A 101,409-nucleotide genomic window follows, 5' to 3' on the forward strand; every position below is an offset into this window, starting at 1 on the left:
GATGATGAGGTTGATAGGTCTGGTGTGGAAGCGTGGCGACACGTGGAGCTGACAGATACTAATCGGTCGAGGACTTATCCAATAACATTCTTGACATATGTCACACTTTTCAAATTGTGACTTGTTTACACATTATCTAGTTTTGAGAGAATCATCTCAACATTCTTAGTTTGACAAAGAGAACCAAGAAGTTCGAGGAAGCAAGTGACTGAGGAATGGAGTGTACATCCGTACGTGACATGACCGAAGATCATGCAGCTGACGAAGAAATTCGCCGGTTATCTGAAGTCAAAAAGTTTGGTGGCGATAGCGAAGAGGTCACACCCGTTCCCATGCCGAACACGGTCGTTAAGCTCTTTTGCGCCGATGGTAGTTGGGGGATTCCCCCTGCGAGAGTAGGACGTTGCCAGGCATAACTAATTAATCTTTTATTATGGGGCCTTAGCTCAGCTGGGAGAGCGCCTGCCTTGCACGCAGGAGGTCAGCGGTTCGATCCCGCTAGGCTCCACCATATAATTCATGCGGAGGAATACCCAAGTCCGGCTGAAGGGATCGGTCTTGAAAACCGACAGGCGGGTTAAACCGCGCGGGGGTTCGAATCCCTCTTCCTCCGCCATCTAATCTACATCGACGCATTACCTTCTCAGAATATACGAGAAGAGGAAGATGTATTCTTCAGTGAAAAACAACATCCATTACTATATGACGACGCGGGGTGGAGCAACGAGCATTCTCATCATGAAAATGCTACGAGTAACATCGACGCATGACCTTCTTGAAACACGAGAAGAGGAAGATGTATTCTTTTAAAACGACGCGGGGTGGAGCAGTCTGGTAGCTCGTCGGGCTCATAACCCGAAGGTCGGAGGTTCAAATCCTTCCCCCGCAATACCAATTTTTTTAGAACTTAATGGAGGGGTAGCGAAGTGGCTAAACGCGGCGGACTGTAAATCCGCTCCCTAAGGGTTCGGCGGTTCGAATCCGTCCCCCTCCACCATTTATATTGGGCTATAGCCAAGCGGTAAGGCAACGGACTTTGACTCCGTCATGCGTTGGTTCGAATCCAGCTAGCCCAGCCAATGCGGAAGTAGTTCAGTGGTAGAACACCACCTTGCCAAGGTGGGGGTCGCGGGTTCGAATCCCGTCTTCCGCTTATAAATGCGCCCGTAGCTCAATTGGATAGAGCGTTTGACTACGGATCAAAAGGTTAGGGGTTCGACTCCTCTCGGGCGCGCCACAAATCACTTTTGTAATGAAAATTAAATAGAAAAAACATGCGGGTGTAGTTTAGTGGTAAAACCTCAGCCTTCCAAGCTGATGTCGTGAGTTCGATTCTCATCACCCGCTTTTACTTATTCCACAGTAGCTCAGTGGTAGAGCAATCGGCTGTTAACCGATCGGTCGTAGGTTCGAGTCCTACCTGTGGAGCCAAGGAGAAGTACCCAAGTGGCTGAAGGGGCGCCCCTGCTAAGGGTGTAGGTCGTTTACGCGGCGCGAGGGTTCAAATCCCTCCTTCTCCGCCATTTTATATATAGGCCCGTTGGTCAAGCGGTTAAGACACCGCCCTTTCACGGCGGTAACACGGGTTCGAATCCCGTACGGGTCACCATGAAAGATATTGAGGAAATTCTTATTATAAATTCCAGAGTATTAGCTTAGTTGTCTCGACACAGCGAACTGCGAAGCCTAGCTAGTAGAGGAAGAGACACATATAGTGAATAACCTTCAAATATGCAAGAGCCATTAGCTCAGTTGGTAGAGACGAGCACTACTTCGTCGAAATACTACGAGTTGTCTCGACACAGCGAACTACGAAGCCTAGCTAGTAGAGGAAGAGACACATATAGTGAATAATCTTCAAATATGCAAGAGCCATTAGCTCAGTTGGTAGAGCATCTGACTTTTAATCAGAGGGTCGAAGGTTCGAGTCCTTCATGGCTCACCATTTTATATACGCGGGTGTGGCGGAATTGGCAGACGCGCTAGACTTAGGATCTAGTGTCTTATGACGTGGGGGTTCGACTCCCTTCACCCGCATACTTAAAACTTTCAAAGGAAAACCTTTGGAAGTTTTTTTATTGACAACGATCTCAGAAGGTGTTTACAATTTTTGGTTCCTAGTTAAATGTTGGGGTAGTGAGGAGAGGACGCACCTCTTATCCTACCCCGAATTGATAATGTTTGTACTGATGGCAATTAAATCCGATGACGAAGACGATCACATCGTCGAAAACCAAAAGCATTTCGCTTAATCACTTTGGTTTGATTGTTTAGCCATTTTATAAACCCGTTGTTTAATCCAAAAGCAAAGCTATTCAATATTTCCTTTTGCCAATTCTTCAACGTTTGAATCGCTCGATGAAATTCTTCTACTTCACTCGCTTCTACCTTTTGATAGAAAGCGTAAAGCCGCTGTTTTACTTCTTCCATCCGTCCTTGCTTTCCTAATTCCTTTGCATGATAGAACCTTTCTCGGAAGGATTCTTTTAACTGAGACGCCTCCCGTAATTCTGAAGACATCGTTAAGCACGTCAGATAAAGATGACGTTAGAAGGACAGTTTCAATTCACATACAACTTAAAACGACTTCGCCGAATTATGAAGAAGTACCAGATGGTATGGCCTATTAGAAGAGCCGATCCTTATAAGAAAATGTTGAAAGCCACTAAAGAACATTTAGTACTACCAAACCCCTGTTAAAACGTAAATTCAGACAATCAGTTCCAGGAAAAGTGTTACTTACTGATATTACATACCTTTACTATGGGAAGGGAAGTTAAGGCTTATTTGTCAACCATTAAAGATGGATCAACGAATGAGATTCTTTCCTATAATGTGTCTAGTCGAATGACATTAGATCTAGTTACAGGTACATTATAAAAATTGAAGAAGAATAAACGAGCCAAGTTAGCAGAAGGATCTTTGATTCACTCTGAACAAGGATTTCACTATACTTACCCAACTTTTCAAAAACAAGTAAAACAAATGAACCTTGGACAGTCCATGTCAAGAAAGGGAAACTTTTGGGATGATGCACCACAGGAATCCTTCTTTGGGCATTTCAAAGATGAAGCTGATATTAAACCTTGTAATTCAATAGGAAAACTCAAAAGAGAGATAAAAAATTACATTACGTATTATAACAACTTTAGATACCAAGGAATTTAAAGAAGATGACCCCTGTTCAATACAGAAATCATCTTCTCCATGTGGCATGACCTTTTTTAAAATGTCCTTTACAAGGGGGACAGATTAGGTTCGTTCTTAACCTTTAGGGACATCCCCGTAGCAATGTGAGGAGTCGCTACATGTTTTAAAACCCTTACTATGAGTGCCTTGTAAGGTGCTTAGTGAACGGGGCCATTGCAAGCTCTTTTCAGGCTTTTTATCCTCTCCTATTTTTTATTGGGTTGTTTCTTTATAAATTTTACTTGATCAGGAACAGGATCGATGCCTCCTGGGTGAAAAGGATGACATTTGCTAATTCGTTTTATTGTTAGCCAACCTCCTTTTAATGCACCATGCTTCTTAATTGCATCCATACCGTAATGCGAGCATGTTGGATAAAAACGACAAGTTGGCGGTTTTAATGGAGAGATGAGCCGTTGATAGCTTCTAATTATAAAAAGTAAAACGTTTTTCATTCAATTCAGCCTCTCAAAAAAAGATAAATTTTTACAGATGTCATGAAGGATTTTGATAGTCTGTGTCTAATTATAACAAAGATTATGATGAAAGGAGGTTTGAGTAGATTACTTTCCCGCTAAGCTATTCCTCGCATGACCCCGATTACTATTTTCTGAGGTGATTTATTTGAAATACTCCATATTTGAAGAGAAGGGCTTTACATTAATTGAAATGCTTGTTGTATTAATGATTATCTCCATTTTATTACTGATTGCTATTCCAAATATGACAAAGAACAATCAAGTTGCTAGTGAAAAAGGTTGTGATGCGACAATAAAATTATTACAAACTCAAGTGCATGCTTATGAAATTGAAAAAGGCTCCCCACCGCAACAGCTGACAGACTTATCAGGCTATGTTGAACAAACAGATTGTCCTGGTAATGAAGAGCTGGATCTTATCGACGGTGAAATTGTAAGAAAAACGTCTTCACGATGACCCAAAATGGTTATTCCCTTATTGAATTACTCATTTCCCTTTCTATATTATCGCTCCTTCTTATTATCCCTTCAGTAACACTTCAATCTACTTTTCATTCCGAGCAAACTGAGTACATTGCATATCAAATAAAAGAGGATCTCCTACTTGCTCAGCATATTGCGATAACAAATGGTCGTACAACTTCAGTATATGTTGATAATCAACAGAATTATTATACGATTCGTTTTTCCACAACGGAGGAATATATGAGACGAGCGTTCCAGCACGATAAGATAATGTTTTCTGCTGTTACGATGGGAATTAATGATATTTCATTTTTGCCAAATGGGAATCCGCGTAAGTCGGGAACAATTAAAGTTATGATTCATGATCGTGAGTTTTTTTACACCATTTATTTAGGAAAGGGGAGGGTTTACTATCGAGAATTGTAAAGGTTTTACCTTGATTGAGGTGATGCTCTCCTTAACTTTATTAACGATGGTTACGATGATTGTTCTCCCTATGTTAATTTCTATTTCTCAAGAAAGGTTAACGATTCGTCAACAAGAAGAAGTGACTTTCTACTTGGAGAGGCAAATTCATCACTATTTATTAAATGAATCAATTGAATCATTTCCTTTTTCTGACGCCAATATCTCCGAACGGCTGTTAGAAGGCGAGCTATATCAACTTTGTGTAACTTGGATTGGGGCAAATCAAAGGAAATATGAACGGTGTCATTATGCTAAAAAATGAAGCTGGATTTACTCTTGTCGAAAGTCTTCTTATCCTTAGTTCCTTCCTGCTACTTGTGTCACTTTTTCCGCTAATGATGAACACATATCAAACCTACCTTCCAACCTACAGTTCGCAAGCTGAATTAACGATTTTTTTAAACCAAATTGCTCATGAAGTGAAAGAAAGTGTAGAAATCGATGGCACATATAACAAGCTTGTCCTTTACAAAGGGAATGGAGATCAGATCACATTTGAACGAACACAATCTGGACTAATACGACGGCTTAAAAATGGAACAGGGCATGTTCAGATGCTAGCAGAGGTCAATCGTTTCGACTGTCGCAGCTTAGAAACAAAAGTTGAATGTGAAGTAGTTTTATACAATTCCCTCTCTAAAAAAAGATCAATGATGGCCATGTATCATTTAAGAAAGGGGAGAAATGATGAGGAATGAAGAAGGATTCGTCTATCCAATAACCCTCATTCTTACAGTGTTACTATGTGCTTCTGTCGCGTATCAATTGGATAGCTATTTAAGCGAGAAGCGTATTATAACTGAACAAGAGCATCTATTATTATTAGAGTCATTATTACAAGCCGCTGTATCCGATTTAATTGAATTAAGTAAAAAAAATGATATTCCTGAAACTCACATCTTTTCATATGAACACGGGACAGTTACACTAATGGTACAGAACCAAATGGAACGAGTCTACGTTACGTTGGAGGCACAGTTAGCTTCTGGACATAAACGATTTGCTAAGCTTTATTTGGATGTTGGTACACATGATTTGGAGGAGTATTGGGAGGTTTCGTAAATTGAAGCAAATGATCTATCTTACAGGGTTTATGGGGTCAGGAAAGACAACGATTGGACAGGCGTTAGGAAAGGCATTGGGTTATCAGGTAGTTGATACGGATCAGTGGATTGAAAACGAAGAACAAGTCCAAATTCGGGAGCTTTTTCAGGAAAAGGGAGAGCAGTATTTTCGAGATTTAGAAACAAAAGCATTGCAGGAGTTAAAGGAAAAGCCACTGCTCGTAACAACAGGTGGTGGAATTGTCATCCGTAAAGAAAACAGGGAGATAATGGATGAAAGAGGGACCGTTGTATACTTACATTGTGAAATTGATGAAATTATTCGGAGAACTGAGGGTGATGAATCACGACCATTATTGCAAAATAAGAATAAACAAGCGGTTTTAGAGCTGTTCCAACAGAGACTTCCTTTATACAAGCAAGCTGATATTATTATTGATACGACTGAAAAAACGGTTATGCAAATTGTTCAGGAATTAAAGGGATTGTTGCTTAAAGCTTAGCATGTATGGGCATACTCTTGATATAGAGGTGATAGAATGTCCTTTAATGATTATGTAAAATTTGTAACTGAACAATTCGTACGCCGGATAGACCAACCAAAAGAGGAACGGAGAATGGCGCGTGAACAACGAAAGGCCGAACGTTTATCGCTATCCTCCCATGTATTTGGAGTTCTTCCTATGGGGTTGTCGTTGCTCTTGAATAGACGAGGAAAAGCGAACAAACGAAAAAGAAAGTAAAAAAGGTACATCGTCGGTGGTGTGCCTTTTTCTATGTCCATTTTAAGAAGGTTGGAAGAATAAGATGTCATTGTAAAGAAATCTGTATATAATAGAAGAATCAAGGATTTTTCGGGAGTGGTTCGAAGTGAAGCAGGATACTTTAAAAATTACAAATGTCTTGTCTGATCCAACACGTTTCTCCATATATGAATATATTACAAAAAAACGAGAGGGAGTCACTGTATCTGAAATTGCTGAAGAGTTTTCTATTCACTCAAATGTGGCTCGTTTGCATTTAACTAAATTAGAAGATGTAAGTATGATTATCTCTGAACTTAAGAAAACGGGGAAGGGTGGGCGGCCTAGCCGTTTTTACTTATTATCAGATAAAGTTATTCACTTGCAATTTCCGTACCGTGACTTTCAAAGGTTAGCTCAGTTAAGCTTAGAAGCTCTTGCCGATTTAGGGGACGAAGGCTTAAAAGCGCTGAAACAAGTTGGCTATAAATATGGGTTTGAAAGTGCTGAGTTTTATGTGAGACAGAAAAATCTTGAAGTGACTCAATTATCGGTACAGGAGAAGGCTAATTGTATTGAGGAGATTGCAACAAACCAAGGCTTAAATCCAGAAATTGAGTATGTAGAAGGCAAGGAAGAAATTCATTTCACCATTCATAATTGTACGTTTAAAGAGTTGATTCATATCCACCCAGTTTCACTTTGTTCTATGCATCATGAGCTTTTTAATGGCATATTTTCGTATTTTTTTGGAAAAAGTAATTTAAAAGAGGAAATATTAATGAATGATTCCTCATCACATGCTTGTTCGTATTCGAAAGTTGTCTTAGAAGGTAACTAAGGAACGTGACACATTTTTGCCATCGTCAAGCATTTACACTAAAGAAGGACTCGTATATAATATTGATGTACTCAATCATTTGATATCCTGATTTAATGCTTTCTCTATAAAGAGAGCGAATGGTAAGAAAAGGAGGGGAACCAAATGGAGCGTATGTTTCGTGTATTAGCATTCTGGACAGGGATTTTCTCTGTATTGTTCTTTACTGGTGATATGTATAATATGGCTTTGCTATTCTTTGCACAAACAGGAGCATTATTAGCATTAAGCTATTTAAACTTATCCGAGAGAGTATACATCTATATTTTTGGTGCATACTTAACAATTTTCTTCGTAGGCTTCACGTATTACTCAACTTTCTTATTAGTTCCAAGTTTTGGTGGTCATTAATAAGTAGTTACATACACGGCAAAAAACCGATTCTTTTAAAAAAGTGTCGGTTTTTTTGTGTTTTGATAGAAAGTTTCTACTATTGACATAGTGGAAAACTATTTATAAAATATATATATACATTGGTGAAGACAATGAAAGGGAGTTCCCCTCCCCTCATCGTTCATGTATCAATACGATTTACTCCCCTTGCGGTCTCCATTAGGAGGCCTCTTTTTTTATATAGGCGGAAGCGAAAGCGAGCGCCGGCAGCCGACCAGAGGGAGGCTCAGGTTTAATAGGCGGAAGCGAAAGCGAGCGCCGGCAGCCGACCAGAGGGAGGCTACTGAAAAACCTTCTTTTAGTAATTCAAAGAAGAAGTAATGGCTTCGCACATTGCGCGCCATGCTACGAGAAACCCTCGTAGCATGGCCACTGAAAAACTACTTCTTTGTAACCAAAGAAGAAGTAATGGCTCCACACGTTGCTCGCCCTGCTATGAGAAAACCACTCATAGCAGGGCTTTCAAAACCAGGCAACGGCTTCGCACATTACTTAAAGAGCGCTGAAAAAGGAAAAACCACCTTTTTCAGCGCTCTTTTAAAATCCTGATAAAAACGGATTGCTATCCATTTCTTGACCAATGGTCGTTACTTGTCCATGACCACAAGCGACGATAGTTTCCTCTGGCAGAGTTAATAATTTATTATGAATACTTGTTAATAATTGCTCATGGTTTCCACCTAATAAGTCCGTTCTTCCAATACTGCTAGCGAACAAGGCATCACCAGAAAAGACGACGTTATTTGTTTTATCGAAAAAAGAAACACTACCAGGTGAATGACCAGGGGTTTCAAATACTTCAAATGAAAACGAACCGATTGAGAGCGTTGTCTCTTCAGTAATATAGACATCAGCATCACGTACGGTAATGGCAGAAATCCCTGCGAAGCGACCAGAGCCATTTTTAGATGGATCAGAGAGCCAACTTTTTTCTTTCTTATGTAGGTAAACATCGCATCCGTATTCATTCCTGACTTCGTCAACAGCCCCGATATGGTCAAAGTGAGCATGTGTTAATAAAATACCAACAGGGGTAAGGGAATGACTTTTTAGCCATGTAATAAGCTTATCTCCATTTCCACCTGGATCAATAATAATGGCTTCGTTTGCATTGTTTGTAATGATGTATGCATTTGTTTGTAAAGGCCCTAAAGGAATCTGGGTCCATTTCATACTATCTCCTCCGATAAAATAATGGTTTATACTTATCTTACCTTTTCTATTACCTGGAATCAAAGTTGAACTGGTAAGACATCTAGTTTAATCGATTCTGTCTCGACAAATGGTTGGAAAAGGAGTAAAATAGAGACGAATTGCCCAAGCTAAAAAAGAGAACGTATTTTGTTACAGCTTTGTCATAATTTAAGGCTGACGTGCTTCTCTACGCCATTTATAATTAGAGTAACGAATCTGGGTGCAGAGTCTTCTACATAAGGAGGGGGAGTCAGTATGTTTTTATCGATCGTATTTTTGCTAATTGCAATTCTTTGTGCGTTCGCTGTCATTCGTGAACTTCGCAGAAAAAACTTTTTTGCAGTTGGTTTTGCGGCACTAACATTCATTGTTTTTGGATGGTTTTCGGTTATGACCATTTTTTCAATCATTACTACCGGAACAGGTGCCCCTACTGGACACTAAGTAATAAGAAAAACCCTCTTGTTTTTTAACAAGAGGGTTTTTCTATTGAAAGACTTGCTGCTGTAAATAAAACATTCCACCGTTTACAATTTCAACATGAATTCTCGGTTCATATTGTTCTTTTAATGCTTCTTTTTCTAGTTCATAGCTCTCTGGTTTTTCTTCGTACTCCTCGTAAAATGCTTCTAATAACGTAAGATCGGCTTCCCACCGTTTTATTGCCTCATTTGCCCATGTCGGGTCTTCATTTTCTGCATAGGTTTGAACCATCTTTTGTAATCGGAGAATCCCACTTTTCGGCGTAATAAGCGGCGAAAGATTAAAACAAAAGTCAGGTATTTTGGGTGTTAGTGATTTATCTTTAATATGGTCATAAAAGTTAGGTACAATTTGGCCATGTATTAGATTTAATCCGAGCGAAAGTAGTACCTCTTTCTTCCGATCACATTGAAAGGATACTTTTGCATTTAGGCAAAGCCAAGGTTGTAAAGGAATCGATTTATTCCCTAAAGCATTAACTTGTTCATACAACCGTATAAATCCGCCTAGTTCCCGTGTTGATTCAAACAGCTGGTGAAGCCTTGGGGCTCCAAAGTGAATGAGTTCCCCTTTAATATCTTCAGGAGCATTTTCCTGGTTAGTAATAAAGGTCAATTGGGCGGGCTGAGGAGTTCCACCTGTTTTTTCAAGATAGTGCCAGTAAAATGGCCGGTTCATTAATCGTTTATCAAGTTCGATCGAAAGCTGCACGGTTAAATGGCTCGGTGTACTTTCGATAACTGGACTATCATTTGCTTCAAAATAACGTTCTAAAAAATTATGAAGATGTTGCTGCTGCATCGTAGTCACCGTCCTCTAGTTGGTCACGTTGTTCATTCATAATTGAAGCAAGGTGATCAAGCTTAATTTTGACTTCTCCGTCAGAATCAGAGTTCATTAAAATATCCTTCATATGCTCTTCAATTGCAGGTAATTCAATTTTTGTTAGGATATCATCTAATTCACCTACGACACTTTCAAATAAATTAATTTTTTCGTAAAGTAGCTCTAAAATATGCTGCTCCACTGTATCAGTGACGGCAAAATTATAGATATGAACATCATTTTTTTGACCTAGTCGATGGATACGACCGATTCTTTGTTCAATTCGCATTGGGTTCCAAGGCAGGTCATAATTAATAATATGACTGCAAAATTGTAGGTTTATCCCCTCACCGCCAGCTTCGGTCGCAATTAACACTTGAGCATGATTTTGAAAGAGTTCACGCATCCAATCCTTTTTTCCGCGTTTAAATCCGCCTCGGAATGGAACGGATGAGATTCCGTTTTGTTTTAAATACCATTGGAGGTAAAGCTGAGTTGCCCGGTATTCAGTAAAAATGATCACTTTATCATCAATTTGTTTCACAAGCTCTAATGCTTTCTCAGCTTTGGCATGGCCATCTATTTCCCCGATTGATTGAATGAGCTTCTCCGCATCAGGCACGCGTCTTTCTTCCTCATGTGCTTTCTCAATGATATTTTTTAACGTCATAAATGCGGCCTCTCTGCTACTACAAATCTCTCGTTTTAATGTTAAAAGAGCGAAGTGATTGGAGCTGCCCTTTAGGTTAGAGATTGCGTCATAAAAAGCACGCTCTTTTTCACTGAACGTAATCGGAACAGTTTCAACAATTCGCTTCGTCCATTCAATCCCAGTTTCCTCACGGCGGTTACGTACCATTACTTTATTTACAAGCTCTCGAAGCTTTTCTTCATTTTTAGGTGCACGTTTGTTAGAACGATATTCTTTTTCAAAGCTTGAGATATCACCAAGATGACCTGGCTTCAGTAAAGATACAAGGTTAAATATTTCTTCAAGTTTATTTTGAACAGGAGTAGCAGTAAGTAATAGGCAAAACTTCTTTTTTAAGTTCCGAATGAATTCATAGTTTTTGGTTTTTGGGTTTTTTAGTTTATGAGCCTCATCAATGATAACCAGATCGTAAGGTTGATCCATAACAATATCACGGTGCGGCTGTCGTTTGGCAGTATCAATAGATGCGACAACTACATCACATTGTTCCCAAACATAGGCTTTTTTCTGAGCAACTGCAGGGATATAAAATTTTGTATTTAGTTCGATAGCCCATTGCGATACAAGTGAGGCTGGTACGAGAATTAACGCTTTTTTTACTAAACCACGAATCATGTATTCTTTTAGGATTAGTCCTGCTTCAATTGTTTTTCCTAACCCAACTTCATCAGCTAAAATTGCTTTACCGTTCATTTTCTCGATAACAGTATTGGCAACTTCAATTTGATGAGGAAAAGGCTCAAGCTGTGGTAGATGCTTTGGGGCAAGCAATCCATGGAAATCTGGAACAGCTTGATGTTGCGCTGCCTCATAGGCCAACTTGAATAGCTCCCAATTTGACCAAGGGCCATCTTCATCTAGTTTTTCTAGAAAAGAGTTTTGCCAGTTCTGGTCAAAGTTAATGTTTATTTCCATGACGCGATTCATCCTTTCTGACTGCTTTTATTACAAAAACGATATCTTTCAAAAAAGTTAGACTTAGCGAAACTTTTTGAACAGTTATAAAATTAGTGGTTGCGTCAATAACAACGACTTGATAGGATAAGATTATATTTACGATGACATAGACGACGTCTATAAAAAGGGCTAGTATGTAGTCTGCCCAATTTTTATAGAAATCATGATTGCGATTCTAATAATTGAATGAAATTGCGGATGAAAGTAAGGGGAGAGACTGCGCCAATACGTGCGTGGCGCCGAAGGAGCAAGCACAATGTGCGAATCTCTCAGGCAAAAAGACTCTTACTCGACGCAGCTCTGGAGAGTGCTTGCTGTTGCAGGCCACCTACGAAGACACTTCCTGCATTAGCAGAGAACGAAACTTTCTGGTTAAAGGACAGAGTTATACATGTATGTGTATAACTCTGTCCTTTTTTGTATGTTTGGCGAATACATACTAGATTTTATAAAGGAGGAAGAACATGAGTGAATTAAAGAGAACGCCAATTTATGACTTGTATTCAAGCTATGGTGCGAGGACGATTGATTTTGGCGGATGGGACTTACCAGTACAGTTTTCGAGCATTAAGGAGGAGCACGAGGCGGTTAGGACAAAAGCTGGTTTATTTGATGTGTCACATATGGGTGAAGTTGAAGTTAAGGGACCTCAGGCACTAACTTATTTGCAAATGCTCGTAACAAATGATGTATCAAAGCTTATTAACGGGCAAGTTCAATATTCTGCCATGTGTTATGAAACTGGTGGAACCGTAGACGATTTACTCATATATCGCAAAGCCGAAGACGATTATTTACTCGTCATCAATGCTTCGAACATTGAGAAAGATGTAGCCTGGATGAAGAAACATCAACTCGATGATGTTGAGATTACGGATGTATCCAATAAGATCGCACTACTAGCTTTACAAGGTCCAAAAGCTGAGCTGATTTTAACTAAGGTAGCAAATGATGATGTAAAGACGATTCCGACGTTTTCCTTTGTAGAACATGTTGATATTGAAGGTGTATCAGTACTCATTTCACGTACTGGCTATACAGGGGAAGATGGATTTGAATTGTATTGTCAGTCAGCTGAAGCTAGCAAGCTCTGGGAGACACTTCTTAGCGTTGGAGAACAAGAAGGACTCATTCCATGTGGACTTGGCGCAAGAGATACACTTCGATTTGAGGCGAAGTTACCTTTATATGGGCAGGAGCTTACGCCGGACATCACGCCCCTTGAGGCAGGCATTGGATTTGCGGTGAAATTAAATAAAGAAGTCGATTTCCTTGGTAAGGAGGCGCTAACGAAGCAAAAAACAGAAGGATTACAACGAAAACTTGTTGGGCTTGAGATGATCGATAAAGGTATTCCGCGGACAGGATACGAAGTGTTTGATGGTGAAAAACAGATAGGATTTGTTACAACAGGAACTCAATCACCGACATTAAAGAAAAATGTTGGTCTTGCGCTTCTTGAAATTGATTATACAGACATCGATACCGAAATCGATGTACAAGTAAGAAAGAAACGCTTAAAGGCTAAGGTTGTTTCAACCCCGTTTTATAAGCGCAGAAGAGGATAGGAGGAGACACATATGTCAAACCATCGTTACTTACCGATGACTGATTCAGATAAGCAAGACATGCTTGCCGTAATTGGCATCGATACTATTGAGGAGTTATTTTCAGATATTCCAGCTAATATCCGGTTTAAGGGAGAGCTAAATATAAAAGAAGCCCTTCGTGAACCTGATCTTATTGACTATTTTCAACGGTTAGCCTCAAAGAACATCTCAATTAAACAAAAGCCATCATTTTTAGGTGCAGGTGTATATGAGCATTACATACCGTCCATTGTTGATCATGTTATTTCGCGTTCTGAATTTTATACGGCCTACACACCTTACCAGCCCGAAATTTCACAAGGGGAGCTGCAGGCAATTTTTGAATTTCAAACGATGATTTGTGAATTAACTGGTATGGATTTGGCTAACTCATCAATGTATGATGGGCCGACTGCACTTGCAGAGGCAGCGATGATGAGTGCTGGGCAAACGAAAAAGAAGAATATTCTTGTTTCCAAATCAGTTCACCCAGAAGCGCGTGCTGTTTTGCAAACAAATGCAATTGGTCAACGTTTGAATGTAATTGAAATTGATGTGAAGGATGGGATTACAGACCTCGAGCAATTAAAAGCAAACTATGACACTGATACAGCGTGTGTTGTGATTCAATATCCGAACTTTTTTGGTTGTATCGAACCACTGGCTGAGATTGAAGAGATTACCCATCAAGAAAAAGCAATGTTCGTTGTATCTAGTAATCCACTTGCACTTGGTTTATTAAAGCCACCTGGTCATTTTGGTGCGGACATTGTTGTTGGCGACGCTCAACCATTTGGTATTCCTACTCAATATGGGGGACCTCATTGTGGCTATTTTGCGACGACAACAAAATTAATGCGCAAAGTACCGGGACGTCTTGTTGGTCAAACTGTGGATGATCAAGGGCAGCGTGGTTTTGTTTTAACGTTACAGGCTCGTGAACAACATATTCGTCGTGAAAAAGCGACATCAAATATTTGTTCAAACCAAGCATTAAATGCATTAGCTGCATCTGTGGCGATGAGTGCGATCGGGAAAAAAGGTGTTAAAGAAATGGCTTACCAAAACATTCAAAAAGCAGCTTATGCTAAAGCTCAATTCAAAGCAAATGGTATTGAAATCGTTGGAAGTCAACCAACATTTAACGAATTTGTTATTAAGGTAAATAAGCCAGTTGGAGAAGTCAATAATCAGCTATTAGAAAAAGGCTTTATTGGCGGCTATGATTTAGAAAGAGATTATCCAGAGTGTAGTGGTCATATGCTGATTGCGGTAACAGAAGTACGTACGAAAGAAGAAATTGAATCCTTTGCAAAAGAAGTGGGGGCGTTACAATGAGAACGAAGGACCAGGCACTCATTTTTGAATTAAGCAAGCCAGGACGTGTTGGCCATAGCCTTCCTCATCTTGATGTTCCGGAACAACTGATAGAGGAATTACTTCCATCTGAATTTATCCGAGAATCCGAACCAGAGCTTCCAGAAGTATCAGAGCTCCAAATCATGCGTCATTACACAGCGTTATCAACGAGAAATCATGGTGTTGATTCAGGATTTTATCCACTTGGTTCATGTACGATGAAATATAACCCGAAAATTAATGAACAAGTTGCTCGTTATGAAGGGTTAGCGCATATTCATCCTTATCAGCCTGTGGAGCAAGTACAAGGAGCATTAGAACTACTTTATAATTTACAAACGTCCCTTGCTGAGATAACTGGCATGGATGAGGTAACGCTGCAACCTGCTGCTGGTGCTCATGGGGAGTGGACCGGGCTAATGATGATTCGTGCTTACCATGAAGCAAATGGTGATTTTCAACGTACAAAGGTCATTGTTCCCGATTCCGCACATGGAACTAATCCAGCATCGGCGACTGTGGCTGGATTTGAATCTGTGACAGTTCGTACAGACGAACAAGGTTTAGTTGATTTATCACATTTAATAGAAGTGGTTGGTGATGATACGGCTGCTTTAATGCTTACAAATCCTAATACATTAGGTTTATTTGAAACATATATTGAAGAAATGGCGGCCATTATTCATAATGCTGGTGGAAAGCTATACTATGATGGGGCCAATTCAAATGCGATTCTAGGCATTGCTCGCCCTGGTGATATGGGATTTGATGTTGTTCACTTAAACTTGCATAAAACATTTACCGGTCCTCATGGTGGTGGTGGCCCTGGTTCAGGTCCTGTTGGTGTGAAGAAGGAGTTAGTTCCGTTTTTACCTAAGCCGGTGATCATGAAAAAAGACGGAAAATATGATCTAGATTACAATATTCCACAATCAATTGGACGGGTAAAGCCATACTACGGAAACTTTGGAATTAATGTTCGTGCCTATACGTATATCCGTACAATGGGTCCAGATGGATTGCGGAAAGTATCTGAATACGCAGTGCTAAATGCGAATTATATGATGCGTCGACTAGAACCGTATTTCGATCTGCCATATACGCAGCACTGTAAACATGAGTTCGTCTTATCTGGACGACGTCAAAAGAAACTTGGTGTCCGTACACTTGATATGGCGAAGCGTCTCCTTGATTTCGGTTACCATCCACCAACCATTTACTTCCCATTGAATGTGGAAGAGTGTATGATGTTTGAGCCTACAGAAACGGAATCTAAGGAAACCTTGGACGAATTCATTGATGCAATGATTCAAATTGCGAAAGAAACTGAGGAAAATCCAGAAGTCGTTCAAGAAGCACCGCATCACACGGTGATAGGACGTTTGGATGAGACATTAGCAGCACGTAAACCTGTGTTAAGATATAGCAGATAAATGATAGGGTGTGGAAAGGAAGGCAAAAAGCCTTTCGCCACACCCTTTCGTTTAATGTTCGATCAATTGAGCGACTGGGACGGTCTGCTCTTTTTGTGGTTCATCAAGAGGGAATATTCGTGCTATTTCATTTGTTTCGTCAACATGTTGAATATAAATGGGCACATCATTAAATGTTACATTTGCCATAACGGGTGAAGCAGCGATTTCTTGCGCTCGTATCGTGTTCATTGAGAGCCTCCTTAAAAGTATGGGATCAGCTATAATTTTTCCTTAACCGGCTATGACTATTCCTTTATAAAAAATGAGGTTATCCCAAAAGGTCAAATTACCCCTTTTGGAACAACCTCGAAGAGACAGCTCAGCTTATTATTTCTTTTTAATTTTACCTGTCCATTTACGGAAGCCGCCTTGAAGGTGAGAGATATCTTCAACCTTTCGTTTTTTCTTTAAAAACTGAGCTGCTTGACGACTGCGGGCACCTGATTGGCAGTAAAGATAAACAGGCTGGTCAGTACGGACCTCATTCATACGCTGACGTATCTGTGACATTGGGATATTACGGGCACCAAGGATATGACCGCCTTCATATTCTTTAGGCTCACGTACATCAATTAATTGTGCTTTACGGTAGCCTTTAATAAATTCTTCTTGTGTTAATGTTTTTAAGTACTTTGGTTTGTAAAATCGCTTGACGATAATGTAGGCGATTAAACCAGCTACAATGATCCAAATGATAGCATCCATAACTCCACGTACACTCCTTTTTCGTTCAACACCATAACATCGTTGTCCTTATTCTTATTTGATTATAATGTTCCCATCGAAAAATCGCAATGAGTATCCTTGCTTTCGTAGGGCAAGTTTCTTGTCGTTTCTTGATTGTTTTTGCTACACTTGTAATATAGATAAGAAGAAAGAAGCGATGATGATGACAGAAACATGGCGTTTTATAGATTCAGGTAATCGATCCCCTGCTTATAATATGGCTTTAGACGAAGCATTATTAAATTGGCATAGCCAAGGAAAAATTCCTCCTACGATTCGGTTTTATGGCTGGAACCCTGCCACTCTTTCAATCGGTTATTTTCAAAAGGTGGAGAAAGAAATAAACATGGAGGCTGTTCAACAGTACGGGCTTGGTTTTGTTAGAAGACCAACCGGTGGTCGAGGTGTTTTGCATGATAAGGAGCTTACATACAGCGTTATTGTTTCAGAAGACCATCCAGACATGCCAGCGACTGTGACAGAAGCGTATCGTGTCATTTCTGAAGGCATATTAGAAGGATTTAAAATTGTTGGACTTGATGCTTATTTTGCGATTCCTCGCTCTGAAGAGGAAAAGACTGCATTAAAAAACCCCCGTTCAGCTGTTTGCTTTGACGCTCCGTCTTGGTATGAATTAGTAGTTGAAGGGCGGAAGGTAGCGGGAAGTGCACAAACGCGTCAAAAAGGTGTTATTTTGCAGCATGGTTCGATTATACTTGAGATTGATGAGGATAAGTTATTTGACTTATTTAAGTATTCGAGTGAACGAGTTAGAGAGCGGATGCAAAAAAACTTTAAAAATAAAGCTGTTGCTATTAATGCTCTTAGAGAAGAACCGTTATCTCTCCAAGAGGCAAGTGCAGCTTTCCGTCAAGGCTTTGAACGAGGGCTGAATATTCATTTGGAACAATATGAATTAACAGATGAGGAAGAGGCTTTTGTTCAAGAGCTTGCCAAAGAACGGTATGAACAAGATAGCTGGAATTATCGTCGGTAAATGTAAAACGACAAGCACTCACTTAGTGAGTGCTTGTCGTTTTTGATAAAGCCTGGATTTTCTGTGAAAAGTGATTCTGTAGCTTTAATGTAATTGGACCTATTGTGTAATTTTTCTCAATCTGGCCTTTTATAGAACGAACGGGCATAACCTCCATCATCGTACTTGTAATAAATACTTCATCTGCCTGGTGAAGTGCTTCTACTAGAAATGTTTCTTCTTTTACAGCTAGGCCGACTGCTTTAGCTAATTGACATACGATTTGTCTAGTAATCCCCCTTAAAATTAAATTTGTTGCTGGATGTGTATATAAAACATTATCTTTCACTATGAATACATTAGAAGAAGACCCTTCCGTTATAATTCCGTTACGGTGCATGAGCGCCTCGTGACAGCCGTGGTCGGCCGCTTCTCGTTTAACGAGGACATTCCCTAATAAATTAATTGTTTTAATGTCGCAACGTAACCACCGAATATCATCCGTTAACCACAGATCAATACCAACCCTCTTGTTTTTCGTCTAATGTAAAGGGTTGTGTAAAGCCAGTTAAAATGGGATTTTCCCCGCGATGATAAAGGTGGTTTCGTGGACTGACACCCCTTGTTATTTGAATGTAGACAATTCCCTCAACAAGCTTATTTTTATTTATGAGTGCAAAAATTAACTCTTTCATTTTTTTTTGACTGAATGGGATTGTCAAATCAAGCTTGCATGCACTTTCAACTAACCGTTCAATATGCCGATCAAGGGTAAATGGTTTTTGCTTGTAAATCCGAATAACCTCATAGATTCCGTCACCAAAATGATAGCCGCGATCATTTATTTGAACAACAGCTTTAGAAGATTCAATAATTTCATCATGTTGCAGAACAAAATTCATTGAAAGCCCTCCACGAATTGTTTTTATTATCTGAACACCTAAAAAAAGTTTTGTCAATACATTCGCTAATATTAGTCAAAAAAGGCGTCAGACAAGGATTAGAAAGGAATACTTCTTTTAGCAAGAAACAAAATGCTTCATTTTTCCGGGAAAATACGACAAAAAACCGTATTACCTCATTTATGCTATTATTTTTGAGTCATTTCAAAGTTGACAAATTAAAAATTAATCATCACGTTCACAATATATAGTATGATTTTTATAAAAATGAGCACAATATATTGATTTTGGGAAAAGACATGTGGTATTCTTAGCCAAGAATCTGAATCGATGTAATCGACAACTAATGATTGAAGATATAGTTTAAGGAGGAGAGGCGAATGGCAATGACGATGTCAAACGTGATGCGTCTCAATATTGAAAGGTTAAATCAAGATATTGAGCAGTTTCCACAGGTGCATGCAATTACGGAGGACATGCACACGACAAGAAAAGGGGTATCACGTCTCGTAATGCTTGACCGCTATACGTTCAAGGATACAGAAAAGAAAACATTAAAGGAAGGAGACTTTGTTGTATTAACTGTAAAGGACGACCCAAAATTCCCAGCCCGTGGTTATGGATTTGTCGTTGAGCTTGATTGGGAAAACAATAAAGCGAAAGTGTTAGTCGATGAAGACTTTCGTGGCGTGCTAGAAGGTGAAGAAGCAAATTCCGGAATTGTCAGTCGTTCCCTCGATACGATTGAAAAACCGTTAGAAATTTACTATGAGCAAATCGCAAAAAGAAACGCAACTGGGTTAGCATCTGTTGAAACAACAGAAGAAAAAAGACAAGAAGCCTTTGAACAATTTTATCATGAACTCGTTCATATGAATTTTGTACCGGCTGGACGAGTGCTTTATGGTGCCGGAGCAGGTACGGATGTTACATATTTTAACTGCTATGTAATGCCTTTTGTACAAGATTCACGTGAAGGGATTTCTGAACACCGTAAACAAGTGATGGAAATCATGAGCCGAGGCGGTGGAGTAGGTACGAATGGTTCAACCCTTCGCCCAAGAAATACACTAGCACGTGGTGTAAATGGAAAATCATCAGGGTCAGTATCGTGGTTAGATGATATTGCAAAGCTTACTCACCTTGTTGAACAAGGTGGTTCAAGACGTGGAGCTCAAATGATCATGCTCGCGGACTGGCATCCGGATATTATGGAATTTATTATTGCGAAAATGCAAAATCCAAGAATTCTTCGTTATTTACTTGAAAATACCGAGGATGAGCAAATTCAGAAGCTTGTAAAAGATAAATTGAAGTTTACTCCGCTTTCTCCAATAGAGGAGTCAATGTACCAAGGGATCGCTAATTTCAAAGTTATTCCTGGTCAAGGTGGATTTGAAAATAAAGTAATTAAAGAAGCAGAGGAAAAACTACGTGTTGGCGGTAATTATACGGTTAATAATCCGGAATTTTTAACAGGTGCAAACATTTCTGTGTGTCTAACAAAAGAATTCATGGAAGCTGTTGAAAATGATGATGTTTATACTCTTCGTTTCCCAGATGTAGAAAACTACTCTGAACAAGAAATGGAAGCTTATAACAAGCAATGGCATGAGATTGGGGACGTTCGTGAATGGGAAGAGCGTGGCTATGGCGTTCGAACGTATCGCATCATTAAGGCAAAAGAGCTTTGGAACTTAATTAATATTTGTGCAACATACAGTGCGGAGCCGGGTATTTTCTTTATTGATAATGCCAATGACATGACAAATGCCAAGGCCTATGGTCAAAAGGTTGTAGCAACAAACCCTTGTGGAGAACAACCACTTGCACCATTTTCAGTTTGTAACCTTGCAGCCATTAACCTTGCAGAAATGGCCGAAAAAGAACAGAAGCAGGTTAATTTCGAAAAACTTAAACGTACGGTCGAAGTGGGTGTACGTATGCAAGATAATGTTATTGATGCCACGCCGTATTTCCTTGAGCAAAATACGAAGCAAGCAAAAGGTGAGCGTCGAGTTGGCCTTGGTGTTATGGGACTCCATGACTTACTTATTTATACTGAGACAGTTTATGGTTCGGAAGATGGGAATCAACTTGTTGATCAAATCTTTGAGACAATTGCAACTACTGCTTACCGGACAAGCATTGAACTTGCAAAAGAAAAGGGTAGTTTCCCATTCTTAATTGGAAAAACAGAAGAAGAGACAAGAAAGCTTCGCATGGCATTCATTAATACCGGCTATATGAGCAAAATGCCAGAAGATATCCGTCAAGGTATTTTAGAGCATGGTATTCGTAACTCTCATTTGTTGACAGTAGCACCTACTGGAAGTACAGGAACGATGGTTGGAGTATCAACAGGTTTAGAGCCTTATTTCTCATTCTCCTATTTCAGAAGTGGTCGTCTAGGGAAATTTATTGAAGTAAAGGCTGAGATTGTTGAAGAGTATTTAAAGGCAAATCCTGATGCAGATCCTAATCAATTACCAGAATGGTTTATTTCAACAATGGAGCTTTCACCTGAAGCACATGCAGACGTTCAGTGTATTATTCAACGCTGGGTTGATAGCTCCTTATCAAAAACAGTAAATGCACCTAAGGGCTATACAGTAGAACAAGTACAAGGTGTATATGAGCGTTTATATCGTGGAGGTGCAAAGGGCGGTACTGTCTATGTTGACGGAAGCCGTGATGCACAGGTTCTCTCATTAAAAGCCGAAGAGAACAATTTTGAAGAAATTGAAATGTTCGAAATGGAAGAAGATGAGCAGAGTAAAAAAGTAGTTTTAGTAGATACGATTAGTGATCTTCGTTCTACTAATGTAACGTTTGGTTCTGAAGTTGGTGACACATGCCCAGTCTGCCGTGAAGGTACCGTGGAAGACCTTGGCGGATGTAACACGTGTACCTCTTGTGGTGCCCAATTAAAATGTGGACTATAAGAAATTAGTCTGAAAAATTCGGGCTGGCTTAAAAGTCTTAGTTATAGGGATGTTCCAAAAGGTCGAAAACAACCTTTTGGAACATCCTCTTGTTTTATTTGGAAGGGTGAATGAGCGGATTTTGCATACTCTAATACTAAAAACGAGGTGCAACATGAACCCATTTTCACCCCAATTAGTCTATATCGAACCAGGGGCATTGGAATACACACTTGGTCGTGAATTAAAAGAAAAATTTGAAAATATGGGAATTGAGATTCGGGAAACAACGTCCCATAACCAGGTAAGAAATATCCCAGGAAACAACGAGCTTCAGCAATATCGAAACGCCAAATCCACGCTAGTTATCGGTGTACGAAAAACGTTAAAATTTGATACATCAAAGCCATCTGCTGAATATGCCATTCCGCTTGCAACAGGCTGTATGGGTCATTGCCATTATTGTTATTTACAAACAACATTGGGGAATAAACCTTATATTCGTACGTATGTCAATTTGGAGGATATATTTGCTGCAGCAGATGCTTATATAAAGGAGAGGGAACCGGAGATTACTCGCTTTGAGGCCGCTTGTACCTCTGATGTGGTCGGCCTTGATCATTTAACGCATTCCTTAAAGAAAACAATTGAGCATATTGGACAAACGGAACATGGCCGTTTACGGTTTGTCACAAAGTATCATTATGTCGATCACCTATTGGGTGCAAAGCATAATGGAAATACTCGGTTTCGTTTTAGTGTGAATTCCGATTACGTTATAAAGCATTTTGAGCCAGGCACTTCATCATTTTTAGAGAGAATAGAAGCTGCAGGTAAAGTGGCAAAAGCGGATTATCCTTTAGGTTTTATTATAGCCCCACTCATCTTACACGAACATTGGCAGGGAGGTTATTTAGAACTTTTCGAAAGGCTTGAAGCGACGCTACCGAAATACGCAAAAAGGGACTTGACATTTGAGTTAATTCAGCATCGTTTTACGAAAACGGCAAAAAATATTATTCAAAAACGTTACCCGAAAACAAAGCTCGAAATGAATGAAGAAGAACGAAAATATAAATGGGGGCGTTACGGTCGTGGCAAATATGTTTATAAGGATGATGAAGCAGTTGTATTAAAAGAAACGATCCAATCTTACATTGAACGTTTTTTTCCTGAAGCTAAAATTGAATACTTTACTTGATTAAATCAAGCTTACCTTTGCCTTGTCCAATGGTAAGTATTTGTAGTAAAATGGGAGTACTGTCATTAGGCGAGAACGTTAATTCGCATCGAAATTATTGGAGGTTCCCTATGCCAACACCTAGTATGGAAGATTATTTAGAACGAATTTTTATATTAATTGAGGAGAAAGGTTATGCGCGAGTCTCCGATATTGCTGAGGCACTAGGGGTTCATCCTTCATCAGTTACAAAAATGGTTCAGAAGCTTGATAAAAATGATTATCTTATTTATGAACGCTATCGTGGCCTTATCTTAACAGCTAAAGGGAAGAAGGTAGGTAAACGACTTGTCTACCGTCATGAATTGTTAGAGGATTTCATGAAATTAATCGGAGTAGACAAAGAGTATATTTATCAAGATGTCGAAGGGATTGAGCACCATCTTAGCTGGGATGCAATTGATCGAATTGGTGACCTCGTACAATATTTCCAAGAAGAACCTGAAAGAGTGGAAGAACTTCGAAATGTTCAAAGAAAAAGTGAAGAGACGAATTCATAACCATAGTATAAGCTGTGGTTATTTTTTTTTGGAATCGACGTTTTTCTAATAAATCAATTATCACGAAGCAAGCCTTCTCAAGCATAGGCTAGAGCGGGGTGATGTGAAATGAAAATTGACGGGGTATTTGCGGGTGGCGGTGTTAAGGCGTTTTCTTTCATTGGAGCTTACCAGATAATAGAGGAACAAGGGTATGAGTTTGAACGGTTAGGGGGCACGAGCGCAGGCTCAATTATCGCAGCTCTTATAAAAGCCGGCTATAAGAGCCATGAAATATATAATTTACTTGATAAGCTAAATGTTGAAGAGTTTAAGGATGAGAGAATTTCGTTTTTGCCCTTTTCGCTTGCCAAATGGGTGCATTTATATTTTAAATTAGGGTTATTTAAAGGTGATAAATTGGAGGAATGGCTCAGGGATGTCCTAAAGGCAAAAGGAATCTCAACCTTTGGAGATTTACCAAAGAACTCATTACGAATCGTTGCTTCTGATTTATCAAGAGGGAGAATGATTGTTCTACCTGATGATTTGGAGCAATATGGTGCGATTCCGGAGAAATTTTCAGTTGCCCGTGCTGTTAGAATGAGCTGTAGTATTCCGTATTTTTTTGAACCTGTAAAACTGTATCATCGCTCAGGTTTTGGAAAGTATTCGTATGTGGTTGATGGGGGGATCTTAAGTAACTTCCCAATGTGGCTGTTTCGTGATGGAAAAGTAAAGGCCTACCAAAGGCCAGTCATTGGGTTTCAGCTCACACCACAACTAAAAGAAGTGCCTTCAAGGCGTATTAAAAACGCTGTTGTCATGTTTAAGGCGCTGTTCGAAACAATGAGTTCTGCTCATGATGTACGTTATATTGAAAAAGAACATGCCAAAAATATTGTCTTTATTCCAATTCTAGATGTAAAATCAACTGATTTTTCATTAAGTGAGGAAATGAAAGAGAAGCTAGTAACTATAGGGAGGGAAGAAACAAAGCATTTTCTAAAAAATTGGAGCTGAAAAGAATCGAGCTTAGAAAAAAGCCCGATTCTTTTTTTTATTTTTCTTACCTTCAATGACTGTTAGATTATGATCATCCCGTCGTTTTAAAGGTGAACGCTGATGCGACCTTTTTGTTTGTGCTTTTCTTCTATTAGGACCTTTCACGTTTGGTTGGCGTTTAAAAATAGGCTGTGATACAGTACTTGTTCGCTTGGCTTTGCGTATTTGTGCTTTTGTTGGTCCTTGTCTGGAAGGGAACAAACTAGTGCCATAGCGTCTTGATAAATACCAGCGGTACAGAAGATAAACAACCGCGACAAACCCAGCTATAAACAAAAGTTGTTTTAAAAAACCAAGGGGATTAAAGAATAATTCATAACCGAGTCCAATAAATGCCATAATTAATACAAAAGGAACAATGATTTGCATTGCTCGACGCATGGTCAGCTCACCTCCATTTTAATGACAGCGAAACATACTTCTAAACACCGGATATGGAAACACTCTATAGTTTGAGGGGAAGAGTGAATAAAACGAAATGGTATAGATTTTTTATTGATATTTTCTTTTATTTTACATCAAAAGCTCCAAATAAACTATGAAAAAGCAATTAACACTTCTATTCATTCCCTTCTTTCCTACATTTTACACACTTTCAAGGTAAATGATGTCAAAATAAATGTAAACGGTTACTTTGATGCATGAGTTAAGAGAGCGATGGGAAATACTAGCTAGTGGAGGTGGCTTAAATGGAAAAACAAACAGAACTTGAACAAAATCAACATCCTGAACAAATGTCTTATGGAGCGAAGGTTGCCTTAATTGGATTATTTGGTGGGCTGATCTGGTCTCTTATTGGTTATTTGGCATTTTATTTTAAGTTTATTCGAGTCGGCCCTGCACTCATTTTAATGCCATGGGCTTTAGGTGATTGGAAAACAACATACATTGGTCAATTAGTCGGTATTGCAGTGATTTCATTATTGTCTATTGGTATTGCTTTCTTCTATAGAATGCTTATGCAAAAAATTCACATCATATGGGCTGGGATTGGCTTTGGCTTCGTCTTATGGATATTAGTATTTTATGTCATAAATCCGTTTATTCCTGGGCTAAAGGCAGTCCAAAATCTAGATTTAAACACAATTATTACTTCCCTTTGTTTATATGTCCTTTACGGTCTCTTTATTGGTTACTCGATCTCGTACGAGTATGCTGAGCAACATCGAAAATCGGCATCGTAACTTGTTGACCGAAATGGAACTGACCTCGTTTCTCAATAGCCCTAACTATGATACAATGGTCATGGAATAATTAACCTTATAATTGTTAAGAAAAAGCTGGACAATAGCTTCACTTAGCAACCACTTGTATATAGTTAAAGTGACCGATGGGAGAGGGTGAAGAGTTGAGAGAGATCTATGTTATAAATGGTCCAAACCTTAATCGGCTGGGCCTTCGTGAACCTGGTGTTTATGGAAAAGAAACACTTTCCGATTTAGAATTCATGCTTCATCAGGAAGCACAAAAGCTAGGTGTGAACGTTAACTGTTTACAATCGAATCATGAAGGTGAAATTATTGATTGGATTCATGAGTCGGCGGAAAAAGCAACAGGAATTATTATTAACCCAGGGGCATTTACTCATTATAGCTATGGCATTCGTGATGCGATTGCAAGCATTTCAATCCCAGTTATTGAAGTTCATATATCTAATGTTCATGCTAGGGAAGCTTTTCGCCATACGTCTGTTACTGCACCTGTAACGAAAGGACAAATCGTAGGGCTAGGGTTTACTGGTTACAAGCTAGCATTAGCTGCATTGATTGAGGGAGGAGAGGAGTAAATGAACCGATTAGAGGCAATAAGATCTCAGTTTTCAGCACACAAGGTTGATGGAATGCTCGTAACAAGTATGTACAACAGACGCTATCTTTCTCATTTTACCGGAACTGCAGGTGTACTTTTAATCTCTGCAAAAGAAGCACTGTTAATTACAGACTTCCGTTATGTGGAACAAGCGAAGGAACAAGCTCCGGACTTTACCATTGTTCAACATACGAGTCCAATTTTTGCAGAGGTTGCAAAGCAAGCCGAACGATTAGGCTTAAAAAATGTTGGATTCGAGCAGTCCCAAATTACATACGAAGCTCATCAGCTCTATTCAAAATTTATTCAATCTAAGTTAATACCGGTTTCAGGAATGGTTGAGAAGCTTAGACTGGTAAAAGATGCAGGAGAAATTAACCTCATCCAAGATGCTGCTGATATTGCTGATGCTGCTTTCTCACATATCATTCAATATATTCGCCCGGGTAAGACAGAGCTTGAGGTATCAAATGAACTTGAATTCTTTATGAGAAAGCAAGGGGCCACAAGCTCTTCTTTTGATATCATCGTTGCTTCAGGCTATCGTTCCGCCCTTCCACACGGCGTGGCAAGCGATAAGCAAATTAAGTCGGGCGAGCTTGTTACGTTAGACTTTGGTGCGTATTACAAAGGGTATTGCTCGGATATTACGAGAACCATTGCAGTAGGTCAAATAAGTGATGAGTTATCGGAAATATATCATACGGTATTAGAAGCCCAGATTCGTGGAATGAGAGGGATTAAGGCGGGAATCACTGGTAAGGAAGCTGATGCTCTTACAAGAGATTATATTAAAGAAAAAGGCTACGGTGATTATTTTGGTCATTCAACAGGTCACGGGCTAGGAATGGAAGTGCACGAGGGTCCCACTTTATCGATGAAAACGGATACGGTCCTAGAACCAGGGATGATTGTTACGGTTGAGCCAGGGATTTATATTGCTGGTGTAGGTGGAACTCGGATAGAAGATGATACTTTAATCACAAAAGATGGGAATCGATCTTTTACCAAATCAACGAAGGAACTCGTGACCATCGCTGACTAAAAACTAGTGGAGAAACTTGGTTCAAACTGGTATAGTAAGGAATGTGATTGAATGTCCAGTAGCTGGATGGAAAGATGGAGGCAGATAAAACATGATTTCAGTAAATGATTTTAAAACAGGTTTAACAATTGAAGTTGATAACGGAATTTGGCAAGTTATGGACTTCCAACACGTAAAGCCAGGAAAAGGAGCAGCGTTCGTACGTTCAAAGCTTCGTAATCTACGCACAGGTTCAGTTCAAGAGAAAACGTTCCGTGCAGGAGAAAAAGTAGCGAAAGCACATATTGAGAACCGTCGCATGGCTTATTTATATGAGAGTGGTGGCATGCATACGTTCATGGATAACGAAACGTTTGACCAATTAGAGCTTTCAACTGACCAAATCAAACACGAACTTCAATTCTTAAAAGAAAACATGGTCGTTCAAATCATGACCTACCAAGGTGAGACGTTAGGAGTAGAGGTTCCAAACACGGTTGAACTAGAAGTAACAGAAACAGAGCCAGGTATTAAAGGAGATACAGCGTCTGGTGGAACAAAGCCAGCAACACTTGAAACAGGATTTACGGTTCAAGTTCCGTTTTTTATTAATCAAGGTGATGTTTTAATTATTGATACACGTAGTGGCGATTACGTCTCTCGTGCTTAATACGATTTTAACTAAAAAGACGAGTTTGTTCTTAATTTAAAAGAACAAGCTCGTCTTTTTTTGTTCTGAACTCGTCCCCTCCTTCATAAGGTTTTATAAAGCGAGTGACAGTTACTCGTTAGTCGTTCCATAAATAAACCTAGAGGTGGGAGTATGAAAACGTGGTTTGTCACAATTGAAGCAGCGCTACTTGTAATGGTTGGGTTACGAGTTGTTTCTGGATTAATAGAGTTAACTGCAGCTGGACTAATGCTGCGTCTAAATAGTGTAGAAAAGGCTGTAGGGATTAATGCCTTATTAGCCATTATTGGACCAACCGTCTTAGTAACGTCAATTGCCATTGGGTTAGTCGGAATGTCAGACCGGCTATCTGTGACAAAGCTAGTCCTCATTGGAGCGGGTGTTGTGCTTATTTTAATTGGAATTCGAAAATAGGAGGGGGTAGCAATGTTGAGAGAGGTATTACCTGTCTTGCCTGATCGCATTCAATATTTGTTAAGAGAATTGCCTTCTCCTGTGAGCGAAGGGATTGAAGAAATTCGCCTTCGCGTTGGAAGGCCGCTGGAAGTGATAGCAGCGGGGAAGCCGCATTACCCTCAACATGCAGACGGGTATTATGTTGTAAAGCCTGAGGACGGTCAATTTATATTGAATCAGTTAAGCCAATATTCTTTGTATGCTTTTGAAGAAGAGCTTCGTCGAGGATTTATTACGATCCAAGGCGGTCATCGGGTCGGCTTGGCTGGTAAGGTCGTTTTAGATAAAGGACAAGTCAAGACTCTTCGCGATATTAGTTCATACAATATTCGGATTGCAAGACAAACAATTGGAGTTGCTGAAAAAATCCTTTCTCAACTTTACGAAGGAAGGTGGTTTAACACGCTTTTTGTTGGACCACCACAGTCAGGGAAAACGACATTGTTACGTGACGTTGCACGCGTAATAAGTGAAGGGGTTCCTAAAAGGGGCATTTCTCCTTTAAAAGTGGGGATTGTCGATGAGCGCTCAGAAATTGCTGCGAGTATAAAAGGAGTACCGCAGCATCAGTTAGGAAAACGAGTCGATGTGCTAGATGGATGTCCAAAGGCTGAAGGGATGATGATGCTGATTCGTTCAATGAGTCCAGATGTATTAGTTGTTGATGAAATCGGCCGTGAGGAAGATTGTTTAGCAGTACAGGAAGCGATACATGCAGGTGTCATTGTTGTAACGACAGCACATGGTTACTCTTTCGAAGATATTACGAATAGACCAGCACTCCGATCATTGTTTGAAATGCATGCCTTTGAGCGCTGTGTGGAGCTCACGCGCTCAGGTAGACCGGGGGTCGTTAAACGAATTCGTCATTTGAAAAATGTGGTGAAAATACAATGAAAATATTCGGAGCAATCATCATTCTTTTAACAACGACCTGGGTTGGCTTTGAATTTGCAAAGCGATTAAGTGACAGACCAAGACAGATTAGACAGCTTAAAGTTGCGATTCAATCATTAGAGGCGGAAATTCTCTACGGGCTCACACCTTTAGCGGAAGCAAGCCGAAATCTAGCTAAACAAATGCCAAAGCCGATTTCCTATTTTTTTGAGCATTTTTCTTATCGATTAGTAAATAAAGAGGAAACAGCCCACCAAGCATGGGAAAAAAGTCTAGATGAAACATGGAGTCACACGGCTTTGTTACAAAATGAACGAGAAGTGATGAGTCAATTCGGCGCAACTCTTGGACAACAGGATCGAGAGCAACAGCAAAAACAAATAAAATTAACCCTGTCTCATTTACAAAGAGAAGAGGGAGAAGCGCGTGACCAACAGATTCGTTATGAACGAATGATAAAGAGTCTTGGCTTTTTAACAGGGTTACTAATTATTGTTTTAATGATGTAAGACTTAATGGGAGGGGGAGAGGTCGTGGTGTATGATGTGAACACAATCTTTCAAATAGCCGGTATCGGTATTGTTGTTGCCATGATTCATACTGTTTTAAAGCAAATGGGCAAGGAGGATTGGGCTCATTGGGTGACACTTATTGGGTTTGTGGTCGTTCTCTATATGGTTGCGACCATCATCGATGACTTATTTCAAAAAATTAAAGGAGTGTTTCTGTTCCAAGGGTAAAGGGGGTGTGTTGCGATTGACATTATACAAATAGTAGGGTTAGGACTAATCGCAACCTTCCTAGCTCTCGTTGTTAAAGAACAAAAGCCAATTTTCGCATTTTTGTTAACGGTTTTTGTCGGTATTCTCATCTTTCTATTTCTCATAGATGAAATCGCAAAAATCATTCAAATGCTAGAGAAGATTGCCAAAAGTGCAAACATGAACATGATGTATTTACAAACCATCTTAAAAATTATAGGGATTGCCTACATAGCGGAATTCGGCGCGCAAATTGCAAAGGATGCTGGACAAGCAGCTATTGCTTCAAAAATTGAGCTTGCTGGTAAGGTGCTGATCCTCGTTTTAGCGATACCGATTTTAACGGCAGTTATTGAAATGGTCTTATCATTACTACCAAATTAACGTACAAGCTTAGTGGAAGGGAGGGTGACTTGTGTGGAAAGGGTGGATATTCATATTAATAGCCGTTAACTTATTAGTTTTCATGCCTTCTGCCTCAGCAGAGGAGGACAGGCCTTCAGATGAAGACTTTGTTGAGAGGCAAATAGAGCAATTAAAATTAGATGAAATTCGATCGTATTGGGAAAAGGTTTCAACCGAATATGGGGGTTTCCTCCCAGAGAGTCAAAAAGGTTCCTTCATGGAATTTGTTAAAGGAGATAAAACCTTCTCGTTTAAAGAATGGGCGCTTGGATTTGTTCGCTTTTTATTACATGAGTTATTAGTTAACGGAAAATTATTAGGAATGCTTATTCTATTAACTGTTTTCTGTATGATTCTCCAATCATTGCAAAATGCGTTTGAACAGCACACGATTAGTAAGGTTGCTTATGCGATAACCTACATGGTTTTAATGATTATTGCTTTAAATAGTTTTCATGTAGCGATTAGCTATGCCCAAGAGGCAGTAAGTAACATGATCCACTTTATGATTGCCCTTCTACCACTATTGCTAGGGTTAATGGCGGCAATTGGTAATGTTACATCTGCAACACTATTCCACCCATTAATTATTTTTCTAGTCAATACAAGCGGATTATTAATCCAAAATTTTGTTTTACCACTTTTATTTTTATCAACGGTTTTAAGTATTGTGAGTACGCTGACGGATCACTATAAAGTAACCAAACTAGCAACGTTTTTAAGAAATATCGCGGTTGGAACATTAGGTGTTTTTCTAACTGTGTTTTTAGGTGTAATTTCTGTACAAGGTGCATCAACCGCTGTCGCTGATGGGATTACGGTAAGAACAGCTAAATTTATTGCAGGAAATTTCGTCCCAGTTATTGGGAGGATGTTTACTGATGCGGCAGATACGGTTATGAGTGCATCAGTTTTGCTTAAAAATACAGTTGGTATTGCTGGATTAGCGATTCTATTAATGCTATGTGCATTTCCAGCGTTAAAGGTTTTGTCATTAGCCATCATTTTCAATTTGTCGGCGGCTGTTCTACAACCGCTTGGTGGGGGTCCAATTATTGAATGCTTATCAATTATCGGCAAAGCTGTGATTTTTGTATTTGCTGCATTAGCAATCGTATGTCTTATGTTTTTTCTAGCGATCACGATAATGGTTGCAGCAGGTAACTTATCGTTTATGGTTCGATAGATGAAAGGAGGACGAGCATGGGATTTCTAACAGAATGGTTGACGAATATCATTTTATTAATTTTACTCGCGACGATTTTGGAACTAATGCTACCAAATTCAAATATGCAGCGCTACGTAAAAATGGTAGTAGGATTATTATTGCTTGTGATGATTTTACAGCCGCTGTTATCTATTTTTACGAAAGATGTGGATGAATGGCTGTTTTCTCTATCAAATCAGGTGGATAACGAAAAAAATTCAGTAGAAGAATCAATAAATTTGCAAAAAAGAGATATAGAGCTCGGACAGCTTGCATATATTTCAGAACAGGTGGCTGTCCAACTAGAGAGACAAGTGGAAGAGACGTTACGCGAGGAGTATTCCTTAGAAGTTGCTCGTATTGACGTGGAGGTTAGCGAGACTACTGAAGCACCAGTCGAGATGGAAGACCTCAAAACGATATACGTTGAAGTAACTGAGGTAAAGGAAGACGAATCAGAAGAGGAAATGCAAGAGCAAGTACGACCTGTTAGTACAGTAAGAATCGATACGTCTTCTCCACTTAAGACAAAAGAGACAGAGCAAACGATTGAGTTAAAGCCTGTCCAGCAATTTCTTTCGGAAAGTTGGCAAATTCCTACAGACACAATTTCGTTAGCATGGGAAGGAGGGAAAAGAGCAGAATGAATCAAGACGAACAGAAGGATCGTCAATGGCTGCAAAAGCTATTCCAAAAACAAGGAAGTGAAAAAAAACGAAGGTGGCCTCTTCATTACATTATGCTTCTCGGCTGTTTAGGGATTGCGCTCATGATTGTGGGGAACCTTCTGAACAATGAACCAGCAAACGAACAACCCTTACCCGTTTTTAACGAGAAGGATTCAGAAGATGAACCTGCTTTTGGACAAAAATCTTCCGCTGAACCAAATTCAATGGAGGACTATGAAAACCGATTTGAAAATCAACTTCGTGAAGCCTTAAACGAAATTGTTGGAATTTCCGATGTGACAATCATGATTAATTTGGCAGAAACCGAGCGAAATGTGTATGAAAAAAATACGAGTACAAAGAAACAAAACACAGATGAAACCGATCGAGAAGGTGGAAAAAGACAGGTTGAAGATGTTTCAGAAGATGAACAGCTTGTCATAATCCGTAGTGGTGATAAGGAAGAACCAGTTTTAATTAATAAGCAAAAACCTGATATCCGCGGAGTCCTTGTAGTAGCAAAAGGAGTAGAGAACGCCCAAGTAAAAGGGTGGGTTGTAGAAGCGGTTAGTAGAGTACTAGATGTACCATCCCATCGGGTCTCAGTAATGCCTAAGAAAACGAAGGAGGAATAGAAAATGGTCTTAAAGAAACAAACAGTTTGGTTATTAACAATGTTGAGTCTTATCTTTGTGTTATCGGTGTATTACGTTACCTCACCACAAGGGCCTAGTGATAATGTGGCATTTGTAGAAGACGGTGAAGTAGAAGGTTCTGAGGTTAATAGTGAAAACGTAACGGATGTTGTCAATGTAGCTGAAGAGTTCGACATGGATTTAGAGGAGGCTGAGTTCACGGAGACTGGTGTGATTTCAAGCACATCAACGAACGAAACGTTTGCAGCAATTCGTCTACAATTAGAAGAGTCTCGCAGTAGAATGGCTGAGGAATATACAAAAGTAATGGGTTCTTCTGATTCACCAGCTGATTTAGTAGTAGAAGCTCATGACAAAAAAATTGCATTACAACGTCTAGCACAAAAGGAACAAACACTAGAAACATTAATTATGACAAAAGGTTATGAAGACGTACTCGTTATGGCTGAAGACAACGAAGTTCAAATCATTGTCCAAGCGGATGAATTATCAAAAGCAGAAACTGTGGAAATCATGAACATGGCCGCAGAACAACTAGGCCAAGGCATGCAAGTAAAAGTAGGCTACCACCCAACATCTAAATAAACCCGAAAAAAACAAAGGTCGTTTTTTGACCTTTGTTTTTTTCGGGTTAAGCACTGAGCGAAGCCGTTGCCTGTCTTAAAGTTTGGATGAGTGCCCTTTTCATCCAAACGCGCAGCGAGCGGAGCCAATGCCAAAAAATAGAAGGTTTTTGGAAGCCACTGAAAAACCCCTTGAAAGTCACGCTAGGAAGCAGCAATGGCTTCACACGTTGCTCGCCTGCTAAGAGAAACCCACTCATAGCAGGCTTTTAAAAAGATGGCAACGGCTCCGCACATTGCTTCGAGGAGGGCACTGAAAAAGGGAAAAGCACCCTTTTTCAGTGCCCACGGTTTTTGACCTTTGTTTTTTTCGGGTTAAGCATTGAGCGAAGCCGCTGCCAAAAAATAGAGGTATTTGTTGGCTGGGCAGCTGATAAACGAAGGTTATTATGAAAAAAATAGCAATGACTATGTAAACAAGGTGCATTGCAACTTTTGTCATGTTATAATACGACAATGTAACTTGAGAATGAGGGGCGATTAAACATGGAATGGACCGACTTAACAGAGGGAGCTAAGGCTGTTCTTGAACAAACACGGAATTTGAAGAATGATCATATTCAAATTGTTGAATTTGAAATTGGGTTTGAGCAACAATTTGAGTCTGGGGATGGCAGTACGTACACTGTCTCTATTCAAGAAGAAGATTACCAAAATTTAAAAAAGTTCACGCAAGAAAATGAATATGGAGATAAGTACCATATGGCACGAAACAAAAATATCGTTAAAATTATCTTGCTGGAAAATGGGAAGATTCCAGACAATTTATCGGAGTTTCCTGTATTTAGACAATATAAGAAAGACGCTCTAATAAAGGAAGAACATGAAAACGAAGTTGGAATAACGGAAGAATAAATTTTCATCCCTCCATTACTAACTTAATGGAGGTTTTTTTCTATTTAAAGCGAACTATTGATTATACCAAAATGGTTCTAATTTTCTCCCAAAGATCATTAAATGATAAGACAAGTATGTTAAATCATCATAAGGAGTGGGAGAAATGAGCGTTTGTTTTAGAGACTATATGTTATAATGTGAGGGTATAAATTGCAGAACTCGGTCTTTACGCATAACAGGATTGAGGGATGAGAATGAAGGAGTGTACATATTATGTTAAAAGTTCAAGAAATTAAAGAACTTATCCGTGCAATGGATCAATCCAGTTTAGATGAATTTAAATTTGAACAAGATGGTACTAAACTTGTATTAAGAAAAGAAAAAAATGAGGTACAAGCTATTCAAGTACCGACAGCTCCTGCTGTTACGGAAGTGCAAAAGCAAGCTTCGGTCCAACAGACTCCTGTTCAGGCAGTTGAAGAAACAAAAGCAGAACAAGCACAGGAGCAGGTTCAAGAGCAACCGTCTACAGCTAATTTACATACAATTACTTCTCCAATGGTAGGAACGTTTTATGCAGCGCCATCACCTGATGCTGAGCCTTATGTGAAAAAAGGGGACGAAGTTAACTCCGAAAGTGTCGTATGTATCATTGAGGCGATGAAATTAATGAATGAAATTGAGGCTGAGGTCAAAGGCAGAATCGTAGAAGTTTTAGCTGAAAATGGTGAGCTTGTCGAGTACGGACAACCTCTATTTGTAGTAGAACCGAGATAGCATAGGGGTGGAATAATCATGATAAAAAAATTATTAATTGCTAATAGGGGAGAAATTGCTGTACGAATTATTCGTGCTTGTCATGAGCTAGGGATCGAAACCGTTGCAGTATACTCAGAGGCAGATAAAGAGGCTTTACATGTTCGCATGGCAGATGAGGCGTATTGTATCGGTCCGACGGCTTCAAATAAAAGCTACCTTAACTTTACGAATATTATGAGTGTAGCAACACTAACAGAAGTAGACGCGATTCACCCAGGTTATGGATTTTTAGCTGAAAATGCTGATTTTGCTGAGATTTGTGCAGCTTGTAATATTATTTTTGTTGGTCCAAGTCCCCATGCTATTAACCGCATGGGAACAAAAGACGTAGCAAGGGATACGATGGCAGCCGCAGGAGTACCGATTGTTCCAGGTTCAGATGGGATTGTTGATACCCCTGAAGATGGTTTGAAAGTTGCTGAAGAAATTGGTTATCCTGTTATTATAAAAGCGACTGCAGGCGGAGGCGGAAAAGGTATACGTGTTGCACGTACCCCAGAAGAATTAGTGAAAGGGATGAACATTACACAACAAGAAGCTGCGACGGCTTTTGGGAACCCAGGTGTTTATCTTGAAAAATATATTGAGGATTTTCGTCATGTTGAAATCCAAGTCATTGCTGATAACCATGGCAATGTCGTCCACTTAGGTGAGCGTGATTGTAGTATTCAACGTCGCTTACAGAAATTATTAGAGGAGACACCGTCACCTGCTATTTCTGAAGCAAAGCGTGCAGAGATGGGAGAAGCAGCAGTTGCAGCCGCGAAAGCCGTAAATTACTCTGGAGCTGGTACAGTTGAATTTATTTTTGACCACAACACAGGGGAATTCTACTTCATGGAAATGAACACGAGAATCCAGGTTGAACATCCAGTAACTGAAATGGTAACCGGGATTGATTTAATTAAAGAACAGATTCATGTGGCTAACGGAAACAAGCTGTCATTTAGACAAGAGGATGTTGAATTTAGAGGCTGGTCGATTGAATGTAGAATTAACGCTGAAAGTCCAGCAAAGAACTTCATGCCTTCTCCTGGAAGAATTACGAGCTATTTAGCGCCTGGAGGCTTAGGGGTGAGAGTGGATTCTGCTGCTTACCCTGGGTATATGATTTCTCCCTTTTACGATTCGATGATCGCTAAAGTCATTACGTATGGGAATACTCGTGAAGAAGCCATTTCTCGTATGAAGCGGGCATTGTCTGAATTTGAGATTGAAGGTGTGGATACAACCATTCCATTTCATTTAAGGCTATTAAGTCACGAGACGTTTGTTTCTGGTGATTTTAATACGAAGTTTTTAGAAACATATGATGTTATGTCTGTGAGATTGAACAATCAATCATAAAACCGGAGGGATAGCCAATGAGTGAGAATCATATTTTAGAGCTAGATGATCAAAAGTCAGAGCTTGGAAAAGTAGAAATTTCTCCTGAAGTGATTGAAGTGATTGCTGGGATTGCGGCATCCGAAGTTGAAGGTGTTGCAACAATGCGTGGAAACTTTGCCTCAGGAGTGGCAGAAAAGCTAGGAAGAAAAAACCACGGTAAAGGTGTAAAAGTGGAATTAGCTGAAGATGGGATTACAGTTGATGTCTCTGTTATCATAACCTATGGTGTGTCTGTGCCAGTGGTTGCTAAGCTAATCCAATCGAATATCCAACAAGCACTTCAAACGATGACGGCAATTGAACTTCAAGCTGTCAATGTTCATGTTGTCGGTGTTCAGTTTGAAACTGCAGAATCAACGGAGATTATTGAAGAAGAAATGTAATATTGGGGTATAATAGAGACAGTCAAGGGATGAAATACTTGACTGTCTTTTTATATTTCGCGATAAGATTATGAGAAAAGTCGAGATTTTTCTGTTTTCGATAAAAGTGTTATGCTATTATCAACATATTAATTCTACATATTTGAATGACTAAAAAGGAGTATTGTTTACATGAACCGAAGATTAGCAAGATTACGCGCAGCGCAAGCTCTTTATCAGATGGATATAGCTGATACAGATGCTGAAACGGCTCTTCACAGTGTTCTAGATGATGAGGAAGTATCGAGTCCATTTTTACATGAACTAGTAGAAGGAACGGTTAAACATAAACCAGACTTAGATCGGATTATTTCAGCAAATTTACAAGGTTGGACCATTGATCGGATGGGACATGTTGACCGTGCGATTGCGAGAATGGCGTTATATGAGATGAAATTCATTGACGACATTCCAATGAATGTAACATTTAATGAAGCCATTGAGCTAGCAAAAGCGTTTGGGGGAGAAGAATCAGGGCGCTTTATAAATGGTGTTTTATCTAAATCAGTTGAAATGATTAATAAAGAAAAAAGCGAATAGAGGAGTGGAGAACTCATGACAGCGGAATTATTAAATGGAAAAGAACTAGCTGCAAAAAAAAGAGAAGAAATGAAAATTAAAGTAGCACAGTTGAAAGAAACAGGAGTTACGCCTGGACTAGCAGTTATTTTAGTTGGGGATAATCAAGCATCACTTACGTATGTACGTTCAAAGCAAAAGGCTTGTGAGCAAATCGGGATCCATTCTGTACTTGTTGAATTGCCTGAAGAAACGTCAGAAGATAAATTATTAGCAGAAATTGATCGTTTAAACGATGATCCTTCCATCGATGGAATTTTAGTTCAATTACCATTACCTAAGCAAATAACAGAGCAGGCGGTAATTGAACGAATCCATCCAAGCAAGGATGTAGATGGTTTTCATCCAATTAGTATTGGGAAAATGATGACAGGCGAAGAAACATTTCTCCCTTGTACACCTTATGGAATTGTTGAAATGCTGAAAGAAGCAAATATTGAGCTTGAAGGGAAGCATGTAGTCGTAGTCGGTCGAAGTAATATTGTCGGTAAGCCGGTAGGACAGCTTCTTTTAAATGAAAATGCTACTGTTACATACTGTCATTCACGTACAAAGAATTTAGAAGAAATGACAAAGCAAGCAGATATTTTAATTGCAGCAGTTGGTGTTACAAAAATGATTAAAGAAAAGCATGTTAAGCCAGGGGCTGTTGTTATTGATGTAGGGATTAATCGTGAAAACGGAAAACTGTGTGGAGATGTAGACTTTGAAGAAGTGAAAGAAGTAGCATCTCATCTTACACCAGTACCTGGTGGTGTCGGACCAATGACCATTACGATGTTGCTTGAAAATACAATTCAGTCTGCAGAACGTCGAGCTTAGGAGTAGCAATGGCTACAGAGAATATCCTAACTGTTTCTGAAGTTACTCGCCATATTAAAGGACTATTAGAAGATGATTACCTCTTACAGGATGTTTGGTTAAGGGGAGAATTGTCTAACTTTAAGCATCATAGTCGGGGACATATGTATTTTACCGTTAAGGACCAAAATTCTCGTCTTCAGTCTGTAATGTTTGCAGGAAATAATCGTTTTCTGCGTTTTAAGCCTGAGGATGGGATGAAGGTACTCATACGAGGTGAAATCAATGTGTACGAGCCGTATGGTCAGTATCAGTTGTATGTAAAGGAAATGCAGCCTGATGGTGTTGGAAGCTTATACTTAGCCTATGAAAGATTGAAAGCATCCCTTGAGCAAGAGGGGTTATTTGCTGATGCGAGAAAAAAGGCAATTCCTAGGTTTCCAAGAAGAGTTGCTATCATTACCTCTCCAACAGGAGCTGCGATACGAGATATGATGACCACGATTAAACGTCGATGCCCGATCGTTCACGTTACGCTTTTACCTGTCCTTGTACAAGGGGACGAAGCTCCACTTTCCATTAAACAAGCTATCGAGCAAGCTAATTTAACTAATTGGTTTGATGTTATCATTGTTGGGAGAGGTGGCGGTTCGATTGAGGAGCTCTGGGCCTTTAATGATGAACAGGTTGCCCGTGCAATTGCACAGTCCAGTGTTCCGATTATATCTGCTGTTGGGCATGAAACAGACTTTACAATAAGTGATTTTGTAGCTGATTTACGAGCACCAACACCGACCGGCGCAGCAGAATTGGCTGTACCTGATTTGGACACGTTACAGCAACAAGTCTCCTCACTACGAAAGCGTTTAGTAAGAACGGTAAAAGGTCAAGTGGACGATCATAAACGTCAGTTAAATCGTTATCAACGTTCATATGCATTCCGCTATCCGGAGCAACTAGTTCAACAGAAAGAGCAACAGCTTGACGGATATATTGACCAGTTAAAGAAATCGGCATCTCGCCTTATCTCTGAGCAAAGACGTTCCTACTTTGATCTTGATAAAGGATTACAGCGCAACCACCCTAAGCTCCAAGTGAAGCAAGCAGGGGAACGGGTACAGAACCTACATCAGGAGCTACAAAGACGAATGCATGAGCAACTTCAAGCAAAGAAAACACCGTTTCAGAGGTTAATAGGAGAGTTGAATTTATTAAGCCCACTCCGTATTATGGAACGAGGATACAGCTTAGCGTATGAGGAAGGGTCAAATAACATCATTAAATCAACTGAGCAAGTTGAAGTTGGTTCTAATATAACATTAAGGGTTCATAATGGAGAACTCGCTTGTCAAGTTAAACAAAAACGGACACTTCATGAACAATAGGGAATTGGCTTATCGGATAATAGGATTGCTAGGGGGATAGATATGTCGGAGAGAAAAGAAGAACTTACGTTTGAAGAAGCAATGGAAAAGTTGGAAGAGGTCGTCGAACAGCTAGAAAAAGGGGATGTAGCTTTAGAAAAAGCAATTTCAATGTTTCAGGAAGGGATGGCCCTTTCCAAACAGTGTCATGAAAAATTAGTTAAAGTTGAAAAGCAGATGGATCAAATCCTTCATGCAGATGGCGAAATTGAAGAAGTTCGCTTGATGGAGGACGAGGAAGAGTGAATCAAGAACTTAAGGACTTTTTACAACAACAAAAGGACATCATTGAAGACAAATTACCTCAACATATTCAAAAACTACAGGCTCCACAATCCTTAAAGGACGCAATGATTTATTCATTACAGGCTGGTGGAAAACGAATTCGACCGGTACTTTTACTTGCAACGTTGCGTAGTTTTGGTAAAAGTCTTGAATATGGTATCGACATCGCCTGTGCAATTGAGATGATTCATACCTATTCGTTAATTCATGATGATTTACCTGCAATGGATGATGACGATTTACGACGTGGTAAGCCAACAAACCATAAAGTATTCGGGGAAGCTGTCGCAATATTAGCTGGCGATGCACTTCTAACGTATAGCTTTGAATTAATCGCATCTTTGCAAACAAGTCCACCTCATATCCAACTACTTCTTATCCGGGAATTAGCTAAAGCAGCCGGGCCAGAGGGAATGGTTGGTGGACAAGTTGCAGATTTAGAAGGGGAAAATAAAACGTTAGAGCTAGAAGATTTAGCATATATTCACCATCATAAAACCGGGGATCTTTTAGCTTTTTCCGTTATTGCTGGTGCAATTTTAGCTGGTGCTGAGGTAGAAGAAGTAGAAAACCTTCGTAAATTTGCGAGAGAACTTGGCCTTCTTTTTCAAATTAAGGATGATATTCTTGACGTAGAGGGCGATGTTCAAACAATTGGTAAACCAGTTGGAAGCGACGACGGAAACAATAAGAGTACATATGTAAGCTTATTAGGAATTGAAGAAGCAAAAACTTTGTTAACTATGCATACTTTAAAAGCAAAAGAATATCTATATGGTGTAAATATGGACCATGCGTTTCTTGATTCTTTAACAGAGTACATTGTTCATCGTGATCATTAAGGCGAGTATCTAATTGTCCATTCTTGAATTGAGCTTATGATCTCCGTATGCTATAATAGCGATACATGAGAGTGGTGCAGTATTCTAGTCAGTTCTCCCTTCTTGAAGGCGGGGCTAAAAATCCGCCAAAGGGCACATCGATGAAGCTCCTTGTTTTGGCTTGAGGCGCCCAGCCTTGGGTCTAAGCTGGGAGAAAAGGTAGAAGGGCGATCCGCAAAGGCATGTGGGCGATGACCCTTCTACTGTGGAGGCCTTCTACTCGGTCCATACGTGTGTATGGCTCAAGAGTAGAGGGTATGAACCTGCAAAGGCAATCTAGGGAGGTTGTCTGCAGCGTAGCCTGCCTTGAGTGGAGATAGAGGGGATGATGGGCAAATGGTGCGTCTTTTGTCGGCCAACAAGAGGGGCAACTTACCATCTGAAATCTACTCTGCAAAAGAGGATAAAAGAAGGGCACGGAACTGCTGAGGAAATCTCCTAGACTGTTCAACTGACATTTAAAGAGGATTACAGTGTAGACTAAGTGGTAATTCAGTCTGACGTTTGGCGACAGCGTCAAACTCAGCGTAAAGGGAAACCGCCTTTGCGGCGACGCAATGGTGCTGAGTTGGGAAAGCCTACTGGACCTAAGCTACAGAGTTTACTCTTTAAATGACCACTCCACCACATAGACATTGATAAAGGTAATAGAGGAGAGAAAATGAAACCTCTTTTGAAATCTATACATTGGAGTTTGGGAATTGCCGTTATCACACTCGTGTTAGCGGCTATTTTTTCAATTTTTTCCACTTTTTTATTAAGTGGTGTGACGTGGGCTGTCGGAATGTTCATCGTCCTTGTCATTGTTTTGATTGGTGTTATTTTTGATACAATTGGGATTGCCGCAACAGCAGCAAATGAAAAGCCATTTCATGCAATGGCGTCAGAGCGGCTAGTGGGAGCAAAGCACGCTGTATTAATTACAAGAAATGCAGATAAGTTTGCAAACTTTTGTAATGATGTGATTGGCGATATATCGGGTATTATTAGTGGGACCGCTTCGGCTTATGTTGTGATACAATTAGCTTTACAGCTTGGTTATTCAGAAACATCTGCACAGCAATTTGCGCTGTCAATTCTTTTTACGAGCGTAGTTGCCGCTCTAACTGTTGGAGGTAAGGCGATTGGAAAAACAGTGGCCATTCACTATGCAACAGCGATTATTTATCAAGTAGGTAGATTGTTATACATTTTAGAGGTAAACTTAAAGATAAAAATATTTTCTTCAAATGGAAAAACAAAGAGGAAAGAGAATAAGACTCGAAAGTGAGGGTTTCTACGTGAAGCTAGAAGATTTAAAAAGCCCGAGCATGATCAAGCAATATTCAAAGAAAGAATTAGAAAGTCTTGCAGAAGACATTCGCACCTTTCTTATTGAAAAGCTCTCAGTTACAGGTGGTCACTTAGGGCCGAACTTAGGGGTTGTAGAATTAACTTTAGCCCTCCACCACATATTTGATAGCCCAAAAGACAAATTTATATGGGACGTAGGCCATCAAGCGTATGTCCATAAAATTTTGACTGGACGAGCTGATCAGTTTGATAAGCTTCGTCAGTATAAAGGGCTGTGCGGCTTTCCAAAACGAAATGAAAGTGAGCATGATGTTTGGGAAACAGGGCACAGTTCAACTTCTTTATCTGCTGCAATGGGAATGGCTACTGCTAGAGATTTAAAGGGATCAGATGAGAATGTGGTTGCTATTATTGGTGATGGTGCCTTAACGGGTGGTATTGCTCTAGAAGCCCTCAATCACATCGGACATGAACAAAAGGATTTAATTGTCGTGTTAAATGACAACGAAATGTCGATCGCTCCAAATGTAGGTGCATTACATAATGTGTTGGGACGATTACGAACAGCTGGAAAATACAAAAAAGCGAAAGAAGAACTTGAACAGCTAATCAAAAAGATTCCTGCCTTTGGTGGGAAACTCGCAACGACAGCAGAACGTGTCAAGGATAGCTTGAAGTATTTACTAGTCTCAGGAATCTTTTTTGAAGAGCTAGGATTTACGTATTTAGGTCCAGTTGATGGACATGATCTAGACGATTTAAAGGAAAACTTAAAATATGCGAAGAAGACGAGCGGACCTGTCCTAATTCACGTATTAACGAAAAAAGGAAAAGGCTACGAGCCGGCTGAAAATGATGCAAAAGGAACCTGGCACGGACTAGGACCATACAAAATTGAATCTGGCGAAGTTGTAAGTAAGCCGGGACCACCTAGTTATAGTGGGGTATTTGCTGAAACATTGAAGAAAATCGCACGTGAGGATAAGCGAATTGTGGCGATTACGGCTGCGATGCCTGGAGGAACAAAGCTAGATGTGTTTGCTAAAGAGTTTCCTGAAAGAATGATTGATGTTGGAATTGCTGAACAGCATGCAACAACAATGGCTGGTGGTTTGGCAACACAAGGGTTAAAACCCGTATTTGCTGTGTATTCAACCTTCTTACAACGCGGCTATGACCAAGTGGTTCATGACATTTGCCGTCAAAACTTAAATGTCGTATTCGCAATTGATCGTGCTGGGCTAGTTGGAGCTGATGGTGAAACACACCAAGGGGTTTTTGATATAGCGTACCTTCGTCACATTCCGAATATGAAAATCTTAAATCCTAAAGATGAAAATGAACTACAGCATATGATTTATACTGCGACTTCATATGATGACGGTCCGATCGCTGTACGCTACCCACGTGGTAATGGCTATGGTGTTAAAATGGATGAGACACTTAAGCAGCTTCCGATTGGGAAATGGGAAACATTACAGGATGGACATGATGCCTGTATTCTAACTTTCAGTACGATGATTCCAGTGGCAGAAGAAGCCGTTCAGCAATTAAGTAATCACGGATTATCGGTTAAACTTGTAAACGCCAATTCTGTAAAACCACTTGATGAAGAATTACTTATTGAATTGGCTTCACAGAATATCCCAATTCTTACACTAGAGGAAGCAGCTCTTCAAGGTGGTTTTGGAAGTGCAGTATTAGAGTTTTATCATGATAAAGGCTTCCGTAATATCGAAGTAACTCGAATGGGTCTTCCTGATTACTTTATCGAACATGGTAGTGTCCCTGAGTTATTAGAAGAGGTTGGCTTAACATCAGCGGGGGTAACGGAAAAATTACTTGAGCTTGTACCAAGAAAGAAACAAAGGGCGTAAACAATGGCAAAAAAAGAAAGAGTCGATGTTTTACTTGTCGAGCGAGGATTGACAGAAACAAGGGAAAAAGCAAAGCGATCCATAATGGCTGGTTTGGTCTATTCTGACTCAGAACGAATTGATAAGCCTGGGATGAAAATTGATACGGAGGCCCCTTTAAGTGTAAAAGGTGACGTATTGCCTTATGTAAGTCGAGGGGGGCTGAAGCTTGAGAAAGCAATTGAAGTATTCCAGCTATCATTACAAGATAAAGTTGTATTAGATATCGGCGCTTCAACGGGTGGCTTTACAGATTGTTCTTTACAAAATGGGGCAAAAGCTGTTTATGCGTTAGATGTGGGTTATAATCAACTTGCTTGGAAACTTCGCCAAGATGAACGTGTCATCGTTATGGAGCGGACAAATTTTCGTTATGTAAAGCCTGAGGATTTAGTTAAAGGACTTCCTCATTTTGCGACAATTGATGTTTCGTTTATCTCCTTAAAAATAATATTACCTGTATTAAGAACGATTCTTTTACAGGGAGGAGACGTCGTTGCACTCGTGAAACCGCAATTTGAAGCAGGACGGGAACAAGTTGGGAAAAAGGGGATTGTTAGAGAGCCATCAGTCCATGAACAGGTTCTTGAATCTATGGTCACTTTTGCTGTGAATGAAGGGTTCGATGTTAGTGGTATCGACTATTCTCCTATAAAAGGCGGAGAGGGTAATATTGAATTTTTACTTCATCTTCATAAAGCGGAAGTAGAACAAGGAATGATCAAAACAAACCAAACGATAAAAGGTGTCGTTCATTCTGCTCATGAGCAATTAAAAGCAAAAGCTGAGTAACACCTTTCTCATAGCTAAAAAAGTGGAGGCTGAGGCACCGTTTCTTATGATACATGAGTCTCCATCTTATCGTTCAACTACCGGCGAAGGTGTTTTGCCTATAAAACCGCTTATCGTAAGGCTTTAAAAGCTGTAGGACTTTGCATATTGGGGGTGTCACAAAAAGGTAAAATACAACCCTTTTGGTGACACCCCCTTTTTGTAATACGATTAACAGGAGCGATGAATAAAAACATGTATACATTAAAGGAATGCTATAATGATTTCCATTCATCATTTGCATAAATATAAGTGTGTATGTATTGAATTACATCTCGTTTCAGGAGATAATATAGATAAGACTAAATAAAAGATAGGTGATCCGATTGAATAAAGGTCAGCGTCATATAAAAATAAGAGAAATTATCGCTAATCATGAGGTGGAAACACAGGATGACCTCGTTGAACAGTTAAAACGTGCAGGATATAATATCACTCAGGCTACTGTCTCACGTGACATTAAAGAGCTACACCTTGTTAAGGTTCCGATGATTGACGGGAGATACAAATATAGTTTGCCAGCTGATCAACGATTTAATCCTCTCCAAAAACTTAAACGAGCATTGATGGATAGTTTTGTCAGCATTGATCGTTCAGAAAATTTAATTGTCATGAAAACATTGCCTGGAAATGCCAATGCGATTGGTGCCTTAATTGACAACCTTGATTGGGAAGAAATTATGGGAACAATTTGTGGAGACGATACGATTTTAATTATTTGCAAAAAGAAGGAAGATACTCCTGAGATAACGGAACGATTTTTAGACATGCTTTAAGTATGTTCATTCCCAGATAGATTATGATTTAAGGGTGGGGAGAAATGTTAATTGAATTATCGATCAAGCATTTTGCAATTATCGAAGAGTTAACCATCCCCTTTGAAAAAGGTCTCACTGTTTTAACAGGAGAGACAGGGGCTGGTAAATCAATTATTATTGATGCGATTGGCTTGCTTCTTGGAGGAAGAGGTTCGGTTGAATTTGTCCGACATGGCGAAAAACGGGCTGAAATTGAAGGGTTATTTAGTATTGAAAATGAACATCCGGTTTTGAGAAAAATGGAGGACTTAGGCATAGAAATTGAGGAGAACATGCTCATTTTAAGGCGCGATATTAATGCACAAGGAAAAAGCATTTGCCGAATTAATGGCAAGCTTGTTACGCTCGGTATTTTGCGAGAAATAGGTCAAACGCTTGTTGATATTCATGGGCAGCATGAACATCAAGCATTGATGCAAACGGAATACCATATTAGCATGCTCGATAGCTTTGCAAAGGACGAACTTCACTCGACTCTAGAAGAGTACCAACATTTATATGGACGGTTACGAAGCTTACAAAAGCAAGTAAAGGCTTTAAATGAAAATGAACAAGAAATGGCACAAAAAGTTGATTTATTTCGTTATCAACTTGATGAAATTGGACAGGCTAATTTAGAGCCTGATGAAGACGTCCGGCTAACAGAAGAGCGTCATAAGCTTTCTAATAGTGAGAAGCTTTATAAAACGCTCCAAGATGGTTATGAAAGCTTATATGGTGACGGAAGAGGACTTGATTTTCTTTCAAATGCTGTTTCTCACTTAGAAGAAGCCGCTTCAATTGATAAAAGCCTTGCCACGTTATTTGAAAATGTAAGCAATAGCTATTACTTACTTGAAGAAGCGACCTTTTCGTTACGAGATCAAATAGAAGATGTGGAGTTTGACCCTAATCGCTTAGAAATGATTGAGGAACGTTTAGATGAAATTCAACGGTTAAAAAGAAAATATGGAGCAACCGTTGAGGATATTTTAGAATATGCTGCAAAGATTGAGGACGAATTAGATACGCTTATTCATAAGGATGACCGAATTCAACGGTTACAAGAGGAGCTTGACTCATTATTGTTAGATGTCGCTGTCGAAGCTAAGGCGATAACTGAGATTCGATTAAAAGCCGCAAAGAAATTAACCGAAGCGATACATAAACAATTAAAGGCCCTCTATATGGAGAAAACGGTGTTTGATATTCGTATTCAGGATAGAATCTCAAGTAAACAAGAAAACCTTAAAAATCCCGTCGGTCATTTTGGTCCAAATGGGAAGGATGAAGTTGAGTTTTTCATTGCTACGAATCCAGGTGAACCACTTAAACCTTTGACAAAAATCGCTTCTGGCGGTGAGATTTCAAGAATTATGCTTGCGTTAAAATCAATTTTTTCATCAAACCAAGGATTAACCTCAGTTATTTTTGATGAAGTTGATACAGGTGTCAGTGGAAGAGTTGCTCAAGCAATAGCTGAGAAAATTCACGGTATTTCGGCGAATTCTCAAGTTTTATGTATCACCCATTTACCACAAGTGGCTGCTATGGCGGATACACATTTGTACATTTCAAAACAGGAAAATGAACACCGTGTTAAAACATCAGTGACACCTTTGTCTATGAATGAAAAAGCTCATGAAATTGCGCGAATGATTTCAGGTGTGGAAGTGACGGAATTAACGAAAAAGCATGCGGAGGAATTACTTGTACTTGCTGCGCAACACAAGAAAGAAATGAAAAGCTAACCAATAAAGGTTAGCTTTTTTCTTTCTAATCCAGTTATAAATGTAGGTCCACAAGGTAACATTAATAGTACAGCCATATGAGGTGTGGGCTGGGAGCTAGGAGTGTGAAGAGAGTGAGAGGCGATCAAATTAGAAAAGCAACAGGAATATGTATTCTTCTGTTCCTTCTTAGCTTAGGTTTTTCATCAACTATGAAGGATTGGGTTACAGTCCCTACTTCAATGACCATGTTTGAAGGGGAAAACACTGAACTTTATGAAGCACATGGTTCAATGGATGCCATAACTGTTTCAACGAACGAACCTAGTCTTGCTTTTTCATTAAAGAATAATCAAAATGAAACAGCATCAGCGATGATTTCAAGCGAAAAACTAGGGAAGCAGCGAATGACGATGGAAGTTGCTGGTTTTCCAATAAAGCAGGTAGATGTGAATGTCCTACCAAAAACAGAGGTTATTCCTGGTGGACAATCCATAGGTGTGAAACTAAATACAGAAGGAGTATTAGTAGTCGGTCATCATCTTGTTCAAACAGAGGAAGGCGACCAATCTCCAGGAGAAGAAGCTGGAATTGAGATTGGGGATATGATTACGCAAATTGACGGTCATGATATTCAACGCATGAGTGAAGTTGCTGATTATGTACAAGTTGCTGGGGAAGAGGGAAGAAGTTTAGAAATTACGATAAAGCGTGACAAGCAGATGCAAACAAAGACATTGACCCCTTTAAAGGCGAAAGGGGAACATTCTTATCGTATGGGGTTGTATATCCGAGATTCAGCTGCGGGTGTCGGTACATTAACTTTCTATGATCCTGAAACTAAAAAATATGGAGCGCTTGGTCACGTTATTTCAGACGTAGATACGATGAAACCGATTGTTGTTCATGATGGACAAATCATTCGTTCATCTGTAACTTCAATCGAAAAAGGAAGTAACGGTGACCCAGGTGAGAAATTAGCAAGCTTTGCACAGCAGCGAGATGTTTTAGGTACTATTGAAAAAAATAGCCCGTTTGGCATTTTTGGAACATTAGATTCGAAAACCAAATTAAAAAACGACATACATGACTCGAAAATGCCGATAACTCTATCTAACCATGTAGAGGAAGGTCCTGCAAAAATCCTTACGGTTGTTGATGGGGAAGGTGTAGAAGAGTTCGATATTGAGATTGTTAGCTCGGTTCCACAAAAAGAACCTGCAACAAAAGGGTTAGTTATAAAAGTAACCGATCCTAAATTACTTGAATCAACGGGTGGCATCGTTCAAGGAATGAGCGGAAGTCCTATTATTCAAAATGGGAAACTTGTAGGTGCGGTTACACATGTTTTTGTAAATGATCCAACGTCAGGATATGGATGTCATATTAGCTGGATGTTAGAAGAAGCAGGAATTGAAATAGAGAAAAAAGAGGCCAAAGCGAGCTAACTCGTTTTGGCCTTTTCTTTTTATTAGGAAAAAGTTAAAATTAGCAAAGGAATTATGATATGATGAATATAAAGAAAATTCGACAAACCTTAGGATAAAAAGTAGGTTAAGATCGAAAGGGGTCGAAAACACGAGTAATAATGAGCAAATAAAAGAAAATCTAAAAAAAACGAATATTTTTTAGAAAAAGAGAAGGAAATGAGCCATCACTGTCGAAATTTACATTTATGACAAACTAACTAGAAATGAGGAGGACGTTTCGTGCAAAAAGTGAAGGTATGTATCGCAGATGATAACCGTGAATTAGTCAATTTATTGAATGAATACATCGCAACGCAGGAAGATATGGTCGTAGAAGGTGTTGCATATAATGGTCAGGAGTGTTTAAATCTCGTTGAAGAGTTTCAACCAGATGTTTTAATTTTAGATATTATCATGCCTCATCTTGACGGATTAGCTGTATTAGAAAAAATGAACCAAATGAAATTATCAAAAAAACCAAATATCATCATGTTAACGGCTTTTGGTCAAGAAGATGTGACAAAAAAAGCCGTTGATTTAGGTGCTTCTTATTATGTACTTAAGCCATTTGATATGGAAATTTTAATTTCAAACATTCGTGAAATTGGTGGACAAAAGCAAGCTTTTGTTCAAAAATCGTCGGCAGCATCTTTAATTCTTGGAAATAGTCAAGCATCACAAGTAAGTCGACATGACTCAAACAACGGCTTTAATTTGGATGCAAGCATTACAAGTATTATTCATGAAATCGGTGTGCCAGCACATATAAAAGGATACATGTATTTACGTGAGGCCATTACAATGGTTTATAACGATATTGAGTTATTAGGCTCGATTACAAAGGTTCTCTATCCAGATATTGCAAAGAAATTTAAAACGACGGCAAGTCGTGTTGAACGTGCCATTCGTCATGCAATTGAAGTTGCATGGAGTCGTGGAAATATTGATTCAATTTCATCGTTATTCGGTTATACAGTCAGTCATTCAAAAGCGAAGCCAACAAACTCAGAGTTTATCGCAATGGTTGCGGATAAATTACGAATCGAGCATAAGGTTAGCTGAAAGAGTGAGAATAATAAGTAAGAAAACCTTCTTTAGTAAATCTAAGAAGAAGTAATGGCTTTGCACGTTACGCGCCTTGCTACGAGAAAACCACTCGTAGCAAGGCTTTTAAGATCGGGCAACGGCTACGCGCATTACATAAGGCCACTGAAAAAGGAAAAACCACCTTTTTTTCAGTGGCCTAGCTTATGGCGGTTTTTTCTATTTCGTTAACTTGTGGTAAATTCTCGAAAATTGCTCATACTATAACCAAATGAAGCAGAGAGGGTTTTGGTTATGAGTTCGATTTTGACAGGGAATGTATATGAGCATAGACGAACAAAAGAGTTATTACGCTATATTCCTTCAGAAGCAATTGCCCTTATTTGGCACGAAGATTTAGATGGCATGGCTGTCGAGGGCCTAATGAAAAAGCGTGTGAAGGCTGTCATTAACGGTAAGCCTTCGATGAGTGGACGGTATAAGCATACGAATGTATCCACGCTTCTTAACGCAGGAATCCCTGTTTTTGATGTAATAACTACGTTTCAGCAATGGGAATGCTTTAACGGAGAAGAAATCCTCATAAAAGACAATACATTACATGTACGGAAAGAGGGAGATTTTGCTGAAATAGCGTCTGTGCATTTATATACTCCGTCTACGATTGAAGCTCTATTAAAGAAGGCTTCTCAAGCTTATCCAGATCAACTTACATCGTTTGTAGAGAACACTGTTGATTATGCTAAAAGAGAATGCACATACTTCTTAACTGAACCAAAACTGCCTCAATCCTTGAAATCATTAAATGGCTATGATGTATTAATTGTTGCACGAAGTCCATATTATGAACATGATTTAAGGGCTGTCCGTAACATGTTAAAGAAGAAAAAAGTGAAAATCATTGCGATTGATGGTGCCGCAGATGGAATTTTAAGGATGAACCTTACTCCAGATTTTATTTTGGGGGATATGGACTCCATTTCAATCGAAGGCCTTCAATGCGGTGCCACGATTCTTTGTCACGAAAATATGCAAGGTTTATCACCAGGTAAGGAACGCCTTTTGCAATATGGGATTGAGGCGGAAACGATTACCTTTGTAGGGACAAGTGAGGATGTTGCTATCCATGCTGCCCATTGGTCAGGAGCAAGTCATCTATATTTAATTGGTTGTCGTATTAGTCTACATGAGTTTTTAGAAAAAGGCAGAGCAGGAATGGGAGCAAGTCTTTTAAACAGAATTCAGGCTGGAGACCGAATAACAGATTTAAAAGGAATACACCGTTTAGTACATCCAAACGATTTAAAGAAACAGTGGCTATCAAACATTTTCTTACAGCTTGAAAAACTTCGCTTCAAACTTCGAAACCAGTTTTTAAACTTAGGGCGTTTTAATGTTTGGAGAAAAAAGGAGGCGATACGCCATGAGTAAAGTTTCTGTGGTTATCCCTGCTTTTAATGAGGAAAGGTACTTAGAGAAAACGATTCACGCTGTGCGTACACTTCCATTTGAGCTGGAAGTGATCGTTGTTAACGATGGTAGTCAGGATGGAACAGGTATGCTAGCAGAAAAATTAGCGGAGCATGCTATTCATTTCTCAAAAAATCAAGGGAAGGGTAAGGCCCTTCAAGCGGCATGGAGGCAGGTAGAAGGTGAGTATATCCTTTGTTTAGATGCAGATTTACAGGAAAGTGCTGCTGAAGCCATTCATTTACTACAGCCCTTGTTTGAAGAAAAAGCTGATGTAATTATATCAAAAGTGAAGCCAGGGGCCAAAAGTGGATTTGGTTTCATTAAACGCCGTGCTCAATCGATCGTCTATAAGAAAACCGGAATTCGATTAGAGGCCCCACTTTCAGGTCAACGAGCATTTCATCGTCAATTACTTCCAATCCTCCTGCGGGGACGATATGAAGGCTTTGGAGTTGAAACACAGATGTCAATCGATATATTAAAGGCAAATGCAACAATTCTTGAGGTCGAAACGAACATGAAGCATCGAGAAATGGGGAAAACGGTAACTGGATTTCGGCATCGCTTCAAACAGTGGTTGGAAATTGAGCGTAATTGTAGAGAGGTGGGACCATCATGATATTAATCCTTCTTTTACCTGTTATGGCTCTCTTAAGTATGTTTGCATTTCGTTGTGCAAATTGGACAACTATAAATTATGAAGGCCAGCAAATCCCTTATAGCTTAGGTGTTTTTGTTGTTTTTTCGTATGCTGTCCTTTGTGCCTTTCCTCCTACTCAGTCGCTTGTCTTTTCTTATGGTGCATTGGCGTATGTAATTGGAATTTGGCTGATTGGCTTTTTAGATGATCGTTTTGGTCAAGCATACCCTAAAGGATTAAAAGGGCATTTCTCCTGTTTAGTAGCAGAAAAAAAAGTAACAACTGGAGTTATGAAAGTGATCGGAACGTTACTCATTGCAATGCTGTTTACGTATTATTACCAACCACAATCCGTCTGGGAAGGAATCCGTTGTTTTCTATTATTAACATGGCTACCCCATGTAATGAACTTATTTGACACTCGACCATTGAGAGTATGGAAGGTAGTCCTCTTTTTTACAGTAATCCTTCTGCTTACAGTAGCACTTCCCTCTCTGACGATGATGATTTACTTATTAGTGGTATTTTATCTAACCTTCGTACTTGAAGGGCATCGACGGGCAATGCTTGGAGATAATGGTGCAACTGCAGTAGGGGCAATCTTAGCACTCTTGACCGTATCACATACTTCAATTATTTTTCAATCCGCTGTGATTATCCTATCATTTTCTCTTATGGTAATCGCAGAACGAATGTCGTTTTCTGCATTAATCGAACAACGTTCTGTATTACGTTGGGTAGATAAGATTGGTATTCCGTCAAGAAGATAGAGCAGAGTAGCTAAGTTAAGCTTCTCTGCTCTATTTTTGATTTCTCTTTTGAAAACGAGGAGCAATTTTTCCATTTTTTCGATCACGATAAAAGATAAACCCACCAATAAAGCTTAATCCTGCCAGAAAAAAAATAAAACCAGCGGTAAATTGAATTAGAAGAGAAGGATAAGGTGTATTTAATAGTTGAAAAATCGTATCTCGCATCAACTTAATTCCGTAACCAGCAATGACAGCTGGGATAATTAAAATCATTAAAGCAATAAAACGTCCCATAGTTACATTCCTCTTTTTTATTTGTTCATATATAATATTTTAGCCGAAATCTAGTATTATGTACATCTTAGTAGTTGCAACTTTGTGTCATTTGAGTAATAGTTGAAGAAGGAGAAATTAAGAGTTGAACTTAGGACCCGGTCTTAATTTTATTGAACATCATATTGATGCTATTTCAAACATAAGCTGTATATAAAGAATATATGTATATTGTGATGTCAATGCTTTGTGGGACAACCATTGCATTGTATAATAGGTAATAAGTAAGTCTTTTGTAAAACAATATCGAGAAGGTGTAATATAGCAGTAAGTGGTTTAAATGGTTTTGTAAAAGATCCGATTAAAATCAAATGAAGGCATTTTAAAAGCTGTGACGAAAGTAATTTGGATAGAAAAGAAAGAGGGGATGAAGGTGGCAGAGGAGTACGATTTAGTCATACTTGGCGCGGGAACAGGTGGCTATGTAGCTGCAATCCGAGCTGCTCAATACGGGCTGAAGGTAGCCATTGTAGAAAAAGATAAGCTTGGGGGAACTTGCCTTCATAAAGGATGTATACCTAGTAAGGCTTTACTCCGAAGTGCCGAGGTCTTTGCAACAGTCAAACGTGCGGACGATTTTGGAGTTTCGACAAGTGGAGTTTCGCTTGATTTTTCGAAAGTTCAGAAACGAAAAGAAACCATTATTAAGCAGCTCTATCAGGGCGTTAAACAGTTAATGAATAAAGGAAAGATTGATGTATTTGAAGGGACGGGTAGAATTCTAGGTCCTTCGATCTTTTCTCCGACACCTGGAACTGTTTCTGTAGAAATGGCAAATGGTGAGGAAAACAAAATGCTGATAGGTCAAAATGTCATTATAGCAACAGGCTCATCTGCAAGAACCATTGCAGGTCTCGACGTCGATGGTTCACAAATTCTTACATCTGAAGAAGCATTAGAACTAGAGTCGCTGCCGACGTCGATGATTATTGTAGGTGGTGGCGTGATTGGGATTGAATGGGCGTCAATGCTAGCGGATTTTGGTGTAGATGTTACTGTCCTTGAAGCTGGCCCACAGATTCTTCCGACAGAAGATATAGATATTACCCGTGAGGCAACGAAACTATTAAAGAAAAAGGGCGTTCAAATAATGACGTCTGCAAAAATAGACGTGGACTCTTTGGAGAAAAGCGAAGAGCATGTATCGATTACATATGAAATGAATGAAAACAAAGAACGAATTCAAGCAGATAAATTACTTCTTTCAGTTGGTCGTCGTGCAAATGTAAAGGGGATAGGACTCGAAAATACTGATATTGAGGTTGAAGATGGTTCAATCGTTGTAAATGAATTTTATCAAACGAAGGAATCTCATATTTACGCGATAGGGGATGTGATTGGCGGGTTGCAGCTAGCGCATGTTGCCTCTCATGAGGGACTAATAGCTGTTGACCATCTGGCACGCAAAAAGCCAACACCAATCGATTATCTGTCGGTTCCAAAATGTATTTATAGTCATCCTGAAATTGCGAGTGTTGGGTTGACGGAGGAAGAGGCAGTAGAAAAGGGCTATAAAGTAAAAGTGGGAAGATTCCCTTTTAAAGGAATTGGGAAAGCACTAGTTTTCGGGGAGACTGACGGGTTTGTTAAACTAATAGCAAATGAAGAGAATGATGATTTACTTGGTATACATATGATTGGTCCACATGTAACTGACATGATTTCTGAAGCGGCTATTGCGAAAGTATTAGATGCTGCACATTGGGAAGTCGCACAAACGATTCACCCACACCCTACTTTATCAGAAATTATTGGCGAGGCTGCATTAGCAGTAGATGGACTAGCAATCCATTCATAATAAAGGAGGAAATACAATGTCTGGAAACCGACACCAAGCATTAGGCTTATCAGATGATAAGGTGTTAAATATGTACGAAATGATGCTTCTTGCACGAAAAATTGATGAACGGATGTGGTTATTAAATCGAGCAGGAAAGATCCCATTCGTCGTATCATGCCAAGGACAGGAAGCAGCTCAAATTGGGGCGTCGTTCGCACTTGATCGTGAAAAAGACTATATTCTACCATACTACCGTGATTTAGGTGTTGTCTTAGCTTTCGGAATGACGACGCGTGAAGTCATGCTTTCAAATTTTGCTAAGGCGGAGGATCCAAACTCGGGCGGACGCCAAATGCCCGGACATTTTGGCCAGCGGAAAAACCGTATTGTGACAGGGTCTTCTCCAGTAACGACTCAGGTGCCTCATGCGGTCGGGATAGCGTTAGGGGGAAGATTAGAAGGGAAGGATTTTGTAACCTTTACAACCTTCGGCGAAGGCTCATCAAACCAAGGTGATTTCCATGAGGGCTTAAACTTTGCCGCAGTTCATAAATTGCCGTGTATTTTCATGTGTGAAAACAATAAATATGCGATTTCTGTTCCACTAGAGAAGCAATTGGCGTGTGAGAATGTGTCAGACAGAGCAATTGGCTATGGGATGCCTGGGGTGACTGTAGATGGCAATGACCCGCTTGCAGTTTATGAAGCGGTAAAGGAAGCTGCCGAGCGTGGCCGACGTGGTGAAGGGCCGACGTTAGTCGAAGCTGTTTGTTATCGATTAACGCCACATTCAAGTGATGACGACGACAGAACCTACCGTTCTCGTGAAGAGGTGGATGATGCGAAGAAGCTTGATCCGATTCATACATTTGCAGACTATTTACGTGAGGTAGGGCTATTAACGGATGAGAGTTTACAGGAGATGGAAGAGCGAATCGCGAGTCTAATCAATAATGCAACAGATTATGCAGAAAATGCACCGTATGCTGATCCTGAAGATGCTTTAAAGCACGTTTACGCCGAATAGGAAGGGGGAAACTACATGCCAGTAATTTCATATATCGAGGCAGTTACACAAGCATTAAAAGAAGAAATGGAACGAGATGAGAAAGTCTTTGTTCTTGGGGAAGATGTTGGAGCACGAGGAGGGGTCTTTCGTGCAACGAATGGGTTATATGAACAGTTTGGTGAACAACGTGTGATTGATACTCCACTTGCAGAATCAGCAATTGCAGGGGTTGGAGTTGGTGCAGCAATGTATGGCATGCGTCCAGTTGCAGAGATGCAATTTGCTGATTTCATTATGCCAGCTGTAAACCAGATTGTTTCCGAGGCGGCTAAGATCCGCTACCGTTCGAATAATGATTGGCAATGTCCAATTACGATCCGAGCACCATATGGCGGTGGGGTTCATGGGGCGCTGTATCATTCGCAATCGGTCGAAGCGCTGTTTGCAAATGTACCAGGTCTTAAGATTGTCATGCCTTCTACTCCGTATGATGTAAAAGGACTGTTAAAGGCAGCAATTCGTGACGATGATCCTGTACTCTTTTTTGAACATAAGCGTGCCTACAGGTTAATTAAGGGGGAAGTCCCTGAAGATGACTATACCCTTCCAATAGGAAAAGCAGATGTAAAAAAAGAAGGCGATGATATTACTGTCATTACATATGGCCTTTGTGTACATTTTGCATTACAAGCCGCTGAACGATTAGAAAAAGATGGGATTTCCGCTCATATTCTTGATCTTCGTACAGTCTATCCACTTGATAAAGAAGCGATTATTGAGGCGGCAAGTCGGACAGGTAAAGTTTTATTAGTAACAGAGGCAAATAAAGAAGGAAGCATTATGAGTGAGGTTGCGGCGATTATTGCCGAGCATTGTTTATTTGATTTAGATGCACCAATTCAACGTTTGGCAGGTCCAGATGTTCCGGCTATGCCTTATGCGCCTACAATGGAAAAATTCTTTATGGTGAATCCAGAAAAAGTCGAAAAAGCGATGCGAGAATTGGCTGAATTTTAGTAGTAGGGGGAATAACATGGCGACGAACATTACGATGCCTCAACTTGGAGAAAGTGTAACCGAGGGAACAATTAGTAAATGGCTAGTGAAGCCAGGTGACAAAGTGAATAAATATGACCCACTTGCTGAGGTTATGACAGATAAGGTGAATGCAGATGTGCCTTCATCCTATACTGGAACAATTAAAGAGCTTCTTGTGGCCGAGGATGAAACGGTAGCAGTAGGAACCGTTATTTGTACAATTGAGGCGGAGGAAGTACCGAAAGAACTTAAGGCTGAACCAGTAAATCAGCAGAAAACGGAATCAGTCTTGACAACTTCGGATGATTCACAAAAAAACCGCTACTCTCCTGCGGTGTTGAAATTAGCACAAGAGCACGATATCTCTCTTGAGAACGTGAAAGGAACAGGCAAGGGCGGAAGAATTACTCGGAAAGACATTCAGAATATCATTGAGCATGGTCCAGAGACAAACAATGAGGAACCAACGATTCCTGAAGTGAAAATTGATTTTAAAAAACAACCAGTTCCTGTACCAACACTTAGTACGGACGTAGAGGTACCTGTTACAGGAGTACGCAAAGCCATTGCCGAAAATATGGTCCGTAGTAAGCATGAGGCGCCGCATGCATGGATGATGGTTGAAGTAGATGTGACAAACCTAGTGAATTATCGCCAACGAGTAAAGGAAAGCTTTAAGGAACAAGAGGGGATGAATTTAACCTTCTTACCATTTTTCATTAAAGCAACGGTTGAAGCTTTAAAGGAATATCCACAAGTTAATTCAATGTGGGGAGGAAATAAAATTATTCAAAAGAAGGATATCAACGTTTCTGTCGCTGTGGCAGCAGAGGATGCATTGTTTGTTCCGGTGATTAAGCAGGCCGATGAAAAGACGATAAAAGGTCTTGCGCGAGAAGTGCAAAATTTAGCAAACAAAGCTCGTACGGGTCAGTTAACATTGGCTGATACTGAAGGTGGAACGTTTACGATAAATAATACAGGTTCCTTTGGTTCAATTCTCTCAACACCGATTATTAATCAGCCCCAAGCGGCGATTTTATCGATTGAATCAATTGTGAAAAAGCCGGTAGTTATCGAGAGTGAAGTCGGTGACGTGATTGCGATTCGAAGTATGGTGAATTTATGCTTGTCTCTAGATCACCGAATTCTTGACGGATTAATCTGCGGACGCTTCCTTGCCCGAGTGAAGGAAAAATTAGAAAACATGAACGAAAAAACAATTTCAATTTATTAATAATAAAAAATAGTTTAATTTATGAGGGCACTGAAAAAGGGAAACTCACCCTTTTTCAGTGCCCTCTATTTTACTTAGTTGAAGTCTGCGGATTGTCTTAAGTAGTTTCTCCCATTTTTAGAACATTTCCTTGAACATACATGTTTTTCTAGTTAGTGGTTACGCTATGGTTACTATCAAGAAAGGGTGACCATTTTATGAAACGATTTCATCAGCTGTTTTTACTATCGCAAGCTGCTTTTGTTGTTTGTATGCTCTCCATTTCACTAATGCAGCCTGTCTTTGCAGAGGATGAGCAAAGCAAGGAACCGAGCCAAGAGCATTGTCAGCATAATAAGGAAATGTTCAAAAAGATGCAAGTTCACATGGATTTTTACCATGAGTTGCTTGCCGAAAAATATGCACCAAATCACACAGAGGAATGGCATGAGATTCGCAAAGAACGGGATTTACTTAGAAAAAAAATAAATGAAGCAAAAAAACGCGGCGAGCTTGTTAATGAGCACAAAAACGAAGACTTTAAGGCTTTTTTTGAAAAGCATAAACAGCTACAAGTTGATTTTAGAGATGCCGTTGAAAAACGTGATGATGAAAAGATTAAACAACTTCTACCTCAGTTATTTGAACAGCATCGGCAAATGAACGAAATGTTAAAAAAGAAATTAGAGGGAGTAAATTAAACTCGCTCTAATGTTACAATCGTTCATTTCGAGGAGCAAAGCCAATGCTTTAGCATGTTTCAAAAAAATGGCAATATAGTTAAGAAGGTGTTAGTGAAATGCTAACACTTTTTTCTATGTATCGGAGTCACAGAATTGGGCAATCTCGTTTACAAATCGTAGACATTACGATATAATTCAAAACGAGACAAAACGTAATTATTACGAAAGGGGAACGTTATGAAATTGAAAGAGAGTTTATTTGCAATGATGCTCGTTCTTTCATCTTTTCTTGTGGCTTGTGGAGGCGAAGGAGAAAAAACGACAGATGAAGAGGTTACGGCTGACATCGAGGAAGATATCGTTGAAAGTACGGAATCATTAAATTTATTTACAACTATTTATCCATTAGAGGATTTTGCTAACAAAATTGGCGGTGAATTCGTTCATGTAACGAATTTAGTACCAATTGGGGCAGATGCTCATACATTTGAGCCAACGGCAAAGCAAATGATTGAGGTCGTTGAAGGAGATGCGTTTATTTATAACGGTGCAGGGTTAGAAGGATTTGTTGACGCAATTATTGATACAGTTGAAGGGGAAAATCTTAAGATTGTGAAAGCGTCAGAGGGTATTGATCTAATTGATTTTGGTTCTGACGAGCATGATGAGCACGCTCATGAGGAAGAAGCTGCTCACGCTCATGAGGAAGAGGGACATGAGGAAGAAGCTGCTCACGCTCATGAGGAAGAAGGGCATGAGGATGAGCATGGTCACGAGCATGAGGAAGAAGCACACGAAGAGTCTGTTCATGAGGACGAGCAAGAGCATAACCATGATGAAGATCCACATGTTTGGCTTGATCCAGTACGCTCTATAAAGCTAGCTGAAAATATTAAAGATACGTTAGTTGAATTAATGCCTGAACAGGAAGCTTATTTTACAACAAATTTTGACCAAGTAAAGGCTGAACTTGAAGCAATAGATGCAGAATTTAAAGAAATGAGTGAGGCTGCCAACAAAGATTCATTCCTTGTTTCTCATGCAGGGTATGGTTATTGGGAAGCGCGTTACGATGTTCACCAAATCGGCATTGCTGGTCTCTCACCGACAAATGAACCGTCACAGCGTCAGCTTCAAGATATCATTCAATTAGCAAAAGAAAAGGAATTGAATCATATTTTATTTGAACAGAACATTACTCCTAAGGTTGCTGAAATTGTAAAAAATGAGGTAGAGGCAGAAGTGTTATACCTACATAACCTTGAAGCACTTAGTAAGGAAGATGTAGAGAATGGTGAAGATTATTTTTCTTTAATGAAAAAGAATATTGAATCGCTACGTACAGCTTTACAATAAGAATACAATAGGGGTGTCATAAGGGGGGGAAGTTGCCTGAATGATGCCCCTATTATTTGTTGTTGCTATACATAAACGTAAGCAATTTTATTTGGTTTATTTTTAAGAAAAGGTTACAATAGTAGTAAGAATTTCATGGTAGGAGGCGTTATCATCTATGCAATTTAACTTTTTTATGAATGATGTCGTAGAAATCGCTCGTAAGGAAATGGTTGAAGCCGGTTATCAAGAACTTACAACCCCTGAAGACGTTGACCAGGTTTTGAATGAGGAAGGTACGACACTTGTTATGATAAACTCAGTTTGTGGCTGTGCTGGTGGGATTGCTCGTCCAGCTGCAGCTTATATGAAGAACTACGATAAAAAACCAGATCGTTTTGTTACTGTATTTGCAGGACAGGACAAGGAAGCGACGGCAAAAGCACGTAGCTATTTTACTGGATATGCGCCATCTTCCCCTTCGTTCGCGTTGTTAAAAGATGGGGAAATTTTAACGATGGTTGAACGCCACGAAATTGAAGGACATGAACCAATTCAAGTTGTTCAAAAGCTCGAGAAGGCTTTTGATGAGTATTGTGGTGCATAAAGGCATGACAAAAGGATTGATCCAAATCGTTGATATCGATTGGAGCAATCCTTTTTTAATAGGATTAGAAAGAGTCGTTTAGTATTTGAGCACAAACTCGTCTCTCTAGAAAAAATATGCTATAATAATCCAGATATTGATAAAGGAGTGGGCAATTCATGCAACCATTGTACGAACAGATTCAAGTGTATTTAAATATGGATGAGGAAATTTCATTTAAAGAGTTTAGTGACTATTATAAAAAAGTGATTGACGAGCTAGCACAATCTAATGAAGGTTATGATGAAGAGACCGTTTGGAAAGCTTTATTTATCGTTGAAAATGTTATGTCTAACGCAGAGGGCCGTGCAAAAGAAAAAAAGGGAAGCGAATCAAAGAAATATACAAAGATGGCACAACGTTTACAGCTTTGGGCAAAAAACTTAGCAGCACGTCTTGGTGCGGCTGGCTATACAGAGGACGATATTAATGAAAGATTTAATGTAATGTTTGAAGAAGGTACATCCGCAAAGCAAGCATAATAAATGGAAGGGAGGGGAGTAAAACCTTGACATCTCTTCCCTTTTGTTATATATTAGATTATGTCGCTCATAAGGAATGCGCCTATGGTGAAAGGGATATCATTCAAGATTCCGGTTCTTGCGTTGTAGGTTCGAGTCCTACTAGGCGCGCCAATTATACATACTACTATAAACCTCGATTATTTAATTCGAGGTTTATTTTTTTTTTAGAGATTACTAGTTTAACTGCTATTTGGATATTTCTAAGCTTCATATTCTGAAGCTCTCATTTATGCAGGGGGCTCTGCACTAAAGTCGCAATGGCTAATACTCGTCATTCGCCCATTATGGGAACTCACTCTTAGCTGAGCGCTCATTATTGCTGTTATAATATCATTACAGGTAATACAACCTACTTACAGATGTTTTCATCGCCAATCCATTGATAAATAGAATGATAGGTTTTTAAAATCAGGATAGAGGGTATAAATAAAAGGATAAAGCAATTATAAATATAAAGGATGATTAGAATTGCGTTTACTGAAAAGGAGAAGGGGTATGGTAGTCGGATTTATCTTTATTAGTCTTATTGCTTTGACAGCATACTATATTTTTTTTTCGAAAAATAACGTGAAGGAAACTACATGGGAAGCTCATGAGTCACCAGAGGAAGCAGGCTTTTCTTCCGAAAGGTTAGCAAAGGCCAGGAGCTATTATGAGGCCTTAAATTCTACAGCCTTTATGGTCATTTATGATGGAAAGGTCCTCGTTTCATGGGGGGACGTTTCAAAAAATACGAATGCTCATTCAGTACGCAAAAGCTTTCTCAGTGCATTATATGGAATTCATATGAAAGGGGAGCAATTGCATCTTAATGATACATTAGAAACATTAGAAATAGATGATTCTCCGCCATTGACATACCTTGAAAAACAAGCAACGATACGTCACTTGTTAACCTCAACTTCAGGGGTATATCATGAGGCTGGAGAAGAATCATGGAGAATGAGGAGAAATCGACCAGGTAGAGAAACACATGAGGCTGGAAGTCATTTCTATTATAATAATTGGGACTTTAATGTGTTAGGAACCATTTTCAATAAGCAAACAAATTTAGATTTGTTTAAAGAATTTAAAGAAGCGATTGCGGATCCAATTGGTATGGAGGATTTCACGTTATTGAATACGACTTATAAAGAAGAACCACAGTTTTCAATTCATCCCTCATATTTATTTCAAATGTCAGCTAGAGATATGGCTCGATTTGGACAGCTTTATCTGCAGGAAGGAGCATGGGCTGGTCAGCAGCTCATCCCAAAAGACTGGATAAAGCTAAGCACAACAGCGCAAGCAAAGGTACCAAATAACGCTATTTATTCCTACGGGTATATGTGGTGGGTCGCAACTGAGTCTCCATTTTCAGAACTTGGACTTTACTCTGCGATAGGCCGATATGGTCAATCCATTGATATCATTCCTGAAAAAAACATGGTGTTTGTTCATCGAGTCGATTCGAACCCAAGAACATTTCGATTATTAAATCGAAGTGTGAATCAAGAGCAACGATTGCGACTTCTTGAGCTTATTTTAGAGGCACAATTGACGAAGGAAGAATTAATGGAGGATGAACGAAGCTAATAAGCATTCAAAGAGGCTGTGCCCAAAGGTTGTTTTTTAACCTTTTGGGCACAGCCTTCATGATGAGTGGGGTTCTCATCGTAAGACATGTAGCGGACGAAGCTATTGCTGTGCACGCTTTAATGCTTTTGATACAACCCCTTTCGTTTATCCAGTGTGAGAGGAGTATGATTGTATCGCTTTCTGCGTTTTCCTAGTCGATGGCTGCTGATAGCCAATTCCAACTTTTCCTATTAAATAAGCAGCGTATTTCCATCTCGATACATACTGGATTGTGTAAATCGAGCACATCGTACTCCCGGCAAAGAGTAGAAAGATATAGGAATAACCAAGATTGATTGACATGAACTGAAAAGCAAAGTCAAAGACAGCTTGATAGAACATATGAAGCAAGTAGATGCCGAATGAGTATTGACTAATAAATACAATGGATTGTGGGATAGTCTGCATCTTATTGGCAATGTAAAATAAGAAAAAGCCGACTGTCATTGTGTGAAACAGCATATCAATGCGCTTCGAGCTGTGAATAGCTAACCAATCAGAGTGATAAAAGAAAAGCAGGAGCGCACTCGTTAAGAGAGGGCCGGCTAGAACAAGGCCTTTCCATTTTTCTAATTGAACCATAAAGCGTTCGTAATACGTCCCGCAGTAATAGCCTAAAGTAAAATAGAACAGCCAACCGAGAAACGGAACCCAATAAAACCGCTCCCAAATATAATCAGCGTATGGCACTGCCCAAGGAGTTGTGAAATTGAAAAACGCTAAATACGAAGCGTTGATAATAAATGAACTAATAAGCACAACGGCTGGATTAAATCTAGGTAAAACTTTGTGTAATAACAAATACAAAACAAAGAATTGAAAAATAATTAGCACGAAATAACCGTGATAATCTCCGATAACCGAATTTAATAAAAATTTCAATCCCCAATCTTTAAAGGAACTGGCGTATGGAATAGAATAAAAGAACGCCATAAATAAAAATGGGAGAAAAAGATACAAGATCCGGTTTTTCAAAAACGTATGCGGAAGTGGTCGATGTCGATACGAATAGCCTAAGATAAACATAGAGATAAAAATGAATAAGGGTGTTGCAAAATAGAGAAGGACGTGAATGGAATCAAAGAATACCCCTGTTAGTCCTTCTTTCGTTATTGATGTTAATCCAAGTCCAATCGCATGTAAGAGTACAATGCTAAGACATGCGATTCCTCGTAAGAAAAATAACTCCTTACACTTTGTTGTTTGTGTCATTTTTGATCCCACCAAAAATGTGACGTATCAAACGGATGCTGTTTTACATGGTATTTATCAAGAGGATTAACAAACGCATAGACATTCTCTTCAAACGAATTCCATTTATCCTTCCAGTTAATAAGGATTAGTTTATCAGCTACCTTTAACGTTAAGTAACCGAAAAGGACGCCGCCAAAAACGTCGATAACCCAGTGAATGCCTAAATAAACAGTTGAGATAATAATCCCGACATTTAAAATTGTAAAGAAGTGTCTTACCGGCTTAGCTGTTTCTCTTAGAGCAAGAAGAATCGTTACAGCTGCAATCGACGTGTGCATGCTCGGGAATACATGATTCAAACTTGGAATAACTGGTGCCGTTTCGGTGCGATAACCTACGATTGGGTCAGTAAAAGCAGTTCCAAACCATTGATTCTGGATCCACCAAACTTGGTGACCATCAACCCAAAAATGAAAGGGCAGGATAAATAAATACTGTAAGAAATGTCCTGCAAGCATTGCAACCAAAATCTTTTTGGGCTGCCCAGTTAATAAATAGTAGACACATAACGCAAGCAAGCATAGGACAAATCCATGAATGTAAATATAAACAAAGAAGCGATCCAATAATGGTGTTGAAAATTGACGCAACCACATTCCATCATTATAGGGAATGGCTGAAAGGATAGGATCGATTCGAAGCTTCCATCCAAAAAGCCCACCTGGATTCGTTATCTCCCATAATAACTGCCAATAATGAATGGCGAAGGTCGATAAGTTAGCGACTAAAAAAATCGCAATGTAAAGCAGTGATTTTTTAATTAAAGCTGTATCTAGGTGAAAATACTTACTCGAAAGTAAAATCGGGTAGAGGAGCAAAAGGAAAAACTGGACCCTTTCCCATTGACTTGGAATTACGAAAAGCAAGGCTGTAATCGCCACAAGAGAATATATTGAAAGCTTTGTTGCCTTTTCACTTTGTGTTAGTTCAAGAGATTGTTGCATATCAATCACCTAAAGTTTTGTCTTTTTAAGATTGACTTCATTGTATCCAATAATTATGATGAATTTTTGATCTAATTATTAAAAATTTATTAAATATATTAAAAGACTATTGCAGCGCAATAGCCTTTTATTTATATTTTCTTAAAGTTGAAGATCCAGTGGAAACGTAAGATGAAATGTTGTCCCTTTTCCGATTTGACTTTCAACGGAAATCGACCCTTGATGAAGCTGGACAAGCTCTTTAACGATAGCAAGGCCGAGTCCTGTACCACGTCCTTCTTTACCTCGAACTCTATCAACTTTAAAAAATCGTTCCCAAATACGCTTCAAGTCGTAATCAGGAATGCCAACTCCTGTATCACCAATGTCAACATATAAATGTTTATCGTCATAATGAAAACGAATTGAAATCATGCCATTGCTTGTAAATTTATTCGCATTATGAATTAAATTTTTAAATATTTGCTCAAGACGCATGGAGTCACCTAAAATCGGTGGCAGCTGTGCGGGAGCATCAACTACAAGCTGATTACCTTTTTCGTCAATTGTTGGTTGGAGATTGAGGGCGACCTTTTTTAATACTTCTTCAAGTTGTACATAGTAAAGGTCTAGAGAAACTTCATCCTTCTCTAATTTAATTAAATCCATTAAATCATTCACTAAGACATTTAAATACTCTGATTCTCGGTACATAATTTCGTAATATCGTTGCTGAGAGTCCCGGTCCTTTACAAGCCCATCCATAAGTGCTTCTAAAAATCCCTTCATTGCTGTTAAAGGTGTACGAAGCTCATGGGAAATGTTTGCAATAAAATCAGTTCGCCGCTTTTCCAATGCATCTCGTTCTTTTTCAACATTATTCAATGTTTGTGCCATTCGATTAAATGAGTTGATTAGTTCGCCAATTTCCCCAGGTACATTATGTTCGACCTGCTTGCTGTAATTTCCTCTAGCAATTTCATTAGCGGCTTCTTCAATTTTTTTTAATGGCTTTGTTATAGACCATGAGAAATAAGAGACGAGTAGACCGACAATGGCAATTCCAAAGAGAATCGCCCACAGTACGATTTCGCGAATATTTTGGGCGGTAGACTTAATTCCTCCAATAGGTGAGTGAAGGATGATGCCGCCATGAATTTGTTCAGCCGTACCCCAAGGGACAATGACAGAAAGCATCGGTCTGTCGTCTTCTTCAATGTCCATGACTTGAATGTTCGTTTTTCCCTCTAGTATATCAGCTAATAGCTCTTCATTTATTAATCCACCTATAAATAACTCTTGTTTTGAAGAGCTCGCAACAATTTCACCCGATTTATTAATTAACCAAATCGTTGTTTCAGAAAACTCACCAATTTGCTCAAGGGTTCTCGAAATTTCTGGAGTTACTTGCTCACTATGTAAAATTGCACCGTTTACATTTCGTGCTTGACGAAGCATATCCTGTCGCTGTTGATCAGTTAAATAATCGGTTGTTGACTTATAAATAAAGATACCGATTATGCCAAATCCTAAAAATACAATTAAGAATAAACTTACTAACAATCGCCGCAATAAGCTTTGGTTTAACCACTTCATAATGAAGGCGAATCATCCCTTTCTTTTAAAAGAAATTGGTAGCCAACGCCCCAAACTGTATGAATGCAATCAATTTGATGTTTTGCAAATTCATTTCGGATTCGTTTTACGTGAACATCTACGGTACGAATATCCCCTTCAAAATCAAAGCCCCAAACGTGCTCAAGTAATTGATCTCGTGTAAGTACTGCGTTAGAATGGCGGATAAGATAGAGGAGGAGATCAAATTCCTTTGGTCGAAAGAATAAAGGGGTCCCATCCACAATGACTTCTCGTTTTTTTACATCGATTTTAAATGGTTTGAATTGATAAATCTCTTCATTATGTTCAAGTTCGGTGCTGTTTTTAACCGTTGTCCTTCTAAAGATTGCTTTTATTCGTGCGATAATTTCTCTTGGGCTAAACGGCTTGGTCACATAGTCGTCTGCGCCAATTTCTAAACCGAGGATACGGTCAAATTCCTCATCCTTTGCCGAGAGCATGATAATCGGAATGTCTGCTTTTTTTCTAATTTCTCGGCACACCTCATAGCCATCCATCCCAGGCATCATAATATCTAATAAAATAATATCAGGATTAGTAGATTCGAATAAGGAAAGAGCCTCATGCCCATTTGATGCTTCGATCACTTCAAAATTATTTTCCGAAAAAAATAAGCGAATAATCTCGCATACATTCGGATCATCGTCTGCGATTAATACTTTAGGAATACTCAAATCAAAGCCTCCTTTGCTAAAACAACCAAATACCGAAGCCACTGAAAAAGGTAAAAACCAAAGGCCACTGAAAAATCCCTTGAAAGTCACGCTAGGAAGCAGCAACGGCTCATTGCTTCGAGGGCATTAAAAAGGGAAAAGCTCCCTTTTTCAGTGCCCTGCAAATACCATCTTTTTATTTTAACGTAAACATACTAATTTTTAAAACAAGTTTAGTGCTTAAGAGTATATGACTCGAATTCATAGAAAATGTGATCGGCATTAGAACTTTCCACTTTGTCATTCAAAAGCAGCCTCATTCTTATGTTTATAGTCATTAAATAAGGGAGAATCAATTCCTTTTTATTCTCTCTTTAAATTCTAATAAATTCAAGAGAAACGAGAAAGATGGAAAAAAGATTCCCCTTTATAATTTCCCGATATAAAATGGACAAAAAAGGTTATATTAAAGGAAGGTGTCAAAGTGAAGAAAGGTCTTGCTGTCATCGGTATCATATTCATCGTTTCTTTAATAGGTTATGGAGGGTACCAATTATTGTTAGGCTATGCCTCAGAAAAAATGATGAACCATGTATCAGACGAATTTTTAACAGAAGAGTCAGTTGACCAATATTTAGAGGATCCGTTCATTAAAGACATGCTTGAAGACTTAAAAAAGAATGACCATAGCCAACAAGAACATTTGCCATTTACGACAAAAGAAGAGGGCTTAAAGGTCGTGATGAGTAAATTTTCTGCAAAGGAATTAACAGATATTGCACGGAAAGTACAATCAGGATTAACTCCTCATGAACAACAAGAGTTTATCCAAAAATACCAGGATCGGTTAACAGAAGAAGAACTTCAAGCACTAATTGTTATCGGGTTAAAAGAATACAATCAATAGGTAATGAACGTTTCAGAATAAACACGTAACCAAATGACAAAAAGTATGATAAATGTTTAGAACCATAATTACTGGAAAGGATTGCTATGCAAAAAAATAAAGGTGAAACCGTACTAAATGTCAATAATACGCTCCTAAAACGAGATATGCTGGCAGGACTAACGTTATTTGTTATGCTTATCCCACAAGGTATGGCGTACGCGATGTTAGCTGGTTTACCGCCTGTAATGGGTTTATATGCATCAACGATTCCATTGTTTATTTATGCACTATTAGGCTCTTCAAAGCATTTATCAATTGGGCCAACCGCGATTACATCTCTCCTTGTATTTTCAGGGGTATCTGCCTTTGCCGACCCGGGCACATCATTGTATGTATCTATTGTATTATTATTAGCCTTATTAGTTGGAGCCGTTCAGCTATGTTTAGGGGTGTTTAAGCTTGGCTTTATCGTTAAATTCATTCCAAATTCGGTGATGAATGGCTATATTTCGGCAGCGGCCATTGTTATCGGAGTTAGTCAATTAAAGCATATTGTCGGTGTAGACATAGGGAATTATTTGCAAGTTCATTTTATTATAATTGAACTGTTTAATCGATTTTCAGATATCAATTGGCTATCTGTTATATTAGGGCTAATAAGTATCGTTGTCCTTACCCTTTTAAAACATTACCATACGCAATTTCCAGCAGCACTTTTTTTGGTCGTTTTTGCTAGTCTCATGGTTTTTTTCTTTCAATTAGAAGATAAAGGCGTTCATATCGTCGGTGAAGTTCCAAAGGGATTACCGAATTTTTCAGTGCCAGCGATTTCATTTGAAACCGTTCAAATGCTAATCCCAATTTCGATTATAATTGCCTTACTCGGTTTTATGGAGTCTCTTTCAATTGGAAAAGCCGTTGCACAAAAGGAAGGCTATAAAATTGATCCAAATAAAGAATTAAGAGCTTTAGGTGTAGCAAATGTTGCAAGTTCATGCTTTTCTGCTTTCCCTGTAAACGGAAGCTTTTCTAGGACGGCCGTCAATCATCAAGCAGGTGGAGCAACGAGGCTCACCTCAGTTATTACCGGCTTGTTCGTCATCATCGCCTTATTATTTTTCACCTCGTTTTTTTATTACTTACCAAACGCGGCTCTAGCTGCCATTATTATTGTCGCGGTCTACAAGTTAATTGATCTAAAAGAGGTCAAACACCTTTTCCATGTAAAGCCGTTTGAAGGATGGATTTGGTTAACGACTTTTGGTACTACCCTCTTCATCGGCATTCAGTGGGGAATTCTCGTTGGTGCACTCTTTACTTTGCTTTTATTAATTAAAAGAAGTGCGAAACCAAACATTGTTGAATTGGGATATATAAAAAAATCAAACACCTTTCGCGATATTCAGCGATTTCCAGAAGCACAAACATCTGACGAACTATTAATCATTCGAATCGATTCAAGTTTGCACTTTGCGAACAGCTCTTTTTTGGATGAAACGATTAGAAGCTTGTTATATGAAAAGCCAAAAGTTAAGTGGCTGATTCTCGATATGAGCGGGGTAAATGATATTGATACTGCAGCGATGGCTGTATTAGCAGAATTGATGGACTACTATCAAAAAGAGAAAAACATGACCGTTCTTTTTGCAAATATGAAAGGAACCGTACGAGATACGATCGATAGAGAAGGCTGGGGACAACAATACAAGGAGCAGCTTCACTATTTATCAATAGAGCAAGTCTTAAAAGAACGAAACATCCCATATTCCTTTGTTCGAACAAGAAAAGAGAAGGAAGAGTGGGTAAACGATTTTCAAATATAGAAAAGCCTCGAAAAATCCTTTCTAGGAAAAGGTTAGTTCATGTGCTGGGATGGGAGACCTCTAGTTAAGCTCCTAACTCAGCCATTTTTCTAAGAACCGTTGACAAATTGAGCGTTTTATTATATATTTATATTTGTCGCTAAGATATAAAATCGTTTAATTCCCTGATCCGTTAGCTCAGCTGGGAGAGCGCCACCTTGACAGGGTGGAGGTCATTGGTTCGAGCCCAATACGGGTCATTCAAGGAAATACCTATTGTAGCACGTGTTCTCATGAATTGAGACGCGTGTTTTTTTCTGTAGTTAGGGTGGAGAATTACATTTTGATCACAATTTGATCACATTATTTTGCTTTTTGTTTTGAGGTTGGTTTTTCTGATAAAAACTTGAACCAAAATCAGATGCGATTTCTTCTTGGATATTTGGCATGATGTGTGCATAGGTTTCCATCAGAGTTCGAACATCGTGGCCGAGTCGTTCGGCAACAGCTTTTGGGTTTGCTCCGTTTTGGAGGAGCATAGATGCATGTGTGTGGCGTAAATCATGAAAGTCAATTTTACGTACATCGGATTTCTTTAAATATCGATAGAAAGTCCGTAGTAAATTCCGATGGTGTAAAGGTGTTCCCTTTGTAGTTGGAATCACTAAATCAAAATCTTGGTATTCTTCACCTAAAAACATTTTTTCTTGATGAACACGAAATTGATGTTTTCGTAACTCCATCATCGTTTCTTGGTCTACTCGGATGCTACGGTAGCCCTTTTTTGATTTCACTTTCGGTTGGATAGACTGTTTTCCACGCTCGAGAGTTTGATCAACAGAAATGAGTTGACTCTCTAAATCAACATGGCTCCATGATAACGCAAGAATTTCACTTTGCCGCATGCCAGTTGTTAATGCTAGTAAAAACGCAACGTATTCTCTATGTTCTTTAACACTAGCAAGAAATGTTCTACACTCATCATAGGTCCAAATTTGAATTTGCTTTTTGTTAATTTGAGGGGCTTCAACCAAGTTAGCTACGTTGTCTGAAAGTAGTTTCTTTTTTACAGCGTAAGAGAGGATTTGTTTGCATAGTTTGTGAATGTCATTAATCGAAGTACTAGAAAGGTTCTTCTCGTTTTTTAATTGTTCGTAGAAATGGTTTAAATGCTCGTCTGTTAGCTTAGTGACTTCAATAAAACCAAGTGCTGGGATGATATGATTCTTTAATAACCGTTTATATTTTGTTAAGGTCACCTCACGAATCTTTTTTTTTACTTAAAACCCATTTCTCAATTAATTCATGAAAAACTAATTTTTTCGTGGTAGGTGTGTATGTGCCTTTACTAAATTTATTTACAAGATGTGATAAAGAAGGGATTAGATTTTTATGTTAAAATTAATGGAATAAACAGACTTTGTGAAGTAATTGACTTAAAGTAAACTAGTAGGTTGATTGATAAATTCAGAAAATGGTTATGAGGTTAAGAGTGTTAAATGATTTATTGAACGTATTAGGAGTGGTTGTTTGTATATGGCAATTTTCTTAGAGAAAAAAAGGAGAGTATTATGTATTTGCATTGACTACTCAAACTGAACGGGGGGGCCGTATTATCCTGGGGGATCATTGAATAGACTTATGTCACTTCATTCTGCTAACTACTATTTGAGTTTCCTCTATAATAATCTATTCAATGAAGGTAACCTGCTCCTTGGTAGACTGTTTTTTATTATTGTATTTTTTTGCAAATACGGGTTAGGAAGAAAACAGTGCAATTAATTGAATTGCCCTATAAAATTAATTTGAGTGGGCGAATATAACATTAAATCATACTGCTATATTTTGAAAAGTTTATTTCTCTATAAACTAAGAAGTGGAGGTGCAAATAACTTGTCTGAAATTGTACTTGAAATTAAAAACTTAACATATAGTAATTCGGAAGGGTATATAGATAATGTTAATCTAAATTTGTTTAATAATGAAATACATGCATTGATTGTTAAAAGTAGTTCTGAACAGAGCATTTTTATTGAGAGCTTATTGAATTTACAAGAAAATCAGAATGTGGAAGGAATGTTTAGAATTAAGGGGGATTTGCTAGAGAATAGAACACTAGATCGGAATACCCTAGCACTGTTACACCAAAAACCAAAATTAATAAAGGATTTTACTGTAGCAGAAAATTTATCATTAGGGAATATCCCTACCAGAAGTTTATTTCCTTTTGTTCATTGGAAAAGAATAAAGAAACAAGCTGAGGATATTTTAGAAAAAACAGATTTTGAGCTAAATCCGAAAACTAAAATAAAAGACTTATCTAAAGAAAATAGACGAATTGTAAATATTTTATCCGTCTTTTTAAAAAAACCAGAAATGATTGTCATGCATGAGCCTATGGAAGGTTTATCAGCAAATAATGCTTCTAAATTAATGAGAATCATCCAACGATATAAAGAAGACGGTGGAAGCATTTTATTTATAACTAAACAGTGGGAAGAAGCTTTGAAGATTGCTGACCGAATTTCTATTTTATCAAAAGGGAAAATCAAAGATGAGATCGCTGCGGATATAGCCAAAAAGGACCCGCAACAATTGTTAAGGCAATTAGAAGACTATCATTATAAGGGTAGGGATGGAGTTAAAGATGACGGGACACAGAATGTTTTGGATGCTGTTTTTAAAGCTGCGGAATTCTTAACATCGGAATACGAATTAAAGGATGTATTATTGCTTTTGGCAAAAGAAGTGACAAAAGTAATGGAGGCTGATGGATGCTCTATTAGTTTAATTGATGAACAAACAGAGTCAATTATTGATCGCTTTGAATTCAAAAAGAAGCAGGAATTGCAAGCTCAATTAAAGAAAGAAGCAATAATTAAAATAGCTAGGGAGAATGGTATATACTATACCAGTCAGCATAATCGTATATTTACATCTTTGTTTGAAAAAATTGATAATGTGAAGACAGTTATTTGTATACCTGTTTTAATTAAATCACAGGTAACGGGTATCATTCAGATGTTCTATGAAGACTTTTACGTGTATTCAAAAGATGAGTCTAAATATTTGTCAGCATTTGCTCGACATGCAGCGATTGCTATTGAAGATACAAGGTTGATGGGAAGATCGGCATTGTTACAGGAGAGTCATCACCGGATTAAGAATAACCTTCAATATATTGTTGGTTTGATTTCCTTGCAAAAGAAGTTTGTTGCTAAACCATCTGAACACTCAGTAGAAGAAACACTCGATAATATTATTTCTCGAGTTAAAAGTATAGCGTCTGTGCATGATCTTCTGTCAAAAGACAAATTAGGGAGAAGTATTATTAATGTAAAAGAAATCATAGAGGCAATTGTTAGCTTTAATAATGTTGACCCAAATATCGAAATTAACTTAGACTTAGAGAATATACTCATTCCCTATAATAAAGCTTCGTCTATAGCTTTGATTATTAATGAGCTATTAACAAATTGTTATAAACATGCTTTTCGGGAAAGAGAAACGGGAAAAATTAGCATAGTTTGTAAACGCATTCATGACAGGATTGAGTTATATATACTTGATAACGGCCATGGATTACCAAAGGAATTTGATTTAAAGAAGTTAGATAGTTTAGGTCTAACTATCCTTCAGGGGATTGTTACTAGTGAGTTTCAAGGAGAGATGGAGATAACTGGAGAAGGGGGAACAAAAGTTATATGCAAGCTACCGACTCAGAGAATTTTTTTGTATAAATAGTTAAGTTTATTATTATTTGGGGGGGGGGGCAACAGTGCGTGTTTTAATTGCTGAAGACGAATACTTATGTTTAGTTGGGTTGAAATCGAACATTGAGGACCTTGGACATCAAGTGGTTGGAGTTGCTACTGATGGATTACAGGCTGTAGAGATGGCAATTGAAAAAAAACCGGATTTAGTCATTACAGATATCAATATGCCTAGCCTTGATGGAATAGAGGCACTCAAAAAAATAAATGAAAAGTTATTTATACCTGGTATTATCGTAAGTGGATATTATGATGAAAATCTTATTAAGAGAGCAACAAAAGAAGGTGTGCTCTATTATATAACCAAGCCTTTCGAAATGAGGGATTTGGAAATTGCTATAAATATCGCTTCAGCTAGATTTGAAGAGTTTAAAAAGCTGCATCATGAGTTAAAAGACACGAAGAAAGCGTTAGAAGCACGTAAATATATTGAAAAAGCAAAAGGTATACTAATGGACAGAATGAGTATAACAGAGCCTGAGGCTATGAAGCGCCTGCAAAAAATAAGTCGAGATAATAACCAGAAGTTAGTTGATGTAGCAAATGATCTAATCAAAGCTGATTCCCTTTTTAAAAATTAAAGGAAGTAATTTTTGAAAAGTTGTTGACATGTTGGTTATTCAATATTAGACTATATTTAAAGTTACTGAATAGTTAAACATTACATGCATTTAATCCTATGCTTATGGTTGGTGTAGGGAAATGCTAAAGTAATAGAATGTAAATCATATATTAGGTAAATTTTATACTTACGATTGGTATAAAATGATACGTTGGCTATGGGTGCCTTATCTACGTGTAGAGAGTTATGTTTATGTATTATAGACATGCTCACATTACGTAAATAGGGCACCCTTTTGTATTTTTTTTGTGAAAATTGAAAGGGGGTGATCTAACTTTAAAGTGGATAGACCAGAAGAAATAAGTAAAAGGTTGTTTGGACGCAGTATGTCTAAAGAGTTTTCAGCTTTGTTTTACTCACAAAAACGTAAGCGCTTTATTTTAATGACCTAATGTAAACGCTTAATAACTAGAGAGTGAAAAAACTATACCTAGGGGGAATTTAAAATGAACAAGAAGTTAAAAGCTTTGTTAATGTTTGGCCTCATTTCATTATTGTTAGTAGTTGTCGGATGCGCAAATCAGAGTAGCGATACAAGTACAGAAACAGAATCAAGTGGAAAGGGAAATGAGGAATTAGTTATAGGCATGGCTTTTCAAGATATGAATAATCCTTACTTTATTACGATGCACGAAGCTTTTGAAGAAGCTGTCGAGTCAATTGGAGCAAAATCAATTGTAACTGACGCTCGTCATGATGTAAGTAAACAAATAAATGATATTGATGACATGATTCAACAGGGAATTGATATTTTATTAATAAATCCTGCTGATAGTGATAGTATCGAAACTGCTGTTCTTGAGGCTAAGAAAGCTGGAGTCATTGTTGTAGCGGTTGATGCGCAAGCAAGTGGACCGATTGATTCGTTTGTAGGTTCTAGAAACTATGATGCAGGGTTTTTAGCTGGTGAGAAGATGGCTGAAGATTTAGGTGGAAGTGGTAAAGTAGCAATCTTAGATGGAATTCCAGTAGTTCCAATCCTTGAAAGAGTGGAAGGTTTTAAAGATGCGATTGCTAAGCATCCCGGTATTGAAATTGTCGATATTCAAAATGGGAGACAAGACCGAAGTGAAGCGATGGATGTAACGGAAAACATGTTACAATCTCAACAAGATTTGGATGCAATCTTTAGTGTAAACGATGGTGGTGCTTTGGGATCTCTTGGTGCGATTGAAGCTTCGGGCCGTGACGTATGGCTTTATAGTGTAGATGGTCATCCAGAGGTAATTGAAGCAATTTTAGCCGATGGTCCATTTAAAGCTACGACTGCACAATTCCCTAGAGACCAAGTTCGCGTAGGGCTTGGAATGGGCCTAGCTAAATACTGGGGGGCAGAAGTTGTACCGAATGAAGTACCAATTGATGTAGAATTACAGACAATCGAAAATGCAGCAGACTTTAGCTGGTAATCTTTCAAAGAGTGCTCTCTTGCTATAGGGAGCACTTTACTAAAATAGTAGGATGGGAGAAGGTGAGACCAGTGGATAATATTTTAGAAATTCAAGATGTAACGAGGAAATTTCCAGGAGTAATTGCCCTTAAAGGCGTATCGTTTGATATACGTAGAGGAGAAGTTCATGCGTTAGTGGGGGAAAATGGAGCAGGAAAATCGACGTTGATGAAAATTTTATCAGGCGTTCAAAAGCCTAGCTCAGGACAGATTTTTTTAGATGGAAAAGAAGTTACATTTACAAGTCCGAAAGAAGCACAGGAGTTAGGAATTAGTATAATTCATCAAGAATTCAGTCTTATTCCATATCTAAACAGTGTTGAGAACATTTTTCTAGGGCGTGAAATTAGAAAAAGTGGTGGATTATTAGATAAGAAGACAATGAGAAAAAAAGCCGAGGAAGTACTAACACGGCTTAATGCAGAAATAGATGTAAGCAAGCCAGTTGCTAGATTAAGTGTTGCGAATCAACAATTTATAGAGATTGCAAAGGCAATCGCTATCGATACAAAGGTATTAATTTTCGACGAACCAACTGCCAGTTTGACGGGGAAGGAAATTGATAAACTGTTTGATTTAATTGCGATGTTGAAAGCAAATGGTGTAACCATTATCTATATCTCTCATCATTTAGAAGAAATCTTAGAAATGTGTGACCGGCTTACATGCTTAAGAGATGGAGAGTTTGTTGGGACAAGAGATGTGGCGGGTTGTACAAAACAGGATATTGTAAAAATGATGGTAGGAAGAGAGATTAAGAATGCATTTCCGAATCGTCTTTCTCTGGAAAATGAGGAAGAGCAGCTCTTGGAAGTGAGAAATCTAACTAATAGTGTGTTAAAAGATGTTAAATTTTCGTTGAAAAAAGGTGAGATTTTAGGAATCGCTGGTTTAGTTGGTGCTGGTAGAACTGAAACGGTAAGAGCCTTAATAGGTGCAGATCCTACCCGAGAAAAGGAAGTTTATCTAGACGGAGTAAAGGTAGATATAAAATCACCTACACAAGCGTTAGCTCACGGTATAGGTCTAATTCCCGAAAGTAGAAAGACACAAGGGCTCATTCTAAGTACTACTGTTAAAAGGAATATTACGTTGCCTATCTTGAAAAAGGTTTCAAAGAAAATTGGCTTTATTGATAAAAAGGAAGAAAAAAATGTAGTAGCCCAATCCATACAAGACTTGCTTATCAAAACTCCTACTATGGAACAGAAGGTGAAGTTTCTAAGTGGAGGGAATCAACAAAAAGTTGTTTTAGCCAAATGGTTAAACACAGATTGCAAAATTTTAATTTTTGATGAACCAACCCGAGGGATTGATATAGGAGCTAAGGAAGAAATTTATAAGCTTATGAGAAGATTAGTAGACGAAGGCATGTCGATTATTATGATATCTTCAGAGTTACCTGAGATTTTAGGAATGAGTGACAGAGTGATAGTTATGCATAAAGGAAAAATGATGTCAGAGCTTGATGCTGCAGAAGCAACTCAAGAAAAGGTGATGCATTATGCAACAGGAGGTACTCCAGTATGAGTGAAATAAAGGTCGAAACTGCTAAAACAACGATTCCACCTAAGAATAAGTTTATAACTAAGGTTAAAGGGTTGTTTGAAAATCAGGAAATGCTAATATTCGCAACATTTTTAGTATTATGTCTGATTATGTCTCTAGTCAGTGAACAATTTTTAACAGGAGACAATTTAACCAATGTAGCAAGACAGATTTCAATAAATGCTATTTTAGCTGTAGGGATGACATTTGTCATTATAACGGGGGGAATCGATTTATCGGTTGGTTCTGTAATGGCCTTTACAGGTACCATTATGGCCGGTATGATGCTTGTTTCCGGGATCCCTATTTACTTAGCAGTACTAATTGGAATTGTGTTAGGTACAGTAATTGGCTATATAAATGGAATGTTTGTAGCCTATGCCAAAATCCCGTCGATTATCGTGACACTAGCTATGATGGAAGCGACGAGAGGGTTAGCTTTATTATACACAGGCGGCTATCCATTATCGGGTTTACCTGATACGTTTACTTTTATCGGAAGAGGCTACGCGTTTGGTGTCATTCCAATGCCTGTCGTTATTATGGTTGTTGTTTATTTACTAGCATACGTCATTTTAAACCACATGCCTCTTGGAAGATATATCTATGCAATTGGTGGAAATGAGGAAGCGGTTCGTTTATCGGGGATAAAAGTAAAAAGATATAAAATTATGGCCTACGCTATTAGTGGTGTAACAGCAGCGATAGCGGGGATGATTCTAACATCTCGACTTGCATCAGGTCAACCAAACGCAGGGGTAGGATTTGAGTTAGATGCGATTGCTGCAGTTGTGTTAGGTGGTACTGCGATTGCTGGGGGACGCGGTCATATTTTTGGCACATTGCTAGGGGCTTTATTAATGGGAGTGTTAAGCAATGGGTTAAACTTAATGGGTGTATCCCCATATGTTCAGTTAGTTTTAAAAGGTGCGATAATTTTGGGAGCTATTTGCTATAGTAGCTGGAGTCAAAAAGACTAGAAAATTAAATTAGGAGATGATTGTATGATGAAATTACCAAAAACAATGAAAGCGGTTGTTTGCTATGGACCAGAGGATTATCGAGTAGAAGAAGTAGCTACCCCAAGAGCGGGGAAAGAAGAGGTTGTTATTAAAGTAGAAGCTTGCGGTATTTGTGGGAGTGACTTAAAGGCTTATCATGGTGCAGACATGTATTGGGCAGGAGAAGACCCTTGGTTAAAAGCACCAGTGACTCCTGGTCACGAATTCTTTGGGATTGTGACTGAATTAGGAGAAGGAGCAGCGGAAAAACATAATCTACAAATTGGTGACCGAGTAACTACGGACCAAATTAATCCATGCGGAAAGTGTATGTTCTGTGACACAGGGAGGTATTGGATGTGTCAAGTTCATAACATTTACGGATTTCAAAAAGACGTTGCAGAGGGTGCAATGGCTGAATATATGAGATTTGGCAGTACGAATAGAATTTATAAGATTACTGATGGTGTAACAGACGATGAAGCAAGCTTAATTGAACCAGCGGCTTGTGCCGTTCACGCAGTTCAAAGAGCCTCTATTGAATTTGAAGATGTCGTTGTTATGGCGGGTGCGGGAACGTTAGGACTATGTATGATCCAATTAATCGCACTGAAAACACCTAAAAAGCTCGTTGTATTAGATACGAACAATAAACGATTAAAGATGGCAAAAAAGTTTGGAGCGGATATTTGTATCAATCCGCTTGAAGAAAATGCGATTCAAGCAGTGAAAGACTTAACGGATGGGTATGGATGTGATGTATATATTGAAGCAACGGGTTCGCCAGCTGGTGTGACGCAAGGTTTGGAAATGGTAAGGAAGTTAGGTAGATTTGTGGAGTTTAGTGTATTTGGTCAAGAAACAACAACAGATTGGAGTGTAATCGGGGACAAAAAAGAATTAGATATACGCGGGTCACACTTAGGTCCATATACTTACCCAATCGTTATTGATTTATTTGAACGTAATTTGCTTACTGCAGAAGGAATTTTAACTCATAGTTTTAAATTAGAAGATTTTCAAGAAGCATTAGCTATGGCTAAAAACCCAGAAGCGATAAAAGTTTCATTAAAACCTTAATGGAGGAATAATCAGGACATTAGGGATAAAAGCAGTTTTAATCAATTCAGATGAGAAGTGACGTGTAAACACTAAAGTCTTCATGAACTCAACAAAATCCAAATGTATTGAAAGGTTGTTTGGATTTTGTTGAGGTAATTCAGTCTAAACCTAAAAACACAAAATAGTTGACCAATTAACACAAATTGAAACTATAGAGAGGTTTGATATTTTGCAGTATAAATTAGTAGTACTAGATATGGATGGCACTTTATTAGACAATTCGCACAATGTGTCGAAAGCTAATACTGCAGTCATACGAAGGATGAAGAGAGGAGGAACCAGCGTTGTATTGGCAAGTGGAAGACCTTATGAATCAATATATCCTTATGTTAAACATTTAGGTATCAATTCGCCCATAATTGCAGCGAATGGTGCTTTAATCAAAAATCCTCTGTCAAGCGAGATACATTATTCTTCAGGTTTACCTAACAATTTAGCAAGTGAGATAATCGAGTATGGACAAAAAAATAAATATCCAATAAGTCTATATTTTGATGGCGAAGTGCATACATTCAACGAAAATATGGTAAAAGTACATTGGGAACTTGAAAAAATAAATGCTAGACTCACAAACAAAGTTGAGAGTGAAAAAGATTTATATAAAATCATTTTTGCAAGTACGCCACAAAAAATCGAAGAAACCTTCAAATATTTAGAGCGAAAATATAAAGAAAAATTGTATATTACCCGTTCCGATGATATTTATTTAGATGTAATGAATATTAACGTATCTAAAGGAAAGGCACTCGAACAGATTATAGATATGTTACAAATTTCATCTCAGGAAGTCCTTGTTATGGGAAATAGTTTTAATGATGTAGCCATGTTTGAGGTTGCTGGTTTTTCGATAGCCATGGACAATTCTCCTCAAGAAGTAAAGGATGCCGCAGACTTTGTTACTAAGTCTAATAACGACGATGGCGTTGCCTATGCGTTAGATAGATTTGTAGACATTGGTTAACGAAATGTCAATTAATTTTGGGGATTATAGGTCTACTACTTGCTAAAAGGCATGCCTTAATAAAACGGTATGGGATAGCTTATAAGAATAAAGGTGAGGGGCCCACCTTCCTTGATTTGAAAGGTCTTAGTACGATATCAAAAGAAGTCTGTGATCACATTTTGATTACAGACTTAAATAATTTTATTTCATTTTTGTTGTTTAGAGTAATTGTGGATTCTTATTACCGCACTAAATTAAGGGCTTTATGCATTCCTTTTTCTCAACAGAACTGATATCCTTTCTAGTACATGCTCCTCTAACTCATTTAAGTCTTGTCCATCCTTCACAGCAATGCTGTAAGCCACCGATGACACAAATTGAGGAGGTAAATACTCTTTCAACGATTTAGAAGTTATGTTTCTAGGATTTTTCTTTAATTCTTCTTCAATTACATAATTCGCATAGTTCGTTAGCTTCCCTCGAAGATCAGAAAGTTCTTGAATGAGATGTTAGAATTAATCATTTGGATGGTTGAAAAGTAAAATTCATTACAAGCAACCACCGTTTAAATACGATCCACATTCTTTATCGAGTCTATTGGAATATAAATAAATTCATCCTCATTATAATACAGTTTAATCCTATTCATTTGTAAATCCACTCTCTCTGGAACTCCAGTAACTTCTCTATAAAACCATCTACCCAATAAACTACGCGAATATCCAACGTGTGCCTAAGTGCATCCATGACGACAAATCCAATTTCCTGCAACTCTTGTTCATCAAGTTCGTGCTTAGGCATTTTTTTCTTTTCACCCTGCTGCTGCCTCATACGCTCTGCATGCTCTGCAATGATAAAGCGATGAGATTCCCATAGTAAATTCCCACGTTTTAAGTAATGTTGATTCATTTAACCACCTCTTTTGTTTTATTATATGCAAATGTATGTTCGTGTCCAAGAGAGTAAATTACACTTAAAGACATGTCTCGACTTTTGTAGTATTCTAAAGGAAGATTTTGCAAGTTGAGGGGGCTAAAACATGAAAAAGGTATTTAGTAGTTTATTAGTAATGTTGATGCTGTTTGCTTCGGTACCTGCTTATGCTCAAGACATTATGGTTGTTATTGACGAGCAAGAGCAGTCTTATGACCAGAATCCTGTTATTGATAATGGACGAACGTTAGTCCCGATAAGGGGGATATTTTAATCATTAGGTGCAGAAATAAAATGGGAAAATGAAACGCGTACAGTAACGGGCACTAGAGATGGTGAGGAAATTAAGCTTACAATTGATTCGAAGATGGCAACTGTAAATGGTGTAGAAGTTATCCTTGATGTACCAGCCAAAATTATCAACCGCCGTACTATGGTTCCAATTCGCTTTTTTTCTGAAGCGCTTGGAGCATTAGTGAGTTGGGATAACAGCACAAGAACCGTATACATAGTATCAGATTTTGACCCAACCGGTAAAGTCAAAGCAAAAGTGTCTAGAGTGGTGGATGGGGACACTATAAATATCATTATTAACGGTGAAGAAGAAGGGGTGCGGCTACTCTTAGTAGATACACCGGAAACCGTACACCCTTTAAGGATCGGCTGGTACCCCTTGTACCTAGCCTGACTCATCGGATTATAGATTTGACAGAAAAAAGCCGTAAAAGAATGGATCAGAGTACGGTATACCGCCGTTTCAGGGACTATCTCCAACGAGCCGGTATATCCCATACTAGTGCCGGTCCGAGAGTACACGACCTTCGCCACAACTATGCTGTCAAATGTCTAAAACGCTGGGTTCTGGCTGGAGAGGAACTGACGAGCATACTGCCTTACCTAGCCGCTTACATGGGTCATTCTGATTTCAGAGGTACCCAGTATTACCTTTGGCTCACAGCTGATTTATATCCTGACATCATTCGTCGTACTGAATCTGATTTCGAAGATGTCATTCCAAATGGGGGAATATACGATGAAAGAAGCTGACTTTCCGAAATACTTGTCGTACTTTCTATCCAAATATCTTCCTGGTCAGAAAAATGCCAGTACACATACCATTGCTTCTTATCGCGATACGTTCAAGTTGTTTCTGACATACTGCGAAGAAGAGAAAGCTATTCGACCCGAGAGAATACGCATGACTAACATAACGAAAGAACTGATTATTGGCTATCTGGACTGGTTAGAGGAAGTAAAAGGATACACCATTTCTTCACGCAATCAAAGACTAGCTGCCCTGCATTCCTTCTTTCGCTATACCCAGAAGGAATCACCAGAGAACTTAGATGAGCTTTACAAGATTCTTGCAATTCCAAGTAAGAAGTATCCAAAATCAATGATTCCATACTTGACTGGTCCAGAGATGAAGATTCTATTAGAACAGCCAGATGCTTCAACCTATGAAGGTTTTAGGGATAGTGTGTTATTGTCCGTTTTATATGATACTGGGGCCAGGGTACAGGAATTGACTAACATAAAAGTCAAAGACATTCGTTTATCATCGCCTGCTGTTATAACTCTTCACGGAAAAGGCAACAAAGTGCGCCAGGTTCCGCTCATGGGAAACACAACCGAATTACTCACAAAGTATTTGGAGGTTAAGAAATACCAACCTGTAATCGCAAGGACGGACCAGTATCTATTCGTAAACCAAAAGAAACACCAACTGTCTCGATGGGGTATTTCCTATATTCTAAATAAATATGTGAAGCTAGCCAAGAAAGATCCTTTATTTTCAGTTAATTTCCCTGTGACACCGCATGTTCTTCGTCACGCCAAAGCCATGCATCTACTTCAAGCTGGTGTCAATCTTATTTACTTCCGTGATTTTTTGGGTCATGTAGACTGTTCAACAACTGAAGTGTATGCGAGAGCAGATAGTGAATTGAAAAGAAAGGCTATTGAAAATGCCTATATTGATTTACTTCCGGAATCTGTTCCTAAATGGGAGGAAGACGGAGATTTAATGAATTGGTTAAATTCACTATGTGAGTAGATTTCTATGATGGATTATGGGGAGCGATTTCTCAACAGATACTCATACACCTGTTAAGTTTCGTTTTACTCTCCATAATCCCCAACTCCACATAATGTCGTAGGTCATGAAAATCAATTTGACGAACTCCGGATTTCTTTAAATAACGATAAAGGTCCGGAGCAAATTTCGTTGATTAATCGGTGTTCCTTTTGAGGTTGGTTATTTTAGTTCGACCATTGTTTCAAGGTCAACGCGAATGCTACGATAGCATCTATTGGATTTTACTAGTGGATCAATGGTATGTTTCCCACGTTCTAGGGTCTGATCAACGGAAATCGTGTTTCGAACGAAATGAACATGATTCCAGGAAAAAGCTAGAATCTCACTTTGCCTCATTCCAGTGGTTAATGCTAAGAGGAAAGCAATAAATTAAGGTATGATGGAGATGTATGTTTAGGGGAGAGACAAGATCTTAAGGAAGCCTATCACCATTCTATTACTCTAGGTACTAGGCATTTCAGACCAGAAATAATAAATAAATTGTTTGAAGAAATTCGTTTTATAGGAAAAGAAGAGGTATCGACCAGAGATGAAATATCTCATGCTGGCAATGAAGTTGTCGATTTTGTAGCAACTGTACTAGCTAGAGAACTATGGGAAATTGAACAAAAGAAAAACTGTATTGAAATTGAGGGTATGCGAGTTCTTAATCTTTCTAATCATATGGTATCTAAAATTGTACGGAAGCAAAAAATACATGATTCTTATTTTTAACAAAAAAGGTTGACTAATGGAGGGAAATGCCGAATAATTTTATCTGAAAATTTATTAGAACGATATTTAAGAAAAAACCATATGATTTAATTTTAAGAATATGTTCTAAAAATTACTCGAAGTTAATCTCTTCTCCAAATGCCTCAATAGTATTACATTTGATAGGTATGCTCTCCATTTTATATAATTGATGGATTTCATATAAAACCTTAAAAATAAGTGATTTTCTATTCTTTAGAGGATGAATGTGAACCTCGTCAATAAAGTCCCGCATGCTAGTTATTTGAGATTTGTTAGTCCTATGAACAATTGGAATACTAAATCCATTTAATTCTGGTTCAGGATCAACAACCTTGTCAAATTTTGATCTCAGGGGATATATAATTCCACGTACTTCATTCTCATATTCATACTCGCTAGGCTTTATACTAAATTGTGCAACAGAGGTGGCTTTGCCTTCAGTTAGGATTTCCATTATTTTATCTCTTGTCTTTTCATCTGGATTTTTTAAATTTGAGAGATAATGAATATCGGATATACCAAAGTCGTATCCTTTTTCCTGCAAGTAATCTGCATTTGAATCAAGAACTTGTTGGAGTTTGTCTCTTGTAGTACGAATTGCTACAGATTCTTCTCCTCCTCCAAAGAGTTGCCACATAGCCAATGACATTTCAGAAGCACTATTCCAACAATTTATATAAGTAGAATCTCGGTGTATTTTAACCTGTGAAATGCTTTCCATTTTTTTATCGGGAAACTCTTCTAATCTCTTTGTCCAACCTTCAATTAAGCTTTCTAGATATTTTTTTCCGTTAAATTTAGGTTTATTGTAAAGGTAGTAAAAACTAAAATTTTTCAATACATCCTTAAGTAAAAAATTAACATTATTTTCTTTTAATAAACTTGACACCTCACGAAACAAATAAGCTTCATTATTATTTGACCTCTTAAGCAGTCCTTCAACTAGTTCTTTATTATTTTTCATTTGAGAGAGTCTAATTTTATCGGCAATTAGAAATGAGTGAATAATCCATTTCCCCTCAGTTTCGTCATCAAAACAAGATGCGCTAGGGAAATAAAGAGACTTAGTCCTTAATAAATCAATATACTTTGCTAATGACATGTATCTCCAGATTGTTTGACTCGACATGTTAACTCCTCTTATGTTCATTACAGATATTTAATTACTTGTGTTGAATTCTTTTTCTGTAATTTGTATTTTGTTATTCTCTTTAGTTACTAAAGTCATAAACTTTGTCACAACTAAATCTGAATTTTCTCTTGAAATCATTACTACTTCAATCAAATTTTCGCCTATTTCAATGTGGTTTTCAAGGGTCAGTTCGAATTTACTTAATGCTTTTCTAGTAGATATGTCCATTTTATCGATTTCTGTACTTAGATTATTTACTAAATACATTAAATCGTCTTCTGTTGTTAATTCATGATTTTTTATTTGGCCTGAATATGTTTCAATAAATTCCTTTCTTTCTAGTATCAGTGTCTCTAACTTTATTTCATTATTAGAGTCATAATTCGTTATTGTTGCAGTAACTATTGGATCTGAATAATTCTGTAATTCAACAACCAATGGTATAGTCCTGTCTTCTTTTAATGTAACCTTTGCATTTTGGTTGGTTGAATTAAAGGAGTAAAGTGTAAGTGTTAATCCAAGTAATGATGAAATAAGGACAATGTATATAAAAAATATGATAGTCGATATAAATGAGTTCGAAGCTACTTTATCGTTAAAATATGTAAAGGCTTTTTTAGCTTTTATACTTTTATAAAATAAGAAAGATAAACCCAAGACGACAATTATACCAGTGCAACCCCCAAGAATTATTACAAATAAGTCGTCACGATCAAAGGAATCTCTGATAACTAGTGATATAAATATAATAATTAAAAACACTGCTGTGTTTTTGATACTAATAAATATTTTAGCAAAACATTGGTCTGCTTTTTTAACAGCGCTTTGTTTATCATTGTCTTTTTCGTAGTTTATATATGTTTTAAGTTCATAAAAAATATATTTAATAAAAGATATGGAAATAATTATTGATATTGATAAAAAAACAGTTGCTATAACATAATCAATATTAAAAAAGTCACGTGTATAAAGCATGGTAGTGAAGGTTTTAAACCAAATGTGGATGGCCGTTTTAAACACTAAAAACAAGGCCCCAAAGACTGTTATTGTAACAATAAGCCTAGTTGTTCTATCAATAGTTGAATTTTCTTTAATCATTTTAGCTCCTTAAAATGTAGATGTATGTAGTTAAATTCAAATAGAATTTTTTTATGATCCTAATCCTGACATTATGGACACAAGTTCATTTAAAGAAAGGCGTCGAGATTAATTGCACCGGTACTCTTACTTTTTTCATATTAACTAATCTCCTTTTTTTGCTCCTTTATTAATAATATTTCCTCTTATGGAAAATGTCTATTACAATAAAAATAAGAATGGAATTGTCTACATTATCCTAAAGGAAACATTGTCAATATGATAGGAATATGATAAGCCTGGTGCTTATCAATCGAAGTAGTTGGGAAGAGAGAAAAAAGGGCTAAAGAGGAAGTAGTTGTTTATTATGAATGTTTAACAGAGAAAATTGTATAAAAAGACTAAGGAGCTTTTATATGCTGTCAATTGAAGAGTATATTGCACGAAGAAAACAGGAAGATCAACTAAATGAATTTGATAAAGATTTACGATCCGAGAACCTGCATTCCTGCGTTAACTACGTATTTGAGTATTTCAATAATTACTTAGATATAACGAAATTGGAAGAGCAAACAGCATTGAAAAATGAAAAACTAGAAAAATTTCGTAGACAGTTCAATGGTTATGCCGACGAAATTCTAGATTGGCTTGTCGATATTTATGATGATCATGGAAGGCAAATTCATATGTCTATTAAGAATATATTGAAAAAGGAAGAGTTGTTTTTCCTATATAACAAGGACAAAGAGTTTAGAAGTATCTCGTATGATTGCTATGCCAAATTAATTAACAAGCATCCTTTTTTGAAAAATGATACAGACATGTTGTACTCATTTATAAAAAACTATCATCAAATTGAGAGTGAACCAACAGTAGAGCACAAATCAATATTAATTTCAGAGGAAATTAGTGAGTGGGTTGAAGAAGCTTGGTTTAAACATCATGTGAATGTTATGAAATTTGCATTCGACTGGGTGAACCGCTTTTCAGATAATCATGAATTATGGCCAGCAAAACACCGCATCAAAAGCAAAGGTACTTGGCTTGATTATGAATATAATGTTAAAGCAAAAAGTAATCTTTTTAATCTAGATACGCTTTATAAGAGAATGCCTAAAAAGTCATTTATCCGTGGAAAAAAGCAGGCATTTGAAGTGATAATGATGTATTTCTGGCTGCATAAGATTGAAGGAGACACCGATTATTGGGAAGAATATGTGCGTACGTTTATTAGTGATGATTAAAACTTTCTATTATGTCTTTTTAAGAAGTTAAAATTGTAATGGTGTTAGCTGGCAGAACTCGCAGCCTGTTACCTAGTAATTAAGGTAAAGAAAAATAGGCTGCGGGGATGATAAAGACTAGTTCCTATTATAGAATTTCTAATGAGGGAACAGCGGGTTGGTTTCATTTTTCTGAGCAAAAACTTTTCCATTTAAATGAAATTTTTTGTAAAATTCATTTTCATCAGCTGCATCAATATAATACTGAAATTGCATTATCAGTAATTTTTCAAATTGATAAGCAAAAGGTAATAAAAAAATTTGCCTTTCGGTTGGTAAATCATTAAAGCCATTTGTTTTCGTAATCATCCATCGAATTACGTCGAGTTGATCATAAGTTAATCGATTTTTAGATTCTTGTACCGCGTAGTAAGAAAGAAAGTCTCTTACCTCTTTTGTAACCCCGTAAGTTGATAACTTTTGAATTTCATTTAAAAGTTTTAATCTCTTTATGTTTTCGTCTGTCTTTATTTCGTCTGGGATATTTGGATGAAAAAGAAAAGACTTAATTTCTTTTTTGCTCAAACCAGTATCATTTTCAATTACTCTATACGCTTCTTTTTGCTTGTCAAATAATTCAAAGATCATTGTAATACAGTTGTGTTTATCAATAGTTTGGGAATTCGGAGTCATGACAAGATATTGCAAAATTGATAATAATCGATTTAGATGACTAGTATTCTCTGAAACAAAGCAGGGTATAGTATAATCTTTATTCAAAGATTCATAAGCTTTGAACTCATCAAACCCATCAATAAGCCAAAAATAGCCAGTTGCAATGTCCTTCTCCACTCTAACTTTCACTTTCTTATGCTTATTAGTTAGTAAAGCTTTTTTTCGACGATCAACCCATGTTTTTGAAACATGAATTGAAGTTACCTCAGAAATATCTTCTGCAGTTAACCATATAATGTTAAAATCCGTCACCGCAATCCCCTCCATATCTAAAGTTATGAATTGAGTAATTTGTCCCATGCATTAAATTTTCTTATATATGACAAAAGTAAGTTGGTTAGTAAGATAGAAATATAGTTTTATAAATTATTAGAATTACTCTATAGGAAAAAGGAAGGTGGAGAGTTAGTGAAAAATAGGGAGTGGTATTTATCAACGTCCTTTATATCAGTACTTTTTGCCCTGTGGTTTTTAATCATTCCTCCAATCATTGGAGTAATCTTTTTATCAAAACAGAGGAAAATGTTTGAGAATCTTCAAGAGAGCATTTCTTCGATCGCCAAAGCAAAAGAACAAGAAATTTATAATAGTGAAAAAAGAATGGAGTTATTAGAAAAAGAACTAGAGGAAAAAGCTTTAAATCAAGAGACAGAATTAATGAAAAAAGAAGAGCAGCATAAAAAGTATTTGGAAAGAATCACAAGTCATAGAGAAGAGGATCTCCAACGAAGGCTAAAACAGGTTGAGGAGAGGGAGAAGAAAATTGAACATGCATTAATAGAAAAAGAGAACCGGTTAAATGAATTAGAGGCAGAGCATCAGGAGAAATTACAAAGGATGACCCAAGAGAGAGAAGAAGAGTTACAATTAAAAGAGCAGCATATAAAAGAGATGTCTATTGAGAAAGAAAAGGAATTAGAAAACATGGTGTTAATACACCAGGAAAGATTGAAAATGATGACAAAAGCTCGTGAAGATTTTCTTGTGTTAAGGGAGAAGTCGATTGAAGAGAGGGAAAAAGAAGTCGATAAGGTAAGTGAGTTACTTCAAAATGTTGAAGAGCGTGTAGCTAGGGAAAATCAAAAACTTATTATATTAGAACAAAAGGTAATTAATTTAAATGATGAATTACTGTATCAGTCGTTTGGATTTTACGAAACTCAATATGATTTAGAAAATTCCCAGGAGTATAAAGAATTTCTAGGTTTAATAAGGCAAAAACAAAAAGAACTAGTCAAGGAAGAGGGGGCAGCTGAACACCATATTGAATGGACAGCTGGTAGAGATAAGACGAAAAAGTCTCTAATGAATAAAAATATGAAATTGGCCATTCGCTCCTTTAATAATGAATGTGATGTAATTATTAGTAAGGTTAAATTTAACACTGTTGAAGTATGTGAGAAACGAATTCGTTCTGCATTTAACCATATAAATAGTTTAAATAAACATAATTCATTTGAGCTAACTGAAGAATACCTTGATTTAAAGCTAGAGGAACTCTTTCTAGCTTACGAATACGCTCGGAAAAAACAGGAAGAAAAAGAAGAACAACGACGAATTAATGAATTGATTAGAGAAGAGCGTAAAGCTCAAAAGGAATTGGAAGATGAATTAAGTAAGTTAAAAAAAGAGCAGCAACATTACGAAAACGCACTTTCTAAAACAAAATCAGAAGAGGATGCCCTAAAGTATAGAATAAGATTAAATGAAATACAAAATCAAATGGAGACTGTCGATTATCGGATTAAAAATGAAAAGGCAGGGTATGTATATGTGATATCCAACCTAGGATGTTTTGGAGAAGATGTATATAAAATTGGGATGACGAGGCGGTTAGAACCGATGGACAGGGTTAGAGAACTTGGGGGTGCCTCTGTTCCGTTCAGGTTTGATGTTCATGCTATTATTTTTTCCGATAATGCTCCAAAAATGGAAGCCGAACTTCACCGAGCTTTTCATCATAGACGAGTTAATAAAATAAATGAGCGCAAGGAATTTTTTAAAGTGACTCTAGCAGATATAAAAAAAGTTGTTCATGAAAAACATAATGCAGCAATTGAGTTTACGATGTTGGCGGAAGCACAAGAGTATAGAGAAACGCTTCAGTTGGAGAAAAAGGTTGCTAAGCAGCATATAGTTTAGTCTATGAGAGGGTAGTCGGGAAAGAATGAGAGTAGCAAAACCGGGGTTCACAGGCGGCGCATCATCCGTTGGACAAGGTTTATCAATACAAGATGGCATTGGTTATGCAGATGTCTACAAGAACAATAGCATCGTTGCAAGGGTTTGGGATGATGGAAGTGGTGGTCATTTTGTAAAAGTGCTGACGATGGCTTTGATACAAGTGTGAGCAGTACGCAAGAAGCGTTACGAGTGATTGCAAAACGATTGGAGGAAGAATAGATGCTTAATAGAGTCGTGCTTGTCGGACGCTTAACCCGAGACCCGGAGCTTAAGTACACCCCAAATGGAGTGGCAGTTGCTAATTTCACACTTGCAGTAAATCGCACTTTTTCAAATGGGAACGGAGAACGTGAAGCTGATTTTATAAACTGTGTCATTTGGAGAAAACCAGCAGAGAATGTAGCCAACTATCTCAGAAAAGGGAGTTTGGCAGGAGTAGACGGAAGGATTCAAACTCGAAGCTATGACAACAACGAAGGAAAGCGTGTATTTATCACTGAGGGAGTCGCTGACAGCGTTCAGTTCTTGGAGCCTAGAAACAGTCAAGGAAACAATGAAAATAGTTCACAGGGGCAACAGAGCAATTATAATGACCCTTTTGCTAATGACGGGAAACCGATTGATATTTCTGATGATGATCTACCTTTCTAATTACATGTCATCGATATCGTCAGTTATTCCATCACCTTGGTCATTATCTTCAGTTGGGACTGGTGCCTCTGTACCTCTCATTTTTGACGCTAAATAAGATAAAAAGCTAAATCCTGCAACAACAACAATAAACTTCAACAAGATAACACCTCCTTAGATATTGATTTATACGAATGGAGCTGGAATATTATGAATTTGGAAAAAATATTCAATATACAACGTGTACTGGATGAACGAATTGTACGTGAGAAGAGGTTGGAGGGGTAAGACCTCCTTCCTCAGAAAGTATTAGCGCTGCAAGTGGAGCTGGGAGAGTTAGCGAACGAACAACGGTCGTGGAAGTTTTGGAGTAACAAAAGATCGCCGAGACTTATTACGAATAGAGGGACAGCGGATGTTTTTGGAGCGCCAGTCATTGAAGAATACAACCCACTCCTAGAAGAGTACGTTGATTGCTTACACTTTATCTTGTCGATTGGCTTGGAGCTTAATTTGGATGATATTAAGTACGTCAAAGCTAATCCTGAGTCAGATTTAGTCATTACTTTTGTGGAGTGTAATACTTACGCTTCTGATGTTTTGCAAGATTATTTTGAAGATGATTTTATTCTGATTAATGAATCTTATATAAATTTATTTGCAAAGTTTAAAGGACTAGGTGAAGTGCTAGGCTTCACATGGGACCAAGTGGAACAAGCTTACCTCGAAAAAATAAGATTAACCACAAGAGACAGGAGAGTGGCTACTAATGAAAACAAGCTATATCTTCCGTAAGAAAGGCAAGGAAATCATGTTAACTGATGCGTCTTGGATGGAGAGAGCAGTAGCAAGAGCAAAAGGTTATGTACTTGTGAATGTGATTGACTGGAAGAATACAAGCAAGTGTAAGGATGGCGCTATATAAAAAAGCGCCCCATAGAGGGAGGGCGCCAAAAAAAGAAGGAATACTTATTTAGTAACTTCTAACAAAAGACGTACCAACAATGATTAATAGGATGAACAGAACAACAATTAAAGCAAAATTTTTGCCGCCGCCACCATAACAACTCATAATATTTCCCTCCTTTCGTTAGGAGTTACTACATCGTATGAAAATTTTCGTCAACAGCTTGGACGATAGCATTACGGGGATGAAATAAAGGCAAATGGAGTACGGATGAATACCTGGGATGAACAGATAAAAGCACTCAAACAAAAAGCGGAGCAGAGCAAACAACAAGAGACTAAATACACCAAAGCAGGGCGCTGCTCCTGTGGGTGCGGTAGGTTTAAGCATAAAGTGACAAGCGGAACATTTTTAAGAATCTGTTATGAGTGCGGAGACGAAAAGGAGATGTGACGCATGGGGAAGATAAATAGCAATAAAGTCGAAATGTTTGGTCGTGTGTGGGATAGCCAAACCGAGTTAGAGTATTATCTCTTTCTCCATGAGCAATCCAACATAAAGGAAATCGAGCTTCAACCACAATTCACCCTTTTAAAACCATTCCTTGTGACGTGCCTTGCTTGTGTAGGAATAGGACAAGTGCCATCTCTACGAACAGGAAAACCGATTAAGTGTAGGCGGTGTAATGGGCAGGGCAGAAAAGAGCGTCAGAAATGGTCATATAAAGCCGATTTCCGCGTTACTTACACCGATGGAAGGGTAGAAGTCATTGACGTAAAAGGATGGGCGAATGAGCGCTTTCCGCTTACTAAGAGGATGTATGAATATGTGAGTGGTACGGAATTGGTTGTGGTGAAGAAAACGAAAACAGGTTGGAAGAGGGGATAATCATGAAATGCGTATACCCTAACGGAATGAATTAGAAAAAGAGCAAGCGATTGAATTTGAAAACACGTTGATGCAATCAATCGAACGTGTAGTAGAAGCGTGGGAAGGAGAGCGTGTATAACCAGTTGGATGAAACTCACAAAAAAATAATTAAAATGCGATACTGGAATGGCAGGAACGGGGCTAGTTGGGAGCGAATTGCAGTAGAGTGTAATCTTGGTGAAAGAACTGTATACCGTTATCGTGATGCAATTATTGAAGCTATTGCGGAAAAGGTAGGTTGGAGATAGAAAGGTGATGTTAATTGGTCAGTTTAGAAAATGTATTATTTTATGCAAGATTAGCTGGAGAGTTTGGCAATTGCCTGTTTTATTTTTTCTATTTGATTTTGCAAAAGTATTCTAGCTCCTCTATTTCAATATATAATTAGTATAGTTTAAAAAGTAGTAAAGTTGAATGAGTTGTTATTATAAAGCATGATATTAATTTTATGAAGGAATTTACCCTAAAATAAAAGTATGATTTTATATAAACAAATAGATAAGCACTTGCAAAATATAGCAGGTGTTTTTTTTATCAAAAAAGGTGGCGAGGGTTAAAAACAAAAAACGATAATTTTAATATTTGTATGTGTTTAATTGTTATTTATGAGGGGAGATTATAGTTTTTGTAGGAAATTGTTGAAAAATATCTATTTTTGTTTTATTATAATATTAGTTTTAAATAACTATTGACAAAAATTGAAAAAGGCAAACTTATCGAAAGGTAAGGGCGCAAAGCTACGGGTCTAAGGTTCTATGAACTATGATAGCCGAGCCACCAAAAGTTTGTGAATAAATATATTGGTTATAGAAGTAACCATTTATTCAAATTTATCCACCATCTTTTTGGTGGATTTTTTTGTATCAAAAAAGAACATGGAAATCTGGAAGAAGAAATATTTTTATCCAATCCTAAAGTAAATATAGAAGTGATAATTTTCAAGGATGATAAAGAATTGTTGGAGATACAAGATAAGTTTATAGAGTTTTTAATGGTGTTTTTGTATAAAGGTATTCTAATTGAAGAATTGTATTAACATGTATAAATGAATCAAGATAAATACGAAAGAGAGGTTAAATAAGATGAAAGCTATCAGTAAAGAACAAGTTTGTTTTAAGTGTAAGGAACGAAAGTGCAGTAATGACTTTTATGAGAAAGGAAATCGCTTCATAAATTGTTCAAAATGTCGTAGGGCTAGAGGTGGTAGAAAAAGATCACTTGAAGTTTTATTGAATAAAGAGAATAAAACAAGCCAATATGCTTAATCTGAAATTTATACCAATGTCTGTAATTATAAACTAGAAATGGTAGTTATCTTGACCGATGTTTGCTGTTCTAGCTGTGATTTTCACATAGAAAGGGGATGTTTATCTTTGACCGTGTTATTTGGAACTGTCGAATATTTCGAAAAAGAAATAGTGAACCATATGTCTAATGAACAATTGCAGGATTTGTCCATTAATAAAAGTTTAGAAATTGCCTATTCATCGACGAAAAATGATATTTTGAATGTTTTTATATGTAGCGATATAATTCGGAAGGATTTATTTAAAAATCTTGAAAAAGCATATGAAAAGGTTAGAATTTCTATGGGGCGTTGATTAAGGTTAAATTAAGTTTGTTGAAGTTGACTTAAAACCTTTGATTCACTACTATATCTACCATCTTTTAAAATCTTAGATGCAGTAGACGCCACCTTTTTACTCGTAACTTTTCTTGAACTTGATTTTCTAGGCATATTTTCACCTCACTTGGAAATAAATTCATTTTATTTATAATCTAGTATCTGAGAAAAATCAATATATTGACAGAGGGCAGACGAACATAAAGGGGAACGGTTCTATATATTGTGTTTCGGGGGCGGTCTATCAAAGGGTGAGAACGTCTTAGCAAACAAAGTTATTTAATGTTGTAGCTATGATAGTATGGATAGGATTTGTTCAGCAATTTCAAATAGTACATAGTCAGCAAACTATATTTATAGAAGACTGTGTACTATCTGTGACCAAAATAAAAGTCACCCAACATACTGTTATGGGTGACTTTGTGTTTTTACTGTCCAATAGTTCTTAAATCTATTAAATCCTCAACATTAACACCCAAATGCTCAGCAATTACAAATGGATGTAATGCGTAAACGAAGTTTCTATTTAATACATGGGTATAAAAGGTTTTGTACTCTAAATCAATTCCCCATTCTTCTACTAGTTCCTTATGAAATCGAGAGTAACTCTTTCCTTGTAAAAATCATCAAACTTTTCCTAAAGCTTCAGTCTTATGTTCTACCTTGAATCCTATTATTAAAATCTCCTTTATAAGGTTACTTTAGAGATGGTAGCCGTGAGCGATATACCAAAACTAATTGGTGAACGTATTAGAAACTATCGTAAAGAAAAAGGGTTAAATCAAGAAGAATTAGCACACCGTGCTGGACTTCATTCAATATATATTGGACAACTAGAACGTGGAGAAAAGCAAGCAACTATTTCCAGTTTAGAAAAGATAATAAATGTTCTTGGGATTAGTTTGAGGAACTGTTCAGTTAAATCAGTCAATTGGAAAACGATGAAAAATACTTTACGTTGACCGAGATAGTAACAAGACTTCAATCAAGGAGTATAAAAGGCTTGTCTTAGGGTTAATTGATAAGTTGTTTGATTGGAAAGACAGTTAGAGATTGGTTAATGTTGCTGGCGGGTATCTGTATATATTGTGGCATACGTGGCATCCATATGGCATCCTTTTTTAAAAAAAATCTAAATAACTATGAATTATAAAAAATAATTAGGAATAATAAAAAGACTACAAATCCCTTTAAATAATAGGATTTGCAGTCACAGTTGATAACTATCAATTACACAAAATAAATGAACTGTCGACCTTGACAGGGTGGGGGTCATTGGTTCGAGCCCAATACGGGTCATTCATAAGTAAGATGCGAAACCCCTTGTGTAGCAAGGGGTTTTTATCATTTTACTGTCAATCGTATTAGATTAAAAACTAAGTGGTTAAGCGCTTTGTGCACATTTTGTGCACCTTTACTTGACTAAAGTCTTTTTATGAAGAGAAATATGGATTTGGCAGCTATAGGCGCTAATGGGTTTATAGCTTTAGATCTAGATGGGAAGAACCCACGGAAGGCTATAGAAAATCAAGCAACTGTTATAGCTGCAGAACAAGATTCTGTTGGTATTGATAATTATTTCAATGGTCCTCCGACAAAAACAATGTCACAAAGATGGGAAATGCTACACAGATCTCAAATGGAAACTTTCATAGACATTATTTATGGTAAAAAGCCAATCGAAGCATTTGATGAGTATGTAGAGAATTGGTATTCAAGTGGGGGGGATGATATCACGAAAGAAGTGAATGAATGGTATGACTCTGTAAAATAAAAATTTATAAAAAATCGGCCTTAAGTAACTTAAGGCCGATTTTTTTTTGTTTAGGAAACAATAGATTTTTGTCTTGTGGATAACTATCGGATGAAAAATAAATTTAGCATATTATAATTTACAATAGGTGGATATAGATAAACTCCTTGAACAATAGAAGGTAATATTAACAAAAATACAATTTCAAATAGTAGGTAGAAAATATCTATAATTTTTAAAGTAAGCCGTGATTGTTTCTGGAATATTTTATAGAAAATTACTAAATAGGTAATTTTTAATGAAGTTGTGGTAAAAAAGTAAAATATCCTTGCGATATCACTCCTTCAAATACCATAAACATTACGATATTACCATAATAATTCCTTTGTAAAATTTATACTTAAGTTAAGGACCTATATATTGTTTTCTTTAGTGACCATGGGGATTTCACTGGTGATCTTGAACTTGCTGAAAAAAAAACAGAATACGTTTGAAGATATCTTAACAAGAATTCCTCTAGTCAATAAATAATATCTAAATTCTGATAATTTTGCAGAGAAAAGAGAGAAGTGAGTGAGTCAACTATGTTAACCATCTTAATTATATCAAGCCTTATAAATGGCTGATATTAGGGGTAATTACATTAACCTTAGTCGGTACTTTGTTTGAGCTGTTTATCCCTACGCTTTTGGCAAATATAGTCGATATAGGGATTGTTAATTCAGATTTACCGTACATTATACAAACGGGTGTCAGGATGATAATTCTTAGTATCGCAGCAATACTAGTTACGATAGCTAGTATCTATCTCTCTTCCAAAATCGCAGTAGGATTTGGTAGAGACTTACGTCGCCACTTATTTATTAAGGTGGAAAACTTTTCATTGGAAAAGTTAGATGAATTCGGTCCAAGCCATATTTTATAGAAAAACAAGGAAATGCTATAATCCTAAAAATAATGAATAATATAAATATTCAATTTATTGCAAGCGCTTGCTGAAGTCAATATATGTATACAAAAGGAGGTGGGATCGATGTCTAGTTATACTTTGTTCTTCAGAATTAGTAAAAGCAATAATCAGCGAGAAGAGCCCTATTCCTAATGAAAGTGGAAATGAGGTTAAACATTCAAACACATTTTCAAATATTATTTTTATAAAGGAGTGTCGACCAAATGTTATTAGGAACAAAAAAAGGAAAGAAGTCAATGCGGTCAAGAATCTCGCTTCTCTTTTTGGTAGTTACCGTCCTACTAGTAAGCTCCCTACAGGATAAACCGTATGCTTTGGCCCAAGTGGAGCCAGGGGCCCCTTGCGAACAATTTTCAGACAAGCCCTGGTGTGACCCTACTTTAGCACCTAATGAAAGAGCTGGATTATTGCTTCAGGCAATGACTAACACGGAAAAATTTCAACTCATGCAAGGTGATACTGATGATGCACATACAGGAGCAAACAGCGGTATTGAACGATTAGGGATTCCAACCGTACATTTTACTGATGGTCCTGCAGGAGTTAGGGCTGGCAGTGTACTAGAAAGCAAACCTGGCACAGCGTTGCCAGCGCCCATAAGTTTGGCTGCGACTTGGAATCGGGAAATGGCCAATCAACACGGTTCATTGGTCGGCATCGAAGCAAAGCTTCGTGGGAACGATGTCGTGTTTGGTCCGAACGTGAATATTATGCGTACTCCTAAAGGAGCAAGAACGTATGAAGCGTACGGAGAAGACCCTTTTCTTACATCAAATATCGGAGTGGCATGGATTCAAGGACTACAAGACAAGGGAGTCATGGGAAATGTTAAACATTTTGTGGCTAACAACCAGGAAACGAATCGATCTACGGTAAATGCAGTAGTTAGCGAGCGTACGCTGCGTGAGATTTATTTACCAGGATTTGAGAGCGCTGTTAAAGATGCTAGAGTAGGAAGTGCTATGCTGTCTTATAATCGTGTGAACGGTCAATATATGACTGAAAACTGTTCATTGGTAAACGCCACCCTGAAACAAGGATTTCAATTTGATGGGTTTACAGTAACGGACTATGGTGCTCAAAAGAGTACTGTGGAGGCAGCAAATTGTGGAACAGACATTGAATTTTTGACGGATTTTTATAACCCAATATTATTGAGTACGGCAGTTGCTTCCGGTAAAATTAGCCAGGCAACTATTAATGATCATGCACGGCGTTACCTCCGCACTCTATTCAAATTTGGTGTATTTGACCGTGCGGCATATCCAGAAAACGGTACTATTGATATTGAGGCACATGGGAAGACGGCACGTAATATAGCTGATCAATCGATAACATTATTGAAAAATAAAGAAAAACTTTTACCGCTCGATGTCAATGGATTGAGTAAAATTGCTGTCATTGGTGATGCGGCGGACCAATATGTGAATGGTAAAGGAAGTTCTAATGTTAATCCGAATTACGTAGTTACTCCTCTTGAAGGAATTCTTCAACGTGTAGGAGACAATGCTGAGGTCGTATATGATGATGGAAGTGACTTAGAGCGAGTAGCCGAAGTTGTCAAAAATGTGGATGTAGCAATCGTTATTGCCGCGGATACGTTTGGCCATGGGGCTGACAAAGTGTGCCTTTCCCTATCTTCACCTTGTACAACAGATTACGGTGAACAGGACAGTTTAATCGAACAAGTTGCCGCTACTAATAAAAACACCGTTGTTGTATTAGAGACTGGTGGACCGGTTCTAATGCCATGGATTAACCAAGTTCCCGCAGTCGTTGAAGCATGGTATTCTGGTCAAGAGGGGGGAGATGCTATTGCTGCTGTTCTTTTCGGGGACGTCAATCCATCAGGTAAACTGCCGGCAACTTTCCCAGTGAGTGAAGATGACTTGGCTGTGGCCGGAAATCTCGAGCAATATCCAGGTGTTGCCGAGAATGCTCACTATTCCGAAGGCGTATTTATGGGGTATAGGCATTATGATGAGAATGGAATTGAACCACTATTTGCTTTTGGTCATGGTTTATCTTATACCAATTTCGATTACAGTAATCTTAAAATAAAGAGAGATCCGGTTAGCAGACATACTGAAGTGACCGTGAAAGTAAAAAACACTGGTGCTAGAGCAGGTGCGGAAGTGGTTCAATTGTATGTCGGAATGCCAGATCCTTCAGCAGATGTTCAGCAACCACCTAAATGGCTGAAGGGCTTTGAAAAAATAGAGCTTGAATCGGGGCAAACAAAGCAGGTTACTTTTGAACTTGGTCCACGTTCTTTCTCTTACTGGAATGAGGCAAGTCAATCTTGGACGATTGCAGATGGAATCTACAATATAATGGTAGGAAGTTCATCACGCGATATTCGAGTAGAAGAAACGATAACCATAAATAATTAATGTATACCAAATAACTAAAATAAAAATAACCTATTAATGAAATTTATTAAGACCTAAATATAAAAAATAGATAAATTAAAGCACCTAACATATTTTATATGACTAATATGTTAGGTGCTTTCCTCTTCAACTAAACCTACTAATAGGATGTCAATATTCCTCAGGTGAAATTTATTATTAAACAGTTAATGATAAACTAAAAATGCTTATGCCAAAAAACCTTCCTAATCGTATCGGAAGGTTTTATATGTATTACTGAAGCGTCATTTTTATACTAAATCTGGGAAAGTTTTCCTTTCGTTTTAGAAAGGCATAAATCAAGTAATAAGGTTGTTCATACATGCAATCACAGTTTCTTTAAATGGGTTTCCTTCATCTCGTTTTCTATCATAAAAATCTATTAACTTCTTATTGAGAGACCGTGATACCACATAGAACAGCCTTATATAATGCATGACGTAACCTACATGAACCTCGGTGGTATTTTGGAAGTGGGCCCCTTCAAAAGACTGAAATATATAATTTCAGTCTCAGCCTGTCGACAAAGTCTCGCGTCGACAGGCTTTTTTGTGATTAGAGAGGGGGTTGCCATGACTAGTCGCTTCGAATCCGCTCCCGGGATGGGGGGCACGCTTTCCGCAGGCGGGCGTGGAACTAACCGGCTCCGCCGGTGGATTTCCACCTGCCCTTCCTCCTGCAGGAGTCGGCCCTCCCATCCCGTCCGCTTTTTTAGAGGAGACATGAGAATCCCCTTACTCTTCAACCATCCTTCATACGAAGCAAATAGGAGACAGTTTACAGATTTTTTTCTATAATATGAATGAAAACAAGACTGGGGTGAATGGGGAATGATGTCAAAAAAGTTGGAAGATAAGCGGATGCAAATGGAGATGGTTTGGATTGAAAAGCTAGTTCCAGAAGACCATCTTGTTCGTAAATTGGATCACTCTATGGAATTTGATTTCATCTATGATTTGGTGAAAGATCTTTATTCTTCCGACAAAGGACGTCCTAGTATCGATCCAGTTGTTTTAGTGAAAATGGTCTTTATTCAATATATCTTTGGCATTCGGTCGATGCGTCAGACCATCAAAGAGATTGAAACTAATGTGGCTTATCG

General features: G+C 38.1%; 108 protein-coding genes, 15 tRNA genes, 1 rRNA gene, 5 pseudogenes and 2 riboswitches. Of the genes and pseudogenes, 105 read left to right on the forward strand and 24 right to left on the reverse strand.

Annotated features, from left to right (window positions below):
- The first annotated feature begins 296 nt into the window (after nt 1-296).
- The 15 genes from rrf (at nt 297) to B1R93_RS14415 (ending at nt 2,037) form a co-directional block, all read left to right on the forward strand.
- Nucleotides 297-412: ribosomal RNA gene (rrf, locus tag B1R93_RS14350) — 5S ribosomal RNA — on the forward strand.
- Between the two features lie 23 nt (nt 413-435).
- A tRNA-Ala gene (locus tag B1R93_RS14355) sits at nt 436-511 on the forward strand.
- Nucleotides 512-523: 12 nt separating this feature from the next.
- Nucleotides 524-616, forward strand: a tRNA-Ser gene (locus tag B1R93_RS14360).
- Nucleotides 617-678: 62 nt separating this feature from the next.
- A complete protein-coding gene (locus tag B1R93_RS23695; RefSeq protein WP_280949487.1) occupies nt 679-810 on the forward strand; it encodes a hypothetical protein in 132 nt (43 codons plus the stop codon).
- A gap of 5 nt (nt 811-815) precedes the next feature.
- A tRNA-Met gene (locus tag B1R93_RS14365) sits at nt 816-889 on the forward strand.
- Nucleotides 890-912: 23 nt separating this feature from the next.
- A tRNA-Tyr gene (locus B1R93_RS14370) sits at nt 913-997 on the forward strand.
- Nucleotides 998-1,004: 7 nt separating this feature from the next.
- Nucleotides 1,005-1,079: transfer RNA gene (locus tag B1R93_RS14375), tRNA-Gln, on the forward strand.
- A 2-nt stretch (nt 1,080-1,081) separates the two neighbouring features.
- Nucleotides 1,082-1,153, forward strand: a tRNA-Gly gene (locus B1R93_RS14380).
- Between the two features lie 7 nt (nt 1,154-1,160).
- Nucleotides 1,161-1,237, forward strand: a tRNA-Arg gene (locus tag B1R93_RS14385).
- A gap of 39 nt (nt 1,238-1,276) precedes the next feature.
- A tRNA-Gly gene (locus tag B1R93_RS14390) sits at nt 1,277-1,347 on the forward strand.
- A gap of 9 nt (nt 1,348-1,356) precedes the next feature.
- Nucleotides 1,357-1,431, forward strand: a tRNA-Asn gene (locus B1R93_RS14395).
- Between the two features lies 1 nt (nt 1,432).
- Nucleotides 1,433-1,523 (forward strand) — tRNA-Ser (locus B1R93_RS14400).
- An 11-nt stretch (nt 1,524-1,534) separates the two neighbouring features.
- A tRNA-Glu gene (locus tag B1R93_RS14405) sits at nt 1,535-1,609 on the forward strand.
- A gap of 260 nt (nt 1,610-1,869) precedes the next feature.
- Nucleotides 1,870-1,945: transfer RNA gene (locus tag B1R93_RS14410), tRNA-Lys, on the forward strand.
- Nucleotides 1,946-1,955: 10 nt separating this feature from the next.
- Nucleotides 1,956-2,037, forward strand: a tRNA-Leu gene (locus tag B1R93_RS14415).
- Nucleotides 2,038-2,156: 119 nt separating this feature from the next.
- Here the strand turns inward: B1R93_RS14415 and B1R93_RS14420 are convergent.
- Nucleotides 2,157-2,526, reverse strand: a pseudogene (locus B1R93_RS14420) (ISL3 family transposase); the annotation flags it as partial.
- On the opposite strand from B1R93_RS14420, the pseudogene B1R93_RS14425 reads away from it, so the two are divergent.
- Nucleotides 2,527-3,218 (forward strand): annotated as a pseudogene (locus B1R93_RS14425) (IS3 family transposase); the annotation flags it as partial.
- 177 nt (nt 3,219-3,395) lie between these two features.
- Here B1R93_RS14425 and yidD read toward each other — a convergent pair.
- Nucleotides 3,396-3,644, reverse strand: coding sequence for a membrane protein insertion efficiency factor YidD (gene yidD, locus B1R93_RS14430; protein ID WP_088104689.1), 249 nt, complete (start codon nt 3,642-3,644; stop codon nt 3,396-3,398).
- 169 nt (nt 3,645-3,813) lie between these two features.
- Here yidD and comGC point away from each other — a divergent pair, with 169 nt between their 5' ends.
- The 9 genes from comGC to B1R93_RS14475 all read left to right on the forward strand — a co-directional run bounded on the left by comGC (nt 3,814) and on the right by B1R93_RS14475 (nt 7,639).
- Nucleotides 3,814-4,125: a competence type IV pilus major pilin ComGC gene (gene comGC / locus B1R93_RS14435; protein WP_425348963.1), complete on the forward strand. Its 312-nt coding sequence runs from the start codon at nt 3,814-3,816 to the stop codon at nt 4,123-4,125.
- Nucleotides 4,122-4,559, forward strand: coding sequence for a competence type IV pilus minor pilin ComGD (comGD, locus tag B1R93_RS14440; protein WP_088104690.1), 438 nt, complete (start codon nt 4,122-4,124; stop codon nt 4,557-4,559). Before comGC ends, comGD begins: the two co-directional genes overlap by 4 nt.
- Nucleotides 4,560-4,578: 19 nt before the next feature.
- Nucleotides 4,579-4,863 carry a hypothetical protein gene (locus tag B1R93_RS14445; protein WP_245308334.1) on the forward strand — a complete coding sequence of 95 codons (285 nt, stop codon included), beginning with the start codon at nt 4,579-4,581 and terminating at the stop codon, nt 4,861-4,863.
- Complete coding sequence (locus B1R93_RS14450) at nt 4,850-5,299, forward strand: ComGF family competence protein (protein ID WP_165763829.1); 450 nt, start codon at nt 4,850-4,852, stop codon at nt 5,297-5,299. The genes B1R93_RS14445 and B1R93_RS14450 overlap by 14 nt, the downstream gene beginning before the upstream one ends.
- A complete protein-coding gene (gene comGG, locus B1R93_RS14455) occupies nt 5,289-5,663 on the forward strand; it encodes a competence type IV pilus minor pilin ComGG (protein ID WP_165763830.1) in 375 nt (124 codons plus the stop codon). Before B1R93_RS14450 ends, comGG begins: the two co-directional genes overlap by 11 nt.
- A gap of 10 nt (nt 5,664-5,673) precedes the next feature.
- The gene (locus tag B1R93_RS14460; RefSeq protein WP_245308335.1) at nt 5,674-6,168 is read left to right on the forward strand and encodes a shikimate kinase; all 495 of its coding nucleotides are present in this window, start codon (nt 5,674-5,676) and stop codon (nt 6,166-6,168) included.
- A gap of 36 nt (nt 6,169-6,204) precedes the next feature.
- Nucleotides 6,205-6,408: a YqzE family protein gene (locus tag B1R93_RS14465; protein ID WP_088104695.1), complete on the forward strand. Its 204-nt coding sequence runs from the start codon at nt 6,205-6,207 to the stop codon at nt 6,406-6,408.
- Between the two features lie 127 nt (nt 6,409-6,535).
- Nucleotides 6,536-7,249, forward strand: coding sequence for a helix-turn-helix transcriptional regulator (locus B1R93_RS14470; RefSeq protein ID WP_088104696.1), 714 nt, complete (start codon nt 6,536-6,538; stop codon nt 7,247-7,249).
- Nucleotides 7,250-7,393: 144 nt separating this feature from the next.
- Nucleotides 7,394-7,639: a DUF2626 domain-containing protein gene (locus tag B1R93_RS14475; RefSeq protein ID WP_088104697.1), complete on the forward strand. Its 246-nt coding sequence runs from the start codon at nt 7,394-7,396 to the stop codon at nt 7,637-7,639.
- Nucleotides 7,640-8,218: 579 nt separating this feature from the next.
- On the opposite strand, the gene B1R93_RS14485 is transcribed toward B1R93_RS14475, so the two are convergent.
- Nucleotides 8,219-8,854, reverse strand: coding sequence for an MBL fold metallo-hydrolase (locus tag B1R93_RS14485; RefSeq protein ID WP_088104699.1), 636 nt, complete (start codon nt 8,852-8,854; stop codon nt 8,219-8,221).
- 276 nt (nt 8,855-9,130) lie between these two features.
- Here B1R93_RS14485 and B1R93_RS14490 point away from each other — a divergent pair, with 276 nt between their 5' ends.
- Nucleotides 9,131-9,319 carry a DUF2759 domain-containing protein gene (locus tag B1R93_RS14490; protein ID WP_088104700.1) on the forward strand — a complete coding sequence of 63 codons (189 nt, stop codon included), beginning with the start codon at nt 9,131-9,133 and terminating at the stop codon, nt 9,317-9,319.
- Between the two features lie 42 nt (nt 9,320-9,361).
- Here the strand turns inward: B1R93_RS14490 and B1R93_RS14495 are convergent, their stop codons facing one another.
- Complete coding sequence (locus B1R93_RS14495) at nt 9,362-10,159, reverse strand: YqhG family protein (protein ID WP_088104701.1); 798 nt, start codon at nt 10,157-10,159, stop codon at nt 9,362-9,364.
- Nucleotides 10,137-11,810 carry a DEAD/DEAH box helicase gene (locus B1R93_RS14500; RefSeq protein WP_088104702.1) on the reverse strand — a complete coding sequence of 558 codons (1,674 nt, stop codon included), beginning with the start codon at nt 11,808-11,810 and terminating at the stop codon, nt 10,137-10,139. Before B1R93_RS14500 ends, B1R93_RS14495 begins: the two co-directional genes overlap by 23 nt.
- Nucleotides 11,811-12,050: 240 nt before the next feature.
- A riboswitch (glycine riboswitch) is annotated at nt 12,051-12,147 on the forward strand.
- A gap of 169 nt (nt 12,148-12,316) precedes the next feature.
- On the opposite strand from B1R93_RS14500, the gene gcvT reads away from it, so the two are divergent.
- The 3 genes from gcvT to gcvPB are packed head-to-tail and all read left to right on the forward strand — an operon-like array spanning nt 12,317 to nt 16,233.
- A complete protein-coding gene (gcvT, locus tag B1R93_RS14505; protein ID WP_088104703.1) occupies nt 12,317-13,420 on the forward strand; it encodes a glycine cleavage system aminomethyltransferase GcvT in 1,104 nt (367 codons plus the stop codon).
- Nucleotides 13,421-13,432: 12 nt separating this feature from the next.
- A complete protein-coding gene (gene gcvPA / locus B1R93_RS14510; RefSeq protein WP_088104704.1) occupies nt 13,433-14,779 on the forward strand; it encodes an aminomethyl-transferring glycine dehydrogenase subunit GcvPA in 1,347 nt (448 codons plus the stop codon).
- Nucleotides 14,776-16,233, forward strand: coding sequence for an aminomethyl-transferring glycine dehydrogenase subunit GcvPB (gene gcvPB, locus B1R93_RS14515; protein WP_088104705.1), 1,458 nt, complete (start codon nt 14,776-14,778; stop codon nt 16,231-16,233). Before gcvPA ends, gcvPB begins: the two co-directional genes overlap by 4 nt.
- A gap of 51 nt (nt 16,234-16,284) precedes the next feature.
- On the opposite strand, the gene B1R93_RS14520 is transcribed toward gcvPB, so the two are convergent.
- Both B1R93_RS14520 and B1R93_RS14525 read right to left on the reverse strand, forming a co-directional pair.
- Nucleotides 16,285-16,464 (reverse strand): small acid-soluble spore protein H, encoded by a 180-nt coding sequence (locus B1R93_RS14520; protein WP_088104706.1) that lies wholly within the window; start codon nt 16,462-16,464, stop codon nt 16,285-16,287.
- 138 nt (nt 16,465-16,602) lie between these two features.
- The gene (locus B1R93_RS14525) at nt 16,603-16,980 is read right to left on the reverse strand and encodes a rhodanese-like domain-containing protein (protein ID WP_088104707.1); all 378 of its coding nucleotides are present in this window, start codon (nt 16,978-16,980) and stop codon (nt 16,603-16,605) included.
- 181 nt (nt 16,981-17,161) lie between these two features.
- Between B1R93_RS14525 and B1R93_RS14530 the strand changes: the two genes are divergently transcribed.
- Complete coding sequence (locus tag B1R93_RS14530; RefSeq protein ID WP_088105642.1) at nt 17,162-17,998, forward strand: lipoate--protein ligase family protein; 837 nt, start codon at nt 17,162-17,164, stop codon at nt 17,996-17,998.
- Between the two features lie 22 nt (nt 17,999-18,020).
- Here the strand turns inward: B1R93_RS14530 and B1R93_RS23825 are convergent, their stop codons facing one another.
- Entirely contained in the window at nt 18,021-18,497 is a 477-nt protein-coding gene (locus B1R93_RS23825; protein ID WP_342587537.1) for an aminotransferase class IV, read from the reverse strand.
- Nucleotides 18,493-18,879, reverse strand: a complete 387-nt coding sequence (locus B1R93_RS23830) for an aminotransferase class IV (protein WP_342587530.1) — start codon at nt 18,877-18,879, stop codon at nt 18,493-18,495. Before B1R93_RS23830 ends, B1R93_RS23825 begins: the two co-directional genes overlap by 5 nt.
- A 380-nt stretch (nt 18,880-19,259) precedes the next feature.
- Here B1R93_RS23830 and B1R93_RS14540 point away from each other — a divergent pair, with 380 nt between their 5' ends.
- The 4 genes from B1R93_RS14540 (at nt 19,260) to B1R93_RS14555 (ending at nt 24,545) form a co-directional block, all read left to right on the forward strand.
- Nucleotides 19,260-21,824, forward strand: coding sequence for a vitamin B12-dependent ribonucleotide reductase (locus B1R93_RS14540; RefSeq protein ID WP_088104708.1), 2,565 nt, complete (start codon nt 19,260-19,262; stop codon nt 21,822-21,824).
- Between the two features lie 154 nt (nt 21,825-21,978).
- The gene (splB, locus tag B1R93_RS14545) at nt 21,979-23,004 is read left to right on the forward strand and encodes a spore photoproduct lyase (protein WP_088104709.1); all 1,026 of its coding nucleotides are present in this window, start codon (nt 21,979-21,981) and stop codon (nt 23,002-23,004) included.
- A 110-nt stretch (nt 23,005-23,114) separates the two neighbouring features.
- Nucleotides 23,115-23,543, forward strand: coding sequence for a transcriptional regulator MntR (gene mntR / locus B1R93_RS14550; protein ID WP_088104710.1), 429 nt, complete (start codon nt 23,115-23,117; stop codon nt 23,541-23,543).
- 108 nt (nt 23,544-23,651) lie between these two features.
- On the forward strand, nt 23,652-24,545 hold the full coding sequence (locus tag B1R93_RS14555; protein ID WP_088104711.1) for a patatin-like phospholipase family protein: 894 nt from the start codon (nt 23,652-23,654) through the stop codon (nt 24,543-24,545).
- 12 nt (nt 24,546-24,557) lie between these two features.
- Here B1R93_RS14555 and B1R93_RS14560 read toward each other — a convergent pair whose 3' ends face one another.
- Entirely contained in the window at nt 24,558-24,968 is a 411-nt protein-coding gene (locus tag B1R93_RS14560) for an SA1362 family protein (protein WP_088104712.1), read from the reverse strand.
- A 308-nt stretch (nt 24,969-25,276) separates the two neighbouring features.
- Here B1R93_RS14560 and B1R93_RS14565 point away from each other — a divergent pair, with 308 nt between their 5' ends.
- From B1R93_RS14565 to B1R93_RS14720, 32 genes are all read left to right on the forward strand, one after another.
- Nucleotides 25,277-25,771 carry a YqhR family membrane protein gene (locus B1R93_RS14565; protein ID WP_088104713.1) on the forward strand — a complete coding sequence of 165 codons (495 nt, stop codon included), beginning with the start codon at nt 25,277-25,279 and terminating at the stop codon, nt 25,769-25,771.
- A gap of 164 nt (nt 25,772-25,935) precedes the next feature.
- Nucleotides 25,936-26,373 (forward strand): type II 3-dehydroquinate dehydratase, encoded by a 438-nt coding sequence (aroQ, locus tag B1R93_RS14570; protein WP_088105643.1) that lies wholly within the window; start codon nt 25,936-25,938, stop codon nt 26,371-26,373.
- Nucleotides 26,374-27,441: a M24 family metallopeptidase gene (locus B1R93_RS14575; RefSeq protein WP_088104714.1), complete on the forward strand. Its 1,068-nt coding sequence runs from the start codon at nt 26,374-26,376 to the stop codon at nt 27,439-27,441.
- Nucleotides 27,442-27,532: 91 nt separating this feature from the next.
- The gene (gene efp, locus B1R93_RS14580; protein ID WP_088104715.1) at nt 27,533-28,090 is read left to right on the forward strand and encodes an elongation factor P; all 558 of its coding nucleotides are present in this window, start codon (nt 27,533-27,535) and stop codon (nt 28,088-28,090) included.
- A 153-nt stretch (nt 28,091-28,243) separates the two neighbouring features.
- Complete coding sequence (locus tag B1R93_RS14585) at nt 28,244-28,525, forward strand: YqhV family protein (RefSeq protein WP_088104716.1); 282 nt, start codon at nt 28,244-28,246, stop codon at nt 28,523-28,525.
- 12 nt (nt 28,526-28,537) lie between these two features.
- Nucleotides 28,538-29,464 (forward strand): stage III sporulation protein AA, encoded by a 927-nt coding sequence (gene spoIIIAA / locus B1R93_RS14590; RefSeq protein ID WP_207634167.1) that lies wholly within the window; start codon nt 28,538-28,540, stop codon nt 29,462-29,464.
- On the forward strand, nt 29,461-29,973 hold the full coding sequence (spoIIIAB, locus tag B1R93_RS14595) for a stage III sporulation protein SpoIIIAB (protein ID WP_088104717.1): 513 nt from the start codon (nt 29,461-29,463) through the stop codon (nt 29,971-29,973). Before spoIIIAA ends, spoIIIAB begins: the two co-directional genes overlap by 4 nt.
- 24 nt (nt 29,974-29,997) lie before the next feature.
- Nucleotides 29,998-30,204, forward strand: a complete 207-nt coding sequence (gene spoIIIAC / locus B1R93_RS14600; RefSeq protein WP_088104718.1) for a stage III sporulation protein AC — start codon at nt 29,998-30,000, stop codon at nt 30,202-30,204.
- Between the two features lie 15 nt (nt 30,205-30,219).
- The gene (gene spoIIIAD / locus B1R93_RS14605; protein WP_088104719.1) at nt 30,220-30,609 is read left to right on the forward strand and encodes a stage III sporulation protein AD; all 390 of its coding nucleotides are present in this window, start codon (nt 30,220-30,222) and stop codon (nt 30,607-30,609) included.
- Between the two features lie 31 nt (nt 30,610-30,640).
- The gene (gene spoIIIAE / locus B1R93_RS14610) at nt 30,641-31,816 is read left to right on the forward strand and encodes a stage III sporulation protein AE (protein WP_425348964.1); all 1,176 of its coding nucleotides are present in this window, start codon (nt 30,641-30,643) and stop codon (nt 31,814-31,816) included.
- A 17-nt stretch (nt 31,817-31,833) separates the two neighbouring features.
- Nucleotides 31,834-32,484 (forward strand): stage III sporulation protein AF, encoded by a 651-nt coding sequence (gene spoIIIAF, locus B1R93_RS14615; protein ID WP_088104720.1) that lies wholly within the window; start codon nt 31,834-31,836, stop codon nt 32,482-32,484.
- The gene (spoIIIAG, locus tag B1R93_RS14620) at nt 32,481-33,140 is read left to right on the forward strand and encodes a stage III sporulation protein AG (RefSeq protein ID WP_088104721.1); all 660 of its coding nucleotides are present in this window, start codon (nt 32,481-32,483) and stop codon (nt 33,138-33,140) included. Before spoIIIAF ends, spoIIIAG begins: the two co-directional genes overlap by 4 nt.
- Before the next feature lie 3 nt (nt 33,141-33,143).
- Nucleotides 33,144-33,746, forward strand: a complete 603-nt coding sequence (locus tag B1R93_RS14625) for a SpoIIIAH-like family protein (RefSeq protein ID WP_088104722.1) — start codon at nt 33,144-33,146, stop codon at nt 33,744-33,746.
- A 524-nt stretch (nt 33,747-34,270) separates the two neighbouring features.
- The gene (locus B1R93_RS14630; protein ID WP_088104723.1) at nt 34,271-34,639 is read left to right on the forward strand and encodes a hypothetical protein; all 369 of its coding nucleotides are present in this window, start codon (nt 34,271-34,273) and stop codon (nt 34,637-34,639) included.
- 255 nt (nt 34,640-34,894) lie between these two features.
- Nucleotides 34,895-35,398, forward strand: coding sequence for an acetyl-CoA carboxylase biotin carboxyl carrier protein (gene accB, locus B1R93_RS14635; protein WP_088104724.1), 504 nt, complete (start codon nt 34,895-34,897; stop codon nt 35,396-35,398).
- A gap of 18 nt (nt 35,399-35,416) precedes the next feature.
- On the forward strand, nt 35,417-36,787 hold the full coding sequence (gene accC, locus B1R93_RS14640) for an acetyl-CoA carboxylase biotin carboxylase subunit (protein WP_088104725.1): 1,371 nt from the start codon (nt 35,417-35,419) through the stop codon (nt 36,785-36,787).
- Between the two features lie 17 nt (nt 36,788-36,804).
- On the forward strand, nt 36,805-37,212 hold the full coding sequence (locus tag B1R93_RS14645) for an Asp23/Gls24 family envelope stress response protein (RefSeq protein WP_088104726.1): 408 nt from the start codon (nt 36,805-36,807) through the stop codon (nt 37,210-37,212).
- Nucleotides 37,213-37,383: 171 nt separating this feature from the next.
- Nucleotides 37,384-37,791 carry a transcription antitermination factor NusB gene (gene nusB, locus B1R93_RS14650; protein ID WP_088104727.1) on the forward strand — a complete coding sequence of 136 codons (408 nt, stop codon included), beginning with the start codon at nt 37,384-37,386 and terminating at the stop codon, nt 37,789-37,791.
- Between the two features lie 15 nt (nt 37,792-37,806).
- Nucleotides 37,807-38,652, forward strand: coding sequence for a bifunctional methylenetetrahydrofolate dehydrogenase/methenyltetrahydrofolate cyclohydrolase FolD (gene folD / locus B1R93_RS14655; RefSeq protein ID WP_088104728.1), 846 nt, complete (start codon nt 37,807-37,809; stop codon nt 38,650-38,652).
- Nucleotides 38,653-38,660: 8 nt separating this feature from the next.
- Entirely contained in the window at nt 38,661-40,016 is a 1,356-nt protein-coding gene (xseA, locus tag B1R93_RS14660; RefSeq protein WP_088104729.1) for an exodeoxyribonuclease VII large subunit, read from the forward strand.
- 42 nt (nt 40,017-40,058) lie between these two features.
- A complete protein-coding gene (xseB, locus tag B1R93_RS14665; protein ID WP_088104730.1) occupies nt 40,059-40,301 on the forward strand; it encodes an exodeoxyribonuclease VII small subunit in 243 nt (80 codons plus the stop codon).
- Entirely contained in the window at nt 40,298-41,182 is an 885-nt protein-coding gene (locus B1R93_RS14670) for a polyprenyl synthetase family protein (RefSeq protein WP_088104731.1), read from the forward strand. The genes xseB and B1R93_RS14670 overlap by 4 nt, the downstream gene beginning before the upstream one ends.
- A 700-nt stretch (nt 41,183-41,882) precedes the next feature.
- Nucleotides 41,883-42,491 carry a hypothetical protein gene (locus B1R93_RS14675; RefSeq protein ID WP_088104732.1) on the forward strand — a complete coding sequence of 203 codons (609 nt, stop codon included), beginning with the start codon at nt 41,883-41,885 and terminating at the stop codon, nt 42,489-42,491.
- A gap of 10 nt (nt 42,492-42,501) precedes the next feature.
- The gene (dxs, locus tag B1R93_RS14680; RefSeq protein WP_088104733.1) at nt 42,502-44,391 is read left to right on the forward strand and encodes a 1-deoxy-D-xylulose-5-phosphate synthase; all 1,890 of its coding nucleotides are present in this window, start codon (nt 42,502-42,504) and stop codon (nt 44,389-44,391) included.
- A gap of 3 nt (nt 44,392-44,394) precedes the next feature.
- Nucleotides 44,395-45,222: a TlyA family RNA methyltransferase gene (locus tag B1R93_RS14685; protein WP_088104734.1), complete on the forward strand. Its 828-nt coding sequence runs from the start codon at nt 44,395-44,397 to the stop codon at nt 45,220-45,222.
- A 365-nt stretch (nt 45,223-45,587) separates the two neighbouring features.
- Nucleotides 45,588-46,037: a transcriptional regulator AhrC/ArgR gene (gene ahrC, locus B1R93_RS14690; protein WP_088104735.1), complete on the forward strand. Its 450-nt coding sequence runs from the start codon at nt 45,588-45,590 to the stop codon at nt 46,035-46,037.
- Between the two features lie 44 nt (nt 46,038-46,081).
- Nucleotides 46,082-47,809, forward strand: coding sequence for a DNA repair protein RecN (gene recN, locus B1R93_RS14695; protein ID WP_088104736.1), 1,728 nt, complete (start codon nt 46,082-46,084; stop codon nt 47,807-47,809).
- A 113-nt stretch (nt 47,810-47,922) separates the two neighbouring features.
- Nucleotides 47,923-49,236, forward strand: a complete 1,314-nt coding sequence (gene spoIVB / locus B1R93_RS14700; protein WP_088104737.1) for a SpoIVB peptidase — start codon at nt 47,923-47,925, stop codon at nt 49,234-49,236.
- Between the two features lie 261 nt (nt 49,237-49,497).
- Nucleotides 49,498-50,319, forward strand: coding sequence for a sporulation transcription factor Spo0A (gene spo0A / locus B1R93_RS14705; RefSeq protein ID WP_088104738.1), 822 nt, complete (start codon nt 49,498-49,500; stop codon nt 50,317-50,319).
- Between the two features lie 276 nt (nt 50,320-50,595).
- Nucleotides 50,596-51,732: a putative cytokinetic ring protein SteA gene (gene steA, locus B1R93_RS14710; protein WP_088104739.1), complete on the forward strand. Its 1,137-nt coding sequence runs from the start codon at nt 50,596-50,598 to the stop codon at nt 51,730-51,732.
- A complete protein-coding gene (locus B1R93_RS14715) occupies nt 51,725-52,393 on the forward strand; it encodes a glycosyltransferase family 2 protein (protein ID WP_088104740.1) in 669 nt (222 codons plus the stop codon). Before steA ends, B1R93_RS14715 begins: the two co-directional genes overlap by 8 nt.
- On the forward strand, nt 52,390-53,184 hold the full coding sequence (locus B1R93_RS14720) for a hypothetical protein (RefSeq protein ID WP_088104741.1): 795 nt from the start codon (nt 52,390-52,392) through the stop codon (nt 53,182-53,184). The genes B1R93_RS14715 and B1R93_RS14720 overlap by 4 nt, the downstream gene beginning before the upstream one ends.
- Before the next feature lie 30 nt (nt 53,185-53,214).
- Here the strand turns inward: B1R93_RS14720 and B1R93_RS14725 are convergent, their stop codons facing one another.
- Complete coding sequence (locus tag B1R93_RS14725; RefSeq protein WP_088104742.1) at nt 53,215-53,460, reverse strand: DUF2627 domain-containing protein; 246 nt, start codon at nt 53,458-53,460, stop codon at nt 53,215-53,217.
- Between the two features lie 412 nt (nt 53,461-53,872).
- Between B1R93_RS14725 and lpdA the strand changes: the two genes are divergently transcribed.
- The 10 genes from lpdA to B1R93_RS14775 all read left to right on the forward strand — a co-directional run bounded on the left by lpdA (nt 53,873) and on the right by B1R93_RS14775 (nt 63,305).
- Nucleotides 53,873-55,297: a dihydrolipoyl dehydrogenase gene (lpdA, locus tag B1R93_RS14730; protein WP_088104743.1), complete on the forward strand. Its 1,425-nt coding sequence runs from the start codon at nt 53,873-53,875 to the stop codon at nt 55,295-55,297.
- 16 nt (nt 55,298-55,313) lie between these two features.
- Entirely contained in the window at nt 55,314-56,306 is a 993-nt protein-coding gene (locus B1R93_RS14735) for a thiamine pyrophosphate-dependent dehydrogenase E1 component subunit alpha (RefSeq protein WP_088104744.1), read from the forward strand.
- 15 nt (nt 56,307-56,321) lie between these two features.
- Nucleotides 56,322-57,305 carry an alpha-ketoacid dehydrogenase subunit beta gene (locus B1R93_RS14740; protein ID WP_088104745.1) on the forward strand — a complete coding sequence of 328 codons (984 nt, stop codon included), beginning with the start codon at nt 56,322-56,324 and terminating at the stop codon, nt 57,303-57,305.
- Between the two features lie 16 nt (nt 57,306-57,321).
- Nucleotides 57,322-58,563 (forward strand): dihydrolipoamide acetyltransferase family protein, encoded by a 1,242-nt coding sequence (locus B1R93_RS14745; protein WP_088104746.1) that lies wholly within the window; start codon nt 57,322-57,324, stop codon nt 58,561-58,563.
- A 197-nt stretch (nt 58,564-58,760) separates the two neighbouring features.
- Nucleotides 58,761-59,243, forward strand: a complete 483-nt coding sequence (locus B1R93_RS14750) for a hypothetical protein (protein ID WP_088104747.1) — start codon at nt 58,761-58,763, stop codon at nt 59,241-59,243.
- Nucleotides 59,244-59,462: 219 nt separating this feature from the next.
- Nucleotides 59,463-60,581, forward strand: a complete 1,119-nt coding sequence (locus B1R93_RS14755; RefSeq protein WP_088104748.1) for a metal ABC transporter solute-binding protein, Zn/Mn family — start codon at nt 59,463-59,465, stop codon at nt 60,579-60,581.
- 157 nt (nt 60,582-60,738) lie between these two features.
- The gene (locus B1R93_RS14760) at nt 60,739-61,167 is read left to right on the forward strand and encodes a BrxA/BrxB family bacilliredoxin (RefSeq protein WP_088104749.1); all 429 of its coding nucleotides are present in this window, start codon (nt 60,739-60,741) and stop codon (nt 61,165-61,167) included.
- A gap of 158 nt (nt 61,168-61,325) precedes the next feature.
- On the forward strand, nt 61,326-61,688 hold the full coding sequence (locus B1R93_RS14765; RefSeq protein WP_088104750.1) for a hypothetical protein: 363 nt from the start codon (nt 61,326-61,328) through the stop codon (nt 61,686-61,688).
- Between the two features lie 78 nt (nt 61,689-61,766).
- Nucleotides 61,767-61,841: transfer RNA gene (locus B1R93_RS14770), tRNA-Arg, on the forward strand.
- A 384-nt stretch (nt 61,842-62,225) separates the two neighbouring features.
- The gene (locus tag B1R93_RS14775; RefSeq protein ID WP_088104751.1) at nt 62,226-63,305 is read left to right on the forward strand and encodes a serine hydrolase domain-containing protein; all 1,080 of its coding nucleotides are present in this window, start codon (nt 62,226-62,228) and stop codon (nt 63,303-63,305) included.
- Between the two features lie 147 nt (nt 63,306-63,452).
- Here the strand turns inward: B1R93_RS14775 and B1R93_RS14780 are convergent, their stop codons facing one another.
- The 4 genes from B1R93_RS14780 to B1R93_RS14795 form a co-directional block, all read right to left on the reverse strand.
- Entirely contained in the window at nt 63,453-64,559 is a 1,107-nt protein-coding gene (locus B1R93_RS14780) for an acyltransferase family protein (RefSeq protein WP_088104752.1), read from the reverse strand.
- Nucleotides 64,556-65,545, reverse strand: a complete 990-nt coding sequence (locus B1R93_RS14785; protein WP_088104753.1) for a phosphatase PAP2 family protein — start codon at nt 65,543-65,545, stop codon at nt 64,556-64,558. The genes B1R93_RS14780 and B1R93_RS14785 overlap by 4 nt, the downstream gene beginning before the upstream one ends.
- A gap of 141 nt (nt 65,546-65,686) precedes the next feature.
- The gene (locus B1R93_RS14790; protein WP_088104754.1) at nt 65,687-67,120 is read right to left on the reverse strand and encodes a sensor histidine kinase; all 1,434 of its coding nucleotides are present in this window, start codon (nt 67,118-67,120) and stop codon (nt 65,687-65,689) included.
- Nucleotides 67,117-67,836: a response regulator transcription factor gene (locus B1R93_RS14795; protein WP_088104755.1), complete on the reverse strand. Its 720-nt coding sequence runs from the start codon at nt 67,834-67,836 to the stop codon at nt 67,117-67,119. Before B1R93_RS14795 ends, B1R93_RS14790 begins: the two co-directional genes overlap by 4 nt.
- Before the next feature lie 463 nt (nt 67,837-68,299).
- Between B1R93_RS14795 and B1R93_RS14800 the strand changes: the two genes are divergently transcribed.
- From B1R93_RS14800 to B1R93_RS14810, 3 genes are all read left to right on the forward strand, one after another.
- The gene (locus B1R93_RS14800; protein ID WP_088104756.1) at nt 68,300-68,722 is read left to right on the forward strand and encodes a hypothetical protein; all 423 of its coding nucleotides are present in this window, start codon (nt 68,300-68,302) and stop codon (nt 68,720-68,722) included.
- An 86-nt stretch (nt 68,723-68,808) separates the two neighbouring features.
- Nucleotides 68,809-70,527 (forward strand): SulP family inorganic anion transporter, encoded by a 1,719-nt coding sequence (locus B1R93_RS14805; protein WP_088104757.1) that lies wholly within the window; start codon nt 68,809-68,811, stop codon nt 70,525-70,527.
- Between the two features lie 166 nt (nt 70,528-70,693).
- A tRNA-Val gene (locus B1R93_RS14810) sits at nt 70,694-70,766 on the forward strand.
- 87 nt (nt 70,767-70,853) lie between these two features.
- Here B1R93_RS14810 and B1R93_RS14815 read toward each other — a convergent pair.
- Nucleotides 70,854-71,774, reverse strand: a complete 921-nt coding sequence (locus B1R93_RS14815; RefSeq protein WP_280949500.1) for a tyrosine-type recombinase/integrase — start codon at nt 71,772-71,774, stop codon at nt 70,854-70,856.
- Nucleotides 71,775-72,399: 625 nt separating this feature from the next.
- Between B1R93_RS14815 and B1R93_RS14820 the strand changes: the two genes are divergently transcribed.
- From B1R93_RS14820 to B1R93_RS14850, 7 genes are all read left to right on the forward strand, one after another.
- Nucleotides 72,400-74,250: a histidine kinase dimerization/phosphoacceptor domain -containing protein gene (locus B1R93_RS14820; protein WP_165763831.1), complete on the forward strand. Its 1,851-nt coding sequence runs from the start codon at nt 72,400-72,402 to the stop codon at nt 74,248-74,250.
- Between the two features lie 34 nt (nt 74,251-74,284).
- Nucleotides 74,285-74,860: an ANTAR domain-containing response regulator gene (locus B1R93_RS14825; RefSeq protein WP_207634168.1), complete on the forward strand. Its 576-nt coding sequence runs from the start codon at nt 74,285-74,287 to the stop codon at nt 74,858-74,860.
- A 487-nt stretch (nt 74,861-75,347) separates the two neighbouring features.
- On the forward strand, nt 75,348-76,310 hold the full coding sequence (locus B1R93_RS14830) for an ABC transporter substrate-binding protein (protein ID WP_088104761.1): 963 nt from the start codon (nt 75,348-75,350) through the stop codon (nt 76,308-76,310).
- Between the two features lie 71 nt (nt 76,311-76,381).
- Nucleotides 76,382-77,881, forward strand: a complete 1,500-nt coding sequence (locus tag B1R93_RS14835) for an ATP-binding cassette domain-containing protein (protein ID WP_088104762.1) — start codon at nt 76,382-76,384, stop codon at nt 77,879-77,881.
- An 89-nt stretch (nt 77,882-77,970) separates the two neighbouring features.
- A complete protein-coding gene (locus tag B1R93_RS14840; RefSeq protein ID WP_088105646.1) occupies nt 77,971-78,879 on the forward strand; it encodes an ABC transporter permease in 909 nt (302 codons plus the stop codon).
- A gap of 24 nt (nt 78,880-78,903) precedes the next feature.
- Nucleotides 78,904-79,980, forward strand: a complete 1,077-nt coding sequence (locus tag B1R93_RS14845) for an alcohol dehydrogenase catalytic domain-containing protein (RefSeq protein ID WP_088104763.1) — start codon at nt 78,904-78,906, stop codon at nt 79,978-79,980.
- A 211-nt stretch (nt 79,981-80,191) separates the two neighbouring features.
- Nucleotides 80,192-80,983 carry a Cof-type HAD-IIB family hydrolase gene (locus B1R93_RS14850; protein WP_088104764.1) on the forward strand — a complete coding sequence of 264 codons (792 nt, stop codon included), beginning with the start codon at nt 80,192-80,194 and terminating at the stop codon, nt 80,981-80,983.
- Between the two features lie 627 nt (nt 80,984-81,610).
- On the opposite strand, the gene B1R93_RS14855 is transcribed toward B1R93_RS14850, so the two are convergent.
- Nucleotides 81,611-81,874, reverse strand: a complete 264-nt coding sequence (locus B1R93_RS14855; RefSeq protein WP_245308307.1) for a YolD-like family protein — start codon at nt 81,872-81,874, stop codon at nt 81,611-81,613.
- 130 nt (nt 81,875-82,004) lie between these two features.
- On the opposite strand from B1R93_RS14855, the gene B1R93_RS23225 reads away from it, so the two are divergent.
- The 3 genes and pseudogenes from B1R93_RS23225 (at nt 82,005) to B1R93_RS14870 (ending at nt 83,954) form a co-directional block, all read left to right on the forward strand.
- Nucleotides 82,005-82,172, forward strand: coding sequence for a hypothetical protein (locus tag B1R93_RS23225; RefSeq protein WP_207634169.1), 168 nt, complete (start codon nt 82,005-82,007; stop codon nt 82,170-82,172).
- 12 nt (nt 82,173-82,184) lie between these two features.
- Nucleotides 82,185-82,586, forward strand: a pseudogene (locus tag B1R93_RS23700) (stalk domain-containing protein); the annotation flags it as partial.
- A 345-nt stretch (nt 82,587-82,931) separates the two neighbouring features.
- Nucleotides 82,932-83,954 carry a site-specific integrase gene (locus B1R93_RS14870; protein WP_088104766.1) on the forward strand — a complete coding sequence of 341 codons (1,023 nt, stop codon included), beginning with the start codon at nt 82,932-82,934 and terminating at the stop codon, nt 83,952-83,954.
- Between the two features lie 201 nt (nt 83,955-84,155).
- Here B1R93_RS14870 and B1R93_RS23975 read toward each other — a convergent pair whose 3' ends face one another.
- Entirely contained in the window at nt 84,156-84,362 is a 207-nt protein-coding gene (locus B1R93_RS23975) for a tyrosine-type recombinase/integrase (RefSeq protein WP_425348983.1), read from the reverse strand.
- Nucleotides 84,363-84,476: 114 nt separating this feature from the next.
- On the opposite strand from B1R93_RS23975, the gene B1R93_RS14875 reads away from it, so the two are divergent.
- Nucleotides 84,477-84,710: a hypothetical protein gene (locus B1R93_RS14875; protein WP_088104767.1), complete on the forward strand. Its 234-nt coding sequence runs from the start codon at nt 84,477-84,479 to the stop codon at nt 84,708-84,710.
- A gap of 112 nt (nt 84,711-84,822) precedes the next feature.
- Here B1R93_RS14875 and B1R93_RS14880 read toward each other — a convergent pair whose 3' ends face one another.
- Both B1R93_RS14880 and B1R93_RS14885 read right to left on the reverse strand, forming a co-directional pair.
- Nucleotides 84,823-85,860 carry a DUF2971 domain-containing protein gene (locus tag B1R93_RS14880; RefSeq protein ID WP_088104768.1) on the reverse strand — a complete coding sequence of 346 codons (1,038 nt, stop codon included), beginning with the start codon at nt 85,858-85,860 and terminating at the stop codon, nt 84,823-84,825.
- A gap of 30 nt (nt 85,861-85,890) precedes the next feature.
- Nucleotides 85,891-86,961, reverse strand: coding sequence for a hypothetical protein (locus B1R93_RS14885; RefSeq protein WP_088104769.1), 1,071 nt, complete (start codon nt 86,959-86,961; stop codon nt 85,891-85,893).
- Between the two features lie 395 nt (nt 86,962-87,356).
- On the opposite strand from B1R93_RS14885, the gene B1R93_RS14890 reads away from it, so the two are divergent.
- Complete coding sequence (locus B1R93_RS14890; RefSeq protein ID WP_088104770.1) at nt 87,357-88,184, forward strand: hypothetical protein; 828 nt, start codon at nt 87,357-87,359, stop codon at nt 88,182-88,184.
- Between the two features lie 138 nt (nt 88,185-88,322).
- Here the strand turns inward: B1R93_RS14890 and B1R93_RS14895 are convergent, their stop codons facing one another.
- A complete protein-coding gene (locus tag B1R93_RS14895) occupies nt 88,323-89,198 on the reverse strand; it encodes a hypothetical protein (RefSeq protein WP_133058663.1) in 876 nt (291 codons plus the stop codon).
- A 108-nt stretch (nt 89,199-89,306) separates the two neighbouring features.
- Here B1R93_RS14895 and B1R93_RS14900 point away from each other — a divergent pair, with 108 nt between their 5' ends.
- From B1R93_RS14900 to ssb, 3 genes are read left to right on the forward strand one after another with little or no spacing between them, the layout of a single operon-like run.
- Nucleotides 89,307-91,040 carry an SNIPE associated domain-containing protein gene (locus B1R93_RS14900; protein WP_088104772.1) on the forward strand — a complete coding sequence of 578 codons (1,734 nt, stop codon included), beginning with the start codon at nt 89,307-89,309 and terminating at the stop codon, nt 91,038-91,040.
- Between the two features lie 25 nt (nt 91,041-91,065).
- Nucleotides 91,066-91,248, forward strand: coding sequence for a hypothetical protein (locus B1R93_RS14905; protein WP_088104773.1), 183 nt, complete (start codon nt 91,066-91,068; stop codon nt 91,246-91,248).
- Between the two features lie 53 nt (nt 91,249-91,301).
- Nucleotides 91,302-91,733, forward strand: coding sequence for a single-stranded DNA-binding protein (gene ssb / locus B1R93_RS14910; RefSeq protein ID WP_088104774.1), 432 nt, complete (start codon nt 91,302-91,304; stop codon nt 91,731-91,733).
- Here ssb and B1R93_RS23045 read toward each other — a convergent pair whose 3' ends face one another.
- Nucleotides 91,734-91,874 carry a hypothetical protein gene (locus B1R93_RS23045; RefSeq protein WP_165763833.1) on the reverse strand — a complete coding sequence of 47 codons (141 nt, stop codon included), beginning with the start codon at nt 91,872-91,874 and terminating at the stop codon, nt 91,734-91,736. It lies immediately after the preceding gene.
- 48 nt (nt 91,875-91,922) lie between these two features.
- Here B1R93_RS23045 and B1R93_RS14915 point away from each other — a divergent pair.
- Both B1R93_RS14915 and B1R93_RS23050 read left to right on the forward strand, forming a co-directional pair.
- Nucleotides 91,923-92,482, forward strand: a pseudogene (locus B1R93_RS14915) (dUTP diphosphatase).
- Complete coding sequence (locus B1R93_RS23050) at nt 92,482-92,637, forward strand: hypothetical protein (RefSeq protein ID WP_165763834.1); 156 nt, start codon at nt 92,482-92,484, stop codon at nt 92,635-92,637. Before B1R93_RS14915 ends, B1R93_RS23050 begins: the two are co-directional and overlap by 1 nt.
- 48 nt (nt 92,638-92,685) lie before the next feature.
- Here B1R93_RS23050 and B1R93_RS14920 read toward each other — a convergent pair whose 3' ends face one another.
- Complete coding sequence (locus B1R93_RS14920) at nt 92,686-92,784, reverse strand: YjcZ family sporulation protein (RefSeq protein ID WP_088104775.1); 99 nt, start codon at nt 92,782-92,784, stop codon at nt 92,686-92,688.
- Nucleotides 92,785-92,889: 105 nt separating this feature from the next.
- On the opposite strand from B1R93_RS14920, the gene B1R93_RS24030 reads away from it, so the two are divergent.
- The 8 genes from B1R93_RS24030 (at nt 92,890) to B1R93_RS14965 (ending at nt 100,289) form a co-directional block, all read left to right on the forward strand.
- Complete coding sequence (locus B1R93_RS24030) at nt 92,890-93,072, forward strand: DUF8096 family protein (RefSeq protein WP_088104776.1); 183 nt, start codon at nt 92,890-92,892, stop codon at nt 93,070-93,072.
- Between the two features lie 3 nt (nt 93,073-93,075).
- Nucleotides 93,076-93,507, forward strand: coding sequence for a DUF1064 domain-containing protein (locus B1R93_RS14930; RefSeq protein ID WP_088104777.1), 432 nt, complete (start codon nt 93,076-93,078; stop codon nt 93,505-93,507).
- A 113-nt stretch (nt 93,508-93,620) separates the two neighbouring features.
- Nucleotides 93,621-93,797 carry a hypothetical protein gene (locus B1R93_RS14935; RefSeq protein ID WP_088104778.1) on the forward strand — a complete coding sequence of 59 codons (177 nt, stop codon included), beginning with the start codon at nt 93,621-93,623 and terminating at the stop codon, nt 93,795-93,797.
- 448 nt (nt 93,798-94,245) lie between these two features.
- Nucleotides 94,246-94,331, forward strand: a riboswitch (cyclic di-GMP riboswitch).
- A 591-nt stretch (nt 94,332-94,922) separates the two neighbouring features.
- Nucleotides 94,923-95,150, forward strand: coding sequence for a hypothetical protein (locus B1R93_RS14945; protein WP_088104780.1), 228 nt, complete (start codon nt 94,923-94,925; stop codon nt 95,148-95,150).
- A 739-nt stretch (nt 95,151-95,889) separates the two neighbouring features.
- Entirely contained in the window at nt 95,890-96,135 is a 246-nt protein-coding gene (locus B1R93_RS14950; protein ID WP_245308308.1) for a helix-turn-helix domain-containing protein, read from the forward strand.
- A 485-nt stretch (nt 96,136-96,620) separates the two neighbouring features.
- Nucleotides 96,621-96,947, forward strand: coding sequence for a hypothetical protein (locus B1R93_RS14955; protein WP_088104781.1), 327 nt, complete (start codon nt 96,621-96,623; stop codon nt 96,945-96,947).
- A 616-nt stretch (nt 96,948-97,563) separates the two neighbouring features.
- Entirely contained in the window at nt 97,564-97,851 is a 288-nt protein-coding gene (locus tag B1R93_RS14960) for an ABC transporter transmembrane domain-containing protein (RefSeq protein WP_280949502.1), read from the forward strand.
- A gap of 248 nt (nt 97,852-98,099) precedes the next feature.
- Entirely contained in the window at nt 98,100-100,289 is a 2,190-nt protein-coding gene (locus B1R93_RS14965) for a glycoside hydrolase family 3 C-terminal domain-containing protein (protein WP_088104783.1), read from the forward strand.
- A 252-nt stretch (nt 100,290-100,541) separates the two neighbouring features.
- On the opposite strand, the pseudogene B1R93_RS23475 reads toward B1R93_RS14965, so the two are convergent.
- A pseudogene (locus B1R93_RS23475) lies at nt 100,542-100,766 on the reverse strand (hypothetical protein); the annotation flags it as partial.
- Nucleotides 100,767-101,137: 371 nt separating this feature from the next.
- On the opposite strand from B1R93_RS23475, the gene B1R93_RS14980 reads away from it, so the two are divergent.
- A partial coding sequence (locus B1R93_RS14980) for a transposase (RefSeq protein WP_133058681.1) occupies nt 101,138-101,409 on the forward strand: 272 nt, incomplete at its 3' end.

The sequence above is a fragment of the Halalkalibacter urbisdiaboli genome, from assembly GCF_002156385.1.
Taxonomy (GTDB): Bacteria; Bacillota; Bacilli; order Bacillales; family Bacillaceae_D; genus Halalkalibacter_A; species Halalkalibacter_A urbisdiaboli.

Coding starts and splice junctions, on each gene's coding strand:
- B1R93_RS23830 (WP_342587530.1), bottom strand. CDS start 18,879: ATGAATTTTGTTCTGCAACATGATGAAATTATTGAATCTTCTAAAGCT.
- spoIIIAB (WP_088104717.1), top strand. CDS start 29,461: ATGAAAATATTCGGAGCAATCATCATTCTTTTAACAACGACCTGGGTT.
- B1R93_RS14840 (WP_088105646.1), top strand. CDS start 77,971: ATGCTAATATTCGCAACATTTTTAGTATTATGTCTGATTATGTCTCTA.
- B1R93_RS14675 (WP_088104732.1), top strand. CDS start 41,883: ATGAAACCTCTTTTGAAATCTATACATTGGAGTTTGGGAATTGCCGTT.
- B1R93_RS14630 (WP_088104723.1), top strand. CDS start 34,271: ATGGAATGGACCGACTTAACAGAGGGAGCTAAGGCTGTTCTTGAACAA.
- B1R93_RS14725 (WP_088104742.1), bottom strand. CDS start 53,460: ATGGGACGTTTTATTGCTTTAATGATTTTAATTATCCCAGCTGTCATT.
- B1R93_RS14735 (WP_088104744.1), top strand. CDS start 55,314: ATGTCTGGAAACCGACACCAAGCATTAGGCTTATCAGATGATAAGGTG.
- B1R93_RS14885 (WP_088104769.1), bottom strand. CDS start 86,961: ATGATTAAAGAAAATTCAACTATTGATAGAACAACTAGGCTTATTGTT.
- B1R93_RS14715 (WP_088104740.1), top strand. CDS start 51,725: ATGAGTAAAGTTTCTGTGGTTATCCCTGCTTTTAATGAGGAAAGGTAC.
- folD (WP_088104728.1), top strand. CDS start 37,807: ATGACAGCGGAATTATTAAATGGAAAAGAACTAGCTGCAAAAAAAAGA.
- B1R93_RS14495 (WP_088104701.1), bottom strand. CDS start 10,159: ATGCAGCAGCAACATCTTCATAATTTTTTAGAACGTTATTTTGAAGCA.
- B1R93_RS14895 (WP_133058663.1), bottom strand. CDS start 89,198: ATGGGACAAATTACTCAATTCATAACTTTAGATATGGAGGGGATTGCG.
- B1R93_RS14870 (WP_088104766.1), top strand. CDS start 82,932: ATGAAAGAAGCTGACTTTCCGAAATACTTGTCGTACTTTCTATCCAAA.
- comGD (WP_088104690.1), top strand. CDS start 4,122: ATGACCCAAAATGGTTATTCCCTTATTGAATTACTCATTTCCCTTTCT.
- B1R93_RS14965 (WP_088104783.1), top strand. CDS start 98,100: ATGTTATTAGGAACAAAAAAAGGAAAGAAGTCAATGCGGTCAAGAATC.
- B1R93_RS23225 (WP_207634169.1), top strand. CDS start 82,005: ATGAAAAAGGTATTTAGTAGTTTATTAGTAATGTTGATGCTGTTTGCT.
- B1R93_RS14460 (WP_245308335.1), top strand. CDS start 5,674: ATGATCTATCTTACAGGGTTTATGGGGTCAGGAAAGACAACGATTGGA.
- spoIIIAF (WP_088104720.1), top strand. CDS start 31,834: ATGGGATTTCTAACAGAATGGTTGACGAATATCATTTTATTAATTTTA.
- B1R93_RS14565 (WP_088104713.1), top strand. CDS start 25,277: ATGGAAAAACAAACAGAACTTGAACAAAATCAACATCCTGAACAAATG.
- B1R93_RS14575 (WP_088104714.1), top strand. CDS start 26,374: ATGAACCGATTAGAGGCAATAAGATCTCAGTTTTCAGCACACAAGGTT.
- xseA (WP_088104729.1), top strand. CDS start 38,661: ATGGCTACAGAGAATATCCTAACTGTTTCTGAAGTTACTCGCCATATT.
- accC (WP_088104725.1), top strand. CDS start 35,417: ATGATAAAAAAATTATTAATTGCTAATAGGGGAGAAATTGCTGTACGA.
- B1R93_RS14530 (WP_088105642.1), top strand. CDS start 17,162: ATGATGACAGAAACATGGCGTTTTATAGATTCAGGTAATCGATCCCCT.
- efp (WP_088104715.1), top strand. CDS start 27,533: ATGATTTCAGTAAATGATTTTAAAACAGGTTTAACAATTGAAGTTGAT.
- B1R93_RS14475 (WP_088104697.1), top strand. CDS start 7,394: ATGGAGCGTATGTTTCGTGTATTAGCATTCTGGACAGGGATTTTCTCT.
- B1R93_RS14525 (WP_088104707.1), bottom strand. CDS start 16,980: ATGGATGCTATCATTTGGATCATTGTAGCTGGTTTAATCGCCTACATT.
- B1R93_RS14645 (WP_088104726.1), top strand. CDS start 36,805: ATGAGTGAGAATCATATTTTAGAGCTAGATGATCAAAAGTCAGAGCTT.
- spoIIIAG (WP_088104721.1), top strand. CDS start 32,481: ATGAATCAAGACGAACAGAAGGATCGTCAATGGCTGCAAAAGCTATTC.
- B1R93_RS14750 (WP_088104747.1), top strand. CDS start 58,761: ATGAAACGATTTCATCAGCTGTTTTTACTATCGCAAGCTGCTTTTGTT.
- B1R93_RS14500 (WP_088104702.1), bottom strand. CDS start 11,810: ATGGAAATAAACATTAACTTTGACCAGAACTGGCAAAACTCTTTTCTA.
- B1R93_RS14920 (WP_088104775.1), bottom strand. CDS start 92,784: ATGAGTTGTTATGGTGGCGGCGGCAAAAATTTTGCTTTAATTGTTGTT.
- B1R93_RS14775 (WP_088104751.1), top strand. CDS start 62,226: ATGGTAGTCGGATTTATCTTTATTAGTCTTATTGCTTTGACAGCATAC.
- gcvPB (WP_088104705.1), top strand. CDS start 14,776: ATGAGAACGAAGGACCAGGCACTCATTTTTGAATTAAGCAAGCCAGGA.
- B1R93_RS14685 (WP_088104734.1), top strand. CDS start 44,395: ATGGCAAAAAAAGAAAGAGTCGATGTTTTACTTGTCGAGCGAGGATTG.
- B1R93_RS14805 (WP_088104757.1), top strand. CDS start 68,809: ATGCAAAAAAATAAAGGTGAAACCGTACTAAATGTCAATAATACGCTC.
- B1R93_RS14780 (WP_088104752.1), bottom strand. CDS start 64,559: ATGACACAAACAACAAAGTGTAAGGAGTTATTTTTCTTACGAGGAATC.
- B1R93_RS14585 (WP_088104716.1), top strand. CDS start 28,244: ATGAAAACGTGGTTTGTCACAATTGAAGCAGCGCTACTTGTAATGGTT.
- B1R93_RS14560 (WP_088104712.1), bottom strand. CDS start 24,968: ATGCGTCGAGCAATGCAAATCATTGTTCCTTTTGTATTAATTATGGCA.
- B1R93_RS14905 (WP_088104773.1), top strand. CDS start 91,066: ATGAGAGTAGCAAAACCGGGGTTCACAGGCGGCGCATCATCCGTTGGA.
- B1R93_RS14790 (WP_088104754.1), bottom strand. CDS start 67,120: ATGAAGTGGTTAAACCAAAGCTTATTGCGGCGATTGTTAGTAAGTTTA.
- B1R93_RS14760 (WP_088104749.1), top strand. CDS start 60,739: ATGCAATTTAACTTTTTTATGAATGATGTCGTAGAAATCGCTCGTAAG.
- B1R93_RS14520 (WP_088104706.1), bottom strand. CDS start 16,464: ATGAACACGATACGAGCGCAAGAAATCGCTGCTTCACCCGTTATGGCA.
- steA (WP_088104739.1), top strand. CDS start 50,596: ATGAGTTCGATTTTGACAGGGAATGTATATGAGCATAGACGAACAAAA.
- nusB (WP_088104727.1), top strand. CDS start 37,384: ATGAACCGAAGATTAGCAAGATTACGCGCAGCGCAAGCTCTTTATCAG.
- B1R93_RS14755 (WP_088104748.1), top strand. CDS start 59,463: ATGAAATTGAAAGAGAGTTTATTTGCAATGATGCTCGTTCTTTCATCT.
- B1R93_RS14890 (WP_088104770.1), top strand. CDS start 87,357: ATGCTGTCAATTGAAGAGTATATTGCACGAAGAAAACAGGAAGATCAA.
- B1R93_RS14765 (WP_088104750.1), top strand. CDS start 61,326: ATGCAACCATTGTACGAACAGATTCAAGTGTATTTAAATATGGATGAG.
- splB (WP_088104709.1), top strand. CDS start 21,979: ATGAACCCATTTTCACCCCAATTAGTCTATATCGAACCAGGGGCATTG.
- B1R93_RS14745 (WP_088104746.1), top strand. CDS start 57,322: ATGGCGACGAACATTACGATGCCTCAACTTGGAGAAAGTGTAACCGAG.
- B1R93_RS14450 (WP_165763829.1), top strand. CDS start 4,850: ATGCTAAAAAATGAAGCTGGATTTACTCTTGTCGAAAGTCTTCTTATC.
- B1R93_RS14540 (WP_088104708.1), top strand. CDS start 19,260: ATGGCAATGACGATGTCAAACGTGATGCGTCTCAATATTGAAAGGTTA.
- B1R93_RS14845 (WP_088104763.1), top strand. CDS start 78,904: ATGATGAAATTACCAAAAACAATGAAAGCGGTTGTTTGCTATGGACCA.
- gcvT (WP_088104703.1), top strand. CDS start 12,317: ATGAGTGAATTAAAGAGAACGCCAATTTATGACTTGTATTCAAGCTAT.
- B1R93_RS14855 (WP_245308307.1), bottom strand. CDS start 81,874: ATGAATCAACATTACTTAAAACGTGGGAATTTACTATGGGAATCTCAT.
- mntR (WP_088104710.1), top strand. CDS start 23,115: ATGCCAACACCTAGTATGGAAGATTATTTAGAACGAATTTTTATATTA.
- spoIIIAA (WP_207634167.1), top strand. CDS start 28,538: ATGTTGAGAGAGGTATTACCTGTCTTGCCTGATCGCATTCAATATTTG.
- xseB (WP_088104730.1), top strand. CDS start 40,059: ATGTCGGAGAGAAAAGAAGAACTTACGTTTGAAGAAGCAATGGAAAAG.
- B1R93_RS14880 (WP_088104768.1), bottom strand. CDS start 85,860: ATGTCGAGTCAAACAATCTGGAGATACATGTCATTAGCAAAGTATATT.
- B1R93_RS14465 (WP_088104695.1), top strand. CDS start 6,205: ATGTCCTTTAATGATTATGTAAAATTTGTAACTGAACAATTCGTACGC.
- B1R93_RS14490 (WP_088104700.1), top strand. CDS start 9,131: ATGTTTTTATCGATCGTATTTTTGCTAATTGCAATTCTTTGTGCGTTC.
- B1R93_RS14955 (WP_088104781.1), top strand. CDS start 96,621: ATGGATTTGGCAGCTATAGGCGCTAATGGGTTTATAGCTTTAGATCTA.
- B1R93_RS14785 (WP_088104753.1), bottom strand. CDS start 65,545: ATGCAACAATCTCTTGAACTAACACAAAGTGAAAAGGCAACAAAGCTT.
- yidD (WP_088104689.1), bottom strand. CDS start 3,644: ATGAAAAACGTTTTACTTTTTATAATTAGAAGCTATCAACGGCTCATC.
- B1R93_RS14720 (WP_088104741.1), top strand. CDS start 52,390: ATGATATTAATCCTTCTTTTACCTGTTATGGCTCTCTTAAGTATGTTT.
- recN (WP_088104736.1), top strand. CDS start 46,082: ATGTTAATTGAATTATCGATCAAGCATTTTGCAATTATCGAAGAGTTA.
- B1R93_RS14625 (WP_088104722.1), top strand. CDS start 33,144: ATGGTCTTAAAGAAACAAACAGTTTGGTTATTAACAATGTTGAGTCTT.
- B1R93_RS14555 (WP_088104711.1), top strand. CDS start 23,652: ATGAAAATTGACGGGGTATTTGCGGGTGGCGGTGTTAAGGCGTTTTCT.
- gcvPA (WP_088104704.1), top strand. CDS start 13,433: ATGTCAAACCATCGTTACTTACCGATGACTGATTCAGATAAGCAAGAC.
- B1R93_RS14740 (WP_088104745.1), top strand. CDS start 56,322: ATGCCAGTAATTTCATATATCGAGGCAGTTACACAAGCATTAAAAGAA.
- B1R93_RS14930 (WP_088104777.1), top strand. CDS start 93,076: ATGGGGAAGATAAATAGCAATAAAGTCGAAATGTTTGGTCGTGTGTGG.
- B1R93_RS14830 (WP_088104761.1), top strand. CDS start 75,348: ATGAACAAGAAGTTAAAAGCTTTGTTAATGTTTGGCCTCATTTCATTA.
- accB (WP_088104724.1), top strand. CDS start 34,895: ATGTTAAAAGTTCAAGAAATTAAAGAACTTATCCGTGCAATGGATCAA.
- ssb (WP_088104774.1), top strand. CDS start 91,302: ATGCTTAATAGAGTCGTGCTTGTCGGACGCTTAACCCGAGACCCGGAG.
- comGG (WP_165763830.1), top strand. CDS start 5,289: ATGAGGAATGAAGAAGGATTCGTCTATCCAATAACCCTCATTCTTACA.
- B1R93_RS23050 (WP_165763834.1), top strand. CDS start 92,482: ATGAAAACAAGCTATATCTTCCGTAAGAAAGGCAAGGAAATCATGTTA.
- B1R93_RS14485 (WP_088104699.1), bottom strand. CDS start 8,854: ATGAAATGGACCCAGATTCCTTTAGGGCCTTTACAAACAAATGCATAC.
- B1R93_RS24030 (WP_088104776.1), top strand. CDS start 92,890: ATGAATACCTGGGATGAACAGATAAAAGCACTCAAACAAAAAGCGGAG.